This window comes from Kosakonia sp. LAM2021 (genome assembly GCF_016620385.1).
Classification (GTDB): domain Bacteria; phylum Pseudomonadota; class Gammaproteobacteria; order Enterobacterales; family Enterobacteriaceae; genus Kosakonia; species Kosakonia sacchari.
In genome coordinates, this window is sequence record NZ_JAENHT010000009.1 from 57,672 (window position 1) to 167,895 (window position 110,224).

At 52.5% G+C, this 110,224-nt stretch carries 120 protein-coding genes, 1 tRNA gene and 2 pseudogenes (2 of these 123 only partly in view); 66 read left to right on the top strand and 57 right to left on the bottom strand.

Going from position 1 to position 110,224, the window contains the following annotated elements:
* From JKP81_RS17895 to JKP81_RS17925, 8 genes and pseudogenes are all read right to left on the bottom strand, one after another.
* On the bottom strand, nt 1-131 hold the 5' end (the start) of the coding sequence (locus tag JKP81_RS17895; RefSeq protein ID WP_200552775.1) for a BPL-N domain-containing protein. The gene continues 664 nt to the left of window position 1, outside the view; only the first 131 of its 795 coding nucleotides appear in the window; it begins with the start codon at nt 129-131; the stop codon falls past the left edge of the window.
* A gap of 253 nt (nt 132-384) precedes the next feature.
* Nucleotides 385-468: pseudogene (locus JKP81_RS23645) on the bottom strand (hypothetical protein); the annotation flags it as partial.
* A gap of 143 nt (nt 469-611) precedes the next feature.
* A complete protein-coding gene (locus JKP81_RS17900; protein ID WP_200552776.1) occupies nt 612-1,145 on the bottom strand; it encodes a glyoxalase superfamily protein in 534 nt (177 codons plus the stop codon).
* A gap of 525 nt (nt 1,146-1,670) precedes the next feature.
* Nucleotides 1,671-2,234: a GNAT family N-acetyltransferase gene (locus JKP81_RS17905; RefSeq protein ID WP_370568894.1), complete on the bottom strand. Its 564-nt coding sequence runs from the start codon at nt 2,232-2,234 to the stop codon at nt 1,671-1,673.
* A 33-nt stretch (nt 2,235-2,267) separates the two neighbouring features.
* Nucleotides 2,268-2,651, bottom strand: a complete 384-nt coding sequence (locus tag JKP81_RS17910; protein WP_200552777.1) for a Rid family hydrolase — start codon at nt 2,649-2,651, stop codon at nt 2,268-2,270.
* Nucleotides 2,652-2,770: 119 nt separating this feature from the next.
* Nucleotides 2,771-3,202: an SRPBCC domain-containing protein gene (locus JKP81_RS17915; RefSeq protein ID WP_200552778.1), complete on the bottom strand. Its 432-nt coding sequence runs from the start codon at nt 3,200-3,202 to the stop codon at nt 2,771-2,773.
* Nucleotides 3,203-3,403: 201 nt separating this feature from the next.
* Nucleotides 3,404-3,610, bottom strand: a complete 207-nt coding sequence (locus JKP81_RS17920) for a hypothetical protein (RefSeq protein WP_200552779.1) — start codon at nt 3,608-3,610, stop codon at nt 3,404-3,406.
* Complete coding sequence (locus JKP81_RS17925) at nt 3,607-4,107, bottom strand: DUF6622 family protein (protein ID WP_200552780.1); 501 nt, start codon at nt 4,105-4,107, stop codon at nt 3,607-3,609. The genes JKP81_RS17920 and JKP81_RS17925 overlap by 4 nt, the downstream gene beginning before the upstream one ends.
* A 449-nt stretch (nt 4,108-4,556) precedes the next feature.
* Here JKP81_RS17925 and JKP81_RS23650 point away from each other — a divergent pair.
* Nucleotides 4,557-4,793 (top strand): annotated as a pseudogene (locus tag JKP81_RS23650) (LysR family transcriptional regulator); the annotation flags it as partial.
* On the opposite strand, the gene JKP81_RS17930 reads toward JKP81_RS23650, so the two are convergent.
* Entirely contained in the window at nt 4,790-5,521 is a 732-nt protein-coding gene (locus tag JKP81_RS17930) for an SDR family NAD(P)-dependent oxidoreductase (protein WP_200552781.1), read from the bottom strand. The pseudogene JKP81_RS23650 and the gene JKP81_RS17930 overlap by 4 nt on opposite strands.
* A gap of 99 nt (nt 5,522-5,620) precedes the next feature.
* Between JKP81_RS17930 and JKP81_RS17935 the strand changes: the two genes are divergently transcribed.
* Nucleotides 5,621-6,022 (top strand): helix-turn-helix domain-containing protein, encoded by a 402-nt coding sequence (locus tag JKP81_RS17935; protein ID WP_200552782.1) that lies wholly within the window; start codon nt 5,621-5,623, stop codon nt 6,020-6,022.
* A 96-nt stretch (nt 6,023-6,118) separates the two neighbouring features.
* Here JKP81_RS17935 and JKP81_RS17940 read toward each other — a convergent pair whose 3' ends face one another.
* Complete coding sequence (locus JKP81_RS17940; protein WP_200552783.1) at nt 6,119-6,832, bottom strand: SDR family oxidoreductase; 714 nt, start codon at nt 6,830-6,832, stop codon at nt 6,119-6,121.
* Between the two features lie 13 nt (nt 6,833-6,845).
* Nucleotides 6,846-7,592: an SDR family NAD(P)-dependent oxidoreductase gene (locus JKP81_RS17945; protein WP_200552784.1), complete on the bottom strand. Its 747-nt coding sequence runs from the start codon at nt 7,590-7,592 to the stop codon at nt 6,846-6,848.
* A 364-nt stretch (nt 7,593-7,956) separates the two neighbouring features.
* Here JKP81_RS17945 and JKP81_RS17950 point away from each other — a divergent pair, with 364 nt between their 5' ends.
* Nucleotides 7,957-8,838 carry an AraC family transcriptional regulator gene (locus JKP81_RS17950; RefSeq protein WP_234455707.1) on the top strand — a complete coding sequence of 294 codons (882 nt, stop codon included), beginning with the start codon at nt 7,957-7,959 and terminating at the stop codon, nt 8,836-8,838.
* Between the two features lie 108 nt (nt 8,839-8,946).
* Here the strand turns inward: JKP81_RS17950 and JKP81_RS17955 are convergent, their stop codons facing one another.
* The 6 genes from JKP81_RS17955 to JKP81_RS17980 all read right to left on the bottom strand — a co-directional run bounded on the left by JKP81_RS17955 (nt 8,947) and on the right by JKP81_RS17980 (nt 13,828).
* Entirely contained in the window at nt 8,947-10,218 is a 1,272-nt protein-coding gene (locus JKP81_RS17955; protein WP_200552785.1) for an alanine racemase, read from the bottom strand.
* An 11-nt stretch (nt 10,219-10,229) separates the two neighbouring features.
* Nucleotides 10,230-10,967 carry an amino acid ABC transporter ATP-binding protein gene (locus JKP81_RS17960; RefSeq protein WP_200552786.1) on the bottom strand — a complete coding sequence of 246 codons (738 nt, stop codon included), beginning with the start codon at nt 10,965-10,967 and terminating at the stop codon, nt 10,230-10,232.
* The gene (locus JKP81_RS17965) at nt 10,964-11,608 is read right to left on the bottom strand and encodes an amino acid ABC transporter permease (RefSeq protein ID WP_200552787.1); all 645 of its coding nucleotides are present in this window, start codon (nt 11,606-11,608) and stop codon (nt 10,964-10,966) included. Before JKP81_RS17965 ends, JKP81_RS17960 begins: the two co-directional genes overlap by 4 nt.
* Nucleotides 11,605-12,342, bottom strand: coding sequence for an amino acid ABC transporter permease (locus tag JKP81_RS17970; protein WP_200552788.1), 738 nt, complete (start codon nt 12,340-12,342; stop codon nt 11,605-11,607). The genes JKP81_RS17965 and JKP81_RS17970 overlap by 4 nt, the downstream gene beginning before the upstream one ends.
* A 53-nt stretch (nt 12,343-12,395) precedes the next feature.
* Complete coding sequence (locus tag JKP81_RS17975) at nt 12,396-13,235, bottom strand: transporter substrate-binding domain-containing protein (RefSeq protein WP_200552789.1); 840 nt, start codon at nt 13,233-13,235, stop codon at nt 12,396-12,398.
* Nucleotides 13,236-13,435: 200 nt separating this feature from the next.
* Nucleotides 13,436-13,828 carry a RidA family protein gene (locus tag JKP81_RS17980; protein ID WP_200552790.1) on the bottom strand — a complete coding sequence of 131 codons (393 nt, stop codon included), beginning with the start codon at nt 13,826-13,828 and terminating at the stop codon, nt 13,436-13,438.
* A 404-nt stretch (nt 13,829-14,232) separates the two neighbouring features.
* On the opposite strand from JKP81_RS17980, the gene JKP81_RS17985 reads away from it, so the two are divergent.
* The 3 genes from JKP81_RS17985 to mmuM all read left to right on the top strand — a co-directional run bounded on the left by JKP81_RS17985 (nt 14,233) and on the right by mmuM (nt 17,668).
* Nucleotides 14,233-14,985, top strand: coding sequence for an IclR family transcriptional regulator (locus JKP81_RS17985; RefSeq protein WP_200552791.1), 753 nt, complete (start codon nt 14,233-14,235; stop codon nt 14,983-14,985).
* A gap of 363 nt (nt 14,986-15,348) precedes the next feature.
* On the top strand, nt 15,349-16,749 hold the full coding sequence (mmuP, locus tag JKP81_RS17990) for an S-methylmethionine permease (RefSeq protein ID WP_200552792.1): 1,401 nt from the start codon (nt 15,349-15,351) through the stop codon (nt 16,747-16,749).
* Nucleotides 16,736-17,668, top strand: coding sequence for a homocysteine S-methyltransferase (gene mmuM, locus JKP81_RS17995; protein WP_200552793.1), 933 nt, complete (start codon nt 16,736-16,738; stop codon nt 17,666-17,668). The genes mmuP and mmuM overlap by 14 nt, the downstream gene beginning before the upstream one ends.
* 243 nt (nt 17,669-17,911) lie before the next feature.
* On the opposite strand, the gene JKP81_RS18000 is transcribed toward mmuM, so the two are convergent.
* Entirely contained in the window at nt 17,912-18,829 is a 918-nt protein-coding gene (locus tag JKP81_RS18000) for an NADP-dependent oxidoreductase (protein ID WP_200552900.1), read from the bottom strand.
* 605 nt (nt 18,830-19,434) lie between these two features.
* Here JKP81_RS18000 and JKP81_RS18005 point away from each other — a divergent pair.
* Complete coding sequence (locus tag JKP81_RS18005) at nt 19,435-19,971, top strand: dihydrofolate reductase family protein (protein WP_200552794.1); 537 nt, start codon at nt 19,435-19,437, stop codon at nt 19,969-19,971.
* Nucleotides 19,972-20,081: 110 nt separating this feature from the next.
* Here JKP81_RS18005 and JKP81_RS18010 read toward each other — a convergent pair whose 3' ends face one another.
* Together JKP81_RS18010 and JKP81_RS18015 are read right to left on the bottom strand one after the other, a co-directional pair.
* The gene (locus JKP81_RS18010) at nt 20,082-20,486 is read right to left on the bottom strand and encodes a GNAT family N-acetyltransferase (protein ID WP_200552795.1); all 405 of its coding nucleotides are present in this window, start codon (nt 20,484-20,486) and stop codon (nt 20,082-20,084) included.
* Nucleotides 20,487-20,712: 226 nt separating this feature from the next.
* Nucleotides 20,713-21,588, bottom strand: a complete 876-nt coding sequence (locus tag JKP81_RS18015) for a LysR family transcriptional regulator (RefSeq protein WP_200552796.1) — start codon at nt 21,586-21,588, stop codon at nt 20,713-20,715.
* 108 nt (nt 21,589-21,696) lie between these two features.
* Here JKP81_RS18015 and JKP81_RS18020 point away from each other — a divergent pair, with 108 nt between their 5' ends.
* Nucleotides 21,697-22,563: an SDR family oxidoreductase gene (locus tag JKP81_RS18020; protein WP_200552797.1), complete on the top strand. Its 867-nt coding sequence runs from the start codon at nt 21,697-21,699 to the stop codon at nt 22,561-22,563.
* A gap of 28 nt (nt 22,564-22,591) precedes the next feature.
* Here JKP81_RS18020 and JKP81_RS18025 read toward each other — a convergent pair whose 3' ends face one another.
* Nucleotides 22,592-23,533, bottom strand: a complete 942-nt coding sequence (locus JKP81_RS18025; protein WP_200552798.1) for an AraC family transcriptional regulator — start codon at nt 23,531-23,533, stop codon at nt 22,592-22,594.
* A 94-nt stretch (nt 23,534-23,627) separates the two neighbouring features.
* Here JKP81_RS18025 and JKP81_RS18030 point away from each other — a divergent pair, with 94 nt between their 5' ends.
* Both JKP81_RS18030 and JKP81_RS18035 read left to right on the top strand, forming a co-directional pair.
* Complete coding sequence (locus tag JKP81_RS18030; RefSeq protein WP_200552799.1) at nt 23,628-24,398, top strand: SDR family oxidoreductase; 771 nt, start codon at nt 23,628-23,630, stop codon at nt 24,396-24,398.
* A gap of 115 nt (nt 24,399-24,513) precedes the next feature.
* Entirely contained in the window at nt 24,514-24,783 is a 270-nt protein-coding gene (locus JKP81_RS18035; RefSeq protein WP_200552800.1) for a hypothetical protein, read from the top strand.
* A gap of 74 nt (nt 24,784-24,857) precedes the next feature.
* Here the strand turns inward: JKP81_RS18035 and JKP81_RS18040 are convergent, their stop codons facing one another.
* Nucleotides 24,858-25,694, bottom strand: coding sequence for a MipA/OmpV family protein (locus JKP81_RS18040; RefSeq protein WP_200552801.1), 837 nt, complete (start codon nt 25,692-25,694; stop codon nt 24,858-24,860).
* 206 nt (nt 25,695-25,900) lie between these two features.
* Here JKP81_RS18040 and JKP81_RS18045 point away from each other — a divergent pair, with 206 nt between their 5' ends.
* The 4 genes from JKP81_RS18045 to JKP81_RS18060 all read left to right on the top strand — a co-directional run bounded on the left by JKP81_RS18045 (nt 25,901) and on the right by JKP81_RS18060 (nt 29,215).
* Entirely contained in the window at nt 25,901-26,578 is a 678-nt protein-coding gene (locus JKP81_RS18045; RefSeq protein WP_065368789.1) for a response regulator transcription factor, read from the top strand.
* A complete protein-coding gene (locus JKP81_RS18050) occupies nt 26,578-27,966 on the top strand; it encodes a HAMP domain-containing sensor histidine kinase (protein WP_200552802.1) in 1,389 nt (462 codons plus the stop codon). The genes JKP81_RS18045 and JKP81_RS18050 overlap by 1 nt, the downstream gene beginning before the upstream one ends.
* Nucleotides 27,967-28,015: 49 nt before the next feature.
* Nucleotides 28,016-28,453: a hypothetical protein gene (locus JKP81_RS18055; protein WP_200552803.1), complete on the top strand. Its 438-nt coding sequence runs from the start codon at nt 28,016-28,018 to the stop codon at nt 28,451-28,453.
* 327 nt (nt 28,454-28,780) lie between these two features.
* Nucleotides 28,781-29,215 (top strand): barstar family protein, encoded by a 435-nt coding sequence (locus JKP81_RS18060; RefSeq protein WP_200552804.1) that lies wholly within the window; start codon nt 28,781-28,783, stop codon nt 29,213-29,215.
* A 57-nt stretch (nt 29,216-29,272) separates the two neighbouring features.
* On the opposite strand, the gene catA is transcribed toward JKP81_RS18060, so the two are convergent.
* Nucleotides 29,273-29,950 carry a type A chloramphenicol O-acetyltransferase gene (gene catA / locus JKP81_RS18065; RefSeq protein ID WP_200552805.1) on the bottom strand — a complete coding sequence of 226 codons (678 nt, stop codon included), beginning with the start codon at nt 29,948-29,950 and terminating at the stop codon, nt 29,273-29,275.
* Nucleotides 29,951-30,338: 388 nt separating this feature from the next.
* A complete protein-coding gene (locus JKP81_RS18070; RefSeq protein ID WP_200552806.1) occupies nt 30,339-30,836 on the bottom strand; it encodes a DUF1003 domain-containing protein in 498 nt (165 codons plus the stop codon).
* A 441-nt stretch (nt 30,837-31,277) separates the two neighbouring features.
* On the opposite strand from JKP81_RS18070, the gene JKP81_RS18075 reads away from it, so the two are divergent.
* The 3 genes from JKP81_RS18075 (at nt 31,278) to JKP81_RS18085 (ending at nt 33,696) form a co-directional block, all read left to right on the top strand.
* The gene (locus tag JKP81_RS18075) at nt 31,278-31,718 is read left to right on the top strand and encodes a GNAT family N-acetyltransferase (protein ID WP_200552807.1); all 441 of its coding nucleotides are present in this window, start codon (nt 31,278-31,280) and stop codon (nt 31,716-31,718) included.
* 227 nt (nt 31,719-31,945) lie between these two features.
* Nucleotides 31,946-32,689 (top strand): SDR family oxidoreductase, encoded by a 744-nt coding sequence (locus JKP81_RS18080; RefSeq protein ID WP_200552901.1) that lies wholly within the window; start codon nt 31,946-31,948, stop codon nt 32,687-32,689.
* Nucleotides 32,690-32,838: 149 nt separating this feature from the next.
* Nucleotides 32,839-33,696, top strand: a complete 858-nt coding sequence (locus tag JKP81_RS18085; protein WP_200552808.1) for a hypothetical protein — start codon at nt 32,839-32,841, stop codon at nt 33,694-33,696.
* Between the two features lie 44 nt (nt 33,697-33,740).
* Here the strand turns inward: JKP81_RS18085 and JKP81_RS18090 are convergent, their stop codons facing one another.
* On the bottom strand, nt 33,741-34,190 hold the full coding sequence (locus JKP81_RS18090) for a carboxymuconolactone decarboxylase family protein (protein ID WP_200552809.1): 450 nt from the start codon (nt 34,188-34,190) through the stop codon (nt 33,741-33,743).
* A gap of 432 nt (nt 34,191-34,622) precedes the next feature.
* On the opposite strand from JKP81_RS18090, the gene JKP81_RS18095 reads away from it, so the two are divergent.
* Together JKP81_RS18095 and JKP81_RS18100 are read left to right on the top strand one after the other, a co-directional pair.
* Nucleotides 34,623-35,192: a TetR/AcrR family transcriptional regulator gene (locus JKP81_RS18095; protein WP_200552810.1), complete on the top strand. Its 570-nt coding sequence runs from the start codon at nt 34,623-34,625 to the stop codon at nt 35,190-35,192.
* 59 nt (nt 35,193-35,251) lie between these two features.
* A complete protein-coding gene (locus JKP81_RS18100) occupies nt 35,252-35,728 on the top strand; it encodes a nuclear transport factor 2 family protein (RefSeq protein WP_200552811.1) in 477 nt (158 codons plus the stop codon).
* A 110-nt stretch (nt 35,729-35,838) separates the two neighbouring features.
* Here JKP81_RS18100 and JKP81_RS18105 read toward each other — a convergent pair whose 3' ends face one another.
* Nucleotides 35,839-36,564 carry a type 1 glutamine amidotransferase gene (locus tag JKP81_RS18105; RefSeq protein WP_200552812.1) on the bottom strand — a complete coding sequence of 242 codons (726 nt, stop codon included), beginning with the start codon at nt 36,562-36,564 and terminating at the stop codon, nt 35,839-35,841.
* Nucleotides 36,565-36,677: 113 nt separating this feature from the next.
* Here JKP81_RS18105 and JKP81_RS18110 point away from each other — a divergent pair, with 113 nt between their 5' ends.
* Nucleotides 36,678-37,445 (top strand): helix-turn-helix domain-containing protein, encoded by a 768-nt coding sequence (locus JKP81_RS18110; RefSeq protein ID WP_200552813.1) that lies wholly within the window; start codon nt 36,678-36,680, stop codon nt 37,443-37,445.
* 49 nt (nt 37,446-37,494) lie between these two features.
* Here the strand turns inward: JKP81_RS18110 and JKP81_RS18115 are convergent, their stop codons facing one another.
* Nucleotides 37,495-38,400 (bottom strand): LysR family transcriptional regulator, encoded by a 906-nt coding sequence (locus JKP81_RS18115; RefSeq protein ID WP_200552814.1) that lies wholly within the window; start codon nt 38,398-38,400, stop codon nt 37,495-37,497.
* 193 nt (nt 38,401-38,593) lie between these two features.
* Between JKP81_RS18115 and JKP81_RS18120 the strand changes: the two genes are divergently transcribed.
* A complete protein-coding gene (locus JKP81_RS18120) occupies nt 38,594-38,887 on the top strand; it encodes a DUF1330 domain-containing protein (protein WP_065368780.1) in 294 nt (97 codons plus the stop codon).
* A gap of 368 nt (nt 38,888-39,255) precedes the next feature.
* Here the strand turns inward: JKP81_RS18120 and JKP81_RS18125 are convergent, their stop codons facing one another.
* Nucleotides 39,256-40,062, bottom strand: a complete 807-nt coding sequence (locus tag JKP81_RS18125; protein WP_200552815.1) for an SDR family NAD(P)-dependent oxidoreductase — start codon at nt 40,060-40,062, stop codon at nt 39,256-39,258.
* Between the two features lie 173 nt (nt 40,063-40,235).
* On the opposite strand from JKP81_RS18125, the gene JKP81_RS18130 reads away from it, so the two are divergent.
* Nucleotides 40,236-41,423: an MFS transporter gene (locus JKP81_RS18130; protein WP_200552816.1), complete on the top strand. Its 1,188-nt coding sequence runs from the start codon at nt 40,236-40,238 to the stop codon at nt 41,421-41,423.
* On the opposite strand, the gene JKP81_RS18135 is transcribed toward JKP81_RS18130, so the two are convergent.
* On the bottom strand, nt 41,400-44,147 hold the full coding sequence (locus JKP81_RS18135; protein ID WP_200552817.1) for a winged helix-turn-helix domain-containing protein: 2,748 nt from the start codon (nt 44,145-44,147) through the stop codon (nt 41,400-41,402). The two genes, JKP81_RS18130 and JKP81_RS18135, sit on opposite strands and share 24 nt — an antisense overlap.
* 405 nt (nt 44,148-44,552) lie before the next feature.
* Here JKP81_RS18135 and JKP81_RS18140 point away from each other — a divergent pair, with 405 nt between their 5' ends.
* Nucleotides 44,553-45,518, top strand: a complete 966-nt coding sequence (locus JKP81_RS18140; protein ID WP_234455709.1) for a hypothetical protein — start codon at nt 44,553-44,555, stop codon at nt 45,516-45,518.
* A 571-nt stretch (nt 45,519-46,089) separates the two neighbouring features.
* The gene (locus JKP81_RS18145; protein ID WP_200552818.1) at nt 46,090-47,988 is read left to right on the top strand and encodes a methyl-accepting chemotaxis protein; all 1,899 of its coding nucleotides are present in this window, start codon (nt 46,090-46,092) and stop codon (nt 47,986-47,988) included.
* Between the two features lie 225 nt (nt 47,989-48,213).
* On the opposite strand, the gene JKP81_RS18150 is transcribed toward JKP81_RS18145, so the two are convergent.
* Both JKP81_RS18150 and JKP81_RS18155 read right to left on the bottom strand, forming a co-directional pair.
* Nucleotides 48,214-48,543: an NIPSNAP family protein gene (locus JKP81_RS18150; protein WP_200552819.1), complete on the bottom strand. Its 330-nt coding sequence runs from the start codon at nt 48,541-48,543 to the stop codon at nt 48,214-48,216.
* Nucleotides 48,544-48,696: 153 nt separating this feature from the next.
* Entirely contained in the window at nt 48,697-49,599 is a 903-nt protein-coding gene (locus tag JKP81_RS18155; RefSeq protein WP_200552903.1) for a LysR family transcriptional regulator, read from the bottom strand.
* Between the two features lie 91 nt (nt 49,600-49,690).
* On the opposite strand from JKP81_RS18155, the gene JKP81_RS18160 reads away from it, so the two are divergent.
* Entirely contained in the window at nt 49,691-50,707 is a 1,017-nt protein-coding gene (locus JKP81_RS18160) for an NADP-dependent oxidoreductase (RefSeq protein ID WP_200552820.1), read from the top strand.
* 58 nt (nt 50,708-50,765) lie between these two features.
* On the top strand, nt 50,766-51,071 hold the full coding sequence (locus JKP81_RS18165) for a putative quinol monooxygenase (protein ID WP_200552821.1): 306 nt from the start codon (nt 50,766-50,768) through the stop codon (nt 51,069-51,071).
* A 385-nt stretch (nt 51,072-51,456) separates the two neighbouring features.
* Here JKP81_RS18165 and JKP81_RS18170 read toward each other — a convergent pair.
* Nucleotides 51,457-51,544: transfer RNA gene (locus JKP81_RS18170), tRNA-Ser, on the bottom strand.
* 263 nt (nt 51,545-51,807) lie between these two features.
* Here JKP81_RS18170 and ghrA point away from each other — a divergent pair.
* The 4 genes from ghrA (at nt 51,808) to JKP81_RS18190 (ending at nt 54,728) form a co-directional block, all read left to right on the top strand.
* Nucleotides 51,808-52,746 carry a glyoxylate/hydroxypyruvate reductase GhrA gene (gene ghrA / locus JKP81_RS18175; protein WP_200552822.1) on the top strand — a complete coding sequence of 313 codons (939 nt, stop codon included), beginning with the start codon at nt 51,808-51,810 and terminating at the stop codon, nt 52,744-52,746.
* A gap of 85 nt (nt 52,747-52,831) precedes the next feature.
* Complete coding sequence (locus JKP81_RS18180) at nt 52,832-53,569, top strand: phosphatase (protein WP_200552823.1); 738 nt, start codon at nt 52,832-52,834, stop codon at nt 53,567-53,569.
* A gap of 19 nt (nt 53,570-53,588) precedes the next feature.
* Nucleotides 53,589-54,143, top strand: a complete 555-nt coding sequence (locus JKP81_RS18185; RefSeq protein ID WP_200552824.1) for a molecular chaperone — start codon at nt 53,589-53,591, stop codon at nt 54,141-54,143.
* 102 nt (nt 54,144-54,245) lie between these two features.
* Nucleotides 54,246-54,728 (top strand): DUF1097 domain-containing protein, encoded by a 483-nt coding sequence (locus JKP81_RS18190; RefSeq protein WP_200552825.1) that lies wholly within the window; start codon nt 54,246-54,248, stop codon nt 54,726-54,728.
* Nucleotides 54,729-54,750: 22 nt separating this feature from the next.
* Here the strand turns inward: JKP81_RS18190 and csgG are convergent, their stop codons facing one another.
* From csgG to csgD, 4 genes are read right to left on the bottom strand one after another with little or no spacing between them, the layout of a single operon-like run.
* On the bottom strand, nt 54,751-55,584 hold the full coding sequence (csgG, locus tag JKP81_RS18195; RefSeq protein ID WP_017456368.1) for a curli production assembly/transport protein CsgG: 834 nt from the start codon (nt 55,582-55,584) through the stop codon (nt 54,751-54,753).
* A 25-nt stretch (nt 55,585-55,609) separates the two neighbouring features.
* Nucleotides 55,610-56,023 (bottom strand): curli production assembly/transport protein CsgF, encoded by a 414-nt coding sequence (csgF, locus tag JKP81_RS18200; protein ID WP_020457403.1) that lies wholly within the window; start codon nt 56,021-56,023, stop codon nt 55,610-55,612.
* Nucleotides 56,024-56,049: 26 nt separating this feature from the next.
* On the bottom strand, nt 56,050-56,442 hold the full coding sequence (gene csgE / locus JKP81_RS18205) for a curli production assembly/transport protein CsgE (RefSeq protein WP_175272492.1): 393 nt from the start codon (nt 56,440-56,442) through the stop codon (nt 56,050-56,052).
* Nucleotides 56,443-56,446: 4 nt separating this feature from the next.
* Complete coding sequence (csgD, locus tag JKP81_RS18210; protein ID WP_200552826.1) at nt 56,447-57,097, bottom strand: biofilm master transcriptional regulator CsgD; 651 nt, start codon at nt 57,095-57,097, stop codon at nt 56,447-56,449.
* A gap of 588 nt (nt 57,098-57,685) precedes the next feature.
* Here csgD and csgB point away from each other — a divergent pair.
* From csgB to ymdB, 5 genes are all read left to right on the top strand, one after another.
* Nucleotides 57,686-58,141 (top strand): curli minor subunit CsgB, encoded by a 456-nt coding sequence (csgB, locus tag JKP81_RS18215; protein ID WP_200552904.1) that lies wholly within the window; start codon nt 57,686-57,688, stop codon nt 58,139-58,141.
* Between the two features lie 40 nt (nt 58,142-58,181).
* Complete coding sequence (gene csgA / locus JKP81_RS18220) at nt 58,182-58,631, top strand: curli major subunit CsgA (protein ID WP_017456373.1); 450 nt, start codon at nt 58,182-58,184, stop codon at nt 58,629-58,631.
* A 52-nt stretch (nt 58,632-58,683) separates the two neighbouring features.
* Nucleotides 58,684-59,004, top strand: coding sequence for a curli assembly chaperone CsgC (gene csgC / locus JKP81_RS18225; RefSeq protein WP_200552827.1), 321 nt, complete (start codon nt 58,684-58,686; stop codon nt 59,002-59,004).
* Nucleotides 59,005-59,194: 190 nt separating this feature from the next.
* Nucleotides 59,195-59,455, top strand: a complete 261-nt coding sequence (locus JKP81_RS18230) for a hypothetical protein (protein WP_234455710.1) — start codon at nt 59,195-59,197, stop codon at nt 59,453-59,455.
* Between the two features lie 80 nt (nt 59,456-59,535).
* Complete coding sequence (gene ymdB / locus JKP81_RS18235; RefSeq protein ID WP_200552828.1) at nt 59,536-60,066, top strand: O-acetyl-ADP-ribose deacetylase; 531 nt, start codon at nt 59,536-59,538, stop codon at nt 60,064-60,066.
* A 36-nt stretch (nt 60,067-60,102) separates the two neighbouring features.
* On the opposite strand, the gene mdoC is transcribed toward ymdB, so the two are convergent.
* A complete protein-coding gene (mdoC, locus tag JKP81_RS18240; RefSeq protein ID WP_200552829.1) occupies nt 60,103-61,251 on the bottom strand; it encodes a glucans biosynthesis protein MdoC in 1,149 nt (382 codons plus the stop codon).
* 273 nt (nt 61,252-61,524) lie between these two features.
* Between mdoC and mdoG the strand changes: the two genes are divergently transcribed.
* From mdoG to JKP81_RS18255, 3 genes are all read left to right on the top strand, one after another.
* Entirely contained in the window at nt 61,525-63,060 is a 1,536-nt protein-coding gene (gene mdoG, locus JKP81_RS18245) for a glucans biosynthesis protein MdoG (protein ID WP_020457411.1), read from the top strand.
* Entirely contained in the window at nt 63,053-65,581 is a 2,529-nt protein-coding gene (gene mdoH, locus JKP81_RS18250) for a glucans biosynthesis glucosyltransferase MdoH (RefSeq protein ID WP_200552830.1), read from the top strand. Before mdoG ends, mdoH begins: the two co-directional genes overlap by 8 nt.
* Before the next feature lie 72 nt (nt 65,582-65,653).
* Nucleotides 65,654-65,881: a YceK/YidQ family lipoprotein gene (locus JKP81_RS18255; RefSeq protein ID WP_200552831.1), complete on the top strand. Its 228-nt coding sequence runs from the start codon at nt 65,654-65,656 to the stop codon at nt 65,879-65,881.
* Here JKP81_RS18255 and JKP81_RS18260 read toward each other — a convergent pair whose 3' ends face one another.
* The 3 genes from JKP81_RS18260 to JKP81_RS18270 form a co-directional block, all read right to left on the bottom strand.
* Nucleotides 65,882-66,256, bottom strand: a complete 375-nt coding sequence (locus JKP81_RS18260) for a MysB family protein (RefSeq protein ID WP_086869972.1) — start codon at nt 66,254-66,256, stop codon at nt 65,882-65,884. It lies immediately after the preceding gene.
* 356 nt (nt 66,257-66,612) lie between these two features.
* A complete protein-coding gene (mdtG, locus tag JKP81_RS18265) occupies nt 66,613-67,860 on the bottom strand; it encodes a multidrug efflux MFS transporter MdtG (protein ID WP_200552832.1) in 1,248 nt (415 codons plus the stop codon).
* 138 nt (nt 67,861-67,998) lie between these two features.
* A complete protein-coding gene (locus JKP81_RS18270; protein ID WP_200552833.1) occupies nt 67,999-68,919 on the bottom strand; it encodes a Kdo(2)-lipid IV(A) acyltransferase in 921 nt (306 codons plus the stop codon).
* 217 nt (nt 68,920-69,136) lie between these two features.
* Between JKP81_RS18270 and JKP81_RS18275 the strand changes: the two genes are divergently transcribed.
* Entirely contained in the window at nt 69,137-70,186 is a 1,050-nt protein-coding gene (locus JKP81_RS18275; RefSeq protein ID WP_200552834.1) for a rhodanese-related sulfurtransferase, read from the top strand.
* A 34-nt stretch (nt 70,187-70,220) separates the two neighbouring features.
* On the opposite strand, the gene JKP81_RS18280 is transcribed toward JKP81_RS18275, so the two are convergent.
* The 10 genes from JKP81_RS18280 to mdtH form a co-directional block, all read right to left on the bottom strand.
* Nucleotides 70,221-70,796 (bottom strand): YceI family protein, encoded by a 576-nt coding sequence (locus JKP81_RS18280; protein WP_200552835.1) that lies wholly within the window; start codon nt 70,794-70,796, stop codon nt 70,221-70,223.
* A gap of 1 nt (nt 70,797) precedes the next feature.
* Entirely contained in the window at nt 70,798-71,364 is a 567-nt protein-coding gene (locus JKP81_RS18285; RefSeq protein ID WP_200552836.1) for a cytochrome b, read from the bottom strand.
* A gap of 259 nt (nt 71,365-71,623) precedes the next feature.
* A complete protein-coding gene (locus JKP81_RS18290) occupies nt 71,624-71,740 on the bottom strand; it encodes a DUF2770 family protein (RefSeq protein ID WP_017456387.1) in 117 nt (38 codons plus the stop codon).
* 50 nt (nt 71,741-71,790) lie between these two features.
* Nucleotides 71,791-72,909 carry an N-methyl-L-tryptophan oxidase gene (gene solA / locus JKP81_RS18295; RefSeq protein WP_200552837.1) on the bottom strand — a complete coding sequence of 373 codons (1,119 nt, stop codon included), beginning with the start codon at nt 72,907-72,909 and terminating at the stop codon, nt 71,791-71,793.
* A 120-nt stretch (nt 72,910-73,029) separates the two neighbouring features.
* On the bottom strand, nt 73,030-73,284 hold the full coding sequence (bssS, locus tag JKP81_RS18300; protein ID WP_017456389.1) for a biofilm formation regulator BssS: 255 nt from the start codon (nt 73,282-73,284) through the stop codon (nt 73,030-73,032).
* Between the two features lie 277 nt (nt 73,285-73,561).
* Nucleotides 73,562-73,807, bottom strand: coding sequence for a DNA damage-inducible protein I (gene dinI / locus JKP81_RS18305; RefSeq protein ID WP_017456390.1), 246 nt, complete (start codon nt 73,805-73,807; stop codon nt 73,562-73,564).
* 75 nt (nt 73,808-73,882) lie between these two features.
* A complete protein-coding gene (gene pyrC / locus JKP81_RS18310; RefSeq protein WP_200552838.1) occupies nt 73,883-74,923 on the bottom strand; it encodes a dihydroorotase in 1,041 nt (346 codons plus the stop codon).
* 116 nt (nt 74,924-75,039) lie between these two features.
* Entirely contained in the window at nt 75,040-75,600 is a 561-nt protein-coding gene (locus JKP81_RS18315; protein ID WP_086869764.1) for a lipoprotein, read from the bottom strand.
* A 123-nt stretch (nt 75,601-75,723) separates the two neighbouring features.
* Nucleotides 75,724-76,371 carry a glutaredoxin 2 gene (gene grxB, locus JKP81_RS18320; RefSeq protein WP_200552839.1) on the bottom strand — a complete coding sequence of 216 codons (648 nt, stop codon included), beginning with the start codon at nt 76,369-76,371 and terminating at the stop codon, nt 75,724-75,726.
* 65 nt (nt 76,372-76,436) lie between these two features.
* Nucleotides 76,437-77,645 carry a multidrug efflux MFS transporter MdtH gene (gene mdtH, locus JKP81_RS18325; protein WP_200552840.1) on the bottom strand — a complete coding sequence of 403 codons (1,209 nt, stop codon included), beginning with the start codon at nt 77,643-77,645 and terminating at the stop codon, nt 76,437-76,439.
* 237 nt (nt 77,646-77,882) lie between these two features.
* On the opposite strand from mdtH, the gene rimJ reads away from it, so the two are divergent.
* The 4 genes from rimJ to murJ all read left to right on the top strand — a co-directional run bounded on the left by rimJ (nt 77,883) and on the right by murJ (nt 81,696).
* The gene (rimJ, locus tag JKP81_RS18330) at nt 77,883-78,467 is read left to right on the top strand and encodes a ribosomal protein S5-alanine N-acetyltransferase (RefSeq protein ID WP_200552841.1); all 585 of its coding nucleotides are present in this window, start codon (nt 77,883-77,885) and stop codon (nt 78,465-78,467) included.
* A 9-nt stretch (nt 78,468-78,476) separates the two neighbouring features.
* Nucleotides 78,477-79,124 carry a YceH family protein gene (locus tag JKP81_RS18335; protein ID WP_200552842.1) on the top strand — a complete coding sequence of 216 codons (648 nt, stop codon included), beginning with the start codon at nt 78,477-78,479 and terminating at the stop codon, nt 79,122-79,124.
* Nucleotides 79,125-79,126: 2 nt separating this feature from the next.
* Nucleotides 79,127-80,050 (top strand): Gfo/Idh/MocA family protein, encoded by a 924-nt coding sequence (locus JKP81_RS18340; protein WP_200552843.1) that lies wholly within the window; start codon nt 79,127-79,129, stop codon nt 80,048-80,050.
* 107 nt (nt 80,051-80,157) lie between these two features.
* Complete coding sequence (gene murJ / locus JKP81_RS18345) at nt 80,158-81,696, top strand: murein biosynthesis integral membrane protein MurJ (protein WP_200552844.1); 1,539 nt, start codon at nt 80,158-80,160, stop codon at nt 81,694-81,696.
* Between the two features lie 80 nt (nt 81,697-81,776).
* Here murJ and flgN read toward each other — a convergent pair whose 3' ends face one another.
* From flgN to flgA, 3 genes are all read right to left on the bottom strand, one after another.
* Nucleotides 81,777-82,199 (bottom strand): flagella biosynthesis chaperone FlgN, encoded by a 423-nt coding sequence (gene flgN / locus JKP81_RS18350; RefSeq protein WP_017456399.1) that lies wholly within the window; start codon nt 82,197-82,199, stop codon nt 81,777-81,779.
* Nucleotides 82,200-82,203: 4 nt separating this feature from the next.
* Nucleotides 82,204-82,497 (bottom strand): flagellar biosynthesis anti-sigma factor FlgM, encoded by a 294-nt coding sequence (gene flgM, locus JKP81_RS18355; protein ID WP_017456400.1) that lies wholly within the window; start codon nt 82,495-82,497, stop codon nt 82,204-82,206.
* A 94-nt stretch (nt 82,498-82,591) separates the two neighbouring features.
* Nucleotides 82,592-83,251: a flagellar basal body P-ring formation chaperone FlgA gene (flgA, locus tag JKP81_RS18360; protein ID WP_200552845.1), complete on the bottom strand. Its 660-nt coding sequence runs from the start codon at nt 83,249-83,251 to the stop codon at nt 82,592-82,594.
* Nucleotides 83,252-83,408: 157 nt separating this feature from the next.
* Between flgA and flgB the strand changes: the two genes are divergently transcribed.
* From flgB to flgL, 11 genes are all read left to right on the top strand, one after another.
* Entirely contained in the window at nt 83,409-83,825 is a 417-nt protein-coding gene (gene flgB / locus JKP81_RS18365) for a flagellar basal body rod protein FlgB (RefSeq protein ID WP_017456402.1), read from the top strand.
* A 4-nt stretch (nt 83,826-83,829) separates the two neighbouring features.
* Nucleotides 83,830-84,234 carry a flagellar basal body rod protein FlgC gene (gene flgC, locus JKP81_RS18370; RefSeq protein WP_020457431.1) on the top strand — a complete coding sequence of 135 codons (405 nt, stop codon included), beginning with the start codon at nt 83,830-83,832 and terminating at the stop codon, nt 84,232-84,234.
* An 11-nt stretch (nt 84,235-84,245) separates the two neighbouring features.
* On the top strand, nt 84,246-84,926 hold the full coding sequence (flgD, locus tag JKP81_RS18375; protein ID WP_200552846.1) for a flagellar hook assembly protein FlgD: 681 nt from the start codon (nt 84,246-84,248) through the stop codon (nt 84,924-84,926).
* Nucleotides 84,927-84,952: 26 nt separating this feature from the next.
* Nucleotides 84,953-86,230 (top strand): flagellar hook protein FlgE, encoded by a 1,278-nt coding sequence (gene flgE, locus JKP81_RS18380; RefSeq protein ID WP_200552847.1) that lies wholly within the window; start codon nt 84,953-84,955, stop codon nt 86,228-86,230.
* 20 nt (nt 86,231-86,250) lie between these two features.
* Nucleotides 86,251-87,006: a flagellar basal body rod protein FlgF gene (locus tag JKP81_RS18385; RefSeq protein ID WP_065368751.1), complete on the top strand. Its 756-nt coding sequence runs from the start codon at nt 86,251-86,253 to the stop codon at nt 87,004-87,006.
* 16 nt (nt 87,007-87,022) lie between these two features.
* Nucleotides 87,023-87,805, top strand: a complete 783-nt coding sequence (flgG, locus tag JKP81_RS18390) for a flagellar basal-body rod protein FlgG (RefSeq protein ID WP_020457434.1) — start codon at nt 87,023-87,025, stop codon at nt 87,803-87,805.
* 57 nt (nt 87,806-87,862) lie between these two features.
* The gene (flgH, locus tag JKP81_RS18395) at nt 87,863-88,561 is read left to right on the top strand and encodes a flagellar basal body L-ring protein FlgH (RefSeq protein WP_040016541.1); all 699 of its coding nucleotides are present in this window, start codon (nt 87,863-87,865) and stop codon (nt 88,559-88,561) included.
* 12 nt (nt 88,562-88,573) lie between these two features.
* The gene (locus tag JKP81_RS18400; RefSeq protein ID WP_200552848.1) at nt 88,574-89,671 is read left to right on the top strand and encodes a flagellar basal body P-ring protein FlgI; all 1,098 of its coding nucleotides are present in this window, start codon (nt 88,574-88,576) and stop codon (nt 89,669-89,671) included.
* Nucleotides 89,671-90,627, top strand: coding sequence for a flagellar assembly peptidoglycan hydrolase FlgJ (flgJ, locus tag JKP81_RS18405; protein WP_200552849.1), 957 nt, complete (start codon nt 89,671-89,673; stop codon nt 90,625-90,627). The genes JKP81_RS18400 and flgJ overlap by 1 nt, the downstream gene beginning before the upstream one ends.
* A gap of 75 nt (nt 90,628-90,702) precedes the next feature.
* Nucleotides 90,703-92,352: a flagellar hook-associated protein FlgK gene (gene flgK / locus JKP81_RS18410; RefSeq protein ID WP_200552850.1), complete on the top strand. Its 1,650-nt coding sequence runs from the start codon at nt 90,703-90,705 to the stop codon at nt 92,350-92,352.
* Nucleotides 92,353-92,366: 14 nt separating this feature from the next.
* Nucleotides 92,367-93,335 carry a flagellar hook-associated protein FlgL gene (flgL, locus tag JKP81_RS18415; RefSeq protein WP_065368749.1) on the top strand — a complete coding sequence of 323 codons (969 nt, stop codon included), beginning with the start codon at nt 92,367-92,369 and terminating at the stop codon, nt 93,333-93,335.
* Between the two features lie 81 nt (nt 93,336-93,416).
* Here the strand turns inward: flgL and JKP81_RS18420 are convergent, their stop codons facing one another.
* Nucleotides 93,417-94,628: an MFS transporter gene (locus JKP81_RS18420; protein ID WP_200552851.1), complete on the bottom strand. Its 1,212-nt coding sequence runs from the start codon at nt 94,626-94,628 to the stop codon at nt 93,417-93,419.
* Nucleotides 94,629-94,789: 161 nt separating this feature from the next.
* On the opposite strand from JKP81_RS18420, the gene JKP81_RS18425 reads away from it, so the two are divergent.
* Nucleotides 94,790-95,692: a LysR family transcriptional regulator gene (locus JKP81_RS18425; protein WP_370568896.1), complete on the top strand. Its 903-nt coding sequence runs from the start codon at nt 94,790-94,792 to the stop codon at nt 95,690-95,692.
* A gap of 39 nt (nt 95,693-95,731) precedes the next feature.
* On the opposite strand, the gene rne is transcribed toward JKP81_RS18425, so the two are convergent.
* Entirely contained in the window at nt 95,732-98,908 is a 3,177-nt protein-coding gene (gene rne, locus JKP81_RS18430; RefSeq protein ID WP_200552853.1) for a ribonuclease E, read from the bottom strand.
* 570 nt (nt 98,909-99,478) lie between these two features.
* Between rne and rluC the strand changes: the two genes are divergently transcribed.
* Nucleotides 99,479-100,432, top strand: coding sequence for a 23S rRNA pseudouridine(955/2504/2580) synthase RluC (rluC, locus tag JKP81_RS18435; RefSeq protein WP_017456416.1), 954 nt, complete (start codon nt 99,479-99,481; stop codon nt 100,430-100,432).
* A gap of 43 nt (nt 100,433-100,475) precedes the next feature.
* On the opposite strand, the gene JKP81_RS18440 is transcribed toward rluC, so the two are convergent.
* The gene (locus tag JKP81_RS18440; protein WP_200552854.1) at nt 100,476-101,627 is read right to left on the bottom strand and encodes a dienelactone hydrolase family protein; all 1,152 of its coding nucleotides are present in this window, start codon (nt 101,625-101,627) and stop codon (nt 100,476-100,478) included.
* 85 nt (nt 101,628-101,712) lie between these two features.
* Nucleotides 101,713-102,297 carry a nucleoside triphosphate pyrophosphatase gene (locus JKP81_RS18445; protein WP_200552855.1) on the bottom strand — a complete coding sequence of 195 codons (585 nt, stop codon included), beginning with the start codon at nt 102,295-102,297 and terminating at the stop codon, nt 101,713-101,715.
* A gap of 141 nt (nt 102,298-102,438) precedes the next feature.
* On the opposite strand from JKP81_RS18445, the gene yceD reads away from it, so the two are divergent.
* The 10 genes from yceD to yceG form a co-directional block, all read left to right on the top strand.
* Nucleotides 102,439-102,960 carry a 23S rRNA accumulation protein YceD gene (gene yceD, locus JKP81_RS18450; RefSeq protein WP_065368743.1) on the top strand — a complete coding sequence of 174 codons (522 nt, stop codon included), beginning with the start codon at nt 102,439-102,441 and terminating at the stop codon, nt 102,958-102,960.
* 16 nt (nt 102,961-102,976) lie between these two features.
* On the top strand, nt 102,977-103,150 hold the full coding sequence (rpmF, locus tag JKP81_RS18455) for a 50S ribosomal protein L32 (RefSeq protein WP_007374494.1): 174 nt from the start codon (nt 102,977-102,979) through the stop codon (nt 103,148-103,150).
* Nucleotides 103,151-103,229: 79 nt separating this feature from the next.
* The gene (plsX, locus tag JKP81_RS18460) at nt 103,230-104,318 is read left to right on the top strand and encodes a phosphate acyltransferase PlsX (RefSeq protein ID WP_200552856.1); all 1,089 of its coding nucleotides are present in this window, start codon (nt 103,230-103,232) and stop codon (nt 104,316-104,318) included.
* 6 nt (nt 104,319-104,324) lie between these two features.
* The gene (locus JKP81_RS18465; RefSeq protein ID WP_200552857.1) at nt 104,325-105,278 is read left to right on the top strand and encodes a beta-ketoacyl-ACP synthase III; all 954 of its coding nucleotides are present in this window, start codon (nt 104,325-104,327) and stop codon (nt 105,276-105,278) included.
* A gap of 16 nt (nt 105,279-105,294) precedes the next feature.
* A complete protein-coding gene (gene fabD, locus JKP81_RS18470; protein ID WP_200552858.1) occupies nt 105,295-106,224 on the top strand; it encodes an ACP S-malonyltransferase in 930 nt (309 codons plus the stop codon).
* A 12-nt stretch (nt 106,225-106,236) separates the two neighbouring features.
* Nucleotides 106,237-106,971: a 3-oxoacyl-ACP reductase FabG gene (fabG, locus tag JKP81_RS18475; RefSeq protein ID WP_017456423.1), complete on the top strand. Its 735-nt coding sequence runs from the start codon at nt 106,237-106,239 to the stop codon at nt 106,969-106,971.
* Nucleotides 106,972-107,125: 154 nt separating this feature from the next.
* Complete coding sequence (gene acpP, locus JKP81_RS18480) at nt 107,126-107,362, top strand: acyl carrier protein (protein ID WP_000103754.1); 237 nt, start codon at nt 107,126-107,128, stop codon at nt 107,360-107,362.
* 91 nt (nt 107,363-107,453) lie between these two features.
* Nucleotides 107,454-108,695 (top strand): beta-ketoacyl-ACP synthase II, encoded by a 1,242-nt coding sequence (gene fabF, locus JKP81_RS18485; RefSeq protein WP_200552859.1) that lies wholly within the window; start codon nt 107,454-107,456, stop codon nt 108,693-108,695.
* 116 nt (nt 108,696-108,811) lie between these two features.
* A complete protein-coding gene (gene pabC / locus JKP81_RS18490) occupies nt 108,812-109,627 on the top strand; it encodes an aminodeoxychorismate lyase (RefSeq protein ID WP_200552860.1) in 816 nt (271 codons plus the stop codon).
* Nucleotides 109,624-110,224, top strand: the 5' portion of a protein-coding gene (gene yceG, locus JKP81_RS18495) for a cell division protein YceG (protein WP_017456426.1). 422 nt of this gene lie beyond the right edge of the window; the window shows 601 of its 1,023 coding nt (coding positions 1-601); the start codon lies at nt 109,624-109,626; the stop codon falls past the right edge of the window. Before pabC ends, yceG begins: the two co-directional genes overlap by 4 nt.

Here is a 110,224-nt window from a genome sequence, read left to right on the forward strand (position 1 = left end):
ACCGCGATATTCACAGGTTTGTTGTCTGCAGAGTGAGCCAGAGGTGTATATCCTGTCGTAAAGAGAACCAGCACAGCGGTAAGCATAAAAATGTTCAGGTAGCGTCTGTAAGGGCGAACTTCAGATTTCATTAAATATTCCTGAATTTTTAGATGACAATGGGGAAGGGCAAAACGGCAACTTAGCGCGTGCTCTCTGATTGACATGCAACCTGGCGTTAAGAGCTCGTTGCCAGGCCTGAAACATCATTAATCCTGTCGTGTCATTTTCACTGCAACTGGATAGCTACCCAGACGTTTGCCTTTCGCGCAACGCTTTCCTGCGTCAGGGCTGGACTAAAAGCGGACACCGTTTAGCCCTCATGCGATACATCCACTTTATCCGTTAAATTCTCAACGTTTCTATAACCGCTCGCAGAACGGGCGGCGCATTGCGGTGCGGATAATAGAGAAATGAACCTTCCAGACGCGGGTATTTGTCCGAAACCCAGTGTTCGCGTATCGCGCATGGCGAAAAGGTTGTGCTGTCGATGGGCAGGTTTGTGCCATCCACGAATGGCGTAATAAGGGGGAAAGCGCTGGTGGCGATCCCCCCTATTTAAGAAGGGCAAACTAGCTTTGTTGACAGAAGCGCAGCCGGTTGCCAAACGGGTCGTGGACTTCCATGACGTCTCCCCAGTCTTGCTTCACGATTTCCGGGCGGCCGTATCCATATTGCTTGCCGTGGAGTTCATTTCTCAACAGCTCGATATTATTCAAAGGGATAAATATCGTCGCGCCCGGGCTGGCGTCACCGTGATGTTCAGAAAGATGTAACTGCAACCCTTCTCTGGCAATGCCCATATACAGCGGTAAGCCGGGCTCGAACCGGTGTTCAAACTCAACGCTGAATGAGAGAAATTCAAGATAGAACTCCTGTGCTTTGCGGACATCAAAAATTCGCAGGATGGGGATGGGTTTACTGAATTGAATTTCAGACGGGGAGATCTGCGGGGGCAACGTTGCTGCCGCTGTGTTCCAGTCTTTGAAGCCTAACTGGTGTGCAACCGTTTCGAGCGCGGTGGAATAAGAAAGCTTATTTTCACGCAACTCAAGAGAGGTTTTTAACTTTGCCGCCATTTGTTTGGCTTGCTCGATAGAAAACATATTTTCTCCTGCTGTCAGGAAATGGTGGTGCTCGCATTACCACGTCCCGACCATCAAGAGTTTTAAAATCAATGAGGTTGAGAACAAACATGCTTTCACCTTTTCCTTTCAGGAAGCGAGCGGCGGGCAGCACGAGCCCTGAATGAGAATACCCAGGCTCGCGAAACGCCACAAGTTTTCAGGTTCGAATGAGGAAGGCGGCTACCAATTCAGGTAGTCACCATTAATGGATGCGTGATGTAACCAGCGTCGCGTCTGCTTTTCGCCTGCTTAGGGCCGACGCGTTCGTGCGAGAAGCGTACAGACCTTGCAAGTATATTGATAGATTGATTAGCCGGGAGAAGCTCAAAATAAACACGCTTCTCATTTGAACGGGGTTTACAGGCGACTGTGTGATGGGGGGAATGGTATTGCGAATAGCGATATTTCAATACTTAAATGAGGTGCATTAATTATAATTTTGAACGTCTTTTGTTTTTTTTGGTTAATCAACTTTCATAGCTCCTGTAATTTATCGTTATAAACTCACGCTTTCGGTGTCCATTCATTATTAAAAACTCTGTAATGCAATTCATTGCTTGTTGATCCTTTAAAGAAATCCGCATCTTTCAGCTCATTAATTTTTTTGAGTTTCAACGATTCCACTACACCAATTGATGCCAGATTACGAGAATCAATCAATGCGTCGACATGAGATAACTTATAATTATTAAATAAAAAATCTATTACCATACGCACACACTGTTTCGCCACCCCTCTTTTTTGATACATCCCAAACACATGATAAGCAATATATGCCCAGCCTTTATCAACCATAATGGTCGACTGGACATATCCAAGATACGCGCCAGAGTTACGATGTATAATCACCCAGTTTAGCCAAATTTGGCTCTTATCCGGTGAGTAACGCAGAGATATTCTCTCATAACGCGCTGTCAACTCATCCATGTTTGCCGGTGGGTTGGTCGGTATAAACTTATAATCGTCAATAGAACATAATCCTGCATACATTTCGTTAGCATGAGATTTATCTAATGGCTCCAGGATATATAAATCGGACATCAAAGGCTCAATTAATTTAGCACTCACAGTGAAGCCCTCATAAAATATGACATGCAGAAATTACCTTTTAGCCACAATTCGCATTTCCACAAGTGCGTTTTCAGGAATGAATTCTGCTACACCAATAGCAGACCATGCCGGGTACGGCGCCTTTATATACTCATCTTTTACTTTAGAAAAAACGTCTATATGTTTTTTAAGATCAATATGAAAAGTGGTCATTTCAAGTATATTTTCATAGCCCAAACCGGCGGCGTTTAAATAAATACCCAGCTTATAAAAGGCATCGTGGAATTGTTCTTCAGGATGCTTACTTATCGGTTTGTCCTTGCGTGCCGCGGTAACGCCTGAGAGATACACTGTGCCATCAGCTTCGATGACCGGGGAGAAGTGCCAGTCATCGAAATAATGCTGAAATTCTTCAGGAACTATCGATTTTTTCATAATTTTTCTCAAATTGATGACTTAATAAATGCCAGCATGTACAAACCGTTATGCTCTGTGGCAATTCCGTCAGGATTATCATCCAACCCTCCGACAAAGCTGGCAATTTTAGATGTCATTCACATTGAATCTGTTTCGGCAAGGTATTTAGCCAATCCCGCCATCACTTCCGGGAAATCTGCGCTGATCCCCTCTCCGAAAGCCTTAGCCTGGGGACCCTGGGTGCTGATCGCATAAATCACTATACTTTCATCGGAGCCGGATGCCTCGATACGATGTTCTACGTTGACCCGTGTTTCATCCACCCAGGTCTCATCAATGAAATATTTTTCTTCAGAAACTTCGGTAAGTTGACTACGGACAACCTCTCCTTCAGGTAACGCCATCGTGAACCATGTTCCCGTATGAAATGGCCCTTCGATAGCGATTGACTTAACGCCAGGGTTCCATCGCTTCCAGTTATCGGTGTCGACAAAGGCCTGCCATATTGCTTTTGGTGTGCTTCTGACAGTGAGCGTATAGCGCTTGCTCCAGGCGTTGTCTTCATTCATAAATTTGCTCATCAGATAGGATAAGTGGGCATCGTGAATGTGTACTTATAATGGCGTAACGGCAAAAATGCCAAACCTCATTTTTCGTTCAGGGAGAGTCAATCTCGCGCAGGCATCTCAACACATAATTATTCGCCAGCAGACCAGGGAAAGGGCTTTGAGATGTGATGCCTGTAGCGCTTTAAACGCTAATTTGGATGGTTAAAAAACGTCCGCCTCTCGCGAAAAGCCGCCTGTCAGATAGTTTGTATTATCGGCTTTGACGCTCACGGAGAAAAAAGCAGCCTGTCCACTTACCGGGATGCTGGCCGGGGCCAGCCTGGCCAAGAATATCAGCAGGGCAAGGAACAGCATCGTTGATTCTGCGAGTCGGGTGGATTTCAATAACGAGCGACGTGCATTAATCATCTTTTACTGTACCAGGGGAGGTAAAGTCTCAGGGTTCCCCCCCAGAATAGGCCGTCAACAAGCCCCGTCACCCCGCCAAACAACATGCAAAAGCTGATGGCTGACCTTAATCCAGGCTGCAGATAAAGGGCCGAGGTCAGGGCAAACTTTATACTAAAAGCAATCACAATCAATCCCAGAGTCAGCGGTGTCCCGGCTCTGATAATCATGCCTGGAGTGTCTGTATTTCTCAGCGGTGGCTGTGAGCGCCATAATCGGTATCCGAGTGCGGTGCCTGCAAACAGCCCGGCGGTCATCATTGTAAGGCTTACTCCAACCCGTTCCGTCTCGGTGATAACGCCATACGCTCCCCAAGCAAGAAAAAGTACCGGGAGTAAAAACAATCGTCCGATTGCCATCTTCCGGTCATAAAGCGCAGCAAAACCGCGACGTAGTAAAAAGGCCAGCAATATCCATACCCATACGGGTGTTGCTCTTAAAAAGTGTGCCATATTCATAATTTGTCCCGATTACGAAAGTGAATCTTTTTCTTCAGCACCGGTGAACCGTCACACCCTAATTTTTCAGCGACACTTATCGCTGTTAACGTCCACTGCAATGCCTGCGATGAGACTTACATATCAGGCTGGCACCGCACACGACATCGGCATGACGGCAAGGTGACACGTCAGTGACACAGGCCGGATCCGGGACATGACAAGCCAGGCCTGCGGCATTAAAGACCAGCCGGTTCAGTTCTGCCAGCATGCAGTAAGCAGGGCCGTTACGTTGTGTACGCAGTGAACCGGCTTTCTGGTAAACCGGCAAATTTCGCTGATTCCGCTTTAAACAACGCATCATCATGCTTTGACGACGCCACTGATCCCGAGACTTGCGGCAAAAGCGATTACGTAATAAATCATGCTCAGGCGTTTCATGCCTGTCAGCGCGACTGCGTAAGCGGCAGGAAAGTTTCAGGCTGGCGCAGTTTGCTGAGCGCATTGTCTCAGAGCATCTCAAGGACGGTTCATTGAGGTGCTTGCAGACAGGCAACCGCCATCAGTACCGGTTACTTTGCAGTACCCACATCAACGCTTTCTTTCTCGCGCGGTGCGCGCATTTGCAGACTGGATAGCGGACATTATCCGATCTTGCCGCAACTTCTGAGCGGCCATCCCAGGATGGCCGTCGTATGCATGCTTAAACCTGCGTCATGCCGCCATCAACGCAAATCTCTGCACCGGCAATGTAGCAACTCTCGTCACTTGCGAGGAAAAATGCGGCGTTTGCAACCTCTTCAGGTTGGCCCATTCTGCCGAGCGGTATTGCGCTGGTTAAGCTTTTACGCACTTCATCAGACGTTGCGGCCATCATTTCAGTGTCTATCGGGCCGGGCGCGACAACGTTAACACGGATACCGCGAGTCGCAAGTTCACGTGTCCAGGTGCGGGCGAAAGAGCGCAGCGCCGCTTTACTGGCCGAGTAGACGCCATAACCATGTGTGCCGAGAACATCAGCAATAGAACCGATGAGAACGACACTGCTGCCGGGTTTCATCAGTGGCAATGCTGCCTGCAGGGCAAAGACGGGGGAGCGAACATTCAGGCCAAACGTCTGGTCAAAATGTTGCTCACTTACCTCTTCAAGCGGGGCGTATTCCGATATTCCCGCATTGATTATCAGGATATCGATGTGACCTGATTTTTCTGAAACCGTCTGCATGATACGGCTCAGTTCGTTCTTCTGACTGACATCAGCCTGCAGCGGCATCACGGTTCCTGATATTTTGCTTTTGGCTGTCTCAAGTTCTTCTTCCCGTCGGGAAGTGAACCAGGTTATGGCTCCCTCAGCGGCTAAACGCTGGCTGATCGCCAGCCCAATTCCTTTTGCACCACCAAGTACCACCGCGACTTTTTTCTCTATTTTGCCCATCTGATTTCTCCGATTGAGGTCGAAAGCAGATGATATAAATTCTATACTTAATATCAATTACGCACTTTCGCTATACCAACTATAAGTGACTATATCGCTATGCAAGAAAACCACGATAACTGCCTGATAGACCAGAGAAATACCCGTCTGGTGTTAGAACACATCACCAATAAATGGTCGATATTAATTCTGACCGTACTGTGTACGGAACCTTGCCGATTCAATGAACTTCGCCGACGTCTGGACGGAATTACCCACAAGGCGCTGGCCGATGCGCTGAAACGGCTGGAGCGAAACGGTTTAATTAATCGCCAGGTTTTGTCCACATATCCGGTGAGTGTCGAATACACCATTACGCCGCTGGCGCAGTCACTCCAGCAGCCTTTTATTGCGCTGGCGAATTGGGCGCAGGAGTTTGGTCCGGCCATTGCAGTAGCGCAGGCTGAATACGATCGAACGCATACGGATGAAAATAAATGCGAAAGTCAGGTTGAAGCCTGAGCAATGCGCCCGGCTCTCTGAATAACGCCGAAAGGCTAACCCCGGGTGTTTATTCCCGGGGTCGGGGTTAACCCGATAAAAGAGTTTTGTTGGTTATCACCAGGGCCAGCTGTTGTTCTCATAATCGAGGAAGAGATGGCTTCTGGCGTTTCGGTGTTGCTCAATCACACTGATCATGCCATTGACGCTGGTTTTTACATCAATCTCCGCCTCCACCGTACCATCCAGCGTGCCCATCGCTGTCGCCACCCAGCCAGGATGAATGGATAGAACTGTCTGTGCTCCCTGGCTGATATCCATATAAATACAACGCGCCAGCATATTCAGCGCCGCTTTACTGGCCCGGTAAAGCTCAAGACCGATCCCCGGTTCGGTATTGCCGGCAATGCTGCCTCGGTGCGACGACATGAAAACCAGGCTTCCCGCGGGTTTAAGTACCGACAGGAGATGCCGGGCCAGGCGGGCAGGGCCAAACGCATTGGTCAGCATAATTTGCTGGAATTCGGCGTCAGATGCCTGCAACACGGATTGATGCAAGGGACCGTAAATACCGGCCGCCATAAAAATAACGTCAAACTGCCGGTCGCGGAGCCTGCCGATAAGTGGCCCGATATGGGCGCTGTTGGTGACATCCATCTCGCCGGTCATCAGATTGCCAGGGTAACGCTCTGCCAGCGTGAGCAGGGCGGAGATATTCGCATCCGGTAAATGGGTGGCGAAAACGTCCCAGCCCCGCTGCAGATAGGCTGCTGTCAGCCCGTGCCCCAGCCCTTTCTCGGCTCCGACAATTAAAATGCTCTGCTTTTTCATCATTGGCTCCTTGTTACTGTGCGGTATAACCGCCGTCAGCCATTAATACTGTTCCCGTCACGAAGCTGGCTTTAGGCGAGGCAAGCCAGATAATGGCTTCAGCAATCTCTTCCGGCTGGGCCACCCGCCCAAGTGGATGCGCGTGGCCGTAGCTGGCAAGCGTCGCGCGGCTGTCTTCCACTATGCCGGTCAGAATATTTGTTTCGACGACACCAGGAGCGACGGCATTAACCCGAATGTCATACTCAGCCGCTTCCAGCGCCAGTACTTTCGTCAGTTGCGCGATGGCACCTTTAGAGGCCGAATAAGCGGACGTGGCTTTCATACCTACCATGCTCACCACCGACGCCACATTAACGATCGCGCCCTGCCGGCGGGGCTGCATCACCTTCAGGCTTTCCCGGCTCAGGAGAAAATACCCTCTGGCATTAATGGTCATAATGCTGTCCCACTCTTCAACGGATGTGTCGGTAGCGAGCTTATTCAGGGTCTTGCCCGCATTGTTGATGAGAATGTCCACGCCGCCGAATTCCGCCTGAGCAAGAGTGACAGCGCTGATCACTTCCTGTTCCTGGCTGACATCGCATATCTGCGTCACCACCTGATTGCGCTGAGCCAGGGCATTAACCGCCGGGTCGATATCCAGCGCCAGCACCTTCACGTTATGGCTGACGAGACGTTTTACGGTGGATCTGCCAATATCCCCAGCGGCGCCCGTGACGATTGCCACTTTGTTCGTTAATCCCAAAAAATCTGCCATTTTTAATCCTCAAATTTTGCATTGCCTCGCCTGAACGTCATCGTTTTCATCAGCCGATATGAGTGTTGAGAGAGAAAAGCGGTGCGACAGATGGTCGCGAGATGCCTCGAAACGACGTTTCCGGCCCGTTCCTGTCATAAGCTTGATTCAGGATGAACTTGCATCACTTCTCCTCTTTGTTTGCTGCAAAAAGAGTATGAGAAGCAGCGCAATGCAACAATGAAGGTTTCTGTACAAAGATTATCTTTTTCTGTCAGAATTTTGGTTGATAACCTCATGCAGGCTCAGAAAATTATCCTTTTGTATATTCGGGGGCGCAGTGTCCGGACTTACCTCAAGCCTTACGCGAAAAATGATCCCTGCTTTGCTGGCGCTTGCGCCTGATGAGGGCTACTCGCGCACCCGGATGACGGCAATAAAACTGTTGCGGGTCAATGCGTCGATGCCCCACACGCCCGTCCTTTATGAACCCTGCATTGTTATTGTGCTGCAGGGCAAGAAAACCGGTCTGATGGGTGGGCGGGAATTTACCTACGATCCCGGGCATTATCTGGTGGTCTCCGCGCCTGTTCCTTTCAGCAGCCAGACGACTGCCAGCCAGCAAGAACCGCTGCTGGCTATGTCGATATCGCTGGATGTCGCCACAATTGCCGAATTATTGATTGAAATGGGGGAAAGCGAGGTAAGCGGAAATGAGCAGGCGGGAATTATGTTTTCCAGCCCGTTGGGAGAAGAGCTGGCCGATACGGTGTATCGCCTTCTGCGGGCGCTTTCTGATGAGGAGCAGGCCAGAATCCTGGGGCCGGGGATTCTGAAAGAACTTTATTATCGCGTCCTGATCGATACGCAGGGAGCCTCCATCAGAGCGGCACTCTCGGGAAAAGGGCATTTCAGGCAAATTGCTGGCGCTATTCGCACCATGCATACCCGATTTATGGAGCCTGTTGACGTGGAGATGCTGGCTAAAGACGCAGGCATGAGTTCTCCCTCTTTTCATCGCCATTTCAGAGCATTCACCGGCACAACACCCAAACAGTATCTGATTTCCATCAGGCTGCACCAGGCGCGTTTTTTAATGGTGAAGCGCAATGTCACGGCCAGTGAAGCCTCTTTCAGGGTTGGCTACCTCAGTCCGACACAATTTAGCAGAGAATTTAGCCGGTTCTTTGGTTGTCCACCGCAAAAGGAAGCTCAGCGTTTACGCCATTTAATAAAAGTGAAAGCCGAATCGTACTGGCCGGAATAATTGCTTTCCGGCCGGAATGTCGTGGCAGTTAAAGAACGGATAAGCGCGGTGCAGTCGCACAGGTAAAAACAGCGCGACACATCGTGCCGTTACGATTCGATGTTTCACTCAGAACGCGGTTTCCAGTGAATCTGTGACGCAGTAATCATCATCTACCAGCGGCAAATACCGCCATTTATCGAATGCGGTACAGGGATGCGAAATACCACAGCCCACCCAGTCGCCGGGCTTTAACGCATCCTCTTGCGGCAGTAACAAATACGCATGCTGGTCGTTCACCTCGCTGATACGCATGCCAGACGCTGCACGCGGGGCGCTGCCATCAACGTTGCGCACCCACAGCGGATTGGGCAGATCCTGATCGAACGGCACATCGCGGCGTCCGAAATCAACAAACGCCAGACCCGGTTCGGGGCGCGACAATACCCGTCCCCAGATCTCTAGCGCGGCGGTGAAATGATGTGTTGCACCGGGCTGCGCAAAAGGCGCAATGCGCGCGTACAGGCCGCTGTCGTGCGCCATGTAAGCGCCTGATCGAATCAGCGGTGTCATGGGCAGTGGCAGGTTCGCGGCGGTGAAACACGCCGACACCACGTCGAACCATGCGCCGCCACCGGCACTGAGGATAATCTGCTCGCTGGCAAACAGCTGTTTTTCGGCGAGCAGCGCCGCCGTGGCAATCAGCATCTGGCAGTAATCTTTGACGCGCTGCACGCCCGCAGCATCACGTCCGGCACCGAGCGCACCTTCATAACCCGCGACACCGACCAGTTGCAGGGCAGGGCTGGCGGCAATCGCGGCGGCAATCTCCAGGGCTTCAGCGGATGAACGGCAGCCGGTGCGCCCGCCGCTGACCGACATTTCCAGCAGGACTGCAATGCGGCTCCCGCCGAGATGTTGCTCCAGCAGACGAACACCCTGCAGCGAATCGACGTAACACAGGAAACTATGGTCGGGATGCTGCTGTTGCCATTCGCCTATCCAGCGAATGCCAGCGGGATCGACCAGTTCATTGGCGAGGAAGACGTTACGAATGCCGAACTGGCGCAACGCGCGAACCTGCGCAGGGGTTGCGGCGCTCAATCCCCAGGCACCGCCTTCCGTGATGGCGCGGCGCAGTATTGCCGCAGACATTGAGGTTTTGCCGTGTGCCGCCAGCATTACGCCTTGCTCACGACAAAACGCAGCCAGCTGACGCAGGTTATTCTCCAGCGCGGATTGCTTCATCAACATCAGTGGGGAAAACACGTCCGGGCTGTTAAAGACCGGGGTGCCGTTAGCCAGCGGCTGATTACCGGAGCCGGCGACTGATTTGAAACGCGGCGCAGGTTGCAGCGCATCCAGCGCGCCGTCCGCCTGTAAGGGAAAGTGAATCGACATCATGCCTCCTGTTAGTGCTCAAGCACACGCGATAAGAACTGCTGGGTGCGTGGATTCTGCGGATTGACGAAGATCTGCTCCGGCGAACCCTGCTCGGCGATCACGCCCTGATCCATAAACACCACGCGGTCAGCGGTTTTACGCGCAAAACCCATTTCGTGGGTCACCACCACCATGGTCATACCTTCACGCGCGAGGCTGCGCATCACCTCCATCACTTCGCCAACCAGTTCGGGATCGAGCGCGGACGTCGCTTCATCGAAAAACATAATTTTCGGCTCCACCGCCAGCGCGCGGGCAATCGCCACACGCTGCTGCTGACCGCCGGATAGCTGAGCCGGATAATGGTGCGCGCGCTCGGCCAGCCCGACACGGCTCAGAGCCGCCATACCGCGTTTATTGGCTTCGGCTTCGGACAATTTCTGCGCTTTAATTAACGCCAGCGTCACGTTACCGAGCGCAGTTTTATGGGGAAACAGATTGAACTGCTGAAACACCATGCCGACGTGGCCGCAGATCTCGCGGCTGCGTTTGCGGTCGTGCAGCGGTACTTCATTTACCCAGATTTCCCCGCCATCGGCGGTTTCCAGCCCGCTCATAATGCGTAATACCGTGCTTTTGCCGGAACCGGATGCGCCAATCAGCACCAGCACTTCGCCGGGCGACACATCAAGGCTTATCTCTTTCAGTACCTGGGTTGAGCCAAAGGATTTGGTGATCCGGCTCAGCGTAATGGCGGATTTGCTCATGATAACTGGCTCCTGGTTTGATGATGTTGAACCCAACGGGAAAGCGGAAAGCAGACAACGAAGTAGAGCAGGGCCACCAGGCCGTAAATCACCACCGGCTGACCGATGCGATCGACAATGGCCTGGCCCTGGTGCATCAATTCCGACATGCCGATCATGCTGACAATCGACGTATCTTTAATCAGTGAAAGATACTGCCCCACCAGCGGCGGCAGTACGATGCCGCGCGTCTGCGGCAGGATCACGCTAACAAACGTCTGGCGTTTTGACAGGCCAAGGATCCACGACACTTCCCACTGGCCTTTGGGGACAGCTTCAATCCCGGCGCGGAATACTTCGGCAATGTAAGCGCCCTGATAAATGCTCAGTCCGAGGATACCAGCGGCGAACAGATTGATTTCATAGCCGAAGTACGCCACGCCGAAATAGATAAACATCAGCGTGATCAGTACCGGCGTACCGCGAAACAGCTCGGTGTAAAACACGGCGATCTGTTTAGCGACCGGCAAACGGCTGGTGCGTAACACCGCTGCCAGTAAACCGAGCAGCGTACTGCCGACGATAGCGGCGATGGAGAGCAGTAACGTGATCACCAGGCCTTTCAGCAGGATTGGCAGCGAGTTGATGATAAGTTCGCTCATAGGGCATTCTCCCGTTTCGCTGGGTTAATCAGCCATTTTTTTGCCCACTGCCAGCCGGGCTTTTTTACCGGCGTCACCAGCGGCGGATGGAACATCCGGCGTCCTGCCATGCTGCCAAGCCATGAAAACAGGTTGCTCAGCAGCAGATAGACCAGTGCGACAATACTGAAGGTCTGGATGTAGAGCAGGGTGCGCGCATTGATCACCGTTGCAGTGCCGGTCAGTTCCGGCAGCGCGATGGCGGAGAGCAGTGAGGTGCCGAGCAGTAGCTGAATCAGGTTATTGATAATGGCAGGCCACACCGCACGCGCCGCCTGCGGCAACACCACGCTGAGAAAGATCTGTCGGCGCGGAATACCGAGAATATACGCCGCTTCCAGCTGCCCCTTCGCGACCGACTGAATGCCGGCGCGGAAGGTTTCCGACAGATAAGCGCCCACGTTAATCCCCAGCGCCAGCACGCCTGCGGTAAAGGCGCTCATGGTGATACCCACCGACGGCAGACCAAAAAAGATAATGAAAATTTGCAACAGCACCGGGGTATTGCGGATGAACTCGACGTAACAGTGGCTGAGCCAGCGTACCGGCGCCAGCGGCGAGGATTTCGCCAGCGCGGCCAGCAGCCCGAGAGCCACTGCCAGGATAAACGCCAGCAGCGTAACCTGTAGCGTTAGCCAGGCGGCGTCCAGAAAAGTGTCGGCGTAGCGCCACAGGGTTAGCCATTGATAACTCATGGTGTGACTCCTTCAGGCGGTGCAGCATTGGCTGCTGCACCGCGGGCGAACAATCAGTATTGCGGATTCAACGGGTAGCGCGGTTTACTGCCGAACCATTTCTCATACAACTGTGCGTTTTCACCGGATGCGTTGATTTCAAAAAGGAATTCGTTCAGGTAGTTGGTCCATACCTGATCACCCTGTTTCACACCGAAGGCGTTGTACTCCAGCGGCACCAGCGCTTCGTTGGTTACGGTCAGCGACGGATCGAGTTTCGCCTGATAGGCGAGGAAGTTGTTATCTTCGATCATCGCATCAGCTTGTCCCTGCTTCACCGCCAGAATCGCCGCCTGAGATGAGTCGTACTCCTGAATTTTCACGTCGATGCCAAGGTTGCGTACTTCGTCACCGTTGGTGGAGCCTTTCACCGTGGCGATGGTTTTTCCGGCCATGTCATGTGCGGACTGAATGCCGCTGTTTTTGCGCACCAGCATGGCTTCACTCGCTACGACATACGGGTTGGTGAAACCGATCTCTTTGGCGCGTTCCAGATTGCGGGTGAAGTTACAGAACACCACGTCGACTTTATTGGTTTGCAGGTTAGGGATGCGGTTGGCGCTGGTGGTGTTGACCATCTCCAGTTTGACGCCCATCTCTTTCGCCAGCGCTTTGGCCAGATCGACATCATAACCATCCGGATTGCCATCTTTATCGTAAAAACCAAACGGGGCAAAGCTCAGGCAGTCGCCCACGCGCAGTGTGCCGCGCTGCAGGACGGTTTGCAGTGCAGACTGCGGCGCCGCACCGGCTTCTTTTTTCTCTTCGGTCGGCGTACAGCCCGCCACAGTCAGCAATACCAGCGCGCCGGCCAGTGCTGTGGCACTTAATTTCAGCGATGTCGTTGCATTCATTTTTTATGCTCTCTTTTAATGTTTGACGAGACGGTGTAATACCGTGTCACCCGTAATAAGCCAGGCGATCGCCCGCGCAGCGGCAGCGCCGATTATTTCGGGATATTCCAGTGAAAAAGCAAAAGCATCAATTAATAACAGGCAGCCCTGGTGTTGGCGAAGAAAAAATAAAAACGCGCAGCCTGTTTTAACGGTTTTAATTATTTGCGGTCAGCGCGGAAACATTTCATATCCACTTCCACTTTGCAGTCGACCACTAAATCCTGCACGCTACAAATACGCGCTGGCGGATTATCACTAAATATCTCTCTGAATACTTTGTTAAATGAACTGAAATAGCGCGCATCGGTTAATACCGCCGTGACGTGCACCACATCTTCCACGCGATAGCCTGCTTCCCGCATGATGGCGAGACAGTTATCGAACGCCAGTTGCGTCTGTTCGATGATACCGCCTTCCACTACTTCGCCCTCGCGCATCGGTGTCTGGCCGGAGATATACAGCCAGCCATCGGCCTCAACTGCCCGTGCGAACGGCAGTTTCTGCCCACCTGTACCGGTGCCGCCTTCAATGCCATAACGCTTAATCGTCATGCAACGCTGCTCCTTTCTGTTCTGAGAATACCCGTCAGTAGCGGGTGATTGTTGTCTGGTATATCAGATTGCTATCTGCAATATCGGATAGAGCAAGATTTGCACAGGTTTTTTGCTTTTGCAATATATCGCGAGGAATTTAATTTCTCGTGATGTCGTCGCGATCGCAAAATAAAAAAGTAATTAAGGTAATTCCTGGCTGGAAATGTTACCGCTGTCGTTATTTAAAAAAATAACCTTCATCTCATGCGCTAAAATGAGGCCCCAAAATAGAACAGAAAAATATAAACGCTGGTACCGGAATTTTAATTAACGGGGATGGGTTAACGACGCCGCCGGGTGTATGATGCTTTTCTTTTTAACTGTCTGGCGCGACCGCCCGACTGCATCAGGAGAATTTGCTTATGCCGGATGAGAAGTCATCGCGAGCGCGCGGTGTTGACCGGGTTATCGACATTTTTCGCCAGTTGCATATCGCTCGTCAGCCCATGGCGATGCGCGATTTGATCGACGCCACCGGCGCGCCGCGCTCCAGCATATATGAGCTCGTCAACCTGCTGAGTGAAGCCGGGTTGCTTGAACTGGATGCCGACGGTGCGGTGTTCTTCGGCCGTGAAATGCACTATTACGGTGCGGATTACATGGCGCATAACGATCTTATCCGCCGCTCACATCAGTTGATGGTTGAGATTGTGGCCCGCCATGGCGAGACGGTGCAGCTCTGTATGCTGGAAGGGAATAAGTACACCGTTGTACTGTCGGAAAGTAATGCCCATCCTTTCAAAATCACCTCTGATGTCGGGGTGCGGGTACCGATTCCCTGGACTGCCACCGGTCGCCTGCTGCTCAGTAACTGGTCGGACAGTGCCATTCTCGATCTTATCCCCGAAGAGGATTACCGTCTGGCGAACGGGCAGATCCTCGACAAACAGGCATTCCTTGAAGATATACATCGTGCCGGACAGCAGGGATATTGCCTGACGGAAGGCTTATCAGAGAGTTTTACCTGCTGCATGGCCGCACCGATTCGTTCCCGAAGCGGGCAGGCGGTCGCTGCAATCTGCTTTATGGTGAGTCGCGATACGCCAGAAGAGCGCCGTCAAATGTTGCTCAAAGAGCTGATCGTTTCCGGGCAAAAATTATCGGATTTCACCTGAGCCTCTATTTCCTGTGAGGGGAAATAATGGCTTTCCGGCTCGCCGGGTTACACCAGAGAGGGCAAGGTTGTATCGCTCGCGTCGTTGCGCTGCAAAGCCCGCTGGTGTAGGCCCCGCAGAACGCCCCATTCCCACAGCCACAGACATTTTCAGTTCAACGGCAGGGGCATCCAGACGCGCGACATGCTTAGCTTATCTCCTCTCTACGGTGCGCTAACAAAACCACTTTCCCGATCGCTGTACGCCCTTTGCTTCTGCGTGTCTCAGCCCGGATGCCAGCCTGATGCTGGCCTTTTGGTGATAATAACGATATAAAGAACCCCCAGTACGGACATTTAGACATCTATACGTTTAGAAGGTGATATGCAGACACAACAAGAAAATGGCGAGCTTAAGCGCACCATGAAAACCCGCCATTTGATTATGCTGTCATTGGGCGGCGTTATTGGCACAGGGTTATTTTTTAATACCGGATACATCATCTCTACCACCGGTGCGGCAGGGACTTTGCTGGCGTATTTGATTGGGGCGCTGGTCGTCTGGCTGGTGATGCAGTGCCTTGGCGAGCTTTCCGTGGCGATACCGGTAACAGGCGCTTTTCATGTCTATGCGGCGCGCTATATTGGTCCGGCGACCGGGTATACCGTGGCATGGCTCTACTGGCTCACCTGGACAGTTGCACTGGGTTCAAGCTTTACCGCCGCCGGGTTTTGTATGCAGTACTGGTTCCCGCACGTTCCAGTCTGGATATGGAGTGCCCTGTTTTGTGCGGTGATTTTTTGTCTTAACGCGATTTCAACGCGCTTCTTTGCCGAAGGGGAGTTCTGGTTTTCGCTGGTTAAAGTCGCGACCATTCTCGTCTTTATCATCCTGGGCTGCGGGGTGATTTTCGGCTTTATCACCATGAAGGATGGTTCACCGTCGCCAGGGCTTTCTAACCTCACCCGCGAAGGCTGGTTCCCACACGGTGGTTTGCCCATTCTGATGACCATGGTGGCGGTCAATTTTGCTTTTTCCGGTACGGAGCTTATCGGTATCGCGGCGGGTGAAACGGAAAATCCACACCAGGCTATCCCGGTCGCGATCCGCGCGACGATTGCCCGCTTGATCCTGTTTTTTATCGGCACCGTTTTTGTCCTTGCCGCGCTGGTTCCGGCGAATGTGGCAGGGGTGGAGAAGAGCCCGTTTGTGCTGGTCTTTGAAAAAATAGGCATTCCATATGCGGCAGATATTTTTAACTTCGTCATCCTGACCGCTATCCTTTCCGCGGCGAATTCCGGGCTCTATGCGTCGGGCCGTATGTTATGGTCGCTGGCAAACGAAAAAACGTTGCCGGGCTGTTTTGCCCGCGTCAACAAAAATGGCGTGCCGTTGACAGCGCTGTCTGTCTCTATGCTTGGCGGTCTGCTGGCGCTGTTATCCAGCGTGATTGCCCCTGATACTGTTTTCGTTGCGCTCAGTGCCATTTCTGGCTTTGCCGTTGTCGCTGTCTGGCTCAGCATCTGTGCAGCCCACTTTGTCTTTCGTCGCCGCCACTTGCAGTCGGGCAAGCCATCTGCGGCATTGAAATACCGTGCCCCCTGGTATCCGCTGGTGCCGGTACTTGGATTCGTGCTGTGTCTGCTGGCCTGCATCGGGCTGGCGTTCGATGCGGATCAGCGCATTGCGCTCTATTGTGGTTTGCCGTTTGTCGCCTTTTGCTACGGTGCCTATTTTCTCACCCGGAAAACAAAATTGAAGGAGGCTGACTATGCCGCAGAGTAATTCCCTTGCCACGCTGCTTGAACATCATCCCTTTGCCGTGCTGGATGGCGCACTGGCCACCGAGCTTGAAGCGCGCGGATGCAGCCTTGTCGATAATCTCTGGTCCGCCAAAGTGTTAATGGAAAATCCGCAGCGTATTCGGGATGTGCATCTGGATTACTTCCGCGCGGGCGCACAGATAGCCATTACCGCCAGTTATCAGGCCACGCCCGCTGGTTTTGCGGCGCGCGGGCTGACTGAGGCGCAGTCGAAAGCGCTGATTGAACAGAGTGTGAAACTGGCAAAAGAGGCGAGTGACATTTATCGCTCAGAAAACCCCAATGCCGGTCCGCTGTTGGTGGCGGGCTCTGTTGGGCCATACGGTGCTTATCTGGCAGATGGCTCGGAGTATCGCGGCGACTACGTGTGCAGCCGCGAGGCGTTTCAGGCATTTCATCGCCCGCGAATTGACGCGTTGCTCAATGCCGGTGTCGATCTGCTGGCCTGTGAAACGTTACCTTCTTTTGCCGAAATCACAGCGCTGGCCGATCTCTTATCTGACTACCCGCATGCGCAGGCGTGGTTCTCCTTTACCTTACGTGACGACAAGCACTTGAGCGATGGCACTCCGCTGGCCCAGGTGGTCGACGCGCTGTCTGGCTGTACACAAATCGTTGCGCTGGGGATTAACTGTATTGCGCTGAGTAAAACCACCGCCGCCCTCAAACATCTGCAAAGCCTCAGCGCGCTGCCGCTGGTTGTCTATCCTAACTCTGGTGAAACGTATGACGCCGTCACCAAGGCGTGGCATACACACGGCGAGAGCTGCGGATCCTTAGCGGCATATTTGCCCCAGTGGTTAGCGGCAGGAGCGAGAATTATTGGCGGATGCTGCCGTACTACCCCACAGGATATTGCCGCACTGAGCGAACACCGTTAACGGCGAGGAAACTCGCAGGGCTCGTGGGCCGGAAATTGTGGCCCACGCTGCCTGTCATCCGGCTGGCATGAAGATAAATCGTTCTTTGCGTTATCGATGGCTGGCGAAAAATTTGTCCGTGTCCAACAACCGATAACCTCAACCTGATGACTGTGCATTGCATGACTGAAGGCACCGAGGCTGCACCCGGATTGAAGCGCGAGACGTGACGGGTAACCCGATTGCTTCTGGCAAGCTGCACCATCAGCCAATTTTGCAGCCAATTTTGATGACAAGTTTGCCGGTTACGTGGCCTTCTGCGCTTACCCGATGTGCATCGGCAGTCTGGTGCAATGGATATACGCCTTCAATATGAAGTCTAAACAAGCCATCGGCGCAGAGACGGGCAATTTTTGCGAGGGCAAGTTCCGGTTTTTCAGGCGGGCCGTGGGAAAATTTCGCGCCATAGTGCTCTGCAGAAAAATCCGCAACGGAAAGTACGCGAGCGGGATTTCCCACGATGGAAATTAATTCAGGTATGACCCCTGAACCCGCAACGTCAATGGCAGCATCGACGCCCATCGGCGCTAAATGAGCTATTCGTTCCTGTAAACCGGGGCCGTAAGTCGTCGCAATGGCGCCTAATGAGCCCAGATAGCCATGTTTAGGGGAACTGGCTGAACCAATAACGGTAATGCCGCGCAGGCAGGCGAGTTGGACGATAGCCGTTCCTACACCGCCCGCCGCTCCGCTAACCAGCAGCGTCTGCCCCGTTTCGATATTTACTTCATCAAGAGCACGGCTGGCCGTATCAACAATCACGGGTAAGCCTGCTGCTACCTCAAAAGATACTGCAACGGGTTTAGCTGCCCAGTGTGTGAGGATGGCTTTCTCAGCGACGGTGCCGTCGCCAAAACCAAATACTGCATCGCCGATGGCAACGCCGGAAACGCCATCGCCAATTTCATCAACAATGCCGCTGGCTTCCACGCCCACCGTGAATGGAAATACCACATCCTCGAATGCCTGATACTGGCCCTCTCTGCGTTTCCAGTCCGATGGATTCACCCCGGCACAATGCACCGCAATACGAACCTCCCCAGGTCCAGCGTGAGGAACAGGAATTTCATCAACGCGTAATTCATCAGGCCCACCGAAAGCGTGATAACGGATCGCCTTCATCGTGTTACTACCGTTTAAGCACGAAGGATGAGAAAAAGCAGGAAGGGTACTGACAGATAAATGCGGGTAAGAAGTTGAGTTTGGCATAGGTACGCTCCGTTTATCATGCCGCTACCGACGGGTAGCGATAAGCGTTTTCGCCATTTCATGGCGGCAACGCGGTTGATTTCGAAGACGCTGGTCAAACTGTAGGGAAACAGAATCGACGTGTACGCGATCGGTTCAGCAGCAGAAATGATCGTTTTTCGCGACGTGCCGGTGAGCCTACTCAGGCTGAAATACGCTGTCAATAGTGCCCTGGCGATTGTCTTTTTACGTCGTCAGTCGGGGCGTCACTGATAAAAATACTGACTGGCGACATGCCAGCCCCTTGATCGGTTGTGGGGTGCCTGGATTGGACGTTGATAAGATGGCGATAGGTTACTTTATGGGGAGCAGATCACGGCTTTTCGCTCCATCCTGAATTCAACACCACACGATTTTTTACCTTAACCATAATGGGGACGTTGCTGCTCTCATGCTACGTTTTTCCACAGGGAGCAGGTCAATATCGCTAACATGCCTAAACTCAACGGGATATATGCAACCTGAATACGGAGCACCTGATGGTCACCACACATGTTTTTATCGCGGTCAGTCTTGATGGTTATATCGCCCGACAGGATGGCGATATCGACTGGTTATTGCAGCGCGATGACCCGACAGAAGATCATGGTTATGCAGCATTCATCGCGGACAAAGATTGGATCGTTATGGGGCGAGGCAGCTATGAGAAGGTGCTGACCTTTGACGAATGGCCTTATGATCGACCCGTGTTGGTGCTCTCCCGACAGCTAGCCGATACTCCCGTGCCCGAGAAGCTGAAGGGCAAAGTCCAGTTCTCATGCCGCACGCCTGGGGAGGTGCTTGCTGACCTGGCGGTGCAGAACGTGCATCGCGTCTATATCGATGGCGGGCAAGTAATACAGTCGTTCCTGCGCGCAGGTCTGGTTGCCGATATCGTTATCACGACCGTTCCTGTCCTGCTTGGTTCGGGAATACCGTTGTTCGGAGCCCTGAATGAGGATATAGATTTGACTCTGTTATCAAGCCGCAGCTTCCCTTCGGGTCTGGTGCAGTCGCACTATCGGCTGACGTCATAAACCGCATATCAACGTAGCGGCAACCTCCGCTAAACCTACAGTACCGCTCTGCTGCCAGCGGTACTGCTTTACTTCAACGACCTTGCCTCAGTTCACTGAAGAAGGGTGCATCACTCAGTGTCAACACCTGCCCATATATAGTGATTATCAACGCCGTCAACTCGCTCAAAAATGAACCCTAAAGCGAGGTAGAAATCATTCGCCGGGCTCGCTTTCAACGCGATGAGTCGGATAGCTTTCCCAAGGTTTCTGGCTTTTTGCTGTATGCGTTTTAAAACCTCTTTTCCCACGCCTTTCCCCTGAAATTTATTGTTGATATAGAAGTGATCCAGATAGAGGTACGTCGGGAAATCCCGCAGCACGTAAAACCCCACGATCTCATCCTGATAACAGAGAATGAACGTCTCTTTATCCGTAAATGTCGAAAGGAAGCGGTCGCGTGCTCTGATGGGATCGAATCTGTTGATCGCCTCAAGACTCGGGCGCATAGCCTCAACGCGGAGTTCAGCCAGCATTGGCGCCTCATCAGCAAGAGCAGGGCGGGTAGTGAGATTTAAAGGCAAAGGAACCTCGCATCGCGTTGGTGGTTTTCTACGCAGAATAACACTCTCTTGCAGACCCCCCGTGCAGTACAGCGTGGGAATTCGCTCGTGGTTGGGCAATCAAGAATAATGTCATTACTGCGCTGTAATCTTTTGCTTAACACAAATACACCATCCGGTAATACCTGAGCCGATCGGTTCAGACAGAGAACCAGCCGGTGGGATATTGCTCGCAGATGAACGCCACGAACGCCTTAACTTTGGGGCTCTGAAGGCGACGGGATGTGTGCAGCACCCAGAGTTCAGTCAATGTATCGGCTTCTCCCCAGCACACCAGCTGACCTTTTGCCAGCTGTTGGCTGACAATAGATTGCGGAAGCATCGCCGCACCGGCACCTGCCAGGGTGGCATCCCGCACGGTCAGCAGGGAAGAGAGGCGCATCACCGGTTGCGGCGCGAAACGACGCTGCCCGCCCTGAACGGTCCAGAGCTCGCCGTCCGAATAAGTTGACATCACGATCGCCGGGATCTCAGGCGCGTTTTGTGCATCGCCGGGAGGTATCTCAAGCGTGGGAACCGCCACCAGCGCCAGTTTGTCTCTGGCAAACTGCCTGCCAACCAGCGTGCTGTTCTTGTGCGGATTAATACGGATCGCGACATCAAAATGCTCATCCAGCAGGTCACTCATCCGGTTTTCAGAAATCACTTCAACGTGAATGCGCGGATAGCGACGGCGAAACTCAGCCAAAAGTTTCCCGAGAGCCAGTTGCGAAAAGAGCAGCGGGGCCGCAATACGCAGCCATCCGGAGGGATTTGCCGACGCTTCCCGTGCGGCTTCGACCGCTTCATCAATGTCACGTATAGCGCCAACGGTGCGTGACAAAAGGCGTTCACCGGCCTCGGTGATGTGCAATCTCTGCCCGCCGCGCTCAATAAGACGCACACCGAGTGCCTCTTCAAGATCCGTCAGCCTGCGTGAAAGGGTTGCTTTGGGTTTTCCGCTGGCGCGACTGGCCGCGCCGATGCCGCCAGAAGCCGCGATGAGGTGGAAATCTTTAAGGGCATTAATATCCATGGTGTGTCTCATTTATGGAGCGAACCATCTAAAAAATAGCATCTTCAAAGCGAAAATGGATCGCGATAGTGTTTGTTCACACCAACCAACCACCACGGAGTAAATACCATGACTATCCTGATCACCGGAGCAACCGGCCGCGTCGGCCGCAATGTTGTTAACCAGCTTCTTCGCCGCGGCGCCGATTTCCGCGTGCTGACCCGTGACCCCGCAAAAGCCGGCTTTGCCGCAAATGTAGACGTTGTGAAAGGCGATTTGCTGGATATCGACGCCTTACGCGCCGCCTTTCGCGGCATCAAAACGCTGTTTTTACTGAATGCGGTCGCGGGTGATGAGTATACCCAGACGATGATTACCCTCAACATTGCCCGCGAGTGCGGCGTTGAGCGCGTGGTTTATCTCTCCGTCTTTGGCGCCGATGTTGCCGTCAATGTGCCGCACTTCGCCGTGAAATATGGGGCCGAGCGCATGCTTAAAGCGATGGACTTTAGCGCCACGATCCTGCGGCCAACCTACTTTATCGACAATGAGGTCATGATTAAGGATGTGGTCATGAATCACGGTGTTTATCCGATGCCGATCGGCGGGATTGGCCTGGCGATGGTAGACACACGCGATATCGCCGAGGTCGCGGCCATTGAACTGATAAGACGCGATCAAGCTAGCGGAAAACTGCCTGTCGAGACGATTAATCTCGTTGGCCCCGATACGCTGACGGGGGAGGGTGCCGCCGCCGTATGGAGTGAGGTGCTGGGCCGCAAGATTATTTACGGCGGAGATAACCCGGATGCATTTGAAGCAAGCATGGCGGAATTTATGCCGAAATGGATGGCCTACGAAATGCGTCTGATGGCTGAGCGCTACGTCAGCCACGGCATGCTCCCACAGGATGGCGACAGAGAGCGTCTGGTCACGCTTCTTGGCCGCCCGTTGCATACCTACCGCGACGTCGTGACGGCACTTGCCGCGCAATAAAATGCGCTTCTGGCACGTGGGCGCGGGCTTAAGGAAAGGCCTGCTCCTTGCTTAACGCCTGGGAAGGCGTTTGCGGGATCTGCTGGCGTCTGAAAACGCCCGGTGGAACGCCCACATATTGCGTGAATGCCACGTTAAAAGCGCTCGCTGACTGATAGCCGACGTGAAAGGCAATTTGTTCGATTTTCTCTTTGCTGCTCACCAGCGCTTTTTTCGCTAACGACATGCGCCAGAAGAGAAGATATTGCCCCGGCGGCATCCCGACTGCCTCACTAAAAGCAGCAAAAAAAGCCGAGCGGGACATGGCGGCGTGGCGGGCAAGTTGGGCGATTTGCCACTCAACGCCCGGTTTTTCATGGATCAGATGCAGCGCGACGGCGATCTTTTCATGTTGCAGCCCCTTCAGGATGCCAGCCGTTTTCGGCAGATCATCATTACTGCGTAACGACTCGACCAGCAGCAACTGCAAAAGACGCATTAATACCCCGTCGCGCCCTGGTCGCCTGGCCCGGCTTTCATCCAGCAGAAGTTCAAGCAAGGTGGCGAAACGCCGTTGCCCTTTAATCAGGATCTCGTTTGGCAGTAAAGAGACGATGAGTTGTTTATCCGGCGTATCGAATTCACAGTGGCCGACATGCATGACCAGATCGGCGGGCCCACTTGTTGCGCCAATCCGCACATGACCTTCGCTGATAATCGTTGGCGTTGTGATTTCAGTTGAGCCAGTTCCGCCAGCGTTGGTGTTCTCGAAAGCGTACGCTGCGGGTATCAGAATAAAATCACCGGCAACCAGTAACGTTGGACCTTTGCCGTTAACTGTAATCAGGCATTCGCCTTCCAGCACGGCGCAGTAAAAGGCCTCTCCGCCAGATTCCCGAACAATACGCCACTGCCCGCGCCCTTCAACGAGTTTTGAATGCGATGGCCTGGGGTTGAGCAGGGCAACAATATCGGTTAACGGATCTGACATTGGACTATCTCTAAAGTTTGCGGGACTTTTTATTATATATTGTCCGGCTGGTGGCCGCTATGATCGTTGCTCTTGCCACCAAAGAGGATCAAATATGTCTACTGTACTGATTACCGGTTGCTCTTCAGGTTTTGGTCTTGCCGCCGCAAAACTTTTTTTACAGCAGGGCTGGGAGGTGATCGCCACGATGAGAACGCCTGACCCGACCTGTTTACCTGCAAGCGACAAACTGACGATCCTGCCGCTCGATATTACGTCGGCGCAGAGTATTAACCATGTCGTGAAAGCGGCGGGCGCGATTGATGTGCTGGTGAATAATGCGGGCTTTGGCGCGCCTGTACCGGTCGAACTTACGCCGCTTGCCACCGCGCAGCAGTTAATGAACACCAATGTGCTGGGAACGTTGTCATTAACCCAGGCGTTTCTGCCGCTGATGAGAGAGAAAAAATCAGGGGTAATCATTAACGTCTCTTCATCCGTGACCACCCAGGCGATGCCGCTGATTGGCCTTTATCGCGCCAGTAAAGCGGCGCTGAATGCATGGAGCGAATCACTCGCCATTGAAACCAGGCCTTTTGGTATTCGTGTTCACGTGGTGTTACCGGGACGCTCCCCGGAAACGAAGTTTGGCGAGAATGCGCGCGAGTATTTTGCAGGCATCGACGATCCTGCCTATGGGCAAATGGTGCAGGAGTTTATTCAGAGAGTGGGTGAGAGCAACTCACCCGTGACGCATGCGGATGATGTCGCGAATGCCATTCTCGCGGTTGCTCAGGATGCCAATGCTCCGCTCTACACCGCCGCAGGTGAAGATGCCCAAATGATGCTGAAAGAGGCGCAGCATCGTTCCCCCTTCTCTTACTAATGACGCCGAACGAGAACGGGAGCCGCAAAAAAGTCACAGAGGGGATATTCCCCTCTGCGTATTCGCAAATCGCGATGACTCCCGTTTTCCATCTCTTCGCTGCGGCGAGAATGTTTTGCAAGGCCGCGACAATTTACCTTTTGATTCCGTGCAGTCGCCTGCGCCAAATTTTAAAAAGCGTAACCGCGCTATCAATGCTGACGTTGTAATCACTTTTATTCTGGTATCAGGTGATGTTCCTGCGCAGCCGCTACCTGCTGGCGATGCTATGTTTGCCCACGCGTTCGCGTCTGCTGATGCGCCAGCGGCGGTGAAGAGATTTTATCCTGACCTGGGACTGATGCTTTTGGATCTGCAATGTGCTGAGTTCCGCCCCGTTCTCTGAACCGGGGCGGAACCAGGAGGTTTTATTGGCCGTGCGGAGCCATAAGCTGGCGGGAAGCACACGACGAACAACGATCAGAAACGATATGTCACCAGCAGGCTTCCGGTGGGCGATGTTTTTCGTTGCACAATCGGGCTATTGCGCGCATCACCCGTCAGCTGCGTAACGCCTGCTGCGGCAACCACGCTCCAGTCCTGGTTGAACTTGTGTGTCCAGTTAAGATTCGTTGACCAGGCGTAAATTCCCGCGCCAGCGTCATATCGGGTAAGCCCCGATGCGGCCGACTGGGAGGCACTGACCCCGTAGTAAGTCTGCATGTATTTTTCCGTTCCCCAACTGCCGGTCAGCGCCAGCGTCACGGCATTGTTTGATGAAGTATAGAGCGGGCTATTAATGCCGAAATGCAGGGCCGCGCCATTGCTTCGCTCCGAAACCGGCACCTCAGCCTGCAATTGCAAATTAAGCCAGTCGGTCACCCCGTACCCCACGCCAAGCACGCCGAGAGCCGAGCCTTTGACATCGCCCATACCGCGCAAATAGTCGCTGCCGTCGCTGATCGAATCGCTGTCCACGTCGCGATCCTTACGGCCTGCGCGATAACTCAGCGCCGCGTTGTAATCGAACTTGCCGATGTTATTGCCGTAACCGATGCCCCGCGTGGTGCTAACGAAGAAACCATTTGCCATCGTGTAATCAAGCACCAGGGCAGTCGTGACGCGGCTTTTATCCGCACCAGAGTAGCGTGGCGTAACATTCGCGCCGCCTCCCAGGGTCAACGCGTTACCCGGCTCCTGTTCTGCCGCCAGTATCGGGGTGGCCAGTAACGCCAGGACAGCGCCAGGCAACATTTTTTTCAGGCTGCGCCCCGAAAGTGGAAGGGGGAACTTATGACGCAGTTTGATGTTTCTCATTAAAGAAGTCCTTGTGGATTCAAATGATTACGATACAAGCGGGTGTTAAACGCCAGAACGCTCATTTTGCATGCGCACCCTAAAGTTCTCATGAGCCAAAAATGAAGAAAGGATGAAGCAAGTACAGGCGCTGCAAAGCTGATAGATTTCCTGCTACCGTTTTTTTCTTCAGACGTTCTTCATTCACTGTTGATACCGTAACCATTGTGAAAATTCTCCTAATCGAAGACGACCTGGATCTCGGCAATGGCGTACGTATCGCCCTTGCAGATCAAGGATTTGATGTCATATGGGTTCGCCGCAAAGAGGATGCGCTGCATCAGCTTGATGCCTGTGTGCCTGAACTTGTGTTACTCGACCTCGGCTTACCCGACGGTGATGGCATGAGCCTGATGGCGCGCTTGCGTCAGCAGCTCAAAGGCATCCCCATCATCATCCTGACGGCGCGCGGCACACTGCACGATCGCCTCTCCGGGCTGGACGCCGGTGCTGACGACTATCTGGTCAAACCGTTTGTTCTCGCCGAGTTGTTGGCCAGAGTGAGGGCACTTGCGCGACGCAGTTACGGTTTTGAGAACGAGGCGATAGAGATTCGCGGCTTATCGCTTCATGTACCGACGCGACGCGTGACCGTGAATGCACGGCATGTTGAGCTGACGGCAAGTGAATATGCGCTGCTTGAAACGTTGATGTTGCGTACTGACCGCGTGCTTACACGCAGTTTTCTGGAAGAGAGGATCTTTGGCGCAAAAGAAAATATGAGTAATGCGCTCGATGTGCATATGGGGAATTTGCGTCGCAAAATCGGCGACGGCTATGTGCGAACGGTGAGAGGCGTTGGATATGTCATTGATACCGTACCGATCGAGAAGGGGGCAGGTTGATGCGAAATTTTTGGCGCCACCTGAGAACCCCAACGTTCGTACGGCGAATTATGGTAGCTCAAATGCTACTACTCACCCTGCTGTGGTGTCTTTTTCTGACTTACATTTTATGGGAGGACTTGCGTAGCCCGCCGATATTGACGGGCAGCAAGACGTACGAAACCCTTTTTACTGTGGTTGAGAGTATGGACGATCGCCCGCAGGAGCGAACGCATGTGCTGGCCGCGTTAAGTAAGGCGGTGCGGGAAGATTATGGTGGCGGTGATGATCCAGAACTCTCCATCAGCCTCATCGTGCGCAACAATAAAGACATCATTTACGCCTCTGATGGCGCGCCAGCCGGGGTAACAAACACCCGCTATGGAAAAATTGAACGTATTGAGAGCGAAGGTCGCGCCTGGACCAGCCGTACCCTAAAATCCGCGCACTCCGACACGGAGGTCACACTCATCACCCCTGCCGGAGGCTGGAACTTCTTTATCTACCTGAACTCGCGTGGCTATTACGTCATGCCACTGCTGGTATGCATTCCTTTTCTTTTGTTTCCCGCGTGGCTGTCGATCCGTATTGCAATGCGCCCCTGGAATAAGGTGGTAAATGAAGTTTCTCTGCGCACGCCGGACGATCTCTCGCCCTTAAAAGCCGTGCCAAAGCACAGGGAGCTTCGCCAGATGGTCGACGCTGTAAATGGGTTTCTTGCCAGGGTGCGAGAAAGCTCTGAACGGGAACGCGTTTTCATTGCCGATGCCGCTCATGAGCTGCGTACCCCGCTGGCTGCGATGCGAATCAATGTTGAGGCTTTGCAGTCCTATGTCAGCAGTGACAGTCAAAAAGAGTTGCTTGCGGGAATTGTTCGCAGCAATAGCCGTGCGGCTCGTCTCGTCAATCAGTTGCTGCTGATGATGCACAGCGAAGCGCGCATTGACACGGTTATGGAGCCTGTGCTGCTGACGACGCTTATACAAGAGCGAATGGCCGGGCTGGCGCCGCTCGCGGCTGAGCGCAGGATCGAGCTTGAATTCTACGCTGAAGATGAAATCTGGATAACAGGTGTTCGCGAACGGTTGATGTCGCTTATCGATAACCTTATTGAAAATGCCGTGAAGTACAGCCCTGAGGGCGGGCGGGTCGAGGTGGCGTTACGATCCTTAGAAAAATCCACTCAGTTACGTGTTTCAGATGCCGGGCCCGGTATTCCCGTTGAATTGCGTGAGCGCGTGTTCGACCGGTTTTTTCGCGATCCTAATCAGATGCAAAGTGGGAGTGGGCTGGGGCTTGCCATCGTTAAAGCGGTTGCGCAGCAACACAACAGCAACGTAAGCCTCACTACGTCTGCAGAAGGTGGGCTGATGGTTACGGTTGATTTCCCTAACCACAAGTCTGCCTGAAAGAAAGCACAACGTTGATCCCGGCGCGGCGAAGGCATCTACCTGAACAATGGAGTTAAAAGTGAAATACGTTGCCCTGGCAAGCCTGTTATTTTCGCTATCGCTCAGCGGGTGCGCCATAACCGTCAGCGAACTAAAAAGCAGCCACTCCGCTTTTGACGGCAGTTTCATGAGCAAGACCGGGTCTTCTGATACCTATCGAACCATCAGGCACATGGCAAGGCAGTGCCTCGAATATGAGGCATATTCAGGAAATCCGGTCATCGTATTAAGCGAGTTTGACGGTGAGCGCAAAAAAGGGGAGATCAATCAAAAGCTTCTTTCACAGGGGTTATTGATTAACAACACGCTAATTGAGATAGAAAGCCGCGATGGCGACAACGCGCAGGTAAGCCTCTATACCACCAAGAACTTCCTGAGCACGGGCATTCGCTCGCCAAAGATAAGTGATATTAAGCGCTGGACTGGCGGCGATAAAACGTGCTAGCACGACACTGGCGTATCATTCAGCACTACCGCGAAATGCCCCGGGTTATGTGGCTTGCGATACGTTGATTAACACACCGCAGTTTGAGTAACACCTTTGTCAGAGATGAGAACGACAGCGAACCTCCGCTTCTTGTGCTGAGCGGAGATGCCCGCCATGGCCGACAGCTTTACGTCATGAGCGAAAGTTGGAAACCATCACGCTATTAAATTCAGGAACTGATATCCATATTCCATCGTCAAAATTAATTATTGTGGGTTAAGATAGTGAGAGCCAGGATATAGTGGACCGTAAGCCTTCCCACCAGGAAGTAAAGGATAAAATTTAATGTTTTTTAAATTCTATGAAAAATACCCATCTTTAGATATTTCTCAGGTCTTTTGCGCGCGAATAGATCCTGAAATACGACTGAGTTCGGAATTACTCAAAAGCTTTTATTATTTGCTGTGGTTTCCCGGATATTTTGGATTCAACTGGGATGCATTAAACGATTGTTTATGTGATTTTAGCTGGATTGATAATAAAAAAATAGCCATCATTCATGAGAAAATCCCCGAGTTACCTGATGAGGAAAAAGTGATTTATCTCGATATTCTTAGTCATGCTATTTTATCCTGGAAAGAGGATAACACTCATGATTTTGACGTTTATTTTAAGCAGGAAGACAAAAAAATATCGAAGAGTTGCTTGCGCTTGCAAGGAATAATAAAGAGTCAAAAGGATAATTCAAACATGCCAAAGCCCTCTCCGTTTCAGCTTTAGCGTCCACGTCGTGCTGTATGCCCCATGTAAAAGGATATTTACCCGTATTCTGGCGCATTACGCTTCGGGTTCCCCTGAATGTCGCAATAAGTCATCGCACATGGCTTGTAACTCATTGATTAATCTTGATACATGAAAACCATCGCAAACGGCATGATGTACCTGGACGGCGAGAGGTAACAGTACTTTTTCACCTTGTTGGTAATATTTTCCAATCGTGAACATGGGGGCGAAAAAGTTCTGCATATTTGCAATATTAATATTAAAGCCGGTAAAACTTACCCAGGGGTTTGCAGATACGAAAAATACGTTTTCCCGGGACTCTTCTTTAGGCAGATAGGAGAGGTTATTGCCATAGCGTGCGACGTCTTCTGAATAAATATCCAGGAAGTGATGAATATTACCATCGTAGTGACTCCATAATGACGAAAAAGTCTCTGTTTCATCATGGAAAATCGTATAGCATGGGTGAATATCATTCCAGATGACAAGCTCATTGTCTTTTATAGCCATACGAAATTCTGTATGCTTGTTTACTATTTTAGCAATGAGGAAAATTAAAGTAGGATAAATTTTCCAGCCAACCGCCTTTAAATGTTTTAACAACGCGGTAATATCTAATTGTACAGTTTGACTAAAAGTACACTGAGCAAAGGTCTGAAATGCCTCAAAATGCTCCTTCCTTGCCCAACGAGATAAGTCGACAGTTGTAAATTCTGGAGTTGTTTTTTTCATTTTTAGCCTTTGGTCACCAATAATGAATAATGTTTTTCCGGTAGCCTAAGATTTTTCTATAAATTAATCAAGTGATAGGCCAGGAATCTTCCTGGTAGCGAACGAAATTATTAAGAGTGCGTGTATCTATCTTCATACGGGAAGAAACAGTACGTAAATTTTCCAATATCCTAATAATTAAAGTGGATTGTGCAATATGCAGCATTTTCATAACGACAAAAGTCGCCGAATATCCGCTCCTCGCTCAATACGACCTGTCATGCCTGCTCAAAGAGCAGGCTTAGCGGGTCATTTTCGTTATATCCAGGAAGTGAGCGGATCGCAGCCATAACGCCCGACGTCTACCAGCAGATCTCACAGGGCGCCAGCCGCCACGAGATATTGACTGCTACTGTTTGTGAAGCTCACGCTGCGCAAGCTGTAAGGTGAGTCTTTCGATACGCTCGGCCATTTCCCGGGTCAGCTCGGTTAACTGAGTATTTTGTTTAAGCAATTCCAGCAGTTGTGCCGACTGCTCCTCGGCGAGTGTCTGGCGTTTCGTCATTGCGTCGTCCAGATCTTCACGATGTTGTGCATCCGCCAGCGCATGCGCCTGATCTCGCTCCGCCTGGCGGGTTTGCGCCAGCAGGATCAGCGGAGCGGCATAAGCCGCCTGAATACTGAACGCAAGGTTGAGGAGAATAAATGGATAGGGGTCAAATTTCACGACACCGGCAACGTTCAGAACAATCCACACGATCACGGCGATAGTCTGTCCAATCAGAAATGTCGGCGTACCAAAAAAACGGGCAAAGGCTTCTGCTTTCAACGCAAACCACTCGTCGCCAAAAGTATGCGTAATACCTTTCAGGGGGCGATATAACCGAAATTTTTTATCTGTGTGCATATCATAAACTTCCTGCTGGGGGGAGGTTGCCAGAATCGCCGAAACGTTTTTCATCATGGGGCACTAAAGCCCGGTGGTACAAAAATATACGACACGGATGTTATACGTCAGGTAAAGCGCTGGCATAAAGCGTATCAACCCGGTAATTCCATCCGCATTATCCCATCGGCAATAGAATGGTTCGCGGCTGGCAAGCTCACCCGGAATACCTCGAATAATGACTGAAGATCCTGGCCTGCTCTCCATTTATCACACGCGCCGTGGGATAAACTGCGCACTTTCGTTTCTCACTCCGGGCGCGCATTATGTCTTCTGGCGCTGCCCGCTTCGTGCCAGAAACGGATATTAGCGTCCCGGCATTTTTAAGCCTGGAAGCAGCGCCAGGGCCCAAAATCAGCTTTGTTATTATGGAATTAACATTTACTCATCAAGGTATATGACATGTCGTTTAAGGTACGTGAAGCTAACGCTAAGGATTACGATGCATGGTTAAGGCTCTGGAACGGATATTTGCAATTTTCTGGCAGTACGCTGAGCGATGACGTTACCTTATCGACCTGGCGTCGGGTGTTGTCTCCAGACTCTGATGTCATCTGCCGGCTTGCAGAAGCCGAACAGGGCGTGGTTGGTTTTGCGATGTGCGTGTTGCATGAGGGAACATGGGTAACAGAGCCTCATTGTTATCTTGAAGATCTTTTTGTTGATGAGCATATGCGCGGCCTTGGCGCGGGAAAAGCGCTGATTGAAGCGATATGTGAGGAAGCCCGGACGAAGTCATGGTCGAAAGTCTATTGGGTTACCAGAGACTCCAATCCTGCCCGGGCACTGTATGATAAGCTTGCCGTGCTGGATAATTTTGTCCGCTATACCGCCAAGCTGTAAATACAGCAATATTTCAACCCACATTCCAGGCTTCCGGCAAATCGCCGTCCGATGCTATTTTCATGGGCGGCTTTGCGGCAGATGCGAAAATCGCTAATCCCTTATCACTCTTTTCAACAGCTTGTAGTGCCGTTTATTTATTAAAAATGGCACTAACGGAAAGATGTCATTCAGCCTCCTCATGTATATCTCCATCTCACATACTCATTAAAAAAGGGCGCATGAAGATGCTGAGAGGCAAAAGAGCGGTTATTACCGGTGGTGGCGGGGGATTTGGCCATGCGCTTTGCGTGTGGTTAGCGCGAGAGGGCGTCGAAGTGGATTTTTGCGCGCGGCGGGTGGAGGATATTCAAAGAACCTGCAGCATCATTACTGCCGAAGGCGGCATTGCAAATGGGTATATCTGTGATTTAACCCGGCCGGAGTCCCTTTCTTCGTTTTCTTCACAGCTATTAACTTCAGACAAGCCCATCGACATTTTAATTCTCAATGCCGCTCAGTGGTTGTCAGGGACGTTAGACGATCAGCCTGACACAGAAATTATCACCACCATCAGTTCAGGCCTGACGGGTTCGATTTTACTCACCCAGGCATTGCTGCTAGGGTTAAGACGTTCAGACAGTGCTGATATCGTCTCCATTATCTCTTCATGCGGGATCCCGAATTTTACCGATTCAATTGCCCATCCCGCTTTTTTTGCCAGCAAGCATGGTCTTAGCGGGTTTACAACGAAAATGTCACAGCAGTTATCTGAAGAAAATATACGCGTTACCGGGCTGTACCCACCGGATTTCGAACTGACCGGGTTAGATACGGCTGTCGATAATCACTCCGCAATGGGGGAACGACTACTGGATGGGCGATCGATCTGGGAAACGATTCGTTTTGTGCTGACTCAACCGCGTAGTTGCCATATCAGTAGCATCTACTTTCAGGGGCCAACTCGCGAAGACCTGAGTAGTCGGGGCTGAGCCCGCTGAGGCTAAACAGAACGGCCATCGCCCACAAAAGGCCGTTTATTTAAATAGGGATGCTTCAGTGACTGCAAATCACTTGTCCGTAATCGCCATATAACGTTAAGGTAATAGCCTGTAATTATCACTTGCGGCCCATAATTCAGATGCGTAGATCAACGGATTATGTCCTTAAAGAGCAACAGCTTTTCCGCGACAAGCGTTTTATTTTTCTCGGCGAATCCATACATGGCGTAGCGGAATATACTCAATTAAGAAAAGATATAGCAGAGCGCTATTTTAAAAAATCGGCTGTATTGATATTTGAAGCGGATAGTAAAGGGATGTTATTTTCGCATCAACATAATGAAACTGCCATTTGCCGACTTCAAAACTTCCCCAGGATATTACGTACGCAGGAAACCTTAAATTTACTGACATGGGCAATATCAAGGCAAATTCCTTGTCTTGGAATTGACGCTATTCCTCGTCGAGCTGTAACTGAATTCACCCCGAAATGGCAATCCATTCAACAACGAAAAATTAATGAATATTTCAATGCCAGATCGGGAAGACACTTTTTTGCATGGCGTGACTTCAGTATGGCTGAAAATTTGATCAACTTAACTTCAGCGTATCCAGAACACCGGATGTTAATAATGCTTCACAATCTCCATATAAAACGGCGCGGTAGCCTTGAGAAGGCAGAATTACAGTTAAAATCCGTACGGGAGTATTTTGAGGATGCATTTCCCTGGCAAAGCCATTCTATTGCTCAGCTTGCCCAACGCGGTAGTGCTTTACACAATGATTTAACGCTGTTTGATTTTCAAATTACCGATCCTCTTTCTGTCGAACTTTTATCCGCTGCGGCTGCGTACACTTTGCTTACAGCGGAACAAATACCGGATGTCAGCACTGCCTGGCATCATGCTTTCGAACGTGAAACCGTCACACCCAAAAATCAGTATGAGGGGTGTTTTATTTTTAAAGAGGTGCATCCCCCGATAATTATTTCATTATAAAATTCAGAAGATTATGTATAACTTCGCTTCGCCAGCACCGCATTTCAGGCTTTAGCGAGCGGCTTCATGCGAAAACTGATGCCCATACGATTAATGGCATTCATAGTGGCAATAACGATGGTCAGTTCAACCAGATTTTTTTCACCGAATACAGAAAGCGCGGCGGAATAGGCTTTATCGCAAGCGTGTGTTTCACTGATACGGGTAATTTCTTCTGCCCATGCGAGCGCCGCTTGCTCTGTATCCGAGAATAAATAGCTCGCTTCTCGCCAGACAGGCACCAGGACTATCTTTTCGACGGACATACCAGCCTTGATAAGGTCGCGAGTATGTATATCGATACAATGCGCACAACCATTAATCTGTGAAACTGTTAAAAAGATTAAGTGAATAAGATCAGCGGGTAAATTTGTCCCGGTAGTAGCGTAATGATGGAGCGCTCCGATAGCCTTTCCACCTTCAGCAGAAACCTGAAACCAGTTTGGACGCTTCATACTTGTCTCTCCTTTTGAAATTGTTTAGGCACTCTGTTTATTATTCCAATGTCATAAAGAGCCATTACGACGAATTTGAATCAGCACGTCTGCTCAGACGTTGTGATATTAGCCATTCATGACATAAATAAAAGAGACAAATACTGAGTAAGAAGGTAGGACATTCACAGAAAAATTCTCTTCCAGTTAAACTGAGAGAACAATTCGTTAAAGACGATTCCTGGACGATGATTAAAACACGATTAATATCCGCTCCCCATTCATACCAAACCTTCAATCCAACGCGTCGTGCCTGTGGGGCACGCCTCCAGCTCATCTGCGCTTCAAAACAGCAAGCTTTTCGTTATCACTCCCCGAAGGCTTTTTCCTTTTTCGAAAATTATTTTTGAGATAATGGTTGACGAGGTAGAATGATCGTTCTACCTTTATCGTATGAACAAGAAAACGACCGATACCCGAGAAAAAATCCTCTCTAGCGCAGAGCAATTGATCTATCAAAACGGTATTCATGCCACCGGCATGGATCTTCTGGTCAAGACCTCAGGCGTAGCAAGGAAAAGTATTTATCGCTATTTCGCGACCAAGGATGACGTGGCTGCCGCCGCGTTGAATGAACGTGATGAACGCTGGATGCACTGGTTCAGAACTGAATCTGATAAAGGCGATACCCCTCAGGATCGCATTTTGAATATGTTCACTGTTCTCAGGGGCTGGTTTGAATCAGAAGGCTTTCGTGGTTGTGCATTTATCAACACAGCCGGGGAAGTAGGTGACCCTGACGATCCCGTTCGCCAGATAGCAAAGCTGCATAAACAGAAATTGCTGGATTACACGCTCGAACTCACAGAGCAATTAAATATCGAACAACCTGCCGCGCTGGCCAGACAGCTACTGATTCTTGTTGAAGGTGCTATCACCATGTCGTACGTAATGGGGGATTGCAGCGCCGCCGACAGCGCACAGGACGTGGCGAAAATCTTGCTGGAACAGGCCTCTTCATAACGCCTGCGTATCAAAAAATGATTTCTACTGATATATCCGAATTTACAGGAGGCTTCACCATGTCCGAACCACAAACCCGCCCGCCACTTCCTCCTTTCACTCGCGAATCGGCGATTGAAAAAGTGCGGCTCGCTGAAGATGGCTGGAACAGCCGCGATGCCGAAAAAGTCTCACTGGCGTACTCACTGGATACCAAATGGCGTAACCGCGCCGAGTTTGCCAATAACCGTGAAGAGGCCGAAGCATTCCTTGCCCGTAAATGGAAAAAGGAGCTTGAGTATCGTCTTATTAAAGAGTTATGGGCGTTTGACGGCAACCGCATTGCGGTCCGGTACGCTTACGAATGGCGTGATGACTCAGGCAACTGGTTCCGCTCTTACGGCAACGAAAACTGGGAATTTGAAGCAGACGGCCTGATGAAACGTCGCTTCGCCTGTATCAACGACATGCCTATCAAAGAGAGTGAACGCAAGTTCCACTGGCCGCTGGGACGCCGTCCGGATGACCATCCGGGTCTGTCGGAACTGGGTCTGTAAATTTGTCGCTAAGCCCCCGGATACTGTGGTAACCGGGGGCTTTTCTCAACGCAAAAGTAACGCCAGATGTTCATTCAAATCAGGTGTCGATTCCGTTGAGGTTAATGTCATCATGCGTTTGACTGGTCGTAACGTGACGCAAGTTTGTCGAGAAAGGTGAATAATTTCCTGTTCATTTCGCTGTAATCATTCGCCCGTAGTTCGTCTGGCGACTGGACGAAACGATAATCAGCAGCGCGGCGTAAATCGTTGTCGGAATGCGCTATCAATAATTCGACAACCTCCGGTGTCAGTTCCATATGACACTGAAACCCGTAAACCCGATCAGAATACGCGACGATCTGGCGTGGGCATCCCTCGCTCCAGGCGATAATTTCCGCCTCAGGCGTAAGCCCCGGCATATCGTTATGCCAGTGCCCAACGTCAAGGGTATTGCCGAAGTGAGAGAACATCTCGTTCATCGCACCTTTCTCGGTCATAAAAATGGGAAACGTGCCAATCTCTTTTTCCGGACTGTGAGCAAAAGGGGCACCCAATGCTTCGCCAATCAGTTGAGCGCCCAGGCAAACACCGATGACGGCTTTACCTGAATTCACCGCCGAGGCAATCAGCGCCTGCTCAGCGTGAGAATCAAAATGCGCGCACTCTTCCACACTGACGGAGGGATCCTGTGGGCCGCCCATGATGATCAACAGAGCGATGTCCCGCGCATCGGCGGGAAGTGGTTGACCGGCATAAACGCGGGAAAAGGTTATCTGATGGCCGCGACGCGTGGCCCAGATTTCGTAAGCGCCGGGCGCTTCGAAACGTTCATGAACGATAAAATGTACTCGCACAGATGTATGCTCCTGTAATACGGGTCATAAAGTTAATTAAGCGCGTTACCCGCCAACATGATCGCGCGGGTAAGATCAGCCAGGTCATGGTAAACAAGAGGTTCTTATCTGAAATGCCAGTCAGCATTGATAAAACGCCAAGACATGATGAAGCGACGGGTTGGTCAGGAACGGCCATTTCTTATCGCCGTGGAGAGGTCGATCCCGCGCATTACCATCTAGAAGGGCAGCTATTATTTGCTACCAGAGGCGTTATGCTGGTTGAAGCCGCTGACAGACAGTGGGTTATTCCCCCGCAGCGCGCCCTCTGGATCCCACCGCTTATGGTTCACTCTTACAGCGTTCTGTCAGACACGGAATTACGGGCTGTCTACGTCAGCAGTAGCCTGATTGCGGCCTGTACAAACTTCAGCAGGAACAGCCAGGTTCATACCATTAGTGCGACGCCACTGGTGAAAGAGCTCATAAATGGCCTTTTTACGGGTGAATATAACGCGCCGATAAAGCGAAAAATGGCGCTCTTACTGCTGGATATTCTCAGCGAGACATCCTCCGGGGGCGCAGAACTTCCCATGCCGCGTGATGAACGTTTATTTCGTGCCGCAAGAGAGCTGGTGTTCAGTCATCGCTGGGACGCGTCGCTGATTGACCTGGCTGACATTGCGAACATGTCGGAGCGGACCTTTTCACGCCAGTTTTTACGAGATACCGGGTTCAGCTTCCGGACATGGAAGCAGCGAGCCAGGATATACGCATCCTTAGATCTGCTCGCTGATAACGTCCCCGTAAAACAGATCGCCTATCAGCTCGGCTTCTCATGCCCTGCGGCGTTTTCTGCGGCATTCCGTTCTGTAATGGGGACAACGCCCGGTGAGTTTTAACCTGAGTACGGCGGGAAAGTGAAATAACGACCGGTAATCAATGCCGGTATCAGTCAAAGTAGGGTTTTAACATTTCTTCAGTCCAGTTCATAAACGCTCTTACACGCTGTGACAAGTTGCGCCGGTGCGCGACAACAAAAAACGCAGTGAGCGGCGCGGGACGAAAATTTGGCAACACTTCAACCAGCGCACCGCTTTTGATATGGGGGACGAGTGAGGAATAACCGCCCTGAATTAAGCCTAACCCCGCCAGTCCCGCCTCATGATAAGCTGGTACGCTGTTGACTCTCACTGTGCCTGGTAACATCAAAGACTGATAACCCTCGCCTGCCGGATACTCCCATCCGTCAGGTTTCGAACCAAAGTTGCGCATATAATGAACCATCCTGTGCCCCTGACTGAGAAGATCATCAATCGTTTGCGGAACACCGAAACGATCAAGATAGCGGGGACTGGCCGCGTTGATCATGCGCAGATGCCCCAATGGTCGTGCAATAAGCGTTTCATCAACAAGGGGGCCGAGGCGCACAACGCAGTCAAACCCTTCCTGCACCAGATCGACACGGCGGTCAGTACTTGAAAGCTCGATTTCCAGTTCAGGATGTACTTCCATCAGCTGCGGCAGAGCAGGGATGACCACGCTTTGTGCCAGTACCGCCGGCATATCAACGCGAATCCTTCCCTTTAATGACTGATCGCCGTGAGAGAACATGGATTTCAGTTCCTCAGCCTCCGAGAGAAAGTCGCGGGCGCGCGAATAAAAAACCCGTCCGTCTTCAGTTAGCTGTACTGTCCGCGTTGTTCGGTGCAGTAGCGTAGCGCCAATTTCCTGCTCGAGTTCACGTACCACCAGTGAAGCGCGTCCTTTCTGGATACCCAGACTTTCGGCTGCCTGCGTAAAGCTCTTCATTTCCGCCACGCGTGCAAAAATGATCAGGGGCTCCAGATTTTTCATTGTTCACCTTTTTGGTAACAGTGCGTTATTTTTCCCGCTATTTATGGCCATATTAATAGTTAATAGACTGCTTTCACAGCGCGTATCCCACATAACGCTGTGTGAAGGTATTGAAGATGATTCATCCCCTGAAAACTCACCTGTCTATGTACTTACGCTGGAATACCCAGCCGCTAACGAAGGATAAAAAACCATGAATAAAGGTTATCTCATCGCCCATGTAACCGTTTCAGACCCTGTCGCCTACGCTGAATATGCCAGAGCGGCGGCTGCGGCCATGCAGAATTTCAATCCGAAGATCATTGCCTGGTCCGGGCAGTACGAAAACCTTGAGGGAGAATCTCATGAACGGCATGTCGTTTTTGAGTTCGATTCCTTTGCTGAAGCTAAACGCTTTTATGAAAGTCCGGAATATCAGGCAGCAAGATCGCTACGTTCAGATGCCGCCAGCGGAACGTTTGTATTGGTTGAAGGCACCGATCTTTAACGCCCAGGGCTTTCATGGCCGTGAGTTCAGGGAGTAGAGGCAACGCGCCCCGTAAACAAGGGGGAGGTTAAACAGGCTTTTATCCTGATAAACAGGATGGCCTGCTACCGCGAACATAGACGCCATATCCACGCGGCCGGTGACGCTTCGTTCCGTTCATTGGCACGCTTGCATATGGCATCGACTGTGGTGGCAAGCCGATTTAGCTATCACAGGATCTCCCGCATTCAGAAATCCTCCTTCTGCACAAGGCGCACGGGATTATTGCCCTGGCAATGGGCGTCAGCGCTGTTTATTCCGCTGGCCCTGGCATGCTGATTAGCGGGTTCTGATTAACCTCCCTCAAACCTTCTTTTGCGGGGGAATATTTACATAAACCTGTCTGCGCCACCGGATGCTTCAATGGTCTGCCCGGTAACAAACTGATTCCTTTCGGAGAGCAGAAAGGCGGCAATTGCCGCAATATCTTCAGGCAGCCCGAAGCGGCCTACCGGCGTTTTCTCTTTTCCCAGCAATGCCATCACCTCGACATCGGTTTTATCGGCCAGTTCAGGGCGGCGATGGCGGACATTCGGCAGCATATTCTGCGCCCAGTTATCCGTCGCGACAGCGCCGACGCCAATGGCATTCACCAGAATGCCAGTCGCCGCCACGCTCAGGGCCAGGCTGCGGGTCAGGTTGTTGATAGCCGCGCTCAGTGCATGTGAGACGGTAAGTTGCGGGTTCGGGTAGATGCCGCCAATCGAGGAAATATTGACAATACGCCCCCAGTTTCGTTGTTGCATGGCGGGGATGACAGCCTTGCAAAAGCGTCGCATGGCGGAGAATTTGGTCTCAGTCATTAACTGCCAGTCCTCCTCGGAGGTGGTCAACAGCGTGCCCGCATGGGCTTTCCCGGCATTATTCACCAGCAGATCTACGTGCCCAAAAACCTTTTCCGCTTGTTCAACCACCCGCGAAGGCAGGCTGGGATCGGTCACATCCCCGGCGACCGGCAGTACCGAAACACCATATTTATCGGCGATCTTTTTCGCCGCCAGGATGAGTTCCGGTTCTTGTCTGGCGACCATCACGACATGCACCCCATTTGCAGCCAACTCTTCACAAATACTGAAACCAATCCCGGTTCGCGCTCCGGTTACCAGAGCCACTTTTCCTGTCAGTTTTAAATCCATTTTGTTACTCCTCACACTCAGCACCGTTAATAACATGAGAACTATTTCTCACCGATCTCGATTTCAGATGCTTGTGCCACATAATTCAGACGTCTGAAAAAAACGCGCAAAGCGTTGGGAACTGCCTCTGCTTATGCTGCAAAAAAGAGTGAATGTAGAGCGAGGTATGAGCAGTGCGTACGGAGAACCCTGAGCTTTCTTCAGCCAGAATCCTGATGCTGGCGATTATTTGCTGCATTGTGGTCGCGAATATTTATTTTAATCAATCCGTTCTGAATCTGATTGCGGCTAGCTTTCCCCATGAATGGGTTGCTGTTTCGTTGATTCCCATGGCTACGCAGTCAGGTTATGCGGCGGGTTTATTCTTGCTGATCCCCTTAGGTGATTATATTGAGCGCCAGAGGCTAATCCTGCGCCAGGCTCAGGTGCTCTTCCTGGCGCTGATCGGCATGATGTTAGCCCCAACGGCGACAGTGCTGGTGTGCTTCTCTTTCCTGACGGGGATGGCGGCAACCGTGGCTCAACAAATCGTGCCGCTTGCTGCCTCTCTTTCGAAAGTCTCTTCGCGGGGCAAAACAGTAGGCACCGTGATGAGCGGCGTCCTCGCGGGCATTCTTGCTGGTCGGGCTATCGGAGGCTTTATCGGTCAGTATTTCGACTGGCGTGGCGTCTTTTTGTCCGGTGCGGTCATGACATTGCTGGCGCTATTTTTCATCGCGCGCATTTTGCCTTCTCAGTCGTTGCCGACACCCACGTTTCATTATCCGGCGGTGTTACGTTCATTAGGTGAACTGTGGAAAAGCGAGCCGCAGGTGCGTGATGCAACACTGACACAAGCCATGCTGTTTGCCTCCTTCAGCATGCTGTGGACCGTGCTCCCTTTCTGGTTAGCGTATCGCTACGATTATGGGGCTGGGGTCACCGGAAGCCTTGCTGCACTGGGGTTAATCGGTATTTTGTGTGCGCCTCTGGCAGGCAGTTTCAGCGATCGCCAGGGACCCTTCCGGATGGTGGTTTTGGGTGTGTTACTCATGCTATTTGCCTGGGTTGTTCTCTGGGCCTGGAACAGCATGGCGGGTTTGGTGGTGGGCATTTTACTGCTGGACGCGGGTGAACAATGTGTACTGATAGCGAACCAGCACACAATTTATTCTTTGCGCCCGGATGCCAGAAACCGTCTTAATACACTCTTTATGAGCATCATGTTTATGGGCGGGGCAGGCGGTTCACTGGCTGCCGCCTGGGTTTGGGAGGCCACGCATAGCTGGACGCTGATCGCTTCAGCAGGTGCCGGGCTCGTGATGATGGGGATGTTAATTGCGGTCAGACGTCAACATTCACGTTCCCAGGCGGGCACATAGTGCGATAGCCTTTCTGACATCCGTTGCCCTGTCTGAACCATCGACATCATGTAAAACATCTTCGATTAACTGCTTAGCCGCTAATGTTTCCCCGTCTTGCGCCTGCAATGTAGCCAGTGAATAAGCAATGCGCAGAGCCCAGCCGTGCGCCTGCTGTTGACCCGCTTTGCGCAGCGCCTGTTCCAGCAACTGGCGCTGTTCCTGCGGCGGCAATTGTGTGGCGGAAAGGCGCATTAGCTCAGGCGCGCACCAGTTTTCATGATCCAACGTGGCGGTTTGCTGCGCCAGACTGGTATCAATTTCCGACAACAAGGGCGAGTATTGCCAGTCCAGCCCCATTGCTCGCAATGAGCTAAACAGCGTGGTTTGACTCGCATCGCTATGGCTGAACTGTTTGGCCCAGACAAGAAACAGCTCGCCATAGGTTTTCCAGAAATAGAGATCGTGTTTTTCTGCCAGACGAATCAGCCAGTTTGCGGCCTTTATCACCCAGCGTGGGTTGCGATCCAGTGCGGCTGTCATACAGGCACCTTCCGCCAGGGCGCAGCAAAGCGAGCAGGCATGCTGTAATCGTGCGGCTTTTTTCACACTGCGCCATGCCATCCGTTTTGCGGCTTTATACTCGCCCTGTACCCAGAGCAAACGAGACAGAAAAGCCAGACCGGCTATCTCCTGATCAAGACCAAAACGGAAAGCGCGGCTTACGCTCTCCCGATCGTACCAGGCCAGGGATTGCTGCAAGTCATTACGACCAGCGACATGCTGACCTGAGAAATGCAGCGATACGCCGAGAATACGCAGCCCGGTAGCCTGCGCCTCTGCGTCATTATTGGATCGAGCGAGTTCATACATCGACTGCGCATGCTGACGTGATTTATTCAGTTCGCCCGTGCGCAGGCAATACAGCCATAAGCCGTAATGCGCCTGTAAACGTATCTCTTTGTCGTCGAGCTTTTCTGCCAGTGTCAGTGCGGTTTGCCAGGCTGAATGGGTTTGCGATGTCGGGCCCTTTGCCCAGGTCGATGCCTTACCCGCTGCGGCGCAGAGGTGCATTCTCTGGCGTTGCGTTAAGACAATCTGCGAATTTTTTTCATCTAACAGCGGGTAAATATGACGCTGACATTCATCATAAAGTGAATATTCAATCCAGAACGGCGTCATCGCCTGTAAGATCTCAAGCCCCGTAGAGGTATCTCGCCCGTCAGTTAATGTTTGCTGTAAAACACGCCGCAAATCATTAAGGATGTAGCTATAGCGTTCCCGCCACTGTTCCGTTGCCAGCATCAGCCAGTCATTGCGGGCCTGCTCCACCAGGACTTTATAATAATCGACAAAACGGGCCATAAGTCGGTCATATTCCCCCGCTTGCCTGAGTTTATTGCAGGCGAACTGGCGCATGGTTTCCAGCAAACGAAAACGGGTTACAGGCACCTGACTGGTAGCCTGAATCAGTGACAGGGACAGCAGCCGTTGCAGATCGTCAATAACCTGCCAGCCGTGCTTGTCCTGAGTTTCAAGAAAGTCATTGACTGATTTCACACTGAACGTATCGGTAAAAATGCCCAGCGTTCTGAATAACTGCTGCTCGTGCGCGTTGAGTAACTGATACGTCCACTCCAGCGTAGTCACTATTTTCTGGTGCCGGGGAACCCGCGAATTGTGCGTATTGCTTAGTAGCTGGAAACGATCCTCCAGCCGGGTATAAATCTCACTGACGCTCATGACAGGCAGACGAGAGGCGGCAAGTTCAATGGCTAACGGCAAGCCGTCAAGATGGCGGCATACTTCGCCAATCATCGACAGCTCACTGTCTGAGGGATGGAAATCATGCCGGTTGGCCTGTACGCGCTCGATAAATAAATGAACGCTGGCAAAAGACATTAACGCCGGGTTATCGGTTATTTTCCTTTCCGGAACCGGCAATGGCGGCAGTAAATATTGTTGCTCGCCAGCAATCTGTAATGCCAGTTGGCTGGTCAGCAGCAGTTTGATATGGGGAGCCAGCGTCAGGAGTAACGTTATGACGGGTTCCAGTTCATTAATAACGTGTTCACCGTTATCGATCAGCAGTAAACACCGACGCCGCGCAAGCTTCTGGCGTAAATCGGCGTCCTGCTCAACGGTCGCCAGCGGAAGGTGTAACGCTTGTGAAAAAACCGAGAGCAAGCCGGATGCTTCGGTGATATGCGCCAGTTCTGCCACGCATATTCCATCAGGAAAATGCGTGTGCACAAGATTGACGACTTCCCACGCCAGACGCGTTTTCCCTACGCCGCCGGAACCGGTAATCGTCACCAGCTGGTGACGATTTAGCAAGGCGCAGACATCCTGCACGGCCTTATCACGCCCTAAAATCGACGCCAGAACAGGGGAAACAACCGGGGCAGGGAGTGCGGACTTAGGTAGAGCCTGCAACGGTACACTATGGGTGTTAAACCGGTAACCCGAACCAAATTCAGTAACAAGCAGATGCCGATCATGGCCCAGTATGCGGCGTATAGCGGAAATATGTGCCTGAAGATTATTTTCTTCGACAATTTCATTTCCCCATACCTGAGTAAGTAAAGCCTCTTTGCTTACCGCTTTACCTTCAGCTTTCAGCAGAACAACCAGAACATCAAACGCTCTGGCCGAAATTCTTACTGGCTTACCCCGGTGCAACAGGATCCTTAGCTGGGGCCAGATTTGCCACTCAGCAAAGTGAATCTCATCGGCTGTTATCATGGTTTAAGATCTTTAGTTTTTGACCGTCACGACATCATACTGTGCGCAGAAAGCCATTTCATGAAAGTCATTATCAGAATCAGGTCATGCAGGATATCTCCTGCCCGATCTGTGTTTAGCCCGCGCTACCCTGAACCGCGCATGATTATAGAACCGCGGCCTGACGCTGCCATAGCCCGGCGTGCATCCTGTGGCTGAAAAGCATCATCCTACAAGCACTGATGCATCGTTCTTGTCCGAAAAGCGCTCAAGTTATCCGGTTTTATGCCGTTAGTTATAGCGTTGTACGAATTCACATCAATAAGCGCAGCGATCTTTTCCGCAGTGTTCCGGGTTGTGAGGTGCTACGGGAAAAAGCTGTATAGGCTCACCGGGGATCCACTTTACATCTCAGGTCCTGGGGAAATGGATTTTATGATCATCAATACATCCACAGTAAAATACACACAGACGCAAAGCACCTCTGACGATATTTCAAAAGCGACGAGCTCTCAGCCTGTACAGACGTCAAATAAGACGCCAGCAGCATCAGGGCAAACGACTCTCAGCGGGATGGGGCTGCTGATGTCCCGTCTGTTCGGCAATACTGACAGCAATCCGCCCGTACAAACCCAACTGACGAAAGACACGATGGGCATGTCTGCAGTTAATTTTCTGACCAATAATGACCGCAACACACTGGCCGGGTTGTATGCGCAGGCACAGCAACAGGGAACGGATCTGCGTTATGTGGACGATCTTGCCCGCGATTTTGGGAGTTACCGTATGTTTAATGGCGTGATGGCAAACCTGAACGACGGCAATATGTATGACAACGGCGGGCATGTGCTGACCTACAAATTTATCGCAGAAGATGAGGCGACAGCATCACGTATTCTGAACGGAGGTAATCTGTCTGGCTCCGTTCTGGATGAAGGTTTTTTACGCTATGAACTGGACCCCGGATATTCTCCGACGCATTCGGCAAACTTTACATTTATTGAAAGCATCGTTAATCAGTCCGGCAAAAATGCTGCTGGCAAGGAACAGGTTTCCGACACGCAGTTTTCGGTCTATCAGCAAAAAGGGAATCAAAACTTTATTGTTGAGGCGGCCAGTGAAGTGACGTTGAAAACACCGGAGCCTGATTACGGCAGCGTAGATGGTAAATTTTTTGTTACCGCAACCGGGCTGAAACATGGCTTCCGCCTTGAAGGGGGGAAAGTGGTACAGCATCCCGTAGACTTGTTCCAGAATCTGTCAAAAACGCCAAAAACCTTACTGGAATATTTTTTGAAAGCTGACACGGCTGACAAAAAGACTCTCGATATTTCACAGCCACTTTTCAATTTCTTTTACGCTACTGAATCTCTTGAAGAAAAACATGAATAACAGGCCGTTACTCAGCCGAACGCTGCGGACACTCTGAAAAACCTGGTCACCGGCCGTAACGTGACTCCCGTCGGCATACATGTCGCCTCTGGTTTGCGAGGCGACTCCAGCCTGTTCCGTGATAACTAACCATTCACAGCGCCAGCGGACGCTTTGTCTAAGGCCGGGCGTAAGTCTCTTGCCGCATCAGAGTTTGAATATGTGGCCATATCTGTCTGTCTTTCGGCATCATGCCTTTTGTATCTTGTTACCTTGCCTGACAAAGAAAGTACGAACGCGCATGTTGCTGTCCGTACCATTTTGTTTCATCAGAATGTACGCATCTTGATGAAAATAATATGGATATCAGCAAAATAAATTCTTCCAGGGAAATAACCCATTACGCCGATATTGTCTTTTATAGAAACAACGTGTGGCACATTAAAAATGTGAGCGGCAGATCGTTTTTTTCTAAAACGTCATTTTGTCCTGTGGAATGCGTTTTTATATGAAAACGCGGCACGATTTAAATTAAAGAATTTCAAATAAATGTCGTTATTACACCTAATTCAACCAGACGAGTGCCGCCATTATGACATGGAAAAATACCCAGGGCCGAATAGGCCTGCTGCTTATAAGCTTTTTCGTTATCTTATTGATAGTTACCTATATCGTTATCAAGCTATTCGTCTCCCCGCAGATTATTGAAACTGAAACCAAAAATATTCAGGCGACGGTTGAATTACAAAGTAACGCGATTAAAGAGCAGATGAACCGTGTTAAGGCACAGCAACGCTCCATTACTGAACTGGTTGTCGGTCTGCAAAGTGAGCAAATCGACGGATTACTACCGCACCTGGTTAACCAATACGGGGATTTAAACGTATTCGGCGGTGGGATTTGGCCTCTTCCTGGTCAGCGTGATCCGGCCCGGGACAAATTCAGTACCTTCTATGCCCGCGACGGAGGCGGCAATCTGCAGGTCAACACCGTCTGGAACCAGCCGGAATCGGCAAAATACTGGGAACAACCCTGGTATAAAGACGGCATGAATGCGCCGAAAGGCGAGTGTGCGTGGGCGAAAGCCTATCAGGATGCGGCGAGTCCGCAGCCTCGCACTAACTGTGCAATGGCGATCTGGAAAGACGGCAAAGTCTGGGGCGTGGCGACCATCGACGTGACGCTGGGCTTCTTTAACCAGCTGGCTGTCGACATGGGCAAAGCGGTAAACGGCAGCGTACTGATTGTTGAAGCGGACGGCAAAATCGTCGGTAACGGCTCTTCCGTACAGGATAAACCTGCGCTCTCAAATGTCCGCGATCTCGGTATTCCGGCAGCGGCACCGTTAGTTAGCCTGTTAGGCCAGGGTAAAACAACGGAAGTGCGCGGGAGCTATGACGGTGAAGATGGGGCGCATTCCCTGTTTGTTCTGCCCATTAGTGGCAGCCCGTGGTTTATGGCGGTTGATATTCCGAGCAGCCACCTGGTGAGTATGTCTGACGCTATTATGACTAAGCTCACCATCGTGCAGGCGATTATCGGAATTCTTATCGTCTTTATCATGATGATTATTGTGCGCAATATTTTCCATAATGTGACGTTGCTCAATCGTAATATTGAAGCGCTTTCCAGCGGCGGTGCGGATTTAACGCAGCGTCTTGCGCAAAGTAAGAGCCCGGAATTTAACGCCATTATCAACAACTTCAATAAGTTTATTTCGTTCCTTAATGAGCTGATGCAGCAGGTAGGGAATAGCACGATGGCGATTTCATCGGCTTCGCGCCAGATTGCCAGCGGTAACATGAACCTCTCTTCGCGCACCGAAGATCAATCGGCCTCGATCGTGGAAACGGCAGCTTCTATGGAAGAACTGACCAGCACCGTGCGCCTTAACGCAGAGAACGCGTTACAGGCGAACAAACTGGCGGAAGAGGCTTCGGCGGTGGCGAAACAAGGGGCCAGTGTGGTTAACAACGTGGTTTCCACGATGAATAACATCAATGAGTCCTCCTCTAAAGTGGTGGAAATCATCAGTGTGATTGACGGCATTGCCTTCCAGACCAACATCCTGGCGCTTAACGCCGCGGTAGAGGCGGCAAGGGCGGGTGAGCACGGACGTGGCTTCGCTGTGGTGGCCGGTGAAGTTCGTTCACTGGCGCAGCGCAGCGCCCGCTCCGCTCAGGAGATCAAAAAACTGATTGAAGAGTCGGTGAGCAGCATTGAGCAGGGCAGCGGACTGGTTCGTCAGGCGGGGACAACGATGGACGGCCTGATGGAAAAAGTTGAAAGCGTGGGCGTGCTGATCTCAGAAATCAGCTCTTCCAGCGATGAACAAAGTCGTGGGATTGCCCAGATCAACATCGCCATCAACCAGCTCGATAGCGCCACGCAGCAGAATGCGGCGCTGGTGGAAGAGGTGGCGGCCGCCGCGCAGTCGATGGAAGAACAAACTGTTCAGCTCGAAAACGTGGTTGGTAGCTTCAAGCTCTGACATAAAAATAGCCGACTCTACAGAGTCGGCTTTCTTGTAGCTTGCGTCAGTCACTGACTTAATGGCTTAAGAATGGGGCAGCCGTTTGCTGAAGAATTCTGCAGGGGCTGAGGTAGTGAGTTGGCGCTGTACAGAGTGATGATGGCGCACCAGATGACGCGGGAAGTTAAGCGCTGGCGAAAAAATGCCGCTGGCGCGGCTGTAGAATCATATCTGGCTGCGCAATTAGCTGGATCGTAAGTTTTCAATTGCACTGTCGCTGAGCGTGAGTACAGATTTAACGCTGACGCTTATTCTGTCGATAATGGCCTGCCGGGGGCCAAGACGCCACGCATCACTGTTATAAAAAGATTCCTGCGAGGATTCCAGGTGGGAGAGGCTGTCATAAGCTCTGATCAAGTAATAAGCGTCATCGTCATGGGCGGATAGACCGAAAGAAACGATATCCATACCTGCTGAACGTTGAAGTGGCGCACTCTCCTCCGTCATGATCCTGTGAAACGCTTTCCCGGTACCGGGTTTAAGGGTGTACAGCAAAAATTCAACCGCTTTCATCTTCGATATCCTGTCAATTTTTCATCATCGCGAATTATTGCCCCCTGGAGCCGTGAGAGTCGACTGAGCATGGGTTCTGTCCTGAGCATTTCCTGCGAGCCAAAGCGAAAACCACTGTCTATGCCGCGTGTATTATCGCCGCAGGCCGCTAATTTAAAAATGTTTAAGCAGATGATCCAGAAACGCGCGTACCGCAGGATTGGAACGACGGCTTTCATGCCAGACAGCCGAAATATTACGGCGCTCCACTGTAAAATCTGCGAGTACGGGAACTAACTTTTTCTCTCTGACCAGTGAAGCCACCATAAAATTCGACGCCATGCCTATTCCGGCTCCGGCAGTCATTGCGGCTATAACGGCTTCGCTGGCATCAACAGTCACTGTTGATGACGGTACGATTTCAATCTCCCTCTCACCGACACGGAACGGCCAGCGAAAAAGTTGCCCCGTGTTCTGGTAACGCAGATTAATCGTCTGGTGGCTGATTAAGTCATCAGGATGTTGCGGTGCGGCGCAACCGGCTAAATATTCAGGCGAGGCGTAACAGCCTATCTGATACGGTGGGAGGCGGCGCGCCAGCAGGTTTGAATCCGCGAGATCGCCAATGCGAATGGCAATATCAATATTCTCATCAACGATGCTTATTAGATGGTCGCTCAAGCGTAAATCAATCGTCACTTTTGGGTGAAGCGCGCAAAATTTCGCTAAAACGGGGGCGATCATATGGATGCCCACCGGTAATGATGCCGCAATACGTAACGTACCAGCCGGTTCTGCGCGCGCGCGTTTTGCAACCTGTTCGATCTCCTCGGCATCACGCAGCAATCGCAACGCGCGTTCATGCAACTCGTGGCCTTCGGCAGTTAAAACCAGCGAGCGCGTCGTTCGGGTGAATAAGGTGACGCCGAGATGCTTCTCCAGCCGTTGAATACTTTTGCTGATGGCGGAAGGTGAAACGGAGAGCGAGCGGGCAGCGGCACTGTAACTGCCCAGAGCGCCGGCACGAGCGAATGCGATGAGACCCGTGAGTCTTTCAAAACCTATTTGTTCCTTCATGGCACAATTAAAGCGAAATACAGCCATATTATCAATCCTGAATATTAGCCGTATGCTCTGTCACCTGAGTGTTTTTTAGCGTGAGACGGTAATGACTGAGATGATGAAAGCTGTACAACTTCATGCGTTTGGTGGGCCAGAAAACCTGCTTTATGAAGACGTCCCCCGGCCCCTGGTTGGAAACGACGAGGTTCTGGTTCATGTGCAAGCGGCAAGCCTTAACCCGCCAGACTGGTATCTGCGTGACGGCTATCGGGCACTTCCGCCTGAATGGTGGCCCGAACCTTCCTTTCCACTCATTTTAGGGACTGACATATCCGGTGTTGTCGCAGCGGTCGGTAAACATGTTACCGGGTTCAGCATCGGCGATGAGGTCTATTCAATGGTGCGTTTTCCTGAAAAGGTGATGGAGGGCAGTGGCGCTTATGCAGAATATGTCAGTGTTCCTTCGTCGGAACTGGCGCTGAAACCTCGTGGAATTGGGCATGTTCAGGCTGCCGGTGCCCCAATGTCACTGCTTACGGCCTGGCAGTTTCTTATCGAAACCGGGCACGATGCACCGAATCCTTTCCAGCCTTTTCCCCATAAAGCTGTTCCATTGAAAGGTCGGACCGTGTTGGTCAATGGTGCTGGTGGCGGTGTGGGACATTTTGCTGTTCAGCTTGCCCGCTGGAAAGGTGCGCGGGTCATTGCCGTCGCTTCCTCCCGCAATGAGGCGCTTTTACGCGAGCTGGGAGCAGACGAGTTTATCGACTACACCAAAATCGCAGCCGAGAGCGTAGTAAAAAATGTTGATCTCGTTTTTGATGCGGTGGGTGGCGCAAATATGGCGCGTTTTCTGCGCTGTATCAGGCCTGGCGGCGCACTCTTTCTGGTTAATCCTTTGGGTTTTTCCGCACATCCTGAGGCTGCGCAAAAAGAGGTGACGGTGTCATCGACGCAAGTGCGCTCCAGCGGCGCGCAATTATCACAAGCAGGCCGTCTTCTGGAAGAAGGTGTGGTTCGGGTGGTGATTGATAGCACCTATCCGCTCGCAATGGCATCTGCTGCCCACCAGCGCGCAGCAATGGGAAGGATTCAGGGCAAAATTGTGCTGACAAACTTTTGATTATCACGTTCCCGAAAGTCCTGCCATTGCGAACGGGGATGACAGAAAAGGCAAAACTATGCTCATCATTTGCGGCTATGTGAACATTCAACCCGCTGATTTACCGCGGTTTATGGGCGATATAAAAGTGCTCGCTCAAACCGTGCGAAAACGTGCAGGAAACCTCTCGTATGACGTGGCCGTAGAGGATCACCTGACTGGACGTGTGCTTATATCGGAACGCTGGAAAGATGAGGATGCGCTGACGGCACATCTTGCCGCTCCTCACACTCGGGCATTTATCACCCGATGGCAGGAACGAATGACGGCAGAAATTCTGAAATATGATGCCCTTAACGAAAGAGGACTCCTGGATATGAAATGACAATGCGATAGCGATGAAATTTGATGAGCGGCTGTTTAAAAACGCTTCCGGCGTTTTTGTGCGGGCAGTTTCCTCGCGGGCTCGTCATCTGTCCAACTGGCTGCGCCAGTTGTCGACCCCCGGTCGGGGTTTCTCATCCCCCCTGCGGGAGTGCGCTATGCGAAAAAAAAGCCCGCATTTGCCTGCGAGCTCTTCTTTGAATGATGGCGGTGAGGGGGGATTGATTCGCTGCGCTCACCCTACGGGCAGATTCCTCGCGGGCTCGTCATCTGTCCAACTGGCTGCGCCAGTTGTCGACCCCCGGTCGGGGCTTCTCATCCCCCCTGCGGGAGTGCGATATGCGAAAAAAAAGCCCGCATTTGCCTGCGGGCTCTTCTTCAAATGATGGCGGTGAGGGGGGGATTCGAACCCCCGATACGTTGCCGTATACACACTTTCCAGGCGTGCTCCTTCAGCCACTCGGACACCTCACCACATTGTCTTCCCGATGTTGTCGGGACGGGCGCTAATGTAGGGAAAACCCCGAACGTCGTCAATCCTCTTTTTCAATAAATTAGCGCGTTTAGACAAACTTCAAACAACCTGCTTCTTAAACGTTCTGAAATCGCTTTTTTTCTCGGCACGGCACTTTCTCCGCGTGGTACGGGAGAAATTTGTTATGCTGAGCGGCCTTTGCGAAAAAGCATAATTGTTCCGGAAAATAATCGGATACATCACATCAGGTTTTGGAGTTGATATGGAAATTATCTTTTATCATCCCTCATTCGATAATAACGACTGGATCCGCGCATTGCGTCAGGCGCTGCCGCAGGCCAATATCCGCGCGTGGACGCCGGGCGATAATGCCCGCGCTGATTACGCGCTGGTCTGGCATCCACCGGTTGAGATGCTCAAAGGCCGACAATTAAAAGGCGTTTTTGCATTGGGGGCGGGTGTTGATTCGATTCTTAGCCAGTTGCAGGCCCATCCTGAGATGCTTCCTGAATCTATTCCGCTGTTCCGCCTGGAAGATACGGGCATGGGGTTGCAAATGCAGGAGTATGCCGTAAGCCAGGTGCTGCACTGGTTCAGACGTTTCGATGATTACCAGGCGCTAAAGCTACAAGCGAAATGGCAACCGCTGGAGGAATACGAACGTGGAGACTTCACCATTGGTATCCTCGGTGCGGGTGTGCTCGGTGCGAAAGTGGCTGAAAGCCTGCTCCAGTGGGGGTTTCCGCTGCGTAGCTGGAGCCGCAGCCGTAAAAAAATGCCCGGCGTGACCAGCTTTGCGGGTGGCGAGGAGTTGCCAGCCTTTCTTCATGGCACACGAGTACTAATCAATCTGCTGCCAAACACTCCGGAAACGGCAGGTATCATTAATGCTGCTTTGCTGAACCAACTCGCTGACAACAGCTACGTGATAAACCTTGCGCGTGGCGTACATGTTGTCGAGCGTGATTTGCTTGCAGCCCTGGAGAGCGGCAAGCTGAAAGGTGCCATGCTCGATGTCTTTAGCCAGGAGCCGCTACCATCCGATAACCCGTTGTGGGCGCATCCCCGCGTGGCGATGACGCCGCACATGGCGGCGACGACACGTCGCAGTGAAGCCGTGGCTTTTATCGCGCAGGCTATTCAATGTATTGAGCGAGGTGAACCGGTCAGCGGGCGGGTAGACAGAGCTCGTGGTTATTGACAGACGCCCGGCATTGCCGGGTTTTGTCATTAAACTCGCGAACGATAACTGCTATCCTTTGCAGAAATAACTACAGGAGTGAGTCATGTATCCCGTTGACCTGCATATGCATACCGTCGCCAGCACCCACGCTTACAGTACGCTTCACGATTATATTGCCGAGGCAAAACGTAAAGGGATCAAACTCTTTGCCATTACCGATCACGGCCCGGATATGGCGGATGCGCCGCACTACTGGCACTTCGTGAATATGCGCATCTGGCCACGTCTGGTCGATGGCGTGGGCATTTTGCGCGGTATTGAGGCCAATATTAAAAATACCGAGGGTGAAATCGACTGCACCGGACCGATGGTGACGTCGCTGGATCTGATCATTGCGGGTTTCCATGAGCCGGTGTTTCCGCCGCAGGATAAAGCCACCCATACTCAGGCCATGATTGCGACTATTGCCAGCGGCAATGTTCATATTATTAGCCACCCCGGTAACCCGAAATTTAACATTGATATCCCGGCCGTTGCCGCTGCCGCCGCGAAATATGGCGTCGCGCTTGAAATTAACAATTCGTCGTTTGTCCATTCGCGCAAAGGCAGCGAGGCGAATTGCCGCGCCGTGGCTGCCGCAGTGCGGGATGCCGGCGGCTGGGTGGCGCTGGGCTCGGATTCTCATACGGCGTTTACGCTGGGCGATTTCAGTGAGTGCCGTAAGGTGCTGGATGACGTCGGTTTTCCGGAGGATCGTATTCTGAATGTCTCGCCGCGTCGTCTGCTGGATTTCCTCGAATCCCGCGGTATGGCACCAATTCCCGAATTTGCCGAACTTTAATACTGACTGGAACAACTGAATGAACGAATTTTCAATTCTCTGCCGTGTACTGGGCTCGCTGTTTTACCGCCAGCCGCAAGATCCTCTGCTGGTGCCGCTCTACACCCTGATCCGTGAAGGAAAACTGGTGGAAAGCTGGCCGCTGGAGCAGGATGAGTTGCTTGAACGGTTGCAGAAAAACTGCGATGCACAGGCACTGGCGGCTGATTACAACGCGCTGTTTGTCGGGGAAGAGTGCCGCGTCTCACCTTATCGTAGCGCCTGGGTGGAAGGTGCGACGGAAGCGGAAGTGCGTTCATTTTTGTCCAGTCGCGGCATGCCGTTGACCGATGCGCCGGCCGATCACATTGGGACGCTACTGCTGGCGGCCTCATGGCTGGAAGATCAGGCCGCAGAAGATGAAAGCGAAGCGCAGGAAACCTTATTCGCCGATTATATTCTGCCCTGGTGCGGCACCTTCTTTGGCAAAGTTGAAGCCCATGCGACAACGCCATTCTGGCGCACCATGGCCCCGCTGGCGCGCGATGCGATTGCCGCGATGTGGGATGAGTTGCAGGAAGAATCAGAAGAGTAATTGTGATTTGCGTCACAATTAAAATGCAACAGAGATTTTTTGTTTTCAAATAATGTGCGCACTGTCGCATCTCAGCGGCGCGCATCTGCTATGATGCGCGCCATGAACATTCTTCTTTCTATCGCAATTACGACAGGCATTCTCTCCGGTATCTGGGGCTGGGTGGCCGTCTCTCTCGGTTTATTAAGCTGGGCCGGTTTTCTCGGCTGCACCGCCTATTTCGCGTGCCCACAGGGTGGAGTGAAAGGGCTGCTTATTTCCGCCTGTACGGTGATGAGCGGCGTGGCCTGGGCGCAGGTCATTATTCATGGCGCAGCGCTGGCTCCGCATCTGGAGATCGTCGGGTATTTGATGACCGGTGTGGTGGCGTTTTTGATGTGTCTGCAGGCGCGGAATTTGCTGCTCTCTTTCGTGCCGGGAACGTTTATTGGCGCCTGCGCAACATTTGCCGGGCAGGGCGACTGGCGGCTGGTCATCCCTTCGCTGGCGGTTGGGTTAGTGTTTGGCTATGCCATGAAAAACAGCGGGCTATGGCAGGCTTCTCGTCGCGCACAGCCGCTGCTTAAAGAGCAAGAAAAAGCGTGACCGGAAGTCACGCTTTTATTTTTCAGGACTCCGGCGGCACCGCCATTTCGCGGTATTTTGCCAGCACGGGGTTATGACGATCGGCGCCTTGTTGCAAATCCCACAATCCCCGATCAATCCCGTCATTTATCAACAAAATCACCCCGGTTTCAATCGCCGACATCAGACAGAGCATCACCGGTTCGTTGGCGGTATAGCCAATTTCTCCCTCCAGCAGCCGCTGGTAGTCAATAAAGCGAAATACCCCGGCTTGTACTTCATAAGAGAGGATGGTTTTACTGGTGTTGACCGACGAGAGAATTTCTCCGGTCGTGACATTAATCACCCGTAAATTCACCGCAATTTGATCCAACTGATATTGTGTATCTCCGCCAATGCCGAAATAACGCGCACCCACGCCGCCGGATTTTACATTGCTCTCGTAGCCAATAATGGATCCTTCAATCATGATATTCGCGGCAGTCAGCGAGGGAAGAGGAACGCGATTGTTGATGGCCACAGTTCCGTTTTCTTGCGCGGCGCGAATGATTTTTCGTTCATTTAGCAGATTCTGCAAACCCTGGCGTTCCAGCGGGACAAACCAGCGCGAATCTTTCAGCGCCGTAACTAACATCGCAGTCGCGCTTTGCGGGACGGCGGTGGAAAAGTTACTTGCCGGGTAGGGCTTAAATTGCCCGGTTTCATCCTGGATGTTATACACCGAGACGAAAATTTTCCCGCTTGGCATCGGCAGATGAGTCAAGTCCTGATAACTTTGCGCCCGCGGCAACAGCGTCGGTTTAGCGGCTTGTTTTGGCGGCGCAGTCAGGCAACCGCTTAATAAACACACGGCGAATAAAATAAATAGACGCGACATAGTTGTTGTCCTGTTTGACAGTGGCTTAAAAGTCCGTTGAACCGCTTTGCAAGCCTGACACCTGAATCGTAGATGTCTTGCCGGTTTTTCTGTCGGTGACATTTAATTGCAGTTGTCCGTCTTTGTTGGAAATATCCACGATAAAATCGCTGGTCACCATTCGCCCCGGTTTACCGGTATTAATATTGGTAAGTAGCCCGCCCAATATTTGTGATTGTATTGCCTGGGTGAAATTATCCAGCGCGGAAGTGGTTTCCACGCCGTAATCCTTATAGCTGGGATCGGTATAAGAATTTTGTGCCTGGGCGCTATTTAATAAAAATGCACCGTTATTAGGATTACCGCCGAAATTAGGATTACGAAACTGGAATGTCATGGTTCCCGCCCAGCATGCAGGCGCGATAAGCAACAGCGCAAGCAGGGTATATATGCTACGCATAATAGCCTCCGGAGATTTAACGTATTTTAGAATTCATCACTCGCCATATCGCCAACGCTCAGCAGCGCCTGGTTTATTTGCAGGTGATCGATCGCTTGCTGGGTTTGCGCCAACGCGATTTCAACATTTTTCTCAAAGTCGCGGTGCGTAGGAAAAAGAAAAGTCTGGTATACGACACTCTGATTGACGATTATCGTTATCCAGCTTCCCCAACGGGCGCTAGGTCGTTCATTAATGGTTAAATTCCCTTTCCAGCTACTTTCCCACTTATCACTAAATGCACGATAAAAATCGTGTCCGACAGACGATACTGTGTGATCGGCTAACAGCCCGGGAACTTCGACTTCAACAGCCGATACGTTTACGCAGGCAACAAATAATAAAGCGGCGGTTGCCAGACGATACCCATAGCGTTTCATGGTGTTAACGCCTGAGATTATCGTTAGCCCAGGAGACGGCTTGCGTGCGGTTTTTTACCGCTATCTTCCTGAAAAGATTATAAAGATGGGTTTTAACTGTATTTTCACTAATGAACAACGAACGGGCTATCTCAACATTCGATGCACCGATACGCAGCTTATTAAGGATCTCTTTTTCGCGGTGGGTAAGCAGAGCAGATTCAGTGCTGTAGTAACGATAATTCCCGGCATGAGTGATGAGATAACTCGCCAGTTTTTGCGAGAAATAGCACTCACCACGTTGCACACCTTGTAAGCCATCGACCAACTGGCTTCTGTCCTCTGAAATGTAAAATACACCCGTAATATTTGGCCAGTTTTCTACATCCTGGAACGGGTAATCAAGAGGGGTATTCATCAGCAATAGCTTAATATCACCATTTCGTTGTGACAGGATATTCTGCCATTGCTGAATCAATTTTTTATCCGCATCCATCATGTCGAATAAGACGATGCTTAATGCTGGAATATCATCGAGAGGCCGTTGAATATTATGGAGCTTTCCGGGCAAAGAGAGCGCAAATTTTAAATGTTGCAAAAGCGCCGTTGCCTGCAATGAAGGTTTGGTTATTAATAATAAAACTGAAATAGCTGAACTATGGACTTCACTAAACATGATGAAACCCCGCGTATTTGTTTTTTGTTCATCAACTTCAACCCCGGTTATTCACCAGGGAAACCAGATGTACTGTCGGATGCGCTGTGCTGTGTTCAGGAATAAGTGATCAGCCCGTGTAAGGGAGAAATAATACAAAGTAATGAGTGCTGCGAATTCAATCTAACGCTTGCTAACCTTAAAGCAAGTGTGAATCATGTAACAGAATGTAAAATTAAATATTGAAATGTTATTTTGATGTTCGGGTCCGTTGATATTCAAACGCCAAAGCAGAGCAAGTTTCAAAAGAAAGTGGTGCGATAATTTATATTAAGAACAAAGACCTGACTTTTGTTGTCTTCAGGTTCTCCTTATTTTGCGTTTTGCTGTTAACACGTATCCTGTGCATCAACGGTTATAGTGCCAGAGTGGTTATTTAAGAATAATCATCTGATGCCGCCTCTGCTGCAAACGGGGGATAATTTTGCTTCATGCTTTAGAATGACATGACTAATGAAAATCCAACTTGCTGGTGAGATATTTTCTTTTTATCCACGGCATACTCAGTTTTGCAACCAGGTATTAACAAATAAGTTTGGCGGTGACAGCATGAAGAACAAAATAGCCTTTATGATGTTAACCCTGCTAGGGATTCCGTGCCTCGTAACAGCAGCCGGATATGACCTGGCAAACCCGGAATATAATCTGGCGGTGAATGAACTGAGTCAGGCGCCTTATAATCAATCAGCCAATATCGATCAACATGGTGCGAGTAATAATGCGCATATTGATCAACGAGGTTCGAAATTATTGGGTGTTATTTCGCAAAGTGGCGGAAACAATTCAGCGCAAATTAACCAGTCCGGAAGTTATAACCTTGCTTATATCGATCAGGCCGGTAGTGCGAACGATGCGAGTATTACGCAGGGTGCTTATGGTAATAGCGCAGTTATTATTCAGAAAGGCTCGGGCAACCGGGCAAATATCACGCAGTACGGTACGCAAAAAACGGCAGTAGTGGTGCAACGACAGTCGCAAATGGCTATTCGCGTTATTCAACGTTGAAAGTCTTGCGACTTTTATCTCAATCCAACGGGGGTTTACCATGAAACTTTTCCAAGTGGCAGCATTCGCAGCGATCGTTGTTTCAGCAGGCGCATTTGCAGGTAGTGTCCCGCAGTATGGCAATGGCGGCGGTCATGGCGGTGGCAGCAATGGTCCAAATTCTGAACTGAGCATTTATCAATATGGCAGCGCCAACGCCGCCCTGGCTTTGCAAAGCGATGCACGTGAATCTGACCTGACTATCCATCAGTATGGTTCCGCCAACGCCGCCGATGTGGGCCAGGGTTCGGATGCCAGCTCTATCGATCTGGTACAGAACGGGGCGCAAAACAATGCCACTATCGATCAGTGGAATGGCCGCAACTCCGATATTTCTGTGAGCCAGTACGGTGTGGGTAACGGTGCGCTGGTTAACCAGACTGCATCGGGCTCTAGTGTCACAGTACAGCAAACCGGTTACGGTAACCACGCTACTGCGAATCAGTACTGATCCCCCGGGCAGGAATAAACAGGGCTGCGGCCCTGTTTTTTTTGGAGGCGCTATGCATACCTTATTATTGCTGGCGGCGTTATCCAGCCAGATCACGTTCAATACCACCCGCGACGGCGACAATTACACTATTACTCCGCTGGTGCAGGTTACGCAGGATTGTGTTTGCCAGGTGCAGGTTATAACCGAGCGTGAAGGCGCTGCGGGTGTGAGCCAAAGCCGGCAACGAAACACGATGACTCTCCCGGCGAATCAAACGACCGCGATTTCGCGCATTCGCTTGAATATTTCCGCGCGCGATAACGTAAAAATTATCGTCACGGTCTCTGATGGTCAGTCGCTACATCTCGCTCAGCAGTGGCCTGCCGAATAATAATTTTCATAATCCACTCAGTGACAAACATATTCCCCATCTGAATGCTAATTTTAATTAAGGAACGTGCTAACGGCGCCGATATTTAACGTATCAATAGCCGAAGCTCAACCGTCAGGGATGAGTGACTTACGAGGTGTTTATGCGTCTGTTTCAAGCGTTCGTGTTCCCTGTTGCCTGCTTTTGCATAATGTCATCTGCCTATGCGGGAACCCAGCCGGCGGGAGGGACGATCCATTTTCGTGGTGCCATCGTTGAAGGCGGCTGCGAAACTCAAATTCAGAACCAAAATCTGCAGCTCTCCTGTCTGCAAAACAATAAAATGCAGACTCAGCAAATCCATATCACCGATGTAACCGGGCAATCACTCTCTCCACTGGTTGCGCAAGTCCAGATGCGCTATCTCGATGCGCAGCAATCCCGCGCCGAGGTTACCATCACCTATAACTGATGATTTTGAATATGTTGCCCTTGCTATTTCCGGGTACACTTAACGGTGTTAACGGGTTACTGGCCGGAAAGGGGGCAAGAATGCAACCACGTATGCAGGTGCTTCAGGGGGATATCACCACGCTTGAAGTGGATGTGATTGTGAATGCAGCAAACTCATCACTGCTTGGCGGCGGCGGTGTCGATGGCGCGATCCATCGTGCCGCAGGGCCAGATTTGCTTGACGCGTGCCGACAGGTACGTCAGCAGCAGGGAGAGTGCCCGCCAGGCCACGCGGTGATCACGACGGCAGGAAATTTAAAGGCGAAAGCGGTGATCCACACCGTTGGACCGGTCTGGCGTGGCGGAGAGGAGAATGAAGCGCGCGTGCTGGAGGATGCATACCGCAATAGCCTTCTGCTGGCGGAAGCCAATAGTTACACGAGCATTGCTTTTCCCGCCATCAGTACTGGCGTGTATGGTTACCCAAAAGCCGCGGCGGCAGAAATCGCCGTTAATACCGTCGCTGCGCACCTCATACGTCGGCCTCAACTCCAGCAGGTGATCTTTGTTTGTTTCGATGACGAAATGACGCAGCTTTACCAGCGCTTACTGACTCAGCACATTCAATAAGACGCGGCTGCTCTGCGGGCAGGGCAGCCGGAAAAGTTATCTGGCGTGAGCATGACGCTTCGCGTCGTTTTGTTGCGGCTTACCGGAAAAAAGGAAGCGTAGCAGCGGAATGCGCAGATGGATTTCATACAGCAGCACCGCAATGCCAATGACGAAGACCAGTCCGGCAAGAAAACCAAGGAGATTGGACTGGATATGCGGTGTGATCCACGCGCCAAACAGCAATGTCAGCGGATGGTGTACCAGATAGATAAACAGGGACGCGTTCACGAAATAACTGACGCGCGCTGACTGGAAGTTCAGCAATTTGTGGCCTAATGAAAAGACCACATTTACCATCCACAGCCCCAACAGCATGGTGATAACCGCCTCGGTTTCGTACATCCAGCCATCACCACTGCCATAGCGCTGGTTAAGCAAATAAGCACCAAATGCCAGAACCGAGCCGAACATGCACCATGGCGAAGGCGTGATAAATAGTGACTTCAGACGCGAGTTAATGAACGCCAGCGCACCAAGAAGGAAGAACGGAATGTAGAACAAGGTCTGCATGACCGCAAAATTAAACAGCGCATCACGTAATATATCCGGATACAGCATCAACATAATTCGACGCAACGCAGCCCAGGCGATACCTAAGAGCAGGAACCAAAGCGACAGTTTCGCCAGTGAAATATTGCCAGCCAGCCGGTTAGCGCTATTTTTTAGTTTTTTAAACAGCACCATGCTAACCGTGGTTAATACCACAAGGACTAATAAGAACCATAAATGGGAGATGAGTTCCCATGACAGCGTATTGAATTTGTCATAAGTCGATAGGGTGTGCCATTCAGCCGTTTTATCTTTCACATATTGCAACATAATAAATTGCGGCAGCGTCAGCAGCGGGATCGCGGTGAGCATTGGGATGCCGACGCGCTCAACACGCAGTTTCCACCAGCGCTTAAGCGGATAACGCAAATACAACATGTATGAAAAATAGCCGGAAATAACAAAAAACACCTGCATACGGAACGCATGTATGGCGTCATTGAACAGCGTTAGCCACCATGAAGGGTAGGCGCTGTTTACGTGCCACATATGGCTGGAGTAGATCAGCGAAATATGAAACGGGATCCCAAGCAGCATCAACCACGCGCGTATGGAATCAAGGAAATATTCTCGTTGTGCGGGGGTTTTGGTCATATCACTCCGTACATTCTCAGACTTTTCGTCTTATCCATAAGACAAATAATGATTACATTCGCAACCAACCCTACACTATGACCGATAACCTGTCTCCAGGATAAGCCTGCAAAACGATAAAGGGTTAGTTTCATTTGCTTATTCAATGAGCCTGCATGGAGAACAATGCGGGGATTCAGTTGTCGGATTGCCTGAGTTTCCATTAAAATGGATCGGATCGATTTAAGCACACAAAGGGGGAAGTGCTTAGTTATTATGAAACCTAAATTACGAATGATGAAAATGCGTTGGGTAGGTGCTGCTGTTCTGTTGTCACTTTATACGTCATCAGGCTGGGCCTTTTCTATTGACGATGTCGCAAAACAGGCACAATCACTGGCCGGTAAAGGCTACGAAGCACCCAAGACCAATTTGCCCTCTGTGTTCCGTGAGATGAAATATGCGGACTATCAGCAGATCCAGTTTAACCACGACAAAGCCTACTGGAACGCGATCAACACCCCATTTAAGCTTGAGTTTTATCACCAGGGTATGTACTTCGACACGCCAGTGACCATCAACGAAGTGACGACCACTGCCGTACGTAAAATCAAATACAGCCCGGATTACTTCAATTTCGGCAACGTTCAGCACGATAAAGACACGGTCAAAGATCTCGGTTTCGCCGGTTTCAAAGTTCTGTACCCCATCAATAATAAAGATAAAAACGATGAAATCGTCAGCATGCTGGGCGCAAGCTACTTCCGCGTGATTGGCGCAGGGCAAGTATATGGTCTTTCCGCCCGCGGTCTTGCCATTGACACTGCGTTGCCATCTGGCGAAGAGTTCCCGCGTTTTCGCGAGTTCTGGATCGAGCGTCCAAAACCGACGGACAAACGCCTGACCATCTACGCGCTGCTGGATTCACCGCGTGCAACAGGCGCATACCGCTTTGTGATCATTCCAGGTCGCGATACCGTGGTGGATGTGCAGTCCAAAGTTTACCTGCGCGATAAAGTAGGCAAACTCGGTGTTGCGCCGCTGACCAGTATGTTCCTGTTTGGGCCGACTCAACCCTCTCCTGCAACCAACTATCGCCCGGAATTGCATGATTCCAACGGCCTATCGATGCTGGCAGGTAACGGCGAGTGGATTTGGCGTCCGCTGAATAACCCGAAACATCTTGCTGTAAGCAGCTATGCGATGGAAAACCCGCAGGGCTTTGGCCTGCTGCAGCGTGGTCGCCAGTTCTCCCGTTTTGAAGATATCGATGACCGCTACGATCTGCGCCCGAGCGCGTGGGTAACGCCGAAAGGCGAGTGGGGCAAAGGTAAAGTCGAACTGGTCGAAATCCCGACCAATGACGAAACTAACGATAACATCGTCGCTTACTGGACGCCGGATCAACTGCCGGATCCGGGTAAAGAGATGAACTTCAAATACACCATCACCTTTAGCCGTGACGAAGACAAGCTGCATGCGCCAGACAATGCGTGGGTATTGCAGACACGTCGCTCCACAGGGGATGTGAAACAGTCAAACCTTATCCGTCAGCCTGACGGAACTATCGCGTTTGTGGTGGATTTCACCGGCCAGGATATGAAAAAGCTGCCGAAGGATACCCCAGTAACCGCGCAAGCCAGCATTGGCGATAACGGTGAGATTGTGGAAAACACCGTTCGCTATAATCCGGTTACGCAAGGTTGGCGTTTGATGTTGCGCGTGAAAGTAAAAGATCCGAAGAAAACCACGGATATGCGCGCGGCGCTGGTCAACGCCGACCAGAACCTGAGTGAAACCTGGAGCTATCAGCTACCTGCCAATGAATAAGACAACTGAGTATATCGACATGCTGCCGCTTTCCGGGACGGAAAAAGCGGCGCTGCCGACAGAGAGCATTCGCAGCGTGCATGAAGCGCTGGATAAAGAGCATACGAACTGGACGCGTGATGATGATACGCCGCTGGGTTCTGTGACGGCACGTCTGGAACATAGCTGGCCGGATTCGCTCGCCGAAGGGCAATTGATCAAAGACGATGAAGGGCGCGCACAGCTCCAGGCGATGCCGAAAGCCAAACGCTCTTCAATGTTCCCCGATCCGTGGCGTACTAACCCGATTGGTCGTTTTTGGGATCGTTTGCGCGGACGCGAAGTTGCGCCGCGTTACCTTGCGCGTTTGACCAAAGAGGAGCAGGCGCACGAGCAGAAATGGCGCACCGTCGGTTCTATCCGTCGCTATATCCTGCTGGTGCTGACGCTGGCGCAAACCGTCGTCGCCACCTGGTATATGAAAACCATCCTGCCTTATCAGGGTTGGGCGCTGATCAATCCCACGGATATGGCGGGCCAGGATCTGTGGGTTTCCTTTATGCAGCTCCTGCCGTATGTGCTGCAAACCGGTATCTTGATCCTGTTCGCGGTGCTGTTCTGCTGGGTTTCCGCCGGGTTCTGGACTGCATTGATGGGCTTCCTGCAACTGTTGATTGGCCGAGATAAATACAGCATTTCGGCTTCGACGGTGGGCGATGAACCGCTAAACCCGGAGCATCGTACGGCGCTGATCATGCCTATCTGTAACGAGGACGTGGATCGCGTTTTCGCAGGTTTGCGTGCGACCTGGGAATCCGTGAAAGCCACCGGCAACGCGGCACACTTCGATGTCTATATCCTGAGCGACAGCTACAACCCGGATATCTGCGTAGCCGAGCAGAAAGCCTGGATGGAGCTTATTGCAGAAGTGCAGGGCGAAGGGCAGATTTTCTACCGTCGCCGCCGCCGTCGCGTAAAACGCAAAAGCGGGAATATCGATGACTTCTGCCGTCGCTGGGGCAGCCAGTACAGCTACATGGTGGTGCTGGATGCGGACTCCGTGATGAGCGGCGAGTGTCTGACCGGGCTGGTACGCCTGATGGAAGCGAACCCGAACGCCGGGATCATCCAGTCGTCACCGAAAGCGTCCGGGATGGATACGCTCTATGCGCGTTGTCAGCAGTTTGCGACCCGCGTTTACGGGCCGTTGTTCACCGCGGGTTTGCATTTCTGGCAACTGGGTGAATCCCACTACTGGGGGCATAACGCGATTATCCGCGTGAAACCGTTTATTGAACACTGTGCGCTGGCACCGCTGCCGGGTGAAGGCTCGTTTGCCGGTTCGATTCTGTCACATGACTTTGTCGAAGCCGCGCTGATGCGCCGTGCCGGTTGGGGGGTGTGGATTGCTTACGATCTGCCTGGCTCGTATGAAGAGTTGCCGCCGAACCTGCTCGATGAGCTGAAACGCGACCGCCGCTGGTGCCACGGCAACCTGATGAACTTCCGCCTGTTCCTGGTAAAAGGTATGCACCCGGTTCACCGCGCAGTGTTCCTCACTGGCGTGATGTCCTATCTCTCTGCACCGCTGTGGTTTATGTTCCTTGCGCTTTCCACGGCTTTGCAGGTGGTGCATGCGCTGACGGAACCGCAATACTTCCTGCAGCCGCGCCAGTTGTTCCCGGTGTGGCCGCAGTGGCGTCCGGAGCTGGCTATCGCGCTTTTCGCTTCGACCATGGTGCTGCTGTTCCTGCCGAAGCTGCTGAGTATCATCCTGGTGTGGTGCAAAGGGCCGAAAGAGTATGGTGGTTTCATTCGCGTAACGCTTTCCCTGCTGCTGGAAGTGCTTTTCTCGGTGCTGCTTGCGCCGGTGCGTATGCTGTTCCACACCGTGTTTGTGGTCAGCGCGTTCCTTGGCTGGGAAGTGGTATGGAACTCGCCGCAGCGTGACGATGACTCCACGCCGTGGGGGGAAGCCTTTATGCGCCACGGTTCTCAGCTGCTGCTGGGGCTGGTGTGGGCTGTCGGGATGGCGTGGCTTGATCTCCGCTTCCTGTTCTGGCTGGCGCCGATTGTCTTCTCGCTGATCCTGTCGCCGTTTGTGTCGGTTATCTCCAGCCGAGCTACTGTCGGCCTGCGCACCAAACGCTGGAAACTGTTCCTGATCCCGGAAGAGTATTCACCGCCGCAGGTACTGGTGGATACGGATAAATATCTGGAGCTGAACCGTTCGCGCAGCCTGGAAGATGGGTTTATGCATGCGGTATTTAACCCGTCATTCAACGCGCTGGCAACGGCGATGGCAACGGCTCGCCACCGCGCAAGCCACGTGCTGGAAATTGCCCGCGATCGTCATGTTGAACAAGCGCTAAACGAAACACCAGAGAAGCTGAATCGCGATCGTCGCCTGGTGTTGCTTAGCGACCCGGTCACGCTGGCACGTATGCATTATCGCTTGTGGGCGGCGCCGGAGAGATATCTGTCATGGGCGAGCTACTATGAAACGCTGAAGCTTAACCCGCTGGCGTTAAAAGCAAAGTAAGCCGACATTAAGGAAAATACCGGCCTGAGAGCCGGTATTTTTTTATCTGTATCAAACGAGAAGAGGTTGCCTGTGAGAGTGATTCTGGTGGTAGTCATAGCGTGCCTGCTGAGCGGTTGTGGCAGCATCGTCAGCCGGACAATCCCCGGGCAGGGACACGGGAATCAGTATTACCCCGGTGTTAAGTGGGATGTCCGCGACTCAGCGTGGCGCTACATTACCGTGCTTGATCTACCCTTTTCACTGGTTTTTGACACACTTTTGTTACCGCTGGATGCTAATCACGGCCCGTACGAGTAATCAGCGCTCATCCCACTCATCAGCCGCTGTCTGCCCTTCTTCGGTATCAAGAGGCGGTTCTAGCTGGAATTCGCCTTCGTCCCATTCGTGCAGCGTATTCTCTTCCTGCCACTCCTGGCTTATCTCGATTTCATCGAAATCACCGTCAAAGACACTTTGCGCGGCTTCCCCGCTTAAAAGAGGCAGACATTCACCTGGCTCTTCTTCATCTGCAAAAAACTCAGCGCGCCACGCGATATCGCCATCCTGAAGAACATACTTTTGCACATTGAATTGCTGCACGCTGATTTCTTCTTCATCAAGATCCGGGTTATCGGCAATGAATAATTCCCGCGCGGCATCAATTGCTTCCGACAGTGTTGAGTAATACTCCAGTTCAGTTTCGGCCATATCATCGCTCCTGAGATAACAGTAAAAAAGGTATGCACAAACCTATAGACGCTGGTTTTGCGAGCGTCAAATTTGTCATAAATGAATCAGCGATTTCATGGCATAACGAGAAAGGTGTAGTGCTGAATAGTAGTACGCCTGCGGGAGCAGTAACTGATGCTTGTGGCTACGTCTTATGTTGCATGTGTCGCAATAGAGATATTGTCAGCCGCGCCGTTATCCCGCTTTCGGCTTTGATTGGCCCGGGAAATATGCACGAACAGCATTGTTTTTGCGCGCGGGGCAGCATGGATGTAAGGCAAATATCTATTGTATCGGGGGCGCGATTACGCTTCTCAGCGCTACTCCTGGCGCTGAACGCTGCGGGTTGCCTCGGCTCTGGCGCGTCGGGCAGGGCGCTGCAAACTGAACCATGAATAAATGGCATTAAACAGAACGACGCCCGCCGTCACACAAAATACCGCGCGAAAACCGTAGCTGGCCGAAACCGCCGCACCCATCAGCGGACCGGTCACATTCCCAATATCGCGAAAAGACTGGTTATAACTGAATATCCGCCCGGCAATTTGATTAGTGGAGTTGTAGACCAACAAGGTTTGCACCGCAGGAAGCAGCGCGCCGTCTGCAGCACCGAGCAGGAAGCGCAAAATGCCCAGTTGCCACGGAGTTTGCACCAGTGACATTGGCAGCAGTAACAAGACGGAGATTATCAATGCTGCGACCAGAATTTTCTCCGGGCCGATTTTGTCTCCCAATTTGCCCAGACGGGGTGCGCTAAGCAGTGCCGCGACACCCGGCACGGAAGCAATCATGCCGCTAATAAAGGCAATATTGCTGACATTACCGGCAAGATCGCGCACATAAAGGGTGAGAATCGGCGCAATAGAACCCGTCGCCACCTGGATGATCATGGTGGTAATAAACAGGCTCAGTACCAGTTTGGGGCTTTTTAGCGAGGCGAAAACCTCTTTGAAGTGCAACATCTCGCGTTTTGCCACCGGGGTGAAATTTTCGCGGATGCAAAGTAGCGTGAGCAGAAAACAGATAAAAAGCACGGACGCGGTAATAAAAAAGACCATCCGCAAGCCCCAGGTATCAGCCAGCAAACCGCCGGCCAGCGGGCCAAGTAGCGCGCCGCTGACGCCTCCCGTCGAGAGCGTCCCCAGCGCCCAGCCGCTTTTGTTGCGCGGCATTTGCGTGGCGATCAAGGCATTGGCGTTGGGGATAAAACCGCCCAGTAAGCCGAGCAGCGCCCGCAGCACCAGAAGTTGCCAGACATTTTGTGCAATTCCCATTAACGCCATAACAATCGCCATGCCGAGAGCGGAGCGCAGCAGCATGATTTTGCGCCCTTTACGGTCGGCAAGGCCGCCCCAGAAGGGAGACGCGATGGCAGAGAACAGGAAGGTGATGCTAAAGACTAAACCGGACCACATATTGAGCGCGCCGGGATCGGTGATGCCAAGCTGCTCGACATAGAGGGGGATAAAAGGCATCACCAGGCTAAACGCCGCGCCGGTGAGAAAACAGCCAAACCAGGCAACAGTGAGATTGCGCTTCCAGTTTATTGGGGCATCAGAGTGAGACATAACCGTCCATAACCGCACACATTAATAATAGTAGATAGTAAGCATGCTAATTATGCGCCCGGGTTATGATTGCCGCAATGCGCTGACGCAGGTTTGTATGACAAAAAAAGAGCCTGCATTTGCAGGCTCTTTATCGATTCAGTAGCGAGAGGGGACGCCTTCCGGGCGCGTTTTGAAGCGGCGATGCAGCCACATATATTGCTCAGGTGCCATCATAATGCAGCGCTCAACCACTTTGTTCATCCATGCGGCGGTGGTTTCTGCGTTATCGAGCGGAGGGGAACATTCTGGCTCAAGAATAATCAGTTCATACCCTTTGCCGCCCGGTTTGCGGCGTGGAACAAAAGGTACGATACAGGCCTGGGACATGCGGGCTAACATCCAGGTTCCTGACGTGGAAGCCGCATCTTTAACGGCAAAGAAAGGGGCGAAAACGCTGGCGCGCGGGCCGTAGTCATGATCGGGTGCGTACCAAACGACATCGCCCGCTTTCAGGGCGCGGATCATGCCTTTGAGATCTTTACGGTCGATCATGCTTTTATTGGAACGCATGCGACCCCAGGTTTGCAGCAGGTCAATAACCGGGTTGTCATTCGGGCGATAGACACCGATTCCTGGCTCGTTCAGACCAAACATGCGGGCACCGATTTCCAGCGTCAAAAAATGTACGCCGATCAGCAAGATTCCTCGCCCTTGCGCCTGCACGCTTCTGACATGTTCAAAATCGATAACGTCCATCCAGCGTGACATCCGGCGATCGGACCAGAACCAGGCCATGCCGGTTTCCATCAAACCCATGCCAACCGATTCAAAATTTTTTGCGACCATTTTCTGGCGCTCTGTTTCGCTCATGTGCGGAAAGCAGAGTTCGAGGTTGCGCTGCGCAATACGCGCACGGCGTCTCATCAGGCGCTGTGCCAGATGGCCAATGCCGCAGCCGAGGCGGTAAATCACGGGATAGGGGAGTTGAACAACTAACCACAGCATGCCGACCCCGAACCAGAGAGCCCAGTAGCGCGGGTGTAGCAACGATGCCGTAAACTTGGGTAAATGCGTCATGACTGTCCTGTTTGAAGCAACAATTCCCTGTATTCTCGCATTTTTTCGGAATTAACCAAAACCAGGGCGCACAGAATGCCTGCTTTGTCAGGAATTGTCGCGTCTTAATCATTAGAATGAGAGAAAATGTAGCGCAAAATGTGTGGATGTAAATTATCAGTATTTGCTTTATGATGCCGCCGTTTTTTCACCCCTAACTTTGCAGGACACGTACACCATGCCAGTGTTACACAACCGCATCTCCAATGATGAACTGAAGGCGCGGATGCTCGCGGAAACAGAACCGCGTGTTACCGTCTCGTTCTATAAATATTTCTCGATTATCAACCCGCAAGTCACGCGCGACGCGCTCTATCAGGCGCTTAGCCAGTTGAATGTGTTTGGCCGTATTTACCTTGCCCATGAAGGGATCAATGCGCAAATCAGCGTGCCACAAAGTAAATTCGACGCCTTTCGCCAGGCGCTTTATGCGTTCGATCCGGCGCTCGACGGCCTGCGTTTAAATATCGCGATTGATGATGACGGTAAATCCTTCTGGGTGCTGCGCATGAAAGTCCGCGACAGGATTGTTGCCGACGGTATCGACGATGAGAGTTTTGACGCCAGCGATGTGGGGGATTATCTGAAAGCGGCGGAAGTGAATGCCATGCTCGACGATCCTGATGCGGTGTTCATTGATATGCGCAATCACTACGAATATGAAGTCGGGCATTTCGCCGGTGCGCTGGAGATCCCGGCGGATACGTTTCGCGAGCAGTTACCGAAAGCGGTAGAAATGATGCAGGAACATAAAGATAAAAAAATCGTTATGTACTGCACTGGCGGTATTCGCTGCGAGAAAGCGAGCGCCTGGATGAAGCATAACGGTTTCAATAAAGTGTGGCATATCGAAGGCGGCATTATCGAATATGCGCGGCGCGCGCGCGAACAGGGTTTACCGGTGCGTTTTATCGGTAAAAACTTTGTGTTTGACGAGCGTATGGGCGAGCGCATTTCCGACGACGTTATTGCCCATTGCCATCAGTGCGGCACATCCTGCGATTCCCATACCAATTGTCGTAATGACGGCTGCCATTTGCTGTTTATTCAGTGCCCGACTTGTGCTGAAAAATTTAACGGTTGCTGCAGTGAACTGTGTAAAGAAGAGAGCGAACTGCCGGAAGAAGAGCAGCGTAAACGTCGCGCCGGTCGGGAGAATGGCAACAAAATCTTTAACAAATCCCGTGGTCGTCTGAATACCAAACTGGGTATTCCGGATCCGGAATAAAATTTGAGGAGAGGGTTGCCCCTCTCCCGTAATCTTATTTCTGACGCACGCCTTCCACGGAAATAATTAGCTCAACATCCTGAGACGCCGGACCAAGATCGGTGGTGATATTAAAATCTTTCAGCTTAATTTTGCCGGAAGCCTCAAAGCCTGCGCGCACGCCGCCCCACGGATCATCGCCCTGGCCTATAAGTTTCGCCGCCAGCACTACCGGTTTGGTGACGCCGTTCAGCGTCAGGTTGCCGGTGATATCCAGCCCGTCACTCGCTTTTTTCACCTCGGTTGAGGTAAAGGTTGCCTGCGGGAATTTGGCGACATTCAGGAACTCAGCGCTGCGCAGGTGTTTATCACGCTCTGCGTGGTTGGTATCGACACTGTTCGTGTTAATGGTGACGTTCACTTTATCCGAGGCCGGGTTGGTTTCGTCAAAGCTAAAAGTCCCGTCGAAATCTTTAAACGTGCCATAAAGCCAGCTATAGCCGAGGTGCTGGATACGAAAATTAACGAAGGCGTGCTGACCCTCTTTATCAATTTTGTAGTCCGCAGCGATAGCAGAACCCGTAGTGAACAGTAGCGAAGCGAGAGCGAGTCCCGGCAGGATTTTCTTCATATTATGCTCCAGAGTCAGGCGACGATTTTCCCAGCATGCGCTTGAGAGTGACGTCTTTATCGATGAAATGGTGTTTAACCGCGGCAAGGCCATGCAAAACGGACAGCACGACGACTGTCCATGCCAGCCAGAGGTGAATATTTCCTGCAAGGTCGGCTTGCGATCCGGCATCGGCAAGCGTTGCGGGGATCTCGAAAAGCCCGAAAACGCTGATGGGTTTACCGTCGGCCGTGGAGATCAAATAGCCGCTGAAAAGAATGCCGAACAACAACAGATAGAGCGCGATATGGACAAACACAGCGCTGATATGCGTCAGACGTGAATAGCTGGCGAGCGGCTTTGGCGGCGGGGAAAGAAAACGCCACACGACCCGGAACACGAGGCCCAGCATGAGCAAAATGCCGATGCTCTTATGCAGCTCAGGCGCTTTATGATACCAGCCGTCGTAATAGCTCAGCGTCACCATCCACAGACCCAACGCGAACATACCATAAACCGCAATGGCCACCAGCCAGTGCAGCACAATGGAAACGGCGCCGTAGCGCTCAGATGAATTGCGTAATGGCATAATTGTTAATCGTGGTTAATAACTGGTTAAATTAAAATGGCGGGAGAGAAACAATATTGCAACTCAAAATTACGATATTGAATCGTTATTTTTTCTATATCATCATTTTTGAATAACTTTGCGGCATAATGTTCAGCGCATTAGGTTGATTGGAGCGTAAGTTCTGAATTTATTAAGGTTTTGTTGCGCTGGTAATATTTAAAAATCCTGCCCTTGAAATATATTTTTATAAATCTATGTCAATTTTTGTCAGTGTTTATCAGGGTAACCATACGATATAAATAATATCGATCAGCGCGATAAGTAACCACAGCGCAATATAAATCATCAAATGCTCACGCACGTTATTTATTAAGAAATGAAACAAACGGTGCATATTCTCTCCGCAAAATGCAATAAGCGACCCCGAATGAGGCCGCTGACGGTTTACCCGGCAAAGCGGGACAGTGAGAAAGGTTGTAAATCAAAATGCGAGCTTTTGCCGTGGGCAAATTCACAGACAATTTCACCCAACACGGGCGCAAATTTGAAACCGTGTCCGCTAAGACCAGTGACAATCAGCGTGTCGGGGAAGCCCGGCAGCGTATCAATAATAAAGTCTTCATCCGGAGAGTTATCGTAAGTGCAGGATGCACCGTATAAACACCCACCGATGCCGGGTAGAAACTGGCGCAGAAAAGTGAAACATTCGGAACCATCTCCCGGTTCTTCGCCAAACGGCGTACGCTGCTGCGCTTCGCTGATAAGCTGCCCGCCGTTGTGGCGGCCGATTTTTAATTCATTATCTTCTGCCGGGAAACCGTAATACTGGTCGCCATTGGGCATTTCGCCAGTAAACGCCGGGAATGTGTTCTTGGTGCTGTAGCGGCCGTCGGCCTGGAACCATGCAAAAACTTTGCGGACCGGTTGTATTGGCAGTTCAGGCAGCAGTTTTTGCACCCATGTACCCGCGCTGACAAGAACTTTTTTGCCGTGGAATGTGCCTTCCAGGGTATCGATGCTGATGCCGTCATCATGATGATGCAGCGCGGTCACCGGGCAATTAAACAGCTGAGCGCAGCCTGCCTCTTTGGCAAGACGGATCCAGGTTTTTACCGCCAGCTCGCTACGCAGTACACCGGAGTCGGCTTCAAACAGGCCAATGTAATCGTCGGGTACGCGGATTTCCGGCCAGCGTGCCATCAGTGATGGGGCATCGAATTTTTCGACGGCCAGCTGCCACTGCGCTGCGCTTTGCGCGACGTTAGCCAAAAAAGTGGAATCAGCCGGACCAATGTTGATAACGCCTGTACGGTCAAACACCGCTTCGCCGCTTTCCGCCGCCAGTTGTTCCCACAACTGCTGGGCGCGCAACACCAGCGGAACATATTTCTCGCCTTCGCCGTAAGCGTGGCGAATTAAACGCGTATCACCATGGTGGCTGCCTTCCTGATGGGGCGGCAGGTGAGCGTCGGTCATCAGCACGTTCAGCCCGCTTAATGTGGCGTAATAGCCTGCCGCAGCGCCGACAGAGCCGCTGCCAATAATAATGAGATCGTATTTCATGGTGGTATTCTCCAGGCAAATGCGTGTTCAGGAGGGTAATTAACCTGGGAACGTTATACAAGGGCAGAAATAAGAAAGGCACCACGAGGGTGCCTGTTGAGACTATATAGCGCATTGTTACTAATGCCTGCGATACTCATCTTCCTGGTAATCGCCCGATTCAATCTTGGCAATGCCCGCTTCGAGTATCGATATAAACTGGCGGGCAACATCGGTCGTTAACCACAACGTCTGGCCGACTTCGGTCTCTTCCTGAGCGGCTCTGTTTGGGGTCTGGTAATGCAACCGGAGCATCAGTGCGTCGTAGCTATCCACGGTGCTGATGTCCCATCCGACCAGTGGATGGGTCTGGATGACTTCATTATTCTTTACCATCATAACCCCCTTTATTGGCGTGTTTAATTCGACAACGACTCTTGAGGTTCAATGCGTGTTTTATTTGAAGCTTTTTCAGTATACCAACAAGTGGGGGAGTAGATCGAATAATTAAACACTCTGCAACATGTTTTTTCGACCGTTAGATTTTTTTGAATAAGAAAACGGACTCTTAACCATATATTTTTATTAAAAAAGATCTGCACCAGGATTGTGCTTAAAAAAACAACAAAAAAAGCCGGGGCGACCCGGCAATAAGCACAAACTTAAAGAGAAATTAGTCGGTGATAAACCAGTCGTCGGCGCTTTCCCAGGTTTCCTGCAAAATTTCAGTTATGCGATCTTTATCTTCTTTTGCACCGCCTAAAACCGAAAGATTATTTGCTGCGGCATAGCGAACCGTAATTTTATTTTCGCGATCGGGGTAACAATTGTTCAGACGACGAGATAACTCGCCCGCCAGCGCATCAACAGCGCCAGGCGGTAAGGGTGTGGTTTTGGCGATAGTCACTTCAATGCGCATAATAGCCCCCTGTGTAATTTACTGTATGTTTATACAGTTAAGCGGAAAATATTACAACAGGGAGCGATAATTTTTTTATTTAACGCGCCAGCGCACGGTTTCACCCGCGAGGAAAGGCACCAGCGAATCTTCCGGCAGCGCAATTGTCTCTGGTACCAGGCACTCTTCACGCACCAGTTCAACAAACGTTTCGTTCACCGGTAAGCCATAGAATCGCGGTCCGTTGACTGAACAGAACGCTTCAAAATGCTGGAGGGCGTTCATCTCTTCAAACACGGTTGCATAACTGCCAAGCGCGGTGGGGGCGTTGAAACAACCGGCGCAGCCGCAGCTGGTCTCTTTACGATGACGTGCATGTGGCGCGGAGTCCGTCCCGAGAAACGCGCGCGTAAAACCGCTGGCAATCAGTTCGCGCAGCGCCTGCTGGTGAATATTACGCTTCAGGATCGGCAGGCAATAAAGATGCGGGCGTACGCCACCGACCAGCATATGGTTTCGGTTAAACATCAAGTGCTGAGGGGTGATGGTCGCGGCCAGCAGCTCATTGCCTTCACGTACATAGTCTGCGGCATCTTTGGTCGTAATATGCTCAAACACCACTTTCAGCCCCGGCAGGCGCTGGCGCAGAGGTTCCATGACCGTTTCGATAAACCGCGCTTCGCGATCGAAAATATCAATATCTGCGTGTGTCACTTCGCCATGCACCAGCAGCGGCATCCCCAGTTTTTCCATCCGTTCCAGTACCGGCATGATCGCATCAATGCTGGTAACACCATGGCTGGAGTTGGTCGTGGCATTCGCCGGATAGAGTTTCGCTGCCGTAAACACCTGCTCGTTAAAGCCGCGTTCAACTTCATCGGCGTTCAGGCTGTCGGTCAGGTAGCAGGTCATTAATGGCGTAAAATCATGCCCGGCGGGCACAGCATCAAGAATACGCTGACGGTAGGCGATAGCCGCATCCACGGTGGTAACAGGGGGAGCAAGGTTCGGCATGACAATGGCGCGGGCGTAAGTTTCGCTGGTCCACGGCACCACGGTTTTTAGCATTTCGCCATCACGTAAATGGACATGCCAGTCGTCAGGACGGCGGATTTTCAAAACCTGGGGTTGAGTCATTGGAGTGCTCCGGCTGGTGAGAAACAGGTGTTTTTTGCCGGGCACTAAGAATAAGCGGAAACGTTTTCGTTTGCATCCTTTTCCTGAAAAAAAGGGCGCTCGCGGCGCCCTGTTATTTAGTCGGTGAGGGGGATAATAATTTCGCCCGGTTTCACCTCAATCCCTTTGGCATATTTTTTCGCCAGCGCCTCGCCTTTGCTGCTGTCTTCTTTCAGCACATAAGCAGGACGTTGGTTAAAGTAATTGCGTAGCGACTGATTAAGATAGGGCATCAGCGTTTGTAACACGGTCTGCATTTTTTCCGGTGTCACGGTGGCATTCACCACTTCCATCTCCTGCAGGTAAATCGCGCCTTTTTCCTTATCAAATACCGGCAACGCTTTGAGCTTCAATTTGATGATGGCTTTCTGGTTGCCAAAAAGTGAGGTCATATCCAGATTCGCATCGCCGGTCAGCGTGATTTTATTGGGTTCTTCGCGACCGATTTCACTGGCCAGGTTATTCAGCACAATATGGGCATCCGCAACGCCGGGCACACCAATGTCTTTGGCGAAGTCGTTACGTTTTTGGAGCGCCTGGTTAATCTCCTGTTCGCTGATAGAATATTGGGTCAGTTGATTGCACCCCACCAGCACGCCGCTCAACAGTAATGCTGCGGCAAAAATGATTCTCTTCATGAATTCCTCAACGTGATCGCCATGCTACGACGCAGGGGCGTAGCATGCGACACACGCTAAATAAAGGCCAGCGGAAAAAGCTGAAAGGCATGACGGAAGCGGGTGCGCTTCCGTCATGGGCGGTTAAATAGCCATTGATGACAGCAAGTTAATTTGTGTCTGTTTCGCCATATTGTCACGGTACGCAGCAACCCGGCTGGGCCAGTTGATACCGCTTACCAGCGTCAGGTTACGCAGCAGCGGGAAGAGATGAATATCATCATCAGAGAGTTCACCGTTCACCGCGTTGGGCTGAACAATCAGTTTATCCAGCGCACGTAAATCGTCGCTGATATTTTTCGCGAGCCCTGTGGAATGGCTGAGATGCTCGGCAAAATCGCCAATGACGGCCTCTTTTTTGGCTACAAACCCGGCGCGCGCCTGTGGCGTGGAAAATTCGTCAAACGCCGATTTGGCGAAGCGGGGAATCAACAGCTTATTAACGTAACCATTGACCTTGCGCAGCCACTCTTCAATTTTCGGGTTTTGTTTGCCGGTGAGCAGCGGTTTGCCATCAAGCTTATCGACATAGTGAACAATATCCATGCTTTCTGGCAGATAGCGGCTGTCATCCTTTTGCAGGATCGGCACCATTTTCTGGCCAATCATTTTCGTGGGAGTGGCTTCGTCATCATTGAGCAGGATCTTGAGTTCGACGGGGATGTTCTTGAGGCCGAAAATCATGCGGGCTTTAATGCAGAACGGGCAGTGATCGTAAATGTAGAGTTTCACGTTTCTCCTCCATACTGGCTTATCCATCAACTACCAGTATGGAAGAGGGAAAACCTGCGCGCAAATCAGGCGCCGGGCTCGAGCATGGGCGGGCGAATGCGTTTGTGACTGAATTGCCACAGCAGCGCCATGGAGGTGATCATCCCGATAACGCCAAGCATCATCCACGGCAGCTCCGGCTGATTAAATGCTTTCCCGGCGTCAAACAGCCAGCCGCCACCCGCGTAACCAAGCGCGCCACCGAAGGCCAGCCCAAGACGGCTGAAACCCATATAACTGCCGCGCGCACGGGCATCGGCCAGTTGTGCGCTTAACGTTTCGCGCGCGGGCTCGGCAATAATGGAGCCAATATAGAAGGTGCAAATCAGCGTAAAGAGCTGCTGCAGCGTACCGACCATCCCCACCGGTAGCAGGCTGAAGGACATCACCAGCAGACCCGCCATCAGGCGATGCTCAAGGCGAAAGCGTTTTTCACTCCAGCGCGCAATGGGGTAAAGCAGCGTCAGCGACAGACAGGCTTCAATGGCGTACATCCACTTCACTGCCGCCGGGGAACCGGCAATGTCATTCACCATAATCGGCAGCATCAACATGACCTGCACCGCCAGCATGTAATAACCGGTAAGGGTCAGTACGTAAGTGACAAAGCGCTTGTCACGCAGTACGCGCGTCAGACCTTCGCGCACCGGCGCTTTCACCGTCGAGAGTTTCCAGGCAGGCAGCAGCCAGGCGTTAAACGCAGCACACAAGATAAACATCAACGCACCGGCTGCACACACCAGACGAAAGTCATATTGCAGCAGCCAACTGCCGAGCAGCGCGCCAATAACGGCTCCCGCGCTGTCCTGCATCATTAACAGCGAGAAAAAACGGCTGCGCTGATTGGGGCGCACCAGTTTCACAACCAGCGCAGAGCGCGGCGGATCAAACAGCGTGCCGCCCAGCCCGGAAAGAATACAGGAGAGCCACAGCAGCCAGGGTTCATGCGCCACCGCCATCGCGGCAAAACCGCCTGCGCGCATCAGCATGCCGGTAACAATCAGTGGCTTGGCACCGAAACGGTCGGCAATCGCCCCGCCGAAAATCCCCAAACCTTGTTGAATAAACTGACGCAAACCGAGCGCAATGCCGACCATTAGTGCCGCCCAGCCAAGCTGGTCAACAAAGCGGATAGAAATCAGTGGGAAGACAACGAAAAAGCCGAGAACAACCAGCATATTATCGACAAGCAGGAAATATTTACCCAGGCTCCTTGCCTGCGATATGCGCGCCATTTCCCCTCCGGGAAATAAGAAAGATAAGACCTTCTTATTCTGCGGTTTCGCCGGGCCTTTTCCCATCTTCGTGGTGACAATATTTTTTTATCAATATCTGCCTTTGATTGAGACTTTTCATCGAAAATGGTGTTTGACGCAGAAAATGCCATGTTGCTGTTTTCCCACAGCGCCAGAGCAACTGTATAGTAAAGGGAAGGGGTTAAAAGTGTCGTAAAACGGAAGGAGTGGTAATGCATGTTTGGCTATCGCAGTAACGTGCCGAAAGTACGCTTAGTAACAGACCGCCTGGTGGTTCGCCTGGTGCATGAGCGCGACGCCTGGCGGCTGGCGGATTATTACGCCGAAAACCGCCAGTTTTTAAAACCCTGGGAACCCGTGCGCGATGAAAGCCATTGTTATCCTTCCGGTTGGCAGGCGCGTCTTAGCATGATCAATGAATTCCATAAACAGGGTTCCGCGTTCTATTTTGTGTTGCTCGATCCGGAAGAGAAAGAGATAGTCGGCGTGGCAAATTTCTCAAACGTGGTGCGCGGCTCTTTTCATGCCTGTTATCTGGGGTATTCCGTCGGTCAGAAATGGCAGGGGCAGGGGCTGATGTTCGAAGCGCTCACCACGGCAATTCGCTATATGCAACGCACGCAACATATGCATCGCATTATGGCGAACTACATGCCGCACAATAAACGCAGCGGTGATTTGCTGGCGAGGCTTGGCTTTGAAAAAGAGGGCTATGCCAAATCGTATCTGTTAATTGATGGGCAATGGCGCGATCACGTGCTTACCGCATTAACCACGCAGGAATGGACCCCCGGTCGCTAAGGAGTTTTGATGAAGTATCAATTAACCGCCGTAGAGGCGAGGGTGATTGGCTGTTTACTGGAAAAACAGGTGACGACGCCGGAGCAATATCCGCTCTCCATTAATGGTGTTGTCACGGCCTGTAATCAAAAAACCAACCGTGAACCGGTGATGAACCTTGCTGAACACGAAGTGCAGACGGTGCTGGATGAACTGGTCAAGCGCCATTATCTGCGCACGGTAAGCGGTTTTGGTAACCGGGTGACAAAATATGAGCAGCGTTTTTGTAATTCTGAATTTGGCGATCTCAAACTGAGTTCTGCCGAGGTGGCGCTCATCACCACGTTATTACTGCGCGGGCCGCAAACGCCGGGCGAGTTGCGCACCCGCGGCGAACGCATGCATCAGTTCAGCGATATGGCTGAAGTGGAAAATGCGTTAGAACACCTGGCGACGCGCGAAGACGGGCCCTATGTGGTGCGTCTGCCGAGAGAGCCAGGCAAACGCGAAAGCCGCTTTATGCATCTTTTCAGCGGCGATGTGCAGACGCTGGTGAATGTTGTGGAAGCCGTCAGCCCGCCTGACGCGTCTCTGGCGGCGCGCGTCGACGCGCTGGAAGAAGAAGTAGCTGAACTGAAGCAGCGTCTGGATTCACTGCTCGCACATCTGGGGGATTAACTGTGACAACGTTACGTATCGGTGTGGTAGGGCTTGGCGGGATTGCGCAAAAAGCCTGGTTACCGGTGTTAGGCGCGGCAACTGACTGGACGCTGGCGGCAGCCTGGTCGCCAACGCGGGAAAAGGCGCTGCGCGTGTGCGAAACCTGGCGCATTCCGTATGCCGACTCGCTGACTTCCCTGGCGGCACAATGCGACGCGGTTTTTGTCCACACTTCAACGGCTTCCCACTATGCGGTTGTCAGTGAGTTGCTCAATCTCGGTGTACACGTCTGCGTGGATAAACCGCTGGCGGAAAACTTACAGGACGCGGAGCGGCTTATCGAGCTGGCCGCACGTAAAAAACTGACGCTGATGGTCGGGTTTAACCGCCGTTACTCCCCGCTTTACCGCGAGTTAAAACAGCAGATACCGCAGGCCGCTTCGCTGCGAATGGATAAACACCGTACCGACAGCGTCGGGCCGCATGATTTACGCTTTACCCTGCTGGATGACTACCTGCACGTTGTGGATACCGCGCTGTGGCTGGCAGGCGGCGCCGCGCAATTAAAAAGCGGCACGCTGCTAACCAATGACGACGGCGCCATGATTTATGCCGAGCATCATTTCAGTGTTGAACACCTGCAAATTACTACCAGCATGCATCGCCGGGCGGGCAGCCAGCGTGAATGGGTTCAGGCGGTGACAGACGGTGGGTTGTTCGACATTACCGATATGCGCGAGTGGCGCGAAGAGCGCGGGCAGGGCGTGGTCGCGCGTCCGGTGGCGGGCTGGCAGAGCGTGCTGGAGCAACGCGGTTTCGCCGGATGCGCTCGCCATTTTATTGAATGCGTGCAAAACCAGACAGTTCCGGAAACCGCCGGTGAGCAAGCGATCCTTGCCCAGCGCGTTGTAGACAAGCTCTGGCGCGAGGCGATGAGTGAATAATGCCCGGTAACATCTGGCGATAGTAATTCGCCTTTTTCCCTGTAGACTAAGCGCTTCGCTGTACATCAACGCCTGCATTGCAGGCGTTGTGTCTTATGGAAACCAGAATGAACCTATTAAAATCGCTGGCGGCTGTCAGCTCCATGACGATGTTTTCCCGCGTGCTGGGTTTTGCGCGCGACGCCATTGTGGCAAGGGTATTTGGCGCGGGAATGGCGACCGATGCCTTTTTCGTGGCGTTCAAACTACCGAATTTATTGCGCCGCATTTTTGCTGAAGGGGCGTTTTCTCAGGCCTTTGTGCCGATCCTCGCCGAGTACAAAAGTAAACAGGGTGAAGATGCGACGCGGGTTTTTGTCTCCTATGTCTGCGGGTTGCTGACGCTGGCGCTGGCGATTGTCACCGTGGCCGGGATGCTGGCGGCACCGTGGGTGATCCTCGTCACCGCGCCGGGTTTTGCCGATACGGCGGATAAATTCAACTTAACCTCGCAATTGCTGCGCATTACCTTCCCTTATATTCTGCTGATCTCGCTGGCGTCGCTGGCCGGGGCGATCCTCAATACCTGGAATCGTTTTTCGGTGCCGGCGTTTGCGCCGACGTTCTTAAACATCAGCATGATTGGCTTTGCGCTATTTGCAGCTCCCTATTTTCATCCGCCGGTACTGGCGCTCGCCTGGGCCGTTACGGTCGGCGGTGTGCTGCAACTGGTGTATCAACTGCCGCACCTGAAGAAAATCGGCATGCTGGTGCTGCCGCGCATCAGCTTCCGCGATGCCGGGGCGATGCGGGTGATCAAACAGATGGGACCGGCAATTCTTGGGGTTTCGGTCAGCCAGATCTCGCTTATCATCAACACCATTTTCGCGTCGTTTCTGGTTTCAGGTTCCGTATCGTGGATGTATTACGCTGACCGCCTGATGGAATTTCCTTCCGGCGTGCTCGGCGTGGCGCTGGGGACAATCCTGCTGCCATCGTTGTCGAAAAGTTTCGCCAGCGGTAACCACGACGAATATTGCCGCCTGATGGATTGGGGCCTGCGGCTCTGTTTTCTGCTGGCGTTGCCCAGCGCCGTAGCGCTCGGCATTCTGGCGAAGCCGTTGACCGTTTCGCTGTTCCAGTACGGTAAATTCACCGCATTTGATGCGTTAATGACGCAACGCGCGCTGATCGCCTACTCGGTGGGTCTGATGGGGCTTATCGTGGTGAAAGTGCTGGCACCAGGCTTCTACTCGCGACAGAACATCAAAACGCCGGTGAAGATTGCCATTGTCACGCTGGTGATGACGCAAATGATGAACCTTGCGTTTATCGGGCCGCTGAAACACGCCGGGTTGTCGCTGTCGATTGGTCTGGCGGCCTGTCTGAACGCCGGGTTGCTTTACTGGCAGTTGCGTAAGCAGCAGATCTTTACGCCGCAGCCGGGCTGGGCAAGTTTCCTGCTGCGTCTGGTTATCGCGGTGCTGGTGATGGCTGCGGCGTTAGTGGGCATGCTGTATGTCATGCCGGAGTGGTCAACAGGCACTATGCCTTATCGCCTGCTGCGGTTGATGGCCGTTGTGCTGGTCGGCGTGATGGCGTATTTTGCCACGCTTGCGCTGCTGGGCTTTAAAGTAAAAGAGTTCGCGCGTCGGACCACGGCGTAAACCTGGTCAGCGAAGTAGAAGCGAGAAAAAATAAAAGCAAATTGCCAGGGAATTATCCCTGGCAAAGAAGAAGGGTCTTATTAAATCGAGATTTTCTTTCCGCCACGGCTGGCGGAAGCGGTATAACCATTCGCGCCGTACAGGCTCGGTTCCTGATGCGGCTTTAGCAGTTCCAGCGCTTGCTGGTTACGCGCAATTTGTCCTTCCAGCAGCCATCCGTTGTGCTGGTTAAGGTCGCGCAAATGCTGCGTTTTCTGCGTAATAGTTTGCCAGCGATCGGCGATGTCGTCGTTCGCGCTATGCTGCGCTTTTTGTGTCGAACGACGCTGTTGCTCCAGGTAATCCAGTGTCGCGAGCAATGAGCTTTTTTCTTCCGTGATACGCTGCAGTGCGCTGCTTTGAATGTTACCTACGGAAAGCTGTTTTTGCTCAGCATCCATCACGTCTTTAAGAGCGCTCAGGATAACTGTCATTTGATCAAGAATGTCTGACAGTCGATTCATACTGTTATTTACTCTGCAAGTAACTCTTCGCTTCATCAATCAGGGCATCGGCGATTTTGCCGGTGTCCATCTTCAGTTCACCATTACGGATCGCGGTTTTCAGCTGTTCAACGCGTTCCATATTGATGTCATTCGCGCCCGCCTGCATCAGCTTGGTCTGCGCGCCGCTGAGGGTCACGCTGGTGCTGTTTGCCGTAGCCGCTTTTTCCAGACGCGTTTTCTGCGTTTGGGTCTCGTTAGTTTCGCGCTGTTGAACGGAACTAACCGGTTTTAAAGACGATGTGCGATCAATGCTCATAGTGTTGTCCTCATCGAGGTATCCCGGCGTTTCGGGCCTGATATCTTTAGTCGTTGCTTAATTATCGGCAGGCGACATGAATTCTTTAAAAAGATTATAGGTTAATCAGAATATTCCCATCAGCGTTCACTGTACCGCTGACAATCTGCCCTGAAGCCATGCGCACACGGGCGTTTTGCGCCACTGCCGCATTGTTCAGTGCCTGACCTTCGCCGTTCACACTAAAGCCATCGCCCGACGCCACGACCTGTACACGCTGACCCGCTTTAACCCGCCACGCCTGGCGCAACATTGACAGTTGAATCGCCTGGCCTGGGGTAAGATCGCGCAAACTGACCGCATCCTGCGCCTGGGTAATATCCAGCATCGTTCTCGGCGGCAACTGATCGAGGCGGCCGCGTTTTAGCGTCACGCTGCCGGGCTGCAACAGGCTGCCTCGGGCAACGGACTGCGCTGCCACCACATAGTTACCGGTCGCCTGAACTTCCACCTGCAAATAGCGCTTAACACCTGCGCAATTCGCCAGCACGTTCAGGTTCCCCCACAGTTTAGCGTTACCAAGCACGCTCAGCGCTGGCTGCTCGCAACTGGGCAACAGATTTTGCGGGGTGCGTATATTTACCACTACCTCGTCACTAAAGCCAGCAAGACGTTGAGCAAAAAATGACGTCAGCTGTGATTGCAAGTCAGCAGCCTGAGCAAAGGCGCTTAATAACAGTAAGGTCGCGGCTAAACCGCCTTTCAACGTGTTCATCGCAGACTCCTGCCTGTTGAGTGGTTGAGGGGATTTTAACCGCATGGTCAACCTATCAACGCAATAAATAGCGACGCATTTTGCCCTTATTCCAGCGATAAGTTTGTCAGCGGAGATTTAAGCTGTTGGCTAAATAATTGTCATCAGTGGGGGAGCCATGCTCGATAAACTTGATGCCGCACTTCGTTTCCAGCAAGAAGCGCTGAACCTGAGCGCCCAGCGTCAGGAAATTCTGGCGGCAAACATCGCCAACGCCGATACCCCGGGGTTTCAGGCGCGCGATATTGATTTCGCCAGCGAATTGAAAAAAGTCATGGAGCGTGGGCGGGCTGAAGGCAGCGGCGTTGCGTTGACCATGACCTCTTCGCGCCATATCCCGGCGCAGGCGATGAGCGGACCGTCTACCGATTTGCTGTACCGCATTCCGGATCAGCCCTCGCTGGATGGCAATACCGTGGATATGGATCGTGAACGTACGCAGTTCGCTGACAACAGCGTTAAATACCAGACCGGCCTGACCGTGCTGGGTGGGCAGATCAAAAGCATGATGAGTGTTCTGCAACAGGGGAACTAATTAAATGGCATTACTGAATATCTTTGATGTCGCAGGCTCCGCGCTGACCGCGCAGTCCAAACGTTTGAACGTGGCCGCCAGTAACATGGCGAACGCCGACAGCGTGACCGGACCCGATGGTCAGCCGTATCGCGCCAAGCAGGTTGTATTCCAGGTGGATGCTGCGCCCGGGCAAGCGACTGGCGGTGTAAAAGTTGCTGATGTGATTGAAAGCCAGGCGCCGGACAAACTGGTTTACGAACCAGGTAATCCGCTGGCTGATGCGAATGGCTACGTCAAAATGCCCAATGTTGATGTGGTCGGCGAAATGGTGAACACCATGTCTGCGTCCCGCAGCTACCAGGCGAACGTTGAAGTGCTTAATACCGTTAAGAGCATGATGCTCAAAACCCTCACGCTCGGACAGTAAAGGAGACGCGCATGTCTATCGCCGTAAGAGTGGATGACCCGACAAATAGCGGTGTCTCCTCGACCAGTAACAACACCAGCACAACCGGAACAAACAGTGCATCCGACCTGCAAGGCAGCTTTTTAACGCTGCTGGTCGCGCAACTGAAAAACCAGGACCCGACTAACCCGCTGCAGAATAACGAACTGACCACTCAGCTGGCGCAAATCAGCACCGTGAGCGGGATTGAAAAACTGAATACCACCCTCGGTTCGATTTCCGGACAGATCGACAACAGTCAGTCGCTACAGGCGACAAATCTGATTGGCCATGGCGTGATGATCCCGGGACAGACCGTTCTGGTGGGTAAAGAAACCTCAACGCCGTTTGGCGTGGAACTGACGCAAGCCGCCGATAAAGTGACCGCTACCGTGACCAGCAAAGACGGTACCGTGGTGCGCACTATCGATATTGGCTCGCTGACTGCCGGTGTCCACACCTTCAGCTGGGACGGCAAGATGACAGATGGAACAGCGGCACCTGATGGCTCTTATAAAGTCTCTATCGCCGCCAGCTCTGGCGCAACACAGCTGGTTGCCCAGCCGCTGCAGTTTGCACTGGTGCAAGGTGTTACCCGCGGCAGCAACGGTAGCACACTGGATTTAGGTACTTACGGTACCACCACACTCGACGAAGTACGGCAGATTATCTAAGCCAAAACACTTATCAGGAGTAAGTCATGGCCTTTTCACAAGCGGTCAGCGGCCTAGATGCTGCGGCCACCAACCTCGATGTCATTGGTAACAACATTGCCAACTCCGCCACTTATGGCTTTAAATCCGGCTCTGCGTCCTTCGCCGATATGTTTGCCGGTTCTAAAGTGGGTCTGGGCGTAAAAGTTGCCGGTATCACTCAGGACTTTACCGACGGTACAACGACCAACACCGGTCGTGGTCTGGACGTTGCGATTAGCCAGAACGGTTTCTTCCGCATGGTTGATACCAACGGCTCTGTTTATTACAGCCGTAACGGCCAGTTCAAGCTGGACGAGAACCGTAACCTGGTCAACATGCAGGGTATGCAGCTGACCGGTTATCCGGTTGCGGGTACACCGCCGGTAGTGCAGACCGGTGCTAACCCGACGACGATTAACATCCCAACGACCGTGATGTCGGCGCGTGCCACCACCACGGCGACGATGCCGATGAACCTGAACTCGACGGCGACCATTCCGACGACGACGCCGTTCGATCCGACGAACTCGGATACCTACAACAAAAAAACCACGGTAACGTCTTACGACAGCCTGGGTAACGAACATGCGGTTGACTGCTATTTCGTTAAAACCGCGGATAACACCTGGGATGTCTACACCAAAGACTCCAGCATTTCCGGCTCTTCTTACGAAAAAGCCGCGCAGATGTCGTTCAGCTCCAACGGTACGCTCACTTCCGTGACTAACTACACCGAAGTGCTGCCGGCCACCACGCCGCGTACCTGGAACCTGAACGCCGCGCCGAACGCACAGCCGCAGATCAATATCGCGCTGGCCAGCCTCAATGGCTCCGCGGCCAGCACTTACTCGCTGAGCTTCCTGAACTCCATGCAGCAGAACACCGGCAGCAGCGGCGCAGCTTCTGTTGATCAGGATGGTTACCCGCCAGGATCGCTGGTGAGCTACGCCATCAACGATGACGGCACCGTGGTGGGCAGCTACTCCAACGAGAAAACTCAGGTGCTGGGTCAGATCGTGCTGGCGAACTTTGCTAACAACGAAGGCCTGAAATCCGAAGGGGATAACGTCTGGTCTGCGACCACCGCTTCCGGCGTTGCTATCGTGGGTACAGCGGGTTCCGGCAACTTCGGTAAGCTGACCAACGGCGCACTGGAAGCATCAAACGTGAATCTGAGTAAAGAACTGGTGAACATGATTGTCGCGCAGCGTAACTATCAGTCGAACGCGCAGACCATCAAAACCCAGGATCAGATCCTTAACACGCTGGTTAACCTGCGTTAATCGTCTGACGGGATGGCTTAATGGATCACGCAATATACACCGCGATGGGCGCAGCCAGCCAGACGCTGAATCAGCAGGCTGTCACCGCCAGCAACCTCGCGAATGCGTCCACGCCAGGCTTTCGCGCGCAGCTCAATGCGCTGCGCGCGGTACCGGTAGAAGGGCTTTCACTGCCTACCCGTACGCTGGTAGTGGCTTCTACGCCTGGCGCCGATATGACGCCAGGTCAACTTGACTACACCTCGCGTCCGTTGGACGTGGCGTTGCAGCAGGATGGTTGGCTGGCAGTTCAAACGGCGGACGGCTCAGAAGGATATACCCGTAACGGTAATATCCAGGTGAGTTCAACCGGTCAGTTGACCATTCAGGGGCATCCGGTGATTGGCGACGGCGGCCCGATTTCGGTACCGGAAGGTTCGCAAATTAGTATCGCGGCTGACGGTACGATTTCATCGCTGAACCCTGGCGATCCGGCGAATACTATCGCGCCGGTCGGCAAGCTGAAGCTGGTGAAAGCGAACGCGCAGGAAGTGGTGCGCGGTGATGACGGGCTGTTCCGTCTGAGCCAGACCGCACAAGCGACCCGTGGTACGACATTGCAGGACGACCCGTCTATTCGCGTGATGTCAGGTGTGCTGGAGGGCAGTAACGTCAAGCCGGTTGCCGCGATGACCGACATGATCGCCAGCGCCCGTCGTTTCGAAATGCAGATGAAAGTCATCAGCAGCGTCGACGATAACGCCCAGCGCGCCAACCAATTGCTGTCAATGGGCTAATTAAACAGGACTACTTATGATCAGTTCATTATGGATCGCAAAAACCGGCCTCGACGCCCAACAAACCAATATGGATGTCATCGCCAACAACCTGGCGAACGTCAGTACCAATGGTTTTAAGCGCCAGCGCGCGGTATTTGAAGATCTGCTGTACCAGACAATTCGTCAGCCTGGCGCACAGTCTTCAGCACAGACAACGCTGCCTTCGGGTTTGCAGATCGGTACCGGTGTTCGTCCGGTAGCCACCGAGCGTCTGCACAGCCAGGGCAACCTGTCTCAGACCAACAACAGTAAAGATGTGGCGATCAAAGGGCAGGGCTTCTTTGAAGTACTGCTGCCGGACGGTACCTCGGCGTATACCCGCGATGGTTCCTTCCAGGTCGACCAGAACGGTCAGCTGGTAACGGCGGGTGGTTTCCAGGTGCAGCCTGCGATCACCATTCCGGCGAACACCCTGAGCATCACCATTGGCCGCGACGGCGTGGTCAGCGTGACGCAGCAGGGTAACGCCGCACCGGTTCAGGTTGGCCAGTTAAACCTGACCACTTTTATGAACGACACCGGTCTGGAAAGTCTTGGTGAAAACCTGTACGCAGAAACGCAGTCGTCTGGCGCGCCAAACTCCACGACGCCGGGGCTGAACGGTGCGGGGATGCTGTATCAGGGGTATGTGGAAACCTCGAACGTAAACGTGGCGGAAGAGCTGGTGAATATGATCCAGGTTCAGCGCGCTTACGAAATTAACAGTAAGGCAGTATCGACCACCGATCAGATGCTGCAAAAACTGACGCAACTTTAAGGCGTTATCCGGTGCGGTAACTGCCGCACCGGAACCCTGATTTCGAAGATGAATGCAATGCAAAAATACGCCGTGCGCAGCTATCCGATTATGGCTTTAGTGGCATTAACCCTGACGGGATGTGCCTGGGTTCCATCAACGCCGTTGGTTCAGGGGGCGACCACCGCTCAACCGATTCCGGGACCGGTGCCGATGGTAAATGGATCGATTTATCAGACTGCGCAGCCGATAAACTACGGCTATCAGCCACTGTTTGAAGACCGCCGTCCGCGTAACGTGGGCGATACATTGACGATCGTACTGCAAGAGAACGTCAGTGCCAGTAAGAGCTCGTCGGCAAATGCCAGCCGTGACAGCAAGGCCAGTTTCGGCATGGATACCACGCCGCGCTACCTGGAGGGTCTGTTTGGTAATTCCCGCGCCGATCTCTCTGCTTCCGGTGGAAATACCTTTAACGGCAAAGGTGGCGCCAATGCCAGCAATACCTTTAGCGGCACGTTGACCGTGACGGTCGATCAGGTGCTGATCAATGGCAATTTACATGTGGTGGGTGAAAAACAGATAGCCATCAACCAGGGCACTGAATTCATCCGCTTCTCGGGTGTCGTGAACCCACGCACCATCAGCGGCAGCAACACGGTTCCGTCCACACAGGTGGCGGACGCGCGCATCGAGTATGTCGGCAACGGCTACATCAACGAAGCGCAGAACATGGGCTGGCTGCAACGTTTCTTCCTCAACTTATCGCCGATGTAACCGGGGTGAATTATGTTTAAGTATTTGACTGGTATCGTGTTAGCGCTGGTGGCGACCTTCGCCCAGGCTGACCGTATCCGGGATCTCACCAGTGTACAGGGCGTACGTGAAAACTCCTTAATTGGTTATGGCCTGGTCGTGGGGCTTGATGGTACAGGTGACCAGACGACCCAGACGCCATTTACCACCCAAACCTTAAACAACATGTTGTCGCAGATGGGTATTACAGTTCCTACCGGCACCAACATGCAGCTAAAAAACGTGGCGGCGGTGATGGTCACCGCGCAGTTCCCGGCGTTTGCGCGCCAGGGGCAAACCATCGATGTGGTGGTTTCCTCAATGGGTAACGCGAAAAGCCTGCGCGGCGGTACGCTGCTGATGACGCCGCTGAAGGGCGTTGACAGCCAGGTTTATGCGCTGGCGCAGGGTAATATTCTGGTCGGCGGTGCGGGTGCTTCTGCAGGCGGTAGCAGTGTGCAGGTTAACCAGCTTAACGGCGGGCGTATCACTAACGGTGCGGTCATCGAGCGTGAACTGCCGACCCAGTTTGGCGCAGGCAACACCATTAACCTGCAACTGAACCAGGAAGATTTCAGCATGGCGCAGCAGATTGCCGACACCATCAACCGTAACCGTGGTTACGGCAGCGCCACCGCGCTCGATGCGCGTACCGTGCAGATCCGCGTTTCTAACGGCGGCAGCTCGCAGGTCCGTTTGCTGGCAGACATCCAGAATATGGAAGTTGGCGTTACGCAGCAGGATGCGAAAGTCATTATTAACTCGCGTACTGGCTCGGTGGTGATGAACCGCGAAGTGGCGCTGGATAATTGTGCTGTCGCGCAGGGTAACCTTTCAGTGACGGTGAATCAGCAGGCCAACGTGAGCCAGCCGAATACACCATTCGGCGGCGGTCAGACGGTGGTGACACCGCAAACACAAATTGATTTGCGCCAGAGCGGCGGTTCGCTGCAAAGCGTCCGTTCCAGCGCCAACCTGAACAGTGTGGTTCGCGCGCTTAACGCGCTCGGTGCTTCCCCGATGGAACTGATGTCCATCCTTCAGGCGATGCAAAGCGCAGGCTGTCTGCGTGCGAAACTGGAGATCATCTAATGTTGACTGACAGCCGGTTGTTGACGAGCGCGGCATGGGACGCGCAATCACTGAATGAACTGAAGGCGCAAACGCGCCAGGATCCGGGCGCGAACCTGCGCCCGGTTGCCCGCCAGATGGAAGGGATGTTCGTGCAGATGATGCTGAAAAGCATGCGCGAAGCATTACCGAAAGACGGTATTTTCAGCAGTGATTCAACGCGGCTGTACACCAGCATGTATGACCAGCAAATTGCACAACAGATGACCGCGGGCAAAGGTCTTGGCCTGGCCGATATGATGGTTAAGCAGATGGCGGGCGATCAGGCGCCTGTTGAGCCTGCCGATCAGATGCAACAGGTGCCGATGAAATTCCCGCTGGAAACTGTGACGTCTTATCAAAACCAGGCGCTGACACAACTGGTGCGCAAAGCGATGCCAAAAGTACCGGAAGACGGCGACGAGCCGTTAACCGGCGACAGCAAAGACTTTCTTGCCCAGCTTTCACTGCCGGCGCGTCTTGCCAGTGAGCAGAGCGGCGTTCCGCACCACCTGATCCTCGCGCAAGCTGCGCTGGAATCCGGCTGGGGCCAGCGCCAGATCACGCGTGAAAACGGTGAGCCGAGCTTTAACATTTTTGGTGTTAAAGCCACGCCTGGCTGGAAAGGGCCGACCACGGAAATCACCACCACAGAATATGAAAACGGCGAAGCGGTGAAGGTGAAAGCTAAGTTCCGCGTTTACAGCTCGTACCTTGAAGCGCTCTCCGATTATGTGGGCATGCTGACGCGTAATAAACGTTACTCGGCGGTGACCACTGCTGCGACGGCGGAGCAGGGGGCGCAGGCGTTGCAGAACGCCGGTTATGCGACCGATCCTAACTACGCCCGTAAGCTGACCAGCATGATCCAACAGCTTAAATCGATGGGTGAAAAGGTCAGTAAAGCCTACAGCACGGATATCCAAAATCTGTTCTGAAATATCTCAAGTTTTGCCCTGGGTTGCCGATAATCGTCAACAGGACTCATGTCTGAAAGTGTATAAGGAACCTCCATGTCCAGTTTGATTAACAGCGCCATGAGTGGGCTCAACGCAGCCCAGGCCGCGCTTAATACCGCAAGTAATAACATTGCCAGTTATAACGTAGCGGGTTATACCCGTCAGACGACGGTGCTCACCTCAGGCAACAGTACCCTGACCGGTGGCGGCTGGGTGGGTAACGGTGTACTCGTTACCGGTGTTCAGCGTGAGTATGACGCCTTTATTACTAATCAGCTGCGTGCAGCGGAAAACCAGAACAGCGGTTTGACCACGCGTTACCAGCAGATGTCAAAAATTGACGATGTGCTGTCGGATACCACTAACTCGCTGTCGACCAGCCTGCAGAGCTTCTTTTCCAGCCTGCAAACGCTGGTAAGTAACGCCTCTGACCCGTCATCCCGTCAGGCGATGCTGGGTAAAGCGGACGGTCTGGTTAACCAGTTCAAAGTGGCCGACCAGTATCTGCGTGACCAGGATAAACAGGTAAACCTGTCGATCTCTTCAAGCGTTGATCAGATCAACAACTACTCCACGCAGATTGCCAAACTTAACGATCAGATTTCCCGTCTGACCGCGGTAGGCGGCGGTGCTTCGCCGAATGATCTGCTCGATCAGCGCGACCAGTTGGTCAGCGAACTGAACAAAATTGTCGGTGTTGAAGTCAGTGTCCAGGATGGCAACACCTACAACATCAGCATGGGTGATGGTTACTCTCTGGTGCAGGGCAGCGACGCGCGCCAGTTGGCGGCCGTTCAGTCCAGCGCCGATCCGGCACGTACGGCCGTGGCGTATGTTGACAAAATCGCAGGCAATATTGAGATCCCGGAAAAGCTGATCACCACCGGTTCACTGGGCGGTTTGCTGTCGTTCCGTTCGCAGGATCTTGACCAGGCGCGTAATACGCTTGGACAACTGGCGCTGTCGTTTGCTGATGCGTTCAACAAACAACACGAACAGGGCTTCGATGCGGATGGTACTCAAGGCGGCCAGTTCTTTACCATTGGCGCGCCATCTACCACCAGCAACTCTAAAAATACCGGTGATGCGGTACTGACCGCTGCGGTCAGCGACAGCTCGGCGGTGCAGGCGACGGATTATAAAGTAGCGTACGATGGGACGAACTGGAAAGTCACCCGACTGTCCAACAATACCACTACCACCGTGACGCCAGATCCTTCCGATGGCACGCTGAATTTCGACGGTCTGAAAGTTAGCATCAACGCCACCACTGGCCCGAAAGCCAACGACAGCTTTACCGTTCGTCCGGTGAGCAATGCGATTGTGAATATGAGCGTGGCGATTACCGATGAGTCGAAAATCGCCATGGCTTCTGTCGCCGGTTCCGGTGCGAGCGATAACCGCAACGGCCAGGCGATGCTGAATCTGCAAAGCGCGAAAGTCGTCGGCGGCAACAAAACGTTTAACGATGCGTATGCCACGCTGGTCAGCGATGTGGGTAACAAAACCTCGACGCTGAAAACCAGCTCCACCACGCAGACGAACGTGGTGACGCAATTGACCAAACAGCAGCAGTCCATCTCCGGGGTTAACCTTGATGAAGAGTACGGTAACCTGCAGCGCTATCAACAATATTACCTGGCAAACGCTCAGGTTTTACAAACTGCAAGCACGCTGTTTGATGCGCTGCTCGGCATTCGCTAAGTAAGGGGTGAAAAATGCGTATCAGTACTCAAATGATGTACGAACAAAGCATGCGCGGCGTGACCAACTCGCAGAGCGCGTGGTTGGGTTACGGCGAGCAAATGGCGACCGGGCAGAAAGTTAACCGTCCGTCGGACGATCCGATTGCCGCTTCGCAGGCCGTGGTGATTTCGCAGGCACAGGCGCAAAACACCCAGTATGAGACAGCGCGTACTTTCGCCAAGCAGAAAGTGTCGCTGGAAGAGAGCGTATTGCAGCAGGTGACGACCGCTATCACTGGCGCACAGGGTACCATTGTTAAAGCGGGCAACGGTTCGTTGAGTGATGATGACCGTGCTTCTCTGGCAACCGAGTTGCAGGGCTACCGCGATCAGCTGCTTAACCTGGCGAACAGCACCGACGGTAACGGTCGCTATATCTTTGGCGGCTATAAAACGGAAAGCGCGCCGTATGATGCCACGGGCACATATAGCGGTGGTAACCAGGCGATTTCCCAGCAGGTTGACGCCTCGCGTACCATGGTTATTGCACATACGGGCACTGAAGTTTTCAACCATATCAGCAGCAACGCCACGCCAGAACCGATTGATCCAGCTACCGGCCTGCCGGGCACGTCGGAAACCGATCTGTTCAAAATGCTCGATACGGCGATTACCGCACTGAAGACTCCGGTAGCGGGCGATGAAACGGCCAAGGCGGCAGCGCAGGCAGTAGTGGATAAAACCAGCCGTGGTCTGGGGAACTCCCTGAACAACGTGTCGACTGTCCGTGCTGAACTGGGTACACAGTTGAACGAACTGGACACCCTCGATGCGCTGGGCGATGACCGTACTGTCGCGCTGAAACAGCAGAAGAGTGATTTGATTGACGTGGACTGGAACTCGGTGATTTCGTCTTACACCATGCAACAAGCTGCGCTGCAAGCGTCCTACAAAGCGTTCACCGATATGCAAGGTCTGTCGTTGTTCCAGATGAATAAGTAATGTTTTCATTTTGAGCATGTCTGGAAACTGGGCATGTTCGGTATGCCCGCTCCATCACCCCGGAGCGGGCTTTTTTTTATCTTACGCTTTCTGCGCCGCTTGCTGGAGTTGACGTGCGTCGAACAGACGGATCAGCAGAGCAACCAGACCGGAAACCGTTGCCAGTACCACCACACCCTGCCATGACGCGACGGAGTACAGTTTGCTGCCCAGCGCAGAGCCCAGCGCCATTCCAATGAACACCCCGGTAAACAGCAGCGCATTCAGACGACCACGCGCTTGCGGCTCAAGACCGTACACCAGGTTCTGGTGAGCAACCAGACTGGATTGCAGACCCAGGTCAAAGCCCACAGCAGAGAGCGCAATCAGCGCCAGTTGACCCTGCGGTGGCAGTACCGGCAGCAGGAACATCAGTGCGAAGGAAATCGTTACCAGACCTGCGCCTAACTGTGTGACTTTTTCCGCACCGACTTTATCCGCCAGGCCACCTGCCAGCGGTGCTGCTAACGCACCCGCCGCACCAGCGATGCCGAACGTACCCGCTACTGCGCTGCCTAATTGATATTTTTCCAGCAGCATTAACGCAAGGGTTGACCAGAAAGCGCTAAAAGCGATGGATAAAAACCCCTGGGCGAAAGCGGCGCGGCGCAGTGCCGGATAGCGTTGCCACAGGTGCGCCATTGATTTCATCAGCGCCGGATAGCTCAGCGTGGAGTGCGTTGCAAAGCGCGGCAGTACCGACCACATCAGCACACCAATCAGCGCAATGCTGACTGCAGCAAGCTGGTACATGATACGCCAGCCGAATGCCGCGCCGACAAAGCCGCTAACGGTACGCGAAAGCAGGATCCCGAGCAGTAAACCGGTCATTACCGTGCCGACCATTTTCCCCTGTTTGCCTTCCGGCGCGAGGATGGCTGCCGCCGGTACAATATCCTGCGCCATCGTTGCGGCCATGCCCAGTAACAGGCTGACGATCAGTAATGAAGGCAGATGGCTGGTCAGGCTACAAGCCAGTAACAGCAGCGCCAGTGCCGCGCTTTTAAACAGGATCAGGCGGCGACGGTCGTGGCGGTCACCCAGCGGCAGCAGGAACAAAATACCCAGCGCATAACCGGCCTGTGTGAGCGTCGGAACCAGCCCCATACCGTTGACGGTTAAGTGCAGGTCGCTGCCCATTAATGGCAGCAGCGGTTGTGAATAGTAGATAGCCGCGACGCTGAATCCGGCGCCGAGCGCGAGGGCAAAAATGACCCAGCCAACAACATCTGACGAAAGAGAATGACGGTTCATAACAGTTTTCCCGCAAGGATATGGAGTGAATAACAAAGTGAGGCCATTTTTACGCAGCAGAGCTTGGCGCGGTAGCCAGCGGAGTGGTAAAACGGTTATACGTGAAACGTATAGGTAAAATAATAATGAAGCGGCAAGAGCGTATAGATAGGGTGGATTTGATGCGGACATATATCCGTATCGTGGAGGCCGGGTCGCTGTCGGCGGCGGCTCGCCAGCTGGAGACCACTCAGGCGACGGTCAGCCGTCGTTTGCAGTCGCTGGAGTCGCTGCTTGGCGTCAAGCTGCTATTGCGCACCACTCATGCGATGAAGCTGACGGATGATGGTGAACGCTGCTACCAGCATGCAAAGCGCGTTGCGGATGCCTGGGTGGCGCTGGAAGATGAACTGAGCCAGTCCGACGACGAGCCGGTAGGAATTTTACGCGTACGCGCCCCGCATGCCTTTGGTCAGGAACAACTGCTCGGTCCGTTGACTCAGTTTCTGGAACGTCACCCACAACTCTCCGTTGAATGGATGCTCAATGACAAGAATGTCGATTTTCTCAGTGCCAATATCGATTGCGCTATTCGCGTTGGCGCAGAAGTGGATCCGGCGACGGTGTCGGTGCTGCTGGCAGAAGTTCCCCGATCTATCGTGGCGTCACCGGCGTTGCTGGCGCGCTTTCCCGCTGTCGACACACCGCAGCAGCTCTCCGCGCTGCCGTGGATTGCGCTCAGCACGTTCTACCAGCATGAAATTCATCTTAGCCATCTGCAAAGCGGTGATACGGAGCAGGTGGCGATTGCACCACGGCTTTATACCGACAGCCTGTACGCAGCCCGCAATACCGCCATTGGCGGGCTTGGCGTGACGCTGATTTCCAGTTGGGCGGTGGAAGAGGAGTTACGCAGTGGCAAACTGATAGCGCTGTTGCCGCAATGGCAGGCCGCGCCGCTGCCGGTTCACCTGGTTTATCCGTGGGCGCGCTATTATCCCGCGCGGTTGCGGAAATTTTTACAACTGATGCGTGAAGTGATGCCGGGGCTTGGCGGTATGCGCCATCCGGTGCGACAGGCATAAAAAAGCCGACCCGAGGGTCGGCTTTTTACTGCCAGAGAATTACTCAGCAGCTGGCGGTTTCGTCGCAGGTGCGGTAGCCGCGTGCGTGGCGCTGTGTCCACCCGCAGAACCTTTACCTTCGAAGACGAAGTCCGGGCGTACCCAGTCACTGTGACGCGGCGCTTCCGGCACATAGGCAGGCGCTGGCGCTTTGGTCATTGGCGCGGTAGCCACTTTGTGAGCCGCTGGAGCAACCCGCGCTACTACCGGCGCTTTCACCGGCTCGGCAACAACTGGCGCAGCCGCTTCCTGTACAGCTTCAGGGGCTGGCGTTTCTGCTGCTGATGCAACTTCCTGCTGTGCCGGTTCGGCTTCTTCTGCCACTTCCTGCGCAACGGTACGATCTTCTTCAGCAATCAGCTGCGGTTGTTCATCCACCGGCGTGTCGATGACTTCCGGATGGGTGGTTTCAACGGCAACCGTCTGCGGTGCTTCAACAGCGGCTTGCGGTTCAACCACTACCGGCTCGGCATTTTCAACCGCCGCCTGCGGTTCAACCACCACCGGCTCGACATTTTCAACCGTCGTCTGCGGTTCAACAACTTCCGCTTGCTGATGCGCAACCAGTTGCGCTTCGGCCATAGCCGGAGCGATCTCCTGCTCAGGGGCGGCGTTGTTTTCAACGGCCAGTTCCTGAGTCTGCTGCTCTTCCTGCGCGCGCGCTACCGGGTAACTGATCCATACTTTACCGGACGCCATTTCCGGTGATGCACAAGCCACAGTCAACGGCATGGCAGATTGCAGCGGGTAGCGCTCATCACGGTAGCGACGGCGACGCTGACCACTCACGCGCAGGTGGCGAGGAGAACGGCGTGAACGGCGCGGCATCGCGTTTTCGCGTGCTTCAGCGTTTTCATCCTGTTCCTGTACCGGTGCGGTTTCAACCACAGCTGGCAGGTCGACTTTCGCCAGCTGTGTGTTTTGCACTGCGGCGTCCTGTACGGTGGTTTCTTCAACGCGGTTTTCTACGTTGCTATCACCGCCAATACGTACTTTCTGGCTGAGCTGACGCTGTTTACGACGCGGCATTACCTGTACGCGCTCTTCCTGTTCCGTTTCCTGAGCAGGTTGCTCATCGCGGTTCAGCTCTTTGACATCCTGCTGCGCCTGGCGTTTATCATCGTTACGACGACGGTTACGCTCACGGCGTGGTTGCTGCTGCTCGTCACGAGATTTCGCTTTTTCTGTTTCATCAACAGCGACTGGCTGGCGAGATTCGCGGACTTCAGCATTTTGCTGTGATTTCTCGCGGCGGTTACGGCGATTATCTTCGCGACCTTCGCGGTTATCACGGCTTTCGCGCGCCTCGTTGCCCTCACTGCGATTGTCTCGGCGATCATTACGATCGCGGCGGTTGCCCTGGCGTGATTTACGGCGATCCTGCTGACGCTCTTGCTTCTCGTCTTTTTTCTCTTCTTTCACTTCAACCGGTGCCGGGGCAGCTTCACCCGCGAACAAGCCTTTCAGTGCAGAGAAGAAACGGCCCAGCAAGCCTGGCGCGGCAGCGGCTGTTGCGGCAGGTTGCGCCTGGCTCGCAGGAGCTGCTGGCGCTTGTGGTGCTGGCGGAACGTCCGGCATAACGAAGGTAGCCAGCGCCGGTTGTTCAGGTAACTTACGCTCGGCGTGCTCTTCTTCAGACGGCAGAGCCATCTCTTCTTCGTGCAGTTTCGGCAGCAGGTAGCTCAGGGTTGGCGTCTCTTCGCCTTTACGCACGCGCAGCACGGAGTAGTGCGGCGTTTCCATCTGGTCGTTTGGCACGATTACGCAGCGTACGCCGCCCTGGCGGGCTTCAATAGCGCTTACCGCGGCGCGTTTTTCGTTTAACAGGTATGATGCGACCGGAACCGGCACAATCGCATGCACTTCCTGGGTGTTTTCTTTCAGTGCTTCTTCTTCAATCAGACGCAGAATCGACAGCGACAGGGATTCGTTATCACGAATAGTGCCGGTGCCGCTACAACGCGGGCAGACATGATGGCTGGACTCGCCCAGCGACGGGCTCAAACGCTGGCGGGACATCTCCAGCAGGCCAAAGCGGGAAATATGGCTAATCTGAATACGCGCACGATCCTGACGCACCGCTTCACGCAGACGGTTTTCCACCGCGCGCTGGTGGCGCACCGGCGTCATATCAATAAAGTCGATAACGATCAGGCCACCTAGGTCACGCAGACGCAACTGGCGAGCGATCTCATCTGCCGCTTCCAGGTTCGTGTTAAAGGCAGTCTCTTCAATATCGCCACCGCGCGTTGCGCGAGCGGAGTTGATATCGATGGCGGTCAGCGCTTCGGTGGAGTCAATAACGATAGAACCACCGGACGGCAGACGGACTTCACGCTGGAAAGCGGATTCAATCTGCGACTCAATCTGGTAATGGCTGAACAGCGGGATTTCCCCGGTGTACAGTTTAATTTTGCTGCTGAAATCCGGACGACCCAGCGCAGCGATATGCTGGCGAGCCAGCTCAAGCACTTTCGGGTTATCGATAAGGATTTCGCCGATATCCTGGCGCAGATAGTCACGGAAGGCGCGCACAATTACGTTGCTTTCCTGATGGATCAGGAACGGAGCAGGGCGGCTTTCAGCGGCTTTCTGGATAGCTTCCCAGTGTTTCAGACGGAAGCTCAAATCCCACTGCAGCGCTTCGGCGGATTTGCCCACGCCTGCGGTGCGTACGATAAGACCCATACCATCCGGTAATTCCAGGCTGGAGAGCGCTTCTTTCAGCTCGGTACGATCGTCGCCTTCAATACGACGTGAAATGCCGCCCGCACGCGGGTTGTTCGGCATCAGCACCAGGTAGCTGCCCGCAAGGCTGATAAAAGTGGTCAGTGCCGCGCCTTTGTTGCCGCGCTCTTCTTTATCAATCTGGACGATAACTTCCTGACCTTCACGCAGTACGTCTTTGATGTTCGGACGTCCATGAGCGTTGTAATTAGCTGGGAAGTATTCGCGGGCGATCTCTTTGAGGGGAAGGAAACCGTGACGCTCGGCACCGTAATCAACGAAGGCGGCTTCAAGGCTGGGTTCAATGCGGGTGATTTTACCTTTGTAGATGTTCGCTTTTTTCTGCTCGTGTCCCGGGCTTTCGATATCCAGGTCGTACAGGCGTTGTCCATCAACAAGTGCGACACGCAACTCCTCTTGCTGAGTTGCGTTGATTAACATTCTTTTCATCGTAACTTACTCATTATTCTTACATTGACGACTAAGCTGCGGGCAAGATAACGCCTTTCCGGGGGAGAACCGATGGCCTCGAGACTATTCGCGTCGCCAACCTCACGGTTGTCGCTCGCTAAAGAGGCGCAGTGTGTCGGTTGCCTGTGTTTCCTGTGGAAAACACAGCGCAATTATCAGGGGAACAGCCTGGGAAAAACTCTCCAGAGAAGATTCCATCTACCGGTAAGGACTGCAACCCGCAGCCCGCTAACTGCCTGAAAGTTCAATACGTCTTACGCCATTGCTGCGTGTATGATCGGACAGGCAAAACTGGTCATTCCGCTCATTTACTTGTTTTAACAAGATTCAACACGGAAAACCGCAACATTATTCCTTGCGAACCCTGTTATAGCAAGCTGACTTTTACCATTTATCACCCGGTTACTCACAGTTTTTTCACCTTTGCCCGGAGATTGGTTTAATAACCGCCGAATCAACTGTGTAAAACAAAGTTACCGAGTCAATTGTAAATATAAGCATAGAAAAATGAGTGGCGCTATTCAGCGTGGCTATTTAGAATCGCCTCCCATGAAAACTGAGACACCATCCGTAAAATTTGTTGCTATTACCGCCGATGAAGCGGGGCAACGTATCGATAATTTTTTGCGTACCCAGCTCAAAGGGGTACCTAAAAGCATGATTTACCGCATCCTGCGCAAGGGTGAAGTGCGGGTGAATAAAAAACGCGTAAAACCGGAATATAAACTGGAAGCGGGGGATGAAATCCGTATTCCGCCGGTACGCGTGGCTGAAAAAGAAGAAGAGGCGGTTTCTCCGCATTTGCAAAAAGTTGCCCAGCTAACCGACGTGATTCTCTATGAAGATGATCATATCCTGGTGCTGAATAAGCCGTCGGGCACGGCGGTTCATGGCGGTAGCGGGCTGAGCTTTGGCGTGATTGAAGGCCTGCGCGCGTTGCGCCCGGAAGCCCGTTTCCTTGAGCTGGTTCACCGTTTAGATCGTGACACCTCCGGCGTTTTACTGGTGGCAAAAAAGCGTTCCGCGCTGCGTTCGCTGCATGAGCAGTTGCGCGGTAAAGATATGCAGAAGGATTATCTGGCGCTGGTTCGCGGCCAGTGGCAGTCGCATGTCAAAGTGGTGCAGGCACCCTTGCTAAAAAATATTCTGCAAAGCGGCGAGCGGATCGTACGGGTGAACAGCGAAGGCAAGCCTTCAGAAACGCGTTTTAAAGTTGAAGAGCGCTATGAATTCGCGACCCTGGTGCGGTGTAGCCCGGTGACCGGACGTACGCATCAGATCCGCGTACATACTCAGCATGCCGGCCACCCGATTGCTTTTGATGATCGCTATGGCGATCGCGAATTTGATAAGCAGCTGGCGTCGACCGGGCTGTCACGACTGTTCCTACATGCAGCGGCGCTCAAGTTCACGCATCCACATACGGGCGAGACTTTACGGATAGAAGCGCCGCTTGATGAGGCACTCAAACGTTGTCTGCAAGTATTACGCAACGCGAAGTAATCTCTTTCCCCCTCGCGTCTGCGAGGGGGAAAACGGTGTTGGCTTACGGCTTCAGCCACCTGTCCAGCCACGGAAACACTTCGTTTTGCTGCTCCTGATAAAAGACGTGTCCCAGCTCAGGCCAGCTTTTCGTCACCAGTTTGTCGTCTGCCTGCTGCGAAGACCAAACCCGATGCACTTTGTCGAAAGCGTCTTTTACCGCCTCTGCCGGGAAGAGTTTGTCTTTGCCGCCGCTGAATATCAGCATCGGCTTCGGCGCGGCGATACTGGCGATATCAGGAATATCCAGGTGGGCGGGCATCCCCGGATGTAACATGTAGAACGCGGATTGACCGCGGAGCACGTTATTGCCGGGTTGCATCAAACCGTTATAGGTTCCAAACCACGAAATAACTGCTGTAGCCGCGACTTTTTCGCTCAACGCTGCCAGTTGCCAGGCGCGAAAACCACCCATTGAGAAACCCAGCACGCCAACGCGTTTACTGTCTACTCCGGCGTGCGCGGCGATAAAATCGACCGTGCGCATATCCTCATAGGCTACTTCGCCCGCCAGCGAACGCCCCAGATTAAAATAGTTGCTGGCCAGTGCTTGTTGCTGCTCATAAACCATCGGGCCGCGATCGCCCCATCCGGGGCCGTCGATCGCGATAACCGCATAACCCCGGCTCGCCAGTTCATCGCCAATGAATTTTCCGCTGAAGAATTTGTCAGCCCATGCTTGCGCACTGGCGAGTTGTTCCGCGTTACCCCACGGGCGGATCAGCTTCTCTTTGCCGATATCAAATTTCGAACCATGATCGTGCAACAGAACGATAGCAGGATGCGGGCCGGGTGTTTTCGGCATCAATAACAGGGCGGAAATGCGGTTATCATCCGTAATGTTCAGCGATAATTTTTCAGCGGTATAGCTGCCGCGATCGTCTTTGGCTATCGAGTGAGGGGAAAAGGGTTTAGTGGCATCCGGGGTGAGCAGGGCGCTGCGAAATAGCTGGCGGCTGTGTGCTTGCCATTGGTGGAAATCTTTGAAGTTACCGGATAACCACGAATCGGGATAGCGCATCTGCGCTTTCAGTATTTGCCAGCTTGCCGGAAGATTGCCTTCAACAACGCCCTCTGTTTGCCACTCATCTTGCGCATACACATTGCCGGACGTCAGCAGTGCAAACATCAGCGGCAACGTACGTAAAATCTTCATCACCTCTCCTTGAATTAAAACGGCGTTTTAATATTGGTGATGAATGTAACGTCTGACTAAAAAAGAAACTGTGATCGCGAAAGCATTAGCTTAACAACGGGTTACAATGTTCACGCCGCAGCATCTGGCACAGCGCGATCAGCGGCAGACCTACCAATGTATTTGGGTCGCGCCCTTCAAGTCGTTCAAACAACGCAATACCCAGCCCTTCGCTTTTGAAACTACCGGCACAGTTCAGCGGGCGCTCTTTGCGAACATAGTCGTCGATTTCCTGTTCACTTAAGCGGCGAAAATGGACGTCGAAAGGCTCACATTCCGTTTGCAAATGACCGGTTGCGGAATTAAACAGCGCCAGGCCAGTATAAAAAGTCACAATATTGCCACTGGCCTTCATTAATTGCTGGCGGGCGTTCTCTTCCGTATGCGGTTTCCCGGTAATTTCGCCGTCAAGCACGCACACTTGATCGGAACCAATAATCAAATGTTGAGGGTATTTTTGCGACAGTGATTGCGCCTTTTCCTGCGCCAGTCTGAGCACTAAATGGCGAGGTGCTTCGCCTGCATGCGGTGTTTCGTCTGTCTGCGGCGCGGCGCATTCGAAGGGTAAACCGAGCTTGTCGAGTAGGGCGCGACGGTAGGGAGAAGTAGAAGCGAGAATAATTTGCGACATATTTTTTTCACCAAATATGGCTTAACAATGACAGGCATTTTAAACTGTAGGCCGCAATGTGTGCGAATTATTGGCAAAAGGCAACCGCAGGCTGCCTTTTTCTTTGACTATATGACGTTACAAAGTTAATATGCGCGCCCTATGCAAAAGGTAAAATTACCCCTGACTCTTGATCCGGTTCGCACGGCTCAAAAACGCCTTGATTACGAGGGTATCTATACTCCCGACCAGGCGGAGCGCGTCGCTGAATCTGTAGTCAGCGTAGACAGTGATGTGGAATGCTCCATGTCGTTCGTTATCGACAACCAGCGCCTTGCCGTTTTAACCGGCGATGCAAAGGTAACGGTATCGCTCGAATGCCAGCGTTGCGGGAAACCGTTCACTCATCAGGTCTACACCACGTATTGTTTTAGTCCTGTGCGTTCAGACGAACAGGCTGAAGCACTGCCGGAAGCGTATGAGCCGATTGAGGTTAACGAATTCGGTGAAATCGATCTGCTGGCGCTGGTCGAGGATGAAATCATTCTCTCCCTGCCGGTAGTTCCGGTGCATGATTCTGAACACTGTGAAGTGTCCGAGGCGGACATGGTCTTTGGGGAACTGCCTGATGAAGCGCAGAAACCAAATCCATTTGCCGTATTAGCCAGCTTAAAGCGTAAGTAATTAAGGAGTAAGGTCCATGGCCGTACAACAGAATAAACCAACCCGTTCCAAACGTGGCATGCGTCGTTCCCATGACGCGCTGACCGCAGTCACCAGCCTGTCTGTAGACAAAACTTCTGGTGAAACCCACCTGCGTCACCACATTACCGCCGACGGTTTCTACCGCGGTCGCAAGGTTATCACTAAGTAATCACGCGCAAGCGTGATGAAGCTTAGTGAGGATTTCCCCGCGTAAGCGGGGATAGACCGAACCAGGCTGCGACGATACCTTGACACGTCTAACCCTGGCGTTAGATGTCATGGGGGGAGATTTTGGCCCATCCGTGACAGTGCCTGCAGCTTTGCAGGCACTGAACTCTAATTCTCAACTCAACCTTCTTTTAGTCGGCGATCCCGACGCTATCACGCCATTACTTGCCAAAGCTGATTTCGAGCAACGCTCGCGCTTGCTTATTGTTCCTGCCCAGTCAGTTATTGCCAGTGATGCGCGCGCCGCGCAGGCTATTCGTAACAGTCGCGGTACCTCTATGCGTATGGCGCTGGAGTTGGTCAAAGAAGGTCGCGCTCAGGCCTGCGTGAGTGCGGGAAACACCGGTGCGCTGATGGGCTTAGCGAAAATGCTGCTCAAACCGATTGACGGGATTGAGCGCCCGGCGCTGGTGACCGTGTTGCCTCATCAACAGAAAGGCAAGACCGTTGTGCTGGATCTCGGGGCAAACGTCGATTGTGACAGCACGATGCTGGCGCAATTTGCCGTGATGGGCGCGGTGATGGCCGAAGAGATCCTCGGTATTGCCAACCCAAGAGTGGCGCTACTGAATATTGGTGAAGAAGAGACCAAAGGGCACGATAGCATTCGTGATGCTGCGGCATTATTACGCTCCATGCCCTCAATGAACTACATTGGTTATCTTGAAGCGAACGAATTATTGACCGGCAAAACGGATGTGCTGGTGTGCGACGGTTTTACCGGAAACGTCACATTAAAAACCATGGAAGGTGTTGTCAGAATGTTTCTTTCGCTGCTGAAATCGCAGGGTGAAGGAAAAAAAAGGTCGTGGTGGCTGATTTTATTAAAGCGTTGGTTACAAAAAAGCCTGACAAGGCGATTCAGTCACCTCAACCCCGACCAGTATAATGGCGCCTGTCTGTTAGGATTGCGCGGCACCGTGATTAAGAGTCATGGTGCGGCGAATCAGCGCGCATTTTGCGTAGCAATTGAGCAGGCAGTGCAGGCGGTGCAGCGGCAGGTTCCACAACGGATCGCCGCTCGCCTGGAATCTGTGTATGCACACTCGTCTTCGTCTGCAACGGATAGCGAAAATCAGAGCGTGTGTATATTACCCAAGAGTGACTGAGCGTACATGTATACGAAGATTATTGGTACCGGCAGTTATCTGCCTGAGCAGGTTCGGACAAACGCCGATTTAGAAAAAATGGTGGAAACCTCTGACGAGTGGATTGTCAGCCGTACAGGGATCCGTGAGCGCCGCATTGCCGCTGCAAACGAAACAGTTTCGACCATGGGCTATGAAGCCGCTAAGCGTGCGCTTGAGATGGCGGGCATCGATAACGATCAGATTGGCTTGATCATTGTTGCTACCACTTCTGCAACGCATGCTTTCCCGAGTGCCGCTTGCCAAATCCAGAACATGCTGGAAATCAAAGGCTGCCCGGCGTTTGACGTTGCTGCTGCCTGTGCGGGCTTCACCTATGCGCTGAGCATCGCCGATCAGTATGTTAAATCCGGTGCGGTGAAACATGCATTGGTTATTGGTTCTGATGCGCTCGCACGCACATTAGATCCAGACGACCGCGGTACGATTATTCTGTTTGGTGATGGTGCAGGCGCTGTTGTGCTGGGCACTTCCGAAGAACCAGGCATCATCTCCACACATATGCACGCAGACGGGAGTTACGGCGAGTTGCTGACGCTGCCTAATCTTGATCGCGTACACCCGGAAAACCCGACCTATCTGACGATGGCGGGTAACGAAGTATTCAAAGTTGCGGTGACTGAGCTGGCGCGTATTGTTGATGAAACATTGGCAGCCAATAATCTTGAGCGCAGCGAGCTGGACTGGCTGGTGCCGCATCAGGCTAACTTGCGCATTATCAGCGCGACAGCGAAGAAGCTCGGCATGTCGATGGATAGCGTCGTTGTTACGCTGGATCGCCATGGCAACACCTCAGCAGCTTCCGTTCCCAGCGCGCTTGATGAAGCGGTACGCGACGGACGCATTAAACCAGGACAACTTGTCCTGCTGGAAGCGTTTGGTGGCGGGTTCACCTGGGGCTCGGCGCTGGTTCGTTTCTGAGTATAAGGATAAAAAAATGACGCAATTTGCTTTTGTGTTCCCGGGACAAGGCTCCCAAACCGTCGGTATGTTAGCTGATATGGCTGCGGCTTATCCGGTGATTGAAGAGACATTCGCAGAGGCATCTGCTGTTCTGGGTTATGATCTCTGGTCTCTGGTGCAACAAGGCCCGGCGGAAGAACTGAACAAAACCTGGCAGACACAACCGGCGCTGCTGGCCGCTTCTGTCGCGCTTTGGCGCGTATGGCAGCAGCAGGGCGGTAAGACGCCTGCGCTGATGGCGGGGCATAGCCTGGGCGAATACTCCGCATTAGTGTGTGCGGGTGTTATCGCGTTTGCTGATGCGATTCGTTTGGTTGAACTGCGTGGTAAATTCATGCAGGAAGCCGTGCCGGCGGGCACTGGCGCGATGTCTGCTATTATCGGCCTGGATGATGCTTCTATTGCCAAAGCATGTGAAGAATCTGCACAAGGTCAAGTTGTCTCTCCGGTGAACTATAATTCGCCAGGCCAGGTGGTTATCGCCGGTCATAAAGAAGCCGTTGAGCGCGCAGGTGCTGCTTGCAAAGCCGCAGGTGCCAAACGTGCTCTGCCGCTGCCGGTGAGCGTACCGTCGCACTGCGCGCTGATGAAGCCTGCCGCAGAAAAACTGGCCGCTGAATTAAATAACATCACTTTTAACGCGCCGCAGATCCCGGTTGTAAATAACGTGGATGTGAAGTGCGAAACGACGCCAGAAGCGATTCGCGATGCGCTGGTTCGCCAGCTGTACAGCCCCGTGCAATGGACGAAGAGCGTTGAATTTATGGCATCGCAGGGTATTGAACATCTGTATGAAGTTGGCCCGGGTAAGGTCCTCACCGGCCTGACTAAACGTATTGTTGACACCCTGACTGCATCTGCGCTCAACGAGCCGGCTGCCGTGTCAGAGGCACTTGCGCAATAAAAGAGGAAGACCATGAGTTTTGAAGGAAAAATCGCACTGGTAACCGGTGCAAGCCGCGGTATTGGTCGCGCTATTGCTGAAACCCTCGTTGCCCGTGGCGCGAAGGTAATCGGTACGGCGACCAGCGAGAGCGGCGCGCAGGCGATCAGCGACTATTTAGGTGCGAACGGCAAAGGTCTGCTGCTGAATGTGACCGATGCTGCGTCAATCGAATCTGTTCTGGAAAACATTCGCGCAGAATTTGGCGAGGTTGATATTCTGGTAAATAATGCCGGGATCACCCGTGACAATCTGCTGATGCGCATGAAAGAGGATGAGTGGAACGACATTCTCGACACCAATCTTTCATCTGTTTTCCGTCTGTCAAAAGCGGTAATGCGCGCTATGATGAAAAAGCGTCATGGGCGTATTATCACTATCGGTTCTGTGGTTGGTACCATGGGAAATGCTGGTCAGGCCAACTACGCTGCGGCGAAAGCGGGTCTTATCGGTTTCAGTAAATCGCTGGCGCGTGAAGTTGCGTCCCGCGGTATTACTGTAAACGTTGTTGCTCCGGGTTTTATTGAAACGGACATGACGCGTGCGCTGTCTGATGATCAGCGTGCGGGTATTCTGGCGCAGGTTCCTGCGGGTCGCCTTGGCGGTGCTCAGGAAATCGCCAGTGCGGTTGCATTTTTAGCCTCTGACGAGGCAGGTTACATCACTGGTGAAACCCTGCACGTCAATGGCGGAATGTATATGGTTTAACCACGATGAAAATTATTTGCGTTATTAGGGCGAAAGGCCTCAAAATAGCGTAAAATCGTGGTAAGAACTGCCGGGATTTAGTTGCAAATTTTTCAACATTTTATACACTACGAAAACCATCGCGAAAGCGAGTTTTGATAGGAAATTTAAGAGTATGAGCACTATCGAAGAACGCGTTAAGAAAATTATCGGCGAACAGCTGGGCGTTAAGCAGGAAGAAGTTACCAACAATGCTTCCTTCGTTGAAGACCTGGGCGCTGATTCTCTTGACACCGTTGAGCTGGTAATGGCTCTGGAAGAAGAGTTTGATACTGAGATTCCGGACGAAGAAGCTGAGAAGATCACCACCGTTCAGGCTGCCATTGATTACATCAACGGCCACCAGGCGTAAGTGAACATCTCCAGGCGGTCACTCGACCGCCTGAGTTTTATCTGTAGTTATCCCACGAATCTCTTTTTTTATCCCTCCCTGGAGGACAAACGTGTCTAAGCGTCGTGTAGTTGTGACCGGACTTGGCATGTTGTCTCCTGTCGGCAATACCGTAGAGTCTACCTGGAAAGCTCTCCTTGCCGGTCAGAGTGGCATCAGCCTGATCGACCATTTCGATACTAGCGCCTATGCAACCAAATTTGCTGGCTTAGTAAAGGATTTTAACTGTGAAGAAATCATCTCGCGCAAAGAACAGCGCAAGATGGATGACTTCATTCAATATGGAATTGTGGCTGGCGTCCAGGCCATGCAGGATTCCGGCCTTGAAGTCACAGAAGAGAACGCATCCCGTATTGGCGCAGCGATTGGTTCTGGTATCGGCGGCCTCGGCCTGATCGAAGAAAACCACAGTTCCCTCGCCAAGGGTGGGCCGCGTAAAATCAGTCCGTTCTTTGTACCTTCAACGATTGTCAACATGGTGGCGGGTCATCTGACTATCATGTTCGGTCTGCAAGGTCCGAGTATTTCTATCGCGACTGCATGTACCTCTGGTGTGCATAACATCGGTCATGCAGCGCGTATCATTGCTTATGGCGATGCTGACGCAATGCTGGCAGGCGGCGCGGAAAAAGCCAGTACGCCGTTAGGCGTCGGTGGCTTTGGCGCAGCGCGCGCGCTGTCTACCCGCAACGATAACCCGCAGGCGGCAAGCCGTCCGTGGGACAAAGAGCGTGACGGCTTTGTTCTCGGCGATGGCGCTGGCATCATCATGCTGGAAGAGTATGAGCATGCGAAAAAGCGCGGCGCGAAAATTTATGCTGAAATCGTCGGCTTTGGTATGAGCAGCGATGCTTACCACATGACGTCTCCGCCGGAAAATGGTGCGGGCGCCGCGAAGGCGATGGTTAATGCACTGCGTGATGCCGGTATCACCCCAGGCCAGATTGGCTATGTTAATGCGCACGGTACGTCTACGCCAGCGGGCGATATGGCTGAAGCACAGGCCGTGAAATCCGTATTTGGTGATGCGGCTCGCACAGTAATGGTTAGCTCGACCAAATCGATGACCGGCCATCTGTTGGGTGCGGCTGGCGCAGTAGAATCTATCTACTCGATCCTCGCTCTGCGCGATCAGGCTGTTCCGCCGACCATCAACCTGGATAACCCGGACGAAGGTTGCGATCTGGATTTTGTGCCGCATGTTGCACGCCAGGTGAGCGGCATGGAGTACACCCTGTGTAACTCCTTCGGTTTCGGAGGCACCAACGGCTCGTTGATCTTCAAGAAAGTTTGATCATTTAGCTGTGTAATGAAGGCCCGCTTGTCGGGCCTTTTCTATTCGGGTTTATCCCCTTGTCCTGCGCTTTTCATCCTGCCAAACTGTCCGGTCAGATGCATAAGGAGCCCTCTATGTTCTTGATTAATGGTAAAGAGCAGCAATGGCTTGCCGCGAATGATCGGGCGACGCAATTTGGCGATGGCTGTTTTACTACCGCGCGTGTCCTTGACGGGCAAATTCAGTTTTTTGACGCGCATCTCCAGCGCCTGCGTCTTGCCTGTAAACGGCTCCAGATCCCTTATCTCGACTGGGACATACTGGCACAGGAAATGGCGCACCTCGCGAAAGAGAAAGAAGAGGGTGTGGTGAAAGTTATTCTCAGCCGCGGCACTGGCGGAAGAGGCTATAGCGCAGCGGGTTGTGAAACGCCGACGCGAATAGTGTCGGTATCAGCAAGCCCTGCGCATTATGCTCGCTGGCGGCGGGACGGAGTAACACTGGCGCTGAGTGATATTTGCCTCGGACGCAATCCGATGCTCGCCGGGATCAAACACCTTAACCGCCTGGAGCAGGTTTTGATTCGTACCGGGCTTGAGCAGACCTCTGCTGATGAAGCACTGGTGCTGGATAGCGAAGGCTGGCTGGTTGAATGTTGTGCCGCCAATATCTTCTGGCGGCAGGGTAGGAAGGTCTTCACGCCGCGCGTTGATCAGGCCGGTGTTGATGGCATCATGCGTCAATATTGTTTGCGCCAGTTGAAAACTTCCTCTTTTGAGGTTGTCGAAGTCAATGCGCGGCACGATGTGTTGATGCTGGCCGACGAAGTCATTATTTGTAACGCGTTGATGCCGGTTGTCCCCGTCCGCCAATGGGCGGAAAAGCACTGGTCAGCGCGCGATTTGTACCATTTTTTAGCCCCCTTGTGTGAGCACATAAATCCGTCATGAAGAAAATGTTACGTGTAGTTCTCCTCCTGTTGGCTTTGCTGGTTATCGCAGCGGGAGCCGGCGTCTGGAAGGTTCGCCAGCTAGCGGACAGCCAGATCCTGATTAAAGATGAAACCATTTTCACGCTGCCCGCCGGAACCGGTCGTGTGGCGTTGGGTGAATTGCTGTATCGCGAAAAAGTAATTAATCGCCCGCGCGTGTTTCAGTGGCTGTTGCGGCTGGAACCAGATCTTTCACATTTCAAAGCTGGCACCTACCGTTTTACACCCAAGATGACCGTGCGCGAGATGCTGCAGTTACTGGAGAGCGGTAAAGAAGCGCAGTTTCCGCTGCGTCTGGTCGAAGGCATGCGCCTGAGTGATTACCTCAAGCAACTGCGCGACGCACCGTATATTAAGCACACACTGAAAGATGATGATTACGCCACGGTAGCCGAGGCGCTGAAACTGGAACACCCGCAATGGGTTGAAGGCTGGTTCTGGCCCGATACCTGGATGTACACCGCTAATACGACCGACATTGCGTTGCTCAAGCGCGCGCATCAGAAAATGTCGCGTGCGGTGGAGCAAGCCTGGGAAGGGCGCATGGAAGGGCTAC

What these genes read in the sequence shown, in the direction of transcription:
- JKP81_RS17900 (WP_200552776.1), bottom strand. Translation starts at nt 1,145, where the DNA reads ATGTTTTCTATCGAGCAAGCCAAACAAATGGCGGCAAAGTTAAAAACC.
- JKP81_RS17910 (WP_200552777.1), bottom strand. Translation starts at nt 2,651, where the DNA reads ATGAAAAAATCGATAGTTCCTGAAGAATTTCAGCATTATTTCGATGAC.
- JKP81_RS17915 (WP_200552778.1), bottom strand. Translation starts at nt 3,202, where the DNA reads ATGAATGAAGACAACGCCTGGAGCAAGCGCTATACGCTCACTGTCAGA.
- JKP81_RS17920 (WP_200552779.1), bottom strand. Translation starts at nt 3,610, where the DNA reads ATGATTAATGCACGTCGCTCGTTATTGAAATCCACCCGACTCGCAGAA.
- JKP81_RS17925 (WP_200552780.1), bottom strand. Translation starts at nt 4,107, where the DNA reads ATGAATATGGCACACTTTTTAAGAGCAACACCCGTATGGGTATGGATA.
- JKP81_RS17930 (WP_200552781.1), bottom strand. Translation starts at nt 5,521, where the DNA reads ATGGGCAAAATAGAGAAAAAAGTCGCGGTGGTACTTGGTGGTGCAAAA.
- JKP81_RS17935 (WP_200552782.1), top strand. Translation starts at nt 5,621, where the DNA reads ATGCAAGAAAACCACGATAACTGCCTGATAGACCAGAGAAATACCCGT.
- JKP81_RS17940 (WP_200552783.1), bottom strand. Translation starts at nt 6,832, where the DNA reads ATGAAAAAGCAGAGCATTTTAATTGTCGGAGCCGAGAAAGGGCTGGGG.
- JKP81_RS17945 (WP_200552784.1), bottom strand. Translation starts at nt 7,592, where the DNA reads ATGGCAGATTTTTTGGGATTAACGAACAAAGTGGCAATCGTCACGGGC.
- JKP81_RS17955 (WP_200552785.1), bottom strand. Translation starts at nt 10,218, where the DNA reads ATGTCGATTCACTTTCCCTTACAGGCGGACGGCGCGCTGGATGCGCTG.
- JKP81_RS17960 (WP_200552786.1), bottom strand. Translation starts at nt 10,967, where the DNA reads ATGAGCAAATCCGCCATTACGCTGAGCCGGATCACCAAATCCTTTGGC.
- JKP81_RS17965 (WP_200552787.1), bottom strand. Translation starts at nt 11,608, where the DNA reads ATGAGCGAACTTATCATCAACTCGCTGCCAATCCTGCTGAAAGGCCTG.
- JKP81_RS17970 (WP_200552788.1), bottom strand. Translation starts at nt 12,342, where the DNA reads ATGAGTTATCAATGGCTAACCCTGTGGCGCTACGCCGACACTTTTCTG.
- JKP81_RS17975 (WP_200552789.1), bottom strand. Translation starts at nt 13,235, where the DNA reads ATGAATGCAACGACATCGCTGAAATTAAGTGCCACAGCACTGGCCGGC.
- JKP81_RS17980 (WP_200552790.1), bottom strand. Translation starts at nt 13,828, where the DNA reads ATGACGATTAAGCGTTATGGCATTGAAGGCGGCACCGGTACAGGTGGG.
- JKP81_RS17985 (WP_200552791.1), top strand. Translation starts at nt 14,233, where the DNA reads ATGCCGGATGAGAAGTCATCGCGAGCGCGCGGTGTTGACCGGGTTATC.
- mmuP (WP_200552792.1), top strand. Translation starts at nt 15,349, where the DNA reads ATGCAGACACAACAAGAAAATGGCGAGCTTAAGCGCACCATGAAAACC.
- mmuM (WP_200552793.1), top strand. Translation starts at nt 16,736, where the DNA reads ATGCCGCAGAGTAATTCCCTTGCCACGCTGCTTGAACATCATCCCTTT.
- JKP81_RS18000 (WP_200552900.1), bottom strand. Translation starts at nt 18,829, where the DNA reads ATGAAGGCGATCCGTTATCACGCTTTCGGTGGGCCTGATGAATTACGC.
- JKP81_RS18005 (WP_200552794.1), top strand. Translation starts at nt 19,435, where the DNA reads ATGGTCACCACACATGTTTTTATCGCGGTCAGTCTTGATGGTTATATC.
- JKP81_RS18010 (WP_200552795.1), bottom strand. Translation starts at nt 20,486, where the DNA reads ATGCTGGCTGAACTCCGCGTTGAGGCTATGCGCCCGAGTCTTGAGGCG.
- JKP81_RS18015 (WP_200552796.1), bottom strand. Translation starts at nt 21,588, where the DNA reads ATGGATATTAATGCCCTTAAAGATTTCCACCTCATCGCGGCTTCTGGC.
- JKP81_RS18020 (WP_200552797.1), top strand. Translation starts at nt 21,697, where the DNA reads ATGACTATCCTGATCACCGGAGCAACCGGCCGCGTCGGCCGCAATGTT.
- JKP81_RS18025 (WP_200552798.1), bottom strand. Translation starts at nt 23,533, where the DNA reads ATGTCAGATCCGTTAACCGATATTGTTGCCCTGCTCAACCCCAGGCCA.
- JKP81_RS18030 (WP_200552799.1), top strand. Translation starts at nt 23,628, where the DNA reads ATGTCTACTGTACTGATTACCGGTTGCTCTTCAGGTTTTGGTCTTGCC.
- JKP81_RS18040 (WP_200552801.1), bottom strand. Translation starts at nt 25,694, where the DNA reads ATGAGAAACATCAAACTGCGTCATAAGTTCCCCCTTCCACTTTCGGGG.
- JKP81_RS18050 (WP_200552802.1), top strand. Translation starts at nt 26,578, where the DNA reads ATGCGAAATTTTTGGCGCCACCTGAGAACCCCAACGTTCGTACGGCGA.
- JKP81_RS18055 (WP_200552803.1), top strand. Translation starts at nt 28,016, where the DNA reads ATGGAGTTAAAAGTGAAATACGTTGCCCTGGCAAGCCTGTTATTTTCG.
- JKP81_RS18060 (WP_200552804.1), top strand. Translation starts at nt 28,781, where the DNA reads ATGTTTTTTAAATTCTATGAAAAATACCCATCTTTAGATATTTCTCAG.
- catA (WP_200552805.1), bottom strand. Translation starts at nt 29,950, where the DNA reads ATGAAAAAAACAACTCCAGAATTTACAACTGTCGACTTATCTCGTTGG.
- JKP81_RS18070 (WP_200552806.1), bottom strand. Translation starts at nt 30,836, where the DNA reads ATGCACACAGATAAAAAATTTCGGTTATATCGCCCCCTGAAAGGTATT.
- JKP81_RS18075 (WP_200552807.1), top strand. Translation starts at nt 31,278, where the DNA reads ATGTCGTTTAAGGTACGTGAAGCTAACGCTAAGGATTACGATGCATGG.
- JKP81_RS18080 (WP_200552901.1), top strand. Translation starts at nt 31,946, where the DNA reads ATGCTGAGAGGCAAAAGAGCGGTTATTACCGGTGGTGGCGGGGGATTT.
- JKP81_RS18085 (WP_200552808.1), top strand. Translation starts at nt 32,839, where the DNA reads ATGCGTAGATCAACGGATTATGTCCTTAAAGAGCAACAGCTTTTCCGC.
- JKP81_RS18090 (WP_200552809.1), bottom strand. Translation starts at nt 34,190, where the DNA reads ATGAAGCGTCCAAACTGGTTTCAGGTTTCTGCTGAAGGTGGAAAGGCT.
- JKP81_RS18095 (WP_200552810.1), top strand. Translation starts at nt 34,623, where the DNA reads ATGAACAAGAAAACGACCGATACCCGAGAAAAAATCCTCTCTAGCGCA.
- JKP81_RS18100 (WP_200552811.1), top strand. Translation starts at nt 35,252, where the DNA reads ATGTCCGAACCACAAACCCGCCCGCCACTTCCTCCTTTCACTCGCGAA.
- JKP81_RS18110 (WP_200552813.1), top strand. Translation starts at nt 36,678, where the DNA reads ATGCCAGTCAGCATTGATAAAACGCCAAGACATGATGAAGCGACGGGT.
- JKP81_RS18115 (WP_200552814.1), bottom strand. Translation starts at nt 38,400, where the DNA reads ATGAAAAATCTGGAGCCCCTGATCATTTTTGCACGCGTGGCGGAAATG.
- JKP81_RS18120 (WP_065368780.1), top strand. Translation starts at nt 38,594, where the DNA reads ATGAATAAAGGTTATCTCATCGCCCATGTAACCGTTTCAGACCCTGTC.
- JKP81_RS18125 (WP_200552815.1), bottom strand. Translation starts at nt 40,062, where the DNA reads ATGGATTTAAAACTGACAGGAAAAGTGGCTCTGGTAACCGGAGCGCGA.
- JKP81_RS18135 (WP_200552817.1), bottom strand. Translation starts at nt 44,147, where the DNA reads ATGATAACAGCCGATGAGATTCACTTTGCTGAGTGGCAAATCTGGCCC.
- JKP81_RS18140 (WP_234455709.1), top strand. Translation starts at nt 44,553, where the DNA reads ATGGATTTTATGATCATCAATACATCCACAGTAAAATACACACAGACG.
- JKP81_RS18145 (WP_200552818.1), top strand. Translation starts at nt 46,090, where the DNA reads ATGACATGGAAAAATACCCAGGGCCGAATAGGCCTGCTGCTTATAAGC.
- JKP81_RS18150 (WP_200552819.1), bottom strand. Translation starts at nt 48,543, where the DNA reads ATGAAAGCGGTTGAATTTTTGCTGTACACCCTTAAACCCGGTACCGGG.
- JKP81_RS18155 (WP_200552903.1), bottom strand. Translation starts at nt 49,599, where the DNA reads ATGAAGGAACAAATAGGTTTTGAAAGACTCACGGGTCTCATCGCATTC.
- JKP81_RS18160 (WP_200552820.1), top strand. Translation starts at nt 49,691, where the DNA reads ATGACTGAGATGATGAAAGCTGTACAACTTCATGCGTTTGGTGGGCCA.
- JKP81_RS18165 (WP_200552821.1), top strand. Translation starts at nt 50,766, where the DNA reads ATGCTCATCATTTGCGGCTATGTGAACATTCAACCCGCTGATTTACCG.
- ghrA (WP_200552822.1), top strand. Translation starts at nt 51,808, where the DNA reads ATGGAAATTATCTTTTATCATCCCTCATTCGATAATAACGACTGGATC.
- JKP81_RS18180 (WP_200552823.1), top strand. Translation starts at nt 52,832, where the DNA reads ATGTATCCCGTTGACCTGCATATGCATACCGTCGCCAGCACCCACGCT.
- JKP81_RS18185 (WP_200552824.1), top strand. Translation starts at nt 53,589, where the DNA reads ATGAACGAATTTTCAATTCTCTGCCGTGTACTGGGCTCGCTGTTTTAC.
- JKP81_RS18190 (WP_200552825.1), top strand. Translation starts at nt 54,246, where the DNA reads ATGAACATTCTTCTTTCTATCGCAATTACGACAGGCATTCTCTCCGGT.
- csgG (WP_017456368.1), bottom strand. Translation starts at nt 55,584, where the DNA reads ATGTCGCGTCTATTTATTTTATTCGCCGTGTGTTTATTAAGCGGTTGC.
- csgF (WP_020457403.1), bottom strand. Translation starts at nt 56,023, where the DNA reads ATGCGTAGCATATATACCCTGCTTGCGCTGTTGCTTATCGCGCCTGCA.
- csgE (WP_175272492.1), bottom strand. Translation starts at nt 56,442, where the DNA reads ATGAAACGCTATGGGTATCGTCTGGCAACCGCCGCTTTATTATTTGTT.
- csgD (WP_200552826.1), bottom strand. Translation starts at nt 57,097, where the DNA reads ATGTTTAGTGAAGTCCATAGTTCAGCTATTTCAGTTTTATTATTAATA.
- csgB (WP_200552904.1), top strand. Translation starts at nt 57,686, where the DNA reads ATGAAGAACAAAATAGCCTTTATGATGTTAACCCTGCTAGGGATTCCG.
- csgA (WP_017456373.1), top strand. Translation starts at nt 58,182, where the DNA reads ATGAAACTTTTCCAAGTGGCAGCATTCGCAGCGATCGTTGTTTCAGCA.
- csgC (WP_200552827.1), top strand. Translation starts at nt 58,684, where the DNA reads ATGCATACCTTATTATTGCTGGCGGCGTTATCCAGCCAGATCACGTTC.
- JKP81_RS18230 (WP_234455710.1), top strand. Translation starts at nt 59,195, where the DNA reads ATGTCATCTGCCTATGCGGGAACCCAGCCGGCGGGAGGGACGATCCAT.
- ymdB (WP_200552828.1), top strand. Translation starts at nt 59,536, where the DNA reads ATGCAACCACGTATGCAGGTGCTTCAGGGGGATATCACCACGCTTGAA.
- mdoC (WP_200552829.1), bottom strand. Translation starts at nt 61,251, where the DNA reads ATGACCAAAACCCCCGCACAACGAGAATATTTCCTTGATTCCATACGC.
- mdoG (WP_020457411.1), top strand. Translation starts at nt 61,525, where the DNA reads ATGATGAAAATGCGTTGGGTAGGTGCTGCTGTTCTGTTGTCACTTTAT.
- mdoH (WP_200552830.1), top strand. Translation starts at nt 63,053, where the DNA reads ATGAATAAGACAACTGAGTATATCGACATGCTGCCGCTTTCCGGGACG.
- mdtG (WP_200552832.1), bottom strand. Translation starts at nt 67,860, where the DNA reads ATGTCTCACTCTGATGCCCCAATAAACTGGAAGCGCAATCTCACTGTT.
- JKP81_RS18270 (WP_200552833.1), bottom strand. Translation starts at nt 68,919, where the DNA reads ATGACGCATTTACCCAAGTTTACGGCATCGTTGCTACACCCGCGCTAC.
- JKP81_RS18275 (WP_200552834.1), top strand. Translation starts at nt 69,137, where the DNA reads ATGCCAGTGTTACACAACCGCATCTCCAATGATGAACTGAAGGCGCGG.
- JKP81_RS18280 (WP_200552835.1), bottom strand. Translation starts at nt 70,796, where the DNA reads ATGAAGAAAATCCTGCCGGGACTCGCTCTCGCTTCGCTACTGTTCACT.
- JKP81_RS18285 (WP_200552836.1), bottom strand. Translation starts at nt 71,364, where the DNA reads ATGCCATTACGCAATTCATCTGAGCGCTACGGCGCCGTTTCCATTGTG.
- JKP81_RS18290 (WP_017456387.1), bottom strand. Translation starts at nt 71,740, where the DNA reads ATGCACCGTTTGTTTCATTTCTTAATAAATAACGTGCGTGAGCATTTG.
- solA (WP_200552837.1), bottom strand. Translation starts at nt 72,909, where the DNA reads ATGAAATACGATCTCATTATTATTGGCAGCGGCTCTGTCGGCGCTGCG.
- bssS (WP_017456389.1), bottom strand. Translation starts at nt 73,284, where the DNA reads ATGGTAAAGAATAATGAAGTCATCCAGACCCATCCACTGGTCGGATGG.
- dinI (WP_017456390.1), bottom strand. Translation starts at nt 73,807, where the DNA reads ATGCGCATTGAAGTGACTATCGCCAAAACCACACCCTTACCGCCTGGC.
- pyrC (WP_200552838.1), bottom strand. Translation starts at nt 74,923, where the DNA reads ATGACTCAACCCCAGGTTTTGAAAATCCGCCGTCCTGACGACTGGCAT.
- JKP81_RS18315 (WP_086869764.1), bottom strand. Translation starts at nt 75,600, where the DNA reads ATGAAGAGAATCATTTTTGCCGCAGCATTACTGTTGAGCGGCGTGCTG.
- mdtH (WP_200552840.1), bottom strand. Translation starts at nt 77,645, where the DNA reads ATGGCGCGCATATCGCAGGCAAGGAGCCTGGGTAAATATTTCCTGCTT.
- rimJ (WP_200552841.1), top strand. Translation starts at nt 77,883, where the DNA reads ATGTTTGGCTATCGCAGTAACGTGCCGAAAGTACGCTTAGTAACAGAC.
- JKP81_RS18335 (WP_200552842.1), top strand. Translation starts at nt 78,477, where the DNA reads ATGAAGTATCAATTAACCGCCGTAGAGGCGAGGGTGATTGGCTGTTTA.
- murJ (WP_200552844.1), top strand. Translation starts at nt 80,158, where the DNA reads ATGAACCTATTAAAATCGCTGGCGGCTGTCAGCTCCATGACGATGTTT.
- flgN (WP_017456399.1), bottom strand. Translation starts at nt 82,199, where the DNA reads ATGAATCGACTGTCAGACATTCTTGATCAAATGACAGTTATCCTGAGC.
- flgM (WP_017456400.1), bottom strand. Translation starts at nt 82,497, where the DNA reads ATGAGCATTGATCGCACATCGTCTTTAAAACCGGTTAGTTCCGTTCAA.
- flgA (WP_200552845.1), bottom strand. Translation starts at nt 83,251, where the DNA reads ATGAACACGTTGAAAGGCGGTTTAGCCGCGACCTTACTGTTATTAAGC.
- flgB (WP_017456402.1), top strand. Translation starts at nt 83,409, where the DNA reads ATGCTCGATAAACTTGATGCCGCACTTCGTTTCCAGCAAGAAGCGCTG.
- flgC (WP_020457431.1), top strand. Translation starts at nt 83,830, where the DNA reads ATGGCATTACTGAATATCTTTGATGTCGCAGGCTCCGCGCTGACCGCG.
- flgD (WP_200552846.1), top strand. Translation starts at nt 84,246, where the DNA reads ATGTCTATCGCCGTAAGAGTGGATGACCCGACAAATAGCGGTGTCTCC.
- flgE (WP_200552847.1), top strand. Translation starts at nt 84,953, where the DNA reads ATGGCCTTTTCACAAGCGGTCAGCGGCCTAGATGCTGCGGCCACCAAC.
- JKP81_RS18385 (WP_065368751.1), top strand. Translation starts at nt 86,251, where the DNA reads ATGGATCACGCAATATACACCGCGATGGGCGCAGCCAGCCAGACGCTG.
- flgG (WP_020457434.1), top strand. Translation starts at nt 87,023, where the DNA reads ATGATCAGTTCATTATGGATCGCAAAAACCGGCCTCGACGCCCAACAA.
- flgH (WP_040016541.1), top strand. Translation starts at nt 87,863, where the DNA reads ATGCAAAAATACGCCGTGCGCAGCTATCCGATTATGGCTTTAGTGGCA.
- JKP81_RS18400 (WP_200552848.1), top strand. Translation starts at nt 88,574, where the DNA reads ATGTTTAAGTATTTGACTGGTATCGTGTTAGCGCTGGTGGCGACCTTC.
- flgJ (WP_200552849.1), top strand. Translation starts at nt 89,671, where the DNA reads ATGTTGACTGACAGCCGGTTGTTGACGAGCGCGGCATGGGACGCGCAA.
- flgK (WP_200552850.1), top strand. Translation starts at nt 90,703, where the DNA reads ATGTCCAGTTTGATTAACAGCGCCATGAGTGGGCTCAACGCAGCCCAG.
- flgL (WP_065368749.1), top strand. Translation starts at nt 92,367, where the DNA reads ATGCGTATCAGTACTCAAATGATGTACGAACAAAGCATGCGCGGCGTG.
- JKP81_RS18420 (WP_200552851.1), bottom strand. Translation starts at nt 94,628, where the DNA reads ATGAACCGTCATTCTCTTTCGTCAGATGTTGTTGGCTGGGTCATTTTT.
- JKP81_RS18425 (WP_370568896.1), top strand. Translation starts at nt 94,790, where the DNA reads ATGCGGACATATATCCGTATCGTGGAGGCCGGGTCGCTGTCGGCGGCG.
- rne (WP_200552853.1), bottom strand. Translation starts at nt 98,908, where the DNA reads ATGAAAAGAATGTTAATCAACGCAACTCAGCAAGAGGAGTTGCGTGTC.
- rluC (WP_017456416.1), top strand. Translation starts at nt 99,479, where the DNA reads ATGAAAACTGAGACACCATCCGTAAAATTTGTTGCTATTACCGCCGAT.
- JKP81_RS18440 (WP_200552854.1), bottom strand. Translation starts at nt 101,627, where the DNA reads ATGAAGATTTTACGTACGTTGCCGCTGATGTTTGCACTGCTGACGTCC.
- JKP81_RS18445 (WP_200552855.1), bottom strand. Translation starts at nt 102,297, where the DNA reads ATGTCGCAAATTATTCTCGCTTCTACTTCTCCCTACCGTCGCGCCCTA.
- yceD (WP_065368743.1), top strand. Translation starts at nt 102,439, where the DNA reads ATGCAAAAGGTAAAATTACCCCTGACTCTTGATCCGGTTCGCACGGCT.
- rpmF (WP_007374494.1), top strand. Translation starts at nt 102,977, where the DNA reads ATGGCCGTACAACAGAATAAACCAACCCGTTCCAAACGTGGCATGCGT.
- JKP81_RS18465 (WP_200552857.1), top strand. Translation starts at nt 104,325, where the DNA reads ATGTATACGAAGATTATTGGTACCGGCAGTTATCTGCCTGAGCAGGTT.
- fabD (WP_200552858.1), top strand. Translation starts at nt 105,295, where the DNA reads ATGACGCAATTTGCTTTTGTGTTCCCGGGACAAGGCTCCCAAACCGTC.
- fabG (WP_017456423.1), top strand. Translation starts at nt 106,237, where the DNA reads ATGAGTTTTGAAGGAAAAATCGCACTGGTAACCGGTGCAAGCCGCGGT.
- acpP (WP_000103754.1), top strand. Translation starts at nt 107,126, where the DNA reads ATGAGCACTATCGAAGAACGCGTTAAGAAAATTATCGGCGAACAGCTG.
- pabC (WP_200552860.1), top strand. Translation starts at nt 108,812, where the DNA reads ATGTTCTTGATTAATGGTAAAGAGCAGCAATGGCTTGCCGCGAATGAT.